The organism is Enterobacter sp. Taxon_2 (assembly GCF_058355295.1).
In genome coordinates, this window is record NZ_CM178024.1 from 4748056 (window position 1) to 4842549 (window position 94494).

Sequence of the window (94494 nt, forward strand, 5' to 3'; positions counted from 1 at the left end):
TGGCAGGTTGTCTTCCATTTCAATGTGAATCTGAATAAAGCGGGTCGGCCCTGACTGCCGCGTTCGAAGATCGTGTGCACCGCTGACGCCGGGCCAGGAGGTCACGATAGAAAAAATTTCATTACGTTCTGAGTCCGGGAGGGCGCGGTCAAGCAGTGATTGCACCGCTTCATACCCCATCCGCAGGGCGCTATATAAAATATAGATACCAATCCCTAACGCAAACAACGCATCGGCCCGATGCCAGCCATACCAGGCCAGACCGAGCGCAATAAGAATAGCCCCATTCATCATAACATCAGATTGATAATGAAGCATATCTGCCCGTACAGCCTGACTTTGCGTTTTGCGCACAACCCAGCGCTGGAACGTTACCAGAACAAGTGTGCATATAAGCGCGACAATCGTCACAACGACGCCGACGCCGGGATCGTTCATCGGTGTCGGTGAGACGAGATGCTGAATGCCGGTGAGAAACAAGAACAGCGCAGAACCGGAAATGAACATACTTTGCGCCAGCGCGGCCAGCGACTCCGCTTTACCGTGCCCAAAGGTGTGCTCTTCATCCGCTGGCTGCAGCGAGTAACGCACCACCAGCAGGTTGGTCAGCGAGGCGGCAATATCCACCAGCGAGTCCACCAGCGCCGCCAGAATACTGACCGAACCGGTATACCACCACGCGAAAACTTTGATGACCAGCAAGCACGACGCCATTACCGTCGCGGCCATGGCGGCCCGGTTTACCAGTCTTCCATAGGATTGATTCATAAACGCTCCTGTCATGTCATGCCGCTAGTATAACGGAAGCATGTGGAGTCGAAGGATGAATAAACGGTTAACAAATCAGAATGCGGGGCAAAAAAAACCCCCACATCATGTGGGGGAAGACAGGGATGGTGTCTATGGCAAGGAAAACAGGGTTTACTGGTTACTACGGGTACTGCTATTGCTACTGAAAAACGTCGTTTCTGAGCTTCGCTGCATCCGTGCAACCTCACGCAGCTGGTCCATTCGCTGCTGATGTCTGGTGTTCAAAACCGCTTGCTGCTCGGGCGTTAGCAGGTGGAACATCTGGTTGCGGACCTTCGCCATTTCGACCTGGCGGGCAACCTGTTCCTGTGCCATTTTTTCGGCCTGAGCGCGTACAGCGCTTTCGTCAAAATTTTCTGCGGTGACAAGGCGATGCATTGTCTCCATTTCGCTAACATTAACAGGGGGCTGGTCGTGTCTCGCCCTCTGCATCAGATCTCGCATCTGTTGACGCTGATGTTCGGTTAAACTTATGCCGTCAAACATATGGCTTTGGCTGCTGTTCTGCGTTGCGCCCTCTTGTAAGGGACTGTTATCGCTGATGATAGCTTCAGCAGCCTGGCTAAACGCACTGAACGCCAGCGTTGAGGCCATGACGGCAGCGGTAACTTTGCGCATCACTTGCTCCCAAAATCTTTCGTGTCGCGATTCAACGAGAGACAGTCTACGATTCAGGCTGCAAACATGCGTCAGGGGGTGTAAAACAACGTAAAGTCATGGATTAGACAGCCTTGATGTCGTAATTTCTGCCTCGGAGGTATTTAAACAATGAATAAAATCCTGTTAGTTGATGATGACCGAGAGCTCACATCCCTTTTAAAGGAGTTGCTCGACATGGAAGGTTTCAACGTCTCGGTTGCCCATGATGGCGAGCAGGCGCTGAGTCTCCTTGACGACAGCATCGATTTACTTTTGCTCGACGTGATGATGCCGAAGAAAAACGGTATTGATACGTTGAAAGAGCTTCGCCAGACACACCAGACTCCCGTTATCATGCTGACCGCACGCGGCAGCGAACTCGATCGCGTACTCGGCCTTGAGCTGGGCGCGGATGACTATTTACCGAAGCCGTTTAACGACCGCGAACTGGTCGCCCGTATTCGCGCGATCCTGCGTCGTTCCCACTGGAGCGAGCAGCAGCAAAATACCGACAACAGCTCACCCACCCTTGAAGTCGACTCCCTGAGCCTGAACCCGGGCCGTCAGGAAGCGAGCTTTGATGGCCAGACGCTGGAACTCACCGGCACGGAGTTCACCCTGCTGTACCTGCTGGCACAGCACCTCGGCCAGGTGGTTTCGCGTGAGCATTTAAGTCAGGAAGTGTTGGGCAAGCGTCTTACCCCGTTTGACCGCGCCATCGACATGCACATCTCTAACCTGCGCCGTAAGCTGCCGGAGCGTAAAGACGGTCACCCATGGTTTAAAACCCTGCGTGGTCGCGGTTATCTGATGGTTTCCGCTTCATGATAGGAAGCTTAACCGCCCGCATCTTCGCCATCTTCTGGCTGACGCTGGCACTGGTTTTAATGCTCGTACTGATGTTGCCAAAACTCGACTCACGCCAGATGACGGAGCTTCTCGACAGCGAGCAACGTCAGGGCGTGATGATCGAGCAGCACGTGGAAGCCGAGCTGGCAAACGATCCGCCGAACGATTTAATGTGGTGGCGCAGATTATTTCGCGCTATCGACAAGTGGGCGCCGCCCGGACAACGCCTGCTGCTGGTGACCAGCGAAGGCCGCGTCATTGGGGCCGATCGCAATGAAATGCAGATTATCCGCAACTTCATTGGCCAGGCGGATAACGCCGATCATCCCCAGAAGAAGAAATATGGCCGCGTAGAAATGGTAGGGCCTTTCTCCGTCAGAGACGGAGAGGATAATTATCAGCTCTACCTGATCCGTCCGGCGAGCAACTCCCAGTCTGATTTTATCAACCTGCTGTTTGACCGCCCTCTCCTGCTGCTGATTGTCACCATGCTGGTCAGCTCGCCGCTGCTGTTATGGCTGGCGTGGAGCCTGGCAAAACCGGCGCGTAAGCTGAAAAATGCCGCCGATGAAGTGGCGCAGGGTAACCTGCGACAACACCCTGAACTGGAAGCCGGACCGCAGGAATTCCTTGCCGCCGGGACCAGTTTTAACCAGATGGTGAGCGCTCTCGATCGCATGATGACCGCACAGCAGCGTCTGCTGTCGGATATCTCGCACGAACTGCGTACCCCGCTTACCCGCCTGCAGCTTGGCACCGCGCTGCTGCGCCGCCGCAGCGGTGAGAGCAAAGAGCTGGAGCGTATTGAAACAGAAGCTCACCGCCTGGACAGCATGATCAACGACCTGCTGGTCATGTCGCGTAATCAGCAGAAAAACGCGCTGGTCAGCGAAACGGTGAAAGCCAATCACCTGTGGCACGAGGTGCTGGACAACGCGGCGTTCGAAGCGGAACAGATGGGTAAATCCTTCACCGTCAACTTCCCACCGGGTCCATGGCCGCTGTACGGTAACCCCAACACGCTGGAAAGCGCGCTGGAGAATATCGTGCGTAACGCCCTGCGCTACTCGCACACGAAGATTGAGGTGGCGTTCTCGGTGGATAAAGACGGGATCACCGTCATTGTCGACGACGACGGTCCTGGCGTCAGCCCGGAAGACCGCGAGCAGATTTTCCGTCCGTTCTATCGTACCGATGAGGCGCGCGACCGGGAATCGGGGGGTACGGGGCTGGGCCTGGCGATTGTGGAAACCGCCATGCAGCAGCACCGTGGCTGGGTGAAAGCCGATGACAGTCCGCTGGGTGGATTGCGATTGACCCTCTGGCTGCCGCTGTACAAACGTTCATGACGCCCTGTCCCCGGCGTTTGCCGGGGACAGCTGACCTTATACCTCCGCGGTGACTGCCGCGCGGTTCTGCTTTTTGATCCGTTTCACCAGCAGCGTTGAGCAGACGAATCCCATCAGGCTGAACGCGATCATCACGCTAAAAACATAGTTGTAGCCTGCGATACCGGTGTGGGTATCCAGCAACCAGCCATAAAGCGTGTAAGCAAACATGGCGGGCATGTAACCGATGATGCAGCCAAACGCCATTGCCGAGCCGGCATACTCACGCGGGGTGCCTATCTCATCCATCGGCGCGAAGAAAATGGCGCGCTGCGAGAAAATAATCGCCCCAAAACCTAAGGTTGCCGCCATCCCGATATAGACGTTCATCGATTGGTGGGGTAGCTGCATAAAGACAATCATCGCCGCGGCGGCAATCAGGAAGGTCCACTTCAGGTAGACAGTAGGCGATTTTGCCACTTTATCCGCCAGGAAACCGCCCACCGGTCCCCCCACCATTTTCAGGGCATACTGGTTGATAATGCCGTAGGCTCCCACCAGAGCAACCGGAAGCATATAAATATCTTTGAGGAAAGGGATAAAGTATGTCAGCCCGCAGTAGGCAGCGTACACGAAGAAAATGCCAAACGCGGCCAGCCAGACGTTGGCGCAGGAGAGGATATGTTTGATCCCCTTGAGCACCTCCATGTTGGCACTCCCCTTTTCGCTGCCTTTGACCTTGTCGTCATCGACAATGAAGTAGGTGACCCCCCCTGCGACCAGGGTAATCAGCGTGTAGTATAAGAGCCCCGCCTGCATGCCCGCTTTGCCTTCCCCAAAGTGCACAAAGACGAACAGTGCCCCGGAGGCAACAACCACGTCCACCACGCCGCGGCCAGCCTCAAGAAAGCCAAACATACGCCCCTGTTCCTCCTGCGTTCCCAGCAGACGCACCGCTTTCAGCAATACTGGCCAGTAAACTACGTCAGCGAAAAAGGCCATCGCCGCAAAACAGAGCAGATACCCGGTAAATGATGGCAGCGTGGATAAGTAGAGGCCGCACAATCCCACACCGATTAAACCAAACGGCAGCAGTATTTTTTTAGAGTAACGATCGGCAATATACAGAGAGAGGAACAGGCCCGTTGTCTGGACAATAGTATATACCGTAAAGCTTAAACCAATTTGGGTATTGGTTAATCCCCAGTCATTTTGCATAGGTACATAAAAGACATCTTTCATACTGGAAAGTTTGAATATCGTCCCGCCACCTAAAATCAAAAAGCAGAGTCGTGCCCATTTATTCATGAACATAATTAACACCCTTAGCGTAGGTTGAGAAAACATTCTCAATCAGAAAATGAATGCAATAATCCTCAGCCAGCTCAAAATGAAATGGCCTTCATGTTGACGTTCTTTTTTAACGGCCTAAATACTAGTCAGGTTGTTATAAATTTTTGACACACGTTACGTATATACTGAATTTGAGAAAGGGCGTGATGTTTTTCCTCCGCAAGACGGGCATCTACCATCGTGCTGTCGGGCAATGGGGTATAGCTCGCATTTCGCCACGGTATCCAGGGGTTATTCCCTTCATCGTCGAAACGGAACGCAGGAGCATAATATTCCACCTCTTCTTCTAAGCCAAAAGAGGTGACCTGGGGTTGCTCATCACCTAAAAGTAATAATCTTTTTAGCATCTCCTCCACAGGTAGATCACCGTATCCGGTACGACAGGCTTCATGTCCCCAACCTTTCCCCTCGTTAATAATCCGCGCATCTTTAATATGCACCTGGGTAATCAAGGGGGCCATAACCTCTAATGCCGCCAGCGGCTCTTCGTTGGCATTAATCATATTGCCAAAGTCGAACAGAATTGAGAGGTTTTTCATCCCGCTGTTTTTCACCAGCGTCACCAGTTCATGGCCCTGTAAATCTTCATGTTGTTCAATAGTAAAACTCAGGCCGCAATCGTCATAACGAGATAAATACGCAATATCGCTGGCAATTTTATCGAGCACGTCTTTCAGATACCCTTCATAACGCGGGTAGAAGCGCACCGAGGTCGCTCCCGTCGCCAGGGCGATACGGATCGCATCATCCAGCGTCGCTTTATCCGAAGCGCTAGTTTCAATATGAATATCCAGATGGTAGCTTTGCGCTTTTTCTTTAAACGTGCGTAACTGTTGGTCATTTAATTTTTGCAGGGATTGCGTTTCACCGTCTTCGACATGAATTTTTACCCCTTTTAATTTTTGCTGATACGCTATGTCTAACAAATCACCCGGCAATACGCGTTCATAGCGCATATTTAAATGAAACGCGTAGGCGTGCAGATAGAGGGGTATATTTCTCGCACGTTCCGCCAGCCGTACTTTATCAATATTTTTCATTTTTCTTCTCATTCATCATGAATAACGAGTTCCACTGATTCAAGGCGCCAGTATTCAAAATCGACCTGCACCACTTTTTTATCCTGTGTCGCTCGGTGTTTTTCCACCAAAATTCCGTAAGTATTCGGTGCCACACCCAGTTCTTTGCAGGCCAGCTCCGGCATATTGACCGGTTTGAAGATCATCTCTTTAATGGTTAAGGTATGACCGAATTCATCTTCCCAGACGCTGGCAAACGACTGGTTCTCCAGTTTATGGATATATCCCGGCGCGGTTTCTGCATCAATATATGACTCGTGGTAAAAAACCTTATGTTCATCGAGCCCACACCATCCTGTTACCCGATAGCAATTCTCAGACGCGGGAAACACCCTCTCAACCTGATGCGGTACGCTCTCCATGCTCTCACGGGATAAATAGCCCCAGGAGGGATTTCGCCCCTGGGCACGGGCTTCCGCATTAAAACTGGAGAGGGATTTTGGGTTATAGATAAAGCGCTTAGCAGAAATAAACCAGCCGCTGCGGTTCTTTCTAAATATCCGTGCACCCACCTCCAGCTCAATCAGCACCTGCCGTAAGGTCATGCGTTTGGCATCCAGCAGTTCGCACAACTCGCGCTCAGACGGTAGCTTCGAGCCAGCCGGTAAGTTTTGTTCACTCAGCCAGCGTTCAAAACGCTCCCTGAGCACATCCACGTAGTTTTTTTCTTTCATCCCACATCATCTGGTTTAAACCAATTTGATCATAAGATATTTGAGCCGGAAGAATTCTCAAGTGTTTTTACATGGCCAACACTTTTTTTGTGGGCCATGTATCAGGAATGAAGCAAGGAAAGGTTGAGTACGGTGTAAAAGAAGGGAGCATCCCCCGTTAGCACGGGGGAGACGAACGAAAGAGAAACCTATTTACCCCATAACCGACGGGCATTGTCTTCAATTTTGTTACTGAGCCGCCGTTTTTGCATGGTGCGCGTCCAGCTGGTCGACAACCCCGCCGCTGACAGCAGACGGTGATACTGTTCGTCATCAAACGGCATATGCCAGGCAATGGCGCAGGCGTCATAAACAGACACATCGCTCAGGCGTGATGCCAGCTCAAGCGGTGCGTCCGCTGAAACCTGCCCAGCCAGCACCACACGGTACAGCCAGCCGGTTTTACCCGCGTTTTGCATCTGAGCCGACATGTCATGAATGCCGAAATGGAAGTTGAGCTTGAAGCACGGCGAGCGAGGCTGCGTCACCTGAATCAGGGCATCGCCCCAGCGGTAAATATCACCGATAAAGACGTTTTGCTCGGTCAGCCCTTCGGTCGAGAGGTTCTCACCGAACGCGGGCGCGACAAACAGATCCGCCTGTTCGGGGAATTCGGCTTTCCAGTGCTGATAGTGCTCGCGCGGGTAGTGGCACAGCGCGCGCTCGGGCCCGCCGTGGATTTTCTTTTCGGCCTGCTCGTCACCCGCCAGCCCGAGGTCGGTAAGCGTCAGCTCACCGTCGACCTGAATTTTAGCGATGGCGCTCGGGCGACTGCCGTCGTACTCCCTTACCTTGCCTGTAAACACGTTCACCGGGTAATGCATTGCTGCCTCCATTACGCAGATACAAAAAAAGCGAGTCATAAGACTCGCTTCTCACAGGCGTCAACGCAACCTTATTTTTTAGCGGCGAAACGTGCTGCAGCTTCGTCCCAGTTCACCACGTCCCAGAACGCTTTGATGTAGTCCGGGCGACGGTTCTGGAATTTCAGGTAGTAAGCGTGTTCCCACACGTCCAGACCCAGGATTGGGAAGCCGGATGCGCCAGAGATCGCTTCACCCATCAGCGGGGAGTCCTGGTTAGCAGTAGAAACCACCGCCAGTTTGTCACCTTTCAGAACCAGCCACGCCCAGCCAGAGCCGAAACGAGTAGCAGCGGCTTTTTCGAATTCCGCTTTGAAGTTGTCCACGGAACCGAAGTCGCGCTCGATAGCCGCTTTCAGGTCGCCCTGCAGGGTGGTACCGGTTTTCAGGCCTTTCCAGAACAGGCTGTGGTTAGCGTGGCCGCCAGCGTTGTTACGCAGAACGGTTTTCTTGTCCGCTGGCAGTTGGTCCAGCTTGGTGATCAGCTCTTCAACAGGCAGGTTAGCGAACTCTGGCAGGCTTTCCAGCGCGGCGTTCGCGTTGTTCACATAGGTCTGATGGTGTTTAGTGTGATGGATTTCCATCGTCTGCTTGTCGAAATGCGGTTCCAGTGCGTCGTAGGCATACGGCAGGGATGGCAGTGTATAACTCATAATCCTCTCCATTATTGTCGGGCGGCACAGCTGTTAATGCCGCGTAAGCAGTTGGTTCATTATAGTTAATTAAATGATATTGAAAATGATTATCAATGCCGTAGTTTTTATAAGGTTATTCACATTCTGACAAAAGCTAAAATGGGTAATTCACTCAGGAGGTTAACGGAAGATGCTGCCGCGAAGACGACAGCATTGTCGGGTTAGTTTTGTTCCGCCACCAGCAGCGCGTAAGTGTCTGGCTCCAGGGCCTTAAAGATGTGCGGCTGGTCGGCGGGATAACAAATGTAATCCCCTGCGCCGAGCTCTTCCGCCGCGTCAAGCAGGCCAACCAGCGCCCGTCCCTGCGTGACAATGATATGCTCAACCGAGCCTGGCGGATGCGGCTGGGAAATACGGTCTGCACCCGGCTGGGTCATCAGAAGATACACATCGCGGCGCGCGCCGGGGGGGCATGCGGCCAGTAAAATAGCCTCGTAATTAGCCTGTCCGGCGACCACTTTCGTCCCTTCACCGCGGCGGATCACCTGTGTGGTCGGCAACTGCGGCTCAAGCAGGCGGGCGAAAGGAATATCCAGCGCCACGCAAAGCGACCACAGCGTTTCCAGGCTAGGGTTACCGTTGCCGGACTCCAGCTGGGAAAGGGTGGATTTTGCGATCCCGGCACGACGGGCAATTTCCGCCAGTGAAAGCCCGGTTCGCAGGCGTTCTCGCACCAGATTTTTGGCGATCAGGCTGATCGGCTGCGTCATATAACGGCCTCTTGTTCTATAAAACGAACGAATCGTTCGTCTTGAAAATCAGTTTCGTTGCGTTCATTATAATGGATACACGTTCGATATGGCTAAAATTGTATGAAGCATCATCTCTCTTGCCTGAAAGGCGACACCATAAAAGCAATTATCCTGGTCTGCCTCGCGGTGGGCGTGGTCGGGATGTCCTACGGCTCCCTGGCGATGGCCTACGGTTTCCCGGTCTGGGTACCGTTTGTACTCTCCATCACCGTACTCGCGGGCGCGTCAGAGTTTATGTTTATCGGCATTGTGGCAAGCGGCGGTAACCCACTGGCAGCCGCAGCCGCGGGGTTGCTGGTCAACGCGCGGCACGTGCCGTTTGGCGTGACGGTGCGTGAACTGGTAGGCAAACGCGGTCTGAGCCTGTTGGGCTGCCACATTATGAACGACGAAAGCGTGGTGTTTGGCCTGTCGCAAAAAACCGCCGAGCAGCGTAAGGCCGCCTACTGGCTGTGCGGCTTAGGCGTCGCCATCGTCTGGCCGCTCGGTGCGCTGCTGGGCGCAATGGTTGGCAAACTGTTACCTGACCCGGAAACCATCGGCCTGGACGCGGTATTTCCGGCCATATTGCTGGCGCTGGTGGTTCCCGCATTTAAAAACCGTACCACGCTGATCCGCGCCTGCAGCGGGGCCGCGCTTTCACTGGCTGCCGTGCCGTTTGCCCCGGTAGGATTACCGGTGCTGCTCTCTTTACTGGGTCTTACTGCGAGGAAAAAATAATGGGAAATATGACGTTTTTTATTCTCGGCATCGCCATTTTGTCTGCGGGAACGTATCTGATGCGTCTTGGCGGGGCGAAACTGGGCAGCAGGCTGGCACTGTCAGAACGCTCTCAGGCGCTGCTTTCGGACGCGGCAACAGTGCTGCTTTTTTCCGTGGCGCTGGCAACCACGTTTTATGAGGGCGACCATTTTGCCGGTATGGCGCGCGTGCTGGGCGTGGCGTTTGCGGTGTTTTTGGCCTGGAGAAAGATGCCGTTAATTGTGGTGATCGTGGCGGCGGCAGTGGTAACCGCGCTGCTGCGCGTGGCGGGCATAAACTAAAAAAGCGCCCCGGGGGCGCTCTTTCGACGGTGTGACAGCTTATTTCGTCAGTTCAGCGGTCATGTGTACGCGGTTACCTGAGAACGCCTGGGTAATTTTGTAAGATGACGCGCCGGCTTCCTGAGCCTGAGCCGCGATTTTCGCTTCTGCGCCATCAATGGTTGACGCGGTTGCGGTCACGGTCTGAGCAGCGAAAGAACCGAAAGAAGTAGCCAGAGCGATTACAGCGACAAAAGTTTTGATGCTTTTCATAATATAAACCCTTTCATTAAGTTGTTTAGGTAAGGCACCGTGCCTTGATGAGATAAATACTAGACCTCATCATGAACAACTAAAAGCGGAAGGATTTGCTATTATTATTCAAAATTATTGATTGAGTATTAATCGCTGTGGATGGGTATAAATGGTTGCCCTTCCCGGCTTGCAGAAGCCCACCAGCGTCAGGTTACAGCGCTCCGCCACCTCCACCGCCAGCGTCGTTGCGGCTGAGACCGCAAACAAAATTTCCACACCGCACATCGCGGATTTTTGCACCATCTCATAGCTGGCGCGGCTGGAAACGAGAGCCGCCCCCTGCTTCCAGACGTCACTTTCACGCGCCCGGCGCCCCAGCAGCTTATCCAGCGCCACATGGCGGCCAACGTCCTCATGCCCACCGGCAATCTCTCCCGACGGCAACACCCATGCCGCCGCGTGCGTACAGCCGCTCAGCTGGCCGATGGGCTGTACATCGTTCAGGTGCTCAAGCGCATGGTCGAGGTGAGCCAGATTAAAGGTCTGAGTAAACGGCAATGGCGCAACGGGTTTACCAATATCATTGAGTTGCTCTACGCCACAGACGCCGCAGCCGGTACGCCCGGCCAGCGCGCGGCGGCGCTCTTTCAGCCCCATAAAGCGGCGGCTGGAGAGTTCGATTTGCACTTCGAGACCGTTGCAGGCCTGCACCACATCCATGCCGTAGATGTCTTGCGGATGCTCGATGATGCCTTCCGAGAGGGAAAAACCGATGGCGAACAGCTCAAGATCTTTTGGCGAAGCCATCATCACCACATGCGAGATACCGTTGTAAACGAGCGCAACGGGCACCTCTTCCGCCAGAAAATCCGGCGTGGCATGGGTGATGTGGGGCGGTCTGTGTACCGACAGTTCCACAATGCCCGCAGGCAGTGGTGACGAGTGGGGAGCACGGTTTTGTTTAGACACAGCGGTATTCCTGAACAACCACGGACGTGAGCCTGCTATTGCAGCATAATCCACAGGCGTTACGCATAGTATGGATCAACTTTTCGACAACCATTCTCCTACTCATTTAGCAGGGGTGCAACCTGCCACCGGCTACACCGCTTTAACATGCAGAGCTGTTAATGTGATCAATATCACACTTTATAATCAACATGGTGATAATACGTTCACTTTGTATTAACGCCATTAGAACAGCGGTACCGACAATGTGGTATTCTGATGATATCCCTCGTGGAATTGAGGGATTAACGCAAATTTTTCTCCTTTGCGGTCAATTCTCAACCGCGAAGTTAAAACTACATATGTAAGCAATGTCGAAACAAGGAGTGACCCATGCAGGTCAGCAGAAGGCAGTTCTTTAAGATCTGCGCTGGCGGTATGGCAGGCACCACGGCAGCGGCACTGGGCTTTGCGCCCGGCGTAGCGCTGGCGGAAACGCGGCAGTATAAACTGCTGCGCACCCGTGAAACCCGTAATACCTGTACGTACTGCTCTGTCGGTTGCGGGCTGTTAATGTATAGCCTCGGCGACGGTGCTAAAAACGCCAAAGCGTCTATTTTCCATATCGAAGGCGACCCGGATCATCCGGTCAACCGCGGCGCATTGTGCCCGAAAGGGGCCGGTCTGGTGGACTTTATCCACTCCGAAAGCCGCCTCAAATTCCCTGAATATCGTGCGCCTGGCTCCGACAAATGGCAGCAAATCAGCTGGGAAGAGGCGTTTGATCGCATCGCAAAACACATTAAAGAAGACCGCGATGCCAACTTTGTTGAGAAGAACGCCGACGGCGTTACGGTCAACCGCTGGCTCTCCACCGGGATGCTGTGTGCCTCTGCTTCCAGCAACGAAACCGGTTATTTAACCCAGAAATTTACGCGCGCACTCGGTATGCTCGCGGTCGACAACCAGGCGCGTGTCTGACACGGACCAACGGTAGCAAGTCTTGCTCCAACATTTGGTCGCGGTGCGATGACCAACCACTGGGTCGACATCAAGAACGCCAACCTCATTGTGGTGATGGGCGGTAACGCCGCTGAAGCGCACCCTGTCGGGTTCCGCTGGGCGATGGAAGCCAAAATCCACAACGGTGCGAAACTGATTGTGATCGATCCCCGCTTTACGCGTACTGCGTCAGTGGCGGATTTCTACACCCCTATTCGTTCAGGTACTGACATCACTTTCCTGTCAGGCGTACTGCTGTACCTGATGACCAACGAAAAATACAACCGCGAATACACCGAAGCCTATACCAACGCCAGCCTGATCGTGCGTGAGGATTACCACTTCGAAGATGGCCTGTTCAGCGGTTACGACGCCGAAAAACGCAAATACGATAAAACCAGCTGGAACTACGAGCTGGATGAGAAAGGCTTTGCAAAGCGCGACACCACCCTGCAACACCCGCGCTGCGTGTGGAATCTGCTGAAAGAGCACGTCTCCCGCTACACGCCGGAGGTTGTCGAAAACATCTGTGGTACGCCGAAGGCGGACTTCCTGAAGGTGTGCGAGCTAATCGCCGAAACCAGCGCGAAAGATAAAACCGCGTCGTTCCTGTACGCCCTCGGCTGGACGCAACACTCCATCGGCGCGCAGAACATCCGTACCATGGCGATGGTTCAGCTGCTGCTCGGCAACATGGGGATGGCAGGCGGCGGCGTGAACGCCCTGCGCGGTCACTCCAATATTCAGGGTCTGACCGACCTCGGCCTGCTGTCTCAAAGCCTGCCGGGTTACATGAACCTGCCAAGCGAGAAACAGACCGATCTGCAAACCTACCTGACGGCCAGCACGCCTAAACCGCTGCTTGAAGGCCAGGTGAACTACTGGGGCAACTATCCGAAGTTCTTCGTCTCCATGATGAAAGCCTTCTTCGGCGATAAAGCGACGGCGGAAAACAGCTGGGGCTTTGACTGGCTGCCGAAGTGGGACAAAGGCTACGACGTTCTGCAGTATTTCGAGATGATGCACCAGGGCAAAGTGAACGGCTATCTGTGCCAGGGCTTTAACCCGGTGGCCTCGTTCCCGAACAAGAACAAGGTTGTTGAGTCTCTGTCGAAGCTGAAGTTCCTGGTGACGATTGACCCGCTCAATACCGAGACCTCGACCTTCTGGCAGAACCACGGTGAATCGAACGACGTCGATCCGTCGAAGATTCAGACCGAAGTGTTCCGTCTGCCGTCTACCTGCTTCGCGGAAGAGAACGGGTCTATCGTTAACTCCGGACGCTGGCTGCAGTGGCACTGGAAAGGCGCGGACGCCCCGGGCATCGCCATGAACGACGGCGAGATCCTGGCCGGAATCTTCTTGCGCCTGCGTAAGATGTACGCGGAAGAAGGCGGCGCGAACCCGGAACCGGTCCTGAACATGACCTGGAACTACTCGACGCCGGAAAACCCTGCGCCAGAAGAAGTGGCGATGGAGAGCAACGGTAAGGCGCTGGCGGACGTTATCGACCCGGCCACCGGCACCGTACTGGCGAAGAAAGGCGATCAGCTCAGCACCTTCGCGCATCTGCGCGATGACGGTACCACGTCAAGCGGCTGCTGGATCTTTGCCGGTAGCTGGACGCCGAAGGGCAACCAGATGGCCAACCGCGATAACGCCGACCCGTCAGGCCTTGGCAATACGCTGGGCTGGGCATGGGCGTGGCCGCTCAACCGCCGCATCCTCTATAACCGTGCGTCCGCTGACCCGCAGGGCAACCCGTGGGATCCGAAGCGTCAGCTTCTGAAGTGGGACGGCGCGAAATGGGGCGGCGTGGATATTCCGGACTACAGCACTGCCGCACCGGGCAGCGACGTTGGGCCGTTTATCATGCAGCCTGAAGGGATGGGGCGTCTGTTCGCTATCGATAAGATGGCGGAAGGTCCGTTCCCGGAACACTACGAGCCGTTTGAGACGCCGCTGGGCACCAACCCGCTGCACCCGAACGTGGTCTCTAACCCGGCTGCCCGTATCTTCAAGGGCGACTTTGAAGCGCTGGGTAAAAAAGACAAGTTCCCGTACGTGGGTACCACCTACCGTCTGACCGAGCATTTCCACTACTGGACCAAGCACGCGCTGCTTAACGCCATCGCGCAGCCGGAACAGTTTGTGGAGATCGGCGAGAAGCTGGCGAACAAGCTCGGGATTGCCCATGGCGATACCGTGAAGGTCTCCTCTAACCGCGGCTACATTAAAGCCAAGGCGGTGGTGACCAAGCGTATTCGCACGCTGAACGTTCACGGTCAGCAGGTGGATACCATCGGTATTCCGATTCACTGGGGTTATGAGGGCGTGGCGAAGAAAGGGTTCATTGCGAACACCCTGACGCCATTCGTCGGCGATGCGAACACGCAGACGCCGGAGTTTAAGGCCTTCCTCGTGAACGTGGAAAAGGTGTAACGGAGACGACTTATGGCTTATCAATCTCAAGACATTATCCGTCGTTCCGCGACTAACGGTTTCACGCCCGCGCCTCAGGCGCGGGACCACCAGCAGGAAGTGGCGAAGCTTATCGACGTGACCACCTGTATCGGCTGTAAAGCCTGTCAGGTGGCGTGTTCAGAGTGGAACGATCTGCGTGACGAAGTGGGTCACAACGTCGGGGTGTACGACAACCCGGCGGACCTGACCGCCAAGTCCTGGACGGTGATGCGTTTCTCGGAAGTGGAGCAGAACGACAAACTGGAATGGCTTATCCGCAAAGACGGCTGTATGCACTGTGCGGATCCGGGCTGCCTGAAGGCATGTCCGTCAGAAGGGGCTATCATTCAGTATGCCAACGGCATCGTCGACTTCCAGTCCGAACAGTGCATCGGCTGCGGCTACTGCATCGCGGGCTGCCCGTTCGACGTACCGCGACTGAACCCGGAAGACAACCGCGTCTACAAATGCACCCTGTGCGTGGACCGCGTTACCGTCGGCCAGGAGCCTGCATGCGTGAAGACCTGCCCAACCGGCGCTATCCACTTTGGCTCCAAAGAGGATATGAAAACGCTGGCAGCAGAGCGCGTGGGCGAGCTGAAAACCCGCGGTTACGACAACGCGGGCCTGTACGATCCGGCCGGGGTTGGCGGTACGCACGTGATGTACGTGCTGCACCACGCCGACAAGCCGAACCTGTATCACGGCCTGCCGGAGAACCCGGAAATCAGCGCCACCGTGAAGTTCTGGAAAGGCATCTGGAAACCGCTGGCAGCGGTGGGCTTTGCTGCCACCTTCGCAGCGAGCATCTTCCACTACGTCGGCGTTGGTCCGAACCGCGCGGAAGAGGAAGACGACAACCTGCATGAAGAGAAAGACGAGGTGCGCAAATGAGAAAACGTGACACCATCGTGCGCTACACCGCGCCGGAACGCATCAACCACTGGGTCACCGCCTTCTGCTTCATGCTGGCGGCGATAAGCGGGCTGGGGTTCTTCTTCCCATCCTTCAACTGGCTGATGCAGATCATGGGGACACCACAGCTGGCGCGCATCCTGCACCCGTTTGTGGGCGTCATTATGTTCGCGTCGTTCATCATCATGTTTTTCCGCTACTGGCACCATAACCTAATCAATCGGGATGATATCTTTTGGGCGAAGAATATTCGTAAGATCGTCGTCAACGAGGAAGTGGGTGATACCGGGCGTTATAACTTCGGCCAGAAATGCGTATTCTGGGCGGCGATTATCTTCCTGGTCCTGTTGCTGGTGAGCGGCGTGATCATCTGGCGTCCGTACTTTGCGCCTGCTTTCTCAATCCCGGTGATCCGATTCGCGCTGATGCTGCATTCATTTGCCGCAGTGGCGTTAATTGTGGTTATCATGGTGCATATCTACGCCGCCCTTTGGGTGAAAGGCACCATTACCGCGATGGTGGAAGGATGGGTAACCAGTACGTGGGCGAAGAAGCATCACCCGCGCTGGTACCGTGAAGTCCGCCAGAAACAGGAAAAGTCATCTGAATGAGTATTCGCATAATCCCGCAAGATGAGCTGGGGTCGAGCGAGAAACGCACGGCGGATTATATTCCGCCGTTGTTATTCCCCAGACTCAAGAACCTCTACAACCGCCGCGCAGAGCGTCTGCGCGAGCTGGCAGAGAACAACCCGCTGGGCGATTTTCTGCGCTTTGCCGCGCTGGTCGCCCACGCGCAGGAAGTGGTGCTGTACGACCATCCCCTGCAAATGGACCTGACCACGCGCATCAAAGAAGCCAACGCGCAGGGCAAGCCGCCGCTGGACATTCACGTCCTGCCGCGCGACAAGCACTGGCAGAAGCTGCTGCATTCGCTGATTGCCGAGCTTAAACCCGAGATGAGCGGTACCGCGCTGGCGGTCATTGAGAATCTGGAAAAAGCGTCCGAACAAGAGCTGGAAGAGATGGCGAGCGCGCTGTTTGCCTCTGACTTCTCGCTGGTGAGCAGCGATAAAGCGCCGTTTATCTGGGCTGCCCTGTCGCTCTACTGGGCGCAAATGGCAAACCTGATCCCGGGCAAAGCGCGCGCCGAATACGGCGAAGCGCGCCAGTTCTGCCCGGTCTGCGGCTCCATGCCGGTATCGAGCATGGTGCAAATCGGCACCACGCAGGGGCTGCGCTACCTGCACTGCAACCTGTGTGAAACCGAGTGGCACGTGGTGCGCATCAAGTGCAGCAACTGCGAGCAGACCCGCGATCTGAACTACTGGTCGCTGGAAAATGAAGACGCGGCGGTGAAAGCCGAAAGCTGCGGCGACTGCGGCACTTACCTGAAGATTCTGTATCAGGAAAAAGACCCGAAAGTCGAAGCGGTGGCCGACGATCTTGCCTCGCTGATTCTGGACGCGAAAATGGAGCAGGAGGGCTTTGCCCGCAGCTCGATCAACCCGTTCCTGTTCCCGGGTGAAGGGGAGTAATTCCCTGTGACAGTGCCGGGCGGCGCGTGCTTGCCCGGCCTGAAATTCGACAGCAAGACCCGCCGCCTTTCATGCCAGATACCTTCCATTCTCGTTGAGAGACGCGTTATCGCCTTTGCGAGGCGCTTTCCAGCTTGTTGCCCTCAACAATATTCTTGTTTTCTTTTGAATCAAACCAGGCTATAAAACTGTTCATCCATACAGTAAAAGGGAATTTTCATGGCGCTGGAACAGGGTATTGCACAACTGGTTCAGGGATTTATCGCTGCGGGTCGGCCCTCGTCACGTCGCCAGAGCATTGAGGTGCGACGAGCAGGCTATATTGCCAGCACGGGGCTTGCCGGGGAGACCGAAACGCGCGTACAGGTGGAGACGCTTGTTCTTGAGGGTCTTACCATTCGGGTATTTTCACCTCTCAATGCACCTGAAATATTGCCTGCAGCCATCTACTATCACGGAGGATGCTTTATCAGCGGCGGCTTTGATACCCATGACAACCAACTTCGTCAGTTAGCCTGCTACAGTAACTGCCGGGTTATTGCGATCCAGTACAGGCTGGCGCCGGAGCATACCTTCCCCGCCGCACATGACGATGCGGAAAGAGGTGCGGAGCTGGTATGGCAATATGCGGACAAATTAGGCGTCGACAGGAACCGGCTCACCCTTTGTGGAGACAGCGCGGGGGGACATCTTGCGCTGGTAACGTCATTGCGGCTCAACGCGAAAGGGCGATGGAAACCCGCACAGCTTATTCTTATCTACCCAATGCTCGACGCTACCGCCAGTTTTGAAAGCTATGCTCTCAATGGCACGGATTACGTTATCACCCGGGATACCCTGCTCAGCGGGTATGAAATGTATCTCGCAGAGACTGACCGTCAGCATCCCGAAGCGAGCCCGTTGTGGCGCGATGATTTTTACGGGCTTCCGCCAGTGCACATCATTACCGCAGAGTACGATCCGCTCTGTGATGAGGGAGAAATGTTGTATCAGCATCTGACTGAGCAGGGTGTGAAGTGTACCGCTCAGCGCTGGCTGGGCGTCATCCATGGCTTCTTTCAGCTTGGCGGCATCAGCCAGTCAGCGCGAGATGTTATGCGGGATATCGCCGGGCGGATTCAGCACGCCCGGTAAGAGTGAACAGGAGATTACTCCTCCTCGTTCCCACCCTCTTCATACGCGCCGAAGGGCTTCGCCGGAAGAACGATATAGGTGCCTTCAAACACCGCGCCCGGTGTTTTATCGCCAAACAGTTCAACCTGCATTTGGACGCGAGCCTTGCGGCCACGTGCCAGACGGTCCAGATCGCCGCCCAGTGACCCCAGATCGGCCACCGCGCTCGGCTTGCCGCTGATCGGTGCGCTATAGCGGATGTGAGCATCGGCCAGAATGATGGTGCCACCCAGATGTCGCTCGCGCAGCATCAGCCAGATCAGCCCCCAGCCGGTGAGCGTGGCCAGTGAGAACAGGCTGCCGGCAAACAGCGTGTGGTGCGGGTTCTGATTGCCGGTTTCCGGCATGGTGGTAATAAATTTTTGTCCGGTGTACTGCTGAATGCGCACGCCCATTTTTTCACTGAGCGGAATGTGCTGATACCAGGCCTGCTGGAGCTGTCCGCACCAGTCGGCGCGATGCAGAATATCGTCCAGCGTGGCGATGGGTTTGATCATCAAAAAATGACGAATCGGCGTGGTTTGCGGGGTCGTGATTTCCCCCTGATTCACAAAACCGAGTTTGGCGAAGAATTCTACGGCATCTTCGCGGGCGCTACAGGTGACGCGCTTAACGCCTTCCTGACGGGCGACGGACTCCAGGGTCATCGCCATTAGCGTCCCCAGACCTTTGTCCTGCACGGAGGGATGAACCGCCATAAAGCGAATAGACGCTTCGTTATCGGCGTTGATATACAAACGCCCGACGGCGACGAGGTTACCCTCCTCGTCCATCACCATCTGATGGTGGGCCATCGCGTCCCAGGCGTCGCGTTCAGAGCCTTTTGGCTGATGCAATGGCTTGCGCAGCATTTCCCAGCGGAACTGGTAATAAGCGTCTAACTCTTCTTCCGTTTGCGGTACTCGAAGGTGATACATAGCTGTACTCTCTCTTGTTACCCGCGGCCATGCCGTAAGTATGCTCATACCTGGAGCCAGAATGTGACGGGGCCATCGTTCACCAGCGACACCTGCATATCTGCAGCGAATCGTCCGGTTTGCGTATTCATTTCCTGCTGGCGACAACGCTCAACAAAGTACTCGTAAAGTGCTTCTGCACGATCCGGCGCGGCGCCTTTGGAGAAACTCGGGCGCATGCCGCGCTCGGTATCCGCTGCCAGCGTAAACTGGGAAACTACCAGCACGCTGCCGCCCGCCTGCTGGACGTTCAGGTTCATCTTGCCTTCCACATCGCTGAAAATACGGTAGCCCAGCACGCGCTCACATAAGCGGTTGGCTTTTTGTTCGTCGTCATCCTTTTCGACACCTAACAACACCAAAAGTCCTGGGCCAATTTCACCCGTCACCTCTCTCTCCACGGTGACGCTGGCACGGGTTACGCGCTGTATCAATGCAATCATGGTTGGTCTGCTTCTTGTTGTTTTTCAGCTGCTGCTGCTTTTTTAAGTTCGCGGTATACACCGAGAGTGACAGTTATTTCAGCACCAAGCAAGACGATACACCAGGTCCAGTAGACCCAGACAAACAAAATGGGGATCACCGCCAGCACGCCGTAAATCAGCTGATAGGACGGAAACATGGTGATGTAGAGGGCAAACCCTTTCTTACCGAGCTCAAAGAGCAACGCCGCCACCAGTGCCCCCACGACAGCATCACGGTTAGGCACGCGCGTGGTCGGTACGACGCTATAGAGCAGCCAGAACGAGAGCCACGACAGGATCAACGGAAAGATGCGAAGCGCATTATCAATTACGCCGTTTAAATCACTCGCCCAGCGCAAGGAAAGGAGATACGAACTGATCGCCAGGCTCGCCCCAGCCAGCAGCGGCCCCAGCGTGAGGATCATCCAGTACACGGCAAAGGAATAGACCTTTGGCCGCGCTTTTTTACTCCGCCAGATCGTGTTCAGCGCGTTATCGATGGCGTACATCAACAGCAGCGCGGTGACGATAAGCCCGCATGCCCCCACTGCCGTCATCTTGCTGGAATTGGCGACAAACTGCTCAATGTAGTTCTGGATGACATCCCCGGTTGCAGGAATGAAATTCGCGAAGACAAAATGACGAAGCTGCAGGCTGACGTCCGCAAACATCGGAAAGGCGGAAAACAGGGCAAAGATAACCGCCACCAGCGGTACTAATGAGAGCAACGACACGTAGGCGAGGTTACCCGCCAGCGTGGTCATATTGTCCTCATCAATACGGTGCCAGAGCAGTTTCAGCCAGGCCCGCAGCGGGCGAGTATGGTGCGTGGCTTTTTGATGAACGGTTTTTAGCATAGCTGCTTCGCAAAGTAGTTTGGTATCGTCTCTTTTCCGGTCACCAGAATTGACGTGATACCCAACTGATTAGCTCCCTCTATATTATCGGCGTTGTCATCGAAAAAGACCGCATCGGCCGCGGTGAATCCCTCTGACTGCAGAACAGCCTGGTAAATTCGCGCTTCAGGCTTACGCATACCCATCTCCTGCGAAAGATAGATCTTATCTGCCGCCGCTTTAACTTCAGGGTATTCCTCAGGCCAGAACGTCGTGTGCAGACGGTTGGTATTTGATAGCACAACGACCCGATGCCCCTGCTCGCGCAGTTTGTGCATGATGTCGATCACCTCAGGCCGAATGGCGACAAATACCGCCTGCCAGCCGTGGGAAAACTGCTCGTAGCTTAACGGTAGATCCATCTCCTGACAGAAACGTTCCGCGAATTCCTCATCACTGATCTCGCCCCGCTCATGCTGATGGAAGGTCTCGCCCATCGCGAAATTTTGCTTTAACGTTGCCAGCGGCACGCGGCTAAAGTCGCTCCATGCACCCAACACGCGATTAAAATCGATATCGACGATGACGTTTCCTAAATCAAAGATATAAAGCATGTTTATCTCCTGCTCGCCGTGGAGAGGTAACTGTAGCGGGAATAAAGAGATTTGACTATGCGTGCGGTCTAAGGTGTGCGATCGATTTTTACGGCGCGTTTTTACGACAGTAAAGTGAAGGGACGTTTGACGCGGCAAAAAGCCAGGCTCCCCGATACTCATCGATCATCAGACTCAGCTCTCTTCCCGGCGTACGATAAAAACCCGGCAGCGTTGCGTTGATATCAGCCTCATCCGCATTATCGGCGAAGGTTTTAACAATCCGACCGTTATTTAATACGCGCGCGTTCTGATGATAGCTGTAGTGAAAATAGATGGTCCGGTTAACTTCAGAAACCGTCTGACCAAATAATTTACCGTTAATGACGGTTGACCCCTCCCGATGCTGCATCCGCCAGGAAACCGTACCCACAAATCGGTTTTTACCAATCGTCCATTCCACATCTCCCGTACAACGTATCGGCGTACTCGAAAAATGCGAATACGCTAACCAGCCGCTGGTGATAGCGGCCATCAGAAACGCCACCAGCAAAATAATACGGTTCCGGAGTGTCTTCATTGCTCATGCGCCCAAAAATAATGCGTGGTACATAATGCTGCCGCGTCCCGTCGCGCATCGTTATTACAGACAAACGCCGCGATTCGCTCCGTTTTACTATAGCCGATGAGGAAGACATATCGTTTTTCGGCGCACAGACCGGGATTGTTTTTTAACAGGGTCAAGTAATGATCCTGAATAGGTTCATTAGGTGCATAAAAAAGCTGGCAGGCGTTGTTCGTGCTGCCCGTTGAAAGTGGAATAAAGTGACTAAACGGCATGTTCTGGTGGTGTTTATATAATATCACCCCGTTGATAAAGGCAATCAGTAAAAGCGTCGCGGTGGTAATTATCAACCAGACTGGCCTCTGCCTCGCGGTGTCATCGGCTATTGCCACGTCTTTATTGACGATGACCGTCTCAGCAGTTGGGGTAAATACTTCAACCTGAGTGGTTCCGGAAAGCATAAGCCCGCGGCGCGAAATCGTTTTTACCGTATCGCGCGGTAACCCCACCTCAGCCAGAGCATTGCGTAATGTCAAAATGGCCTGGTAAAAGGTATTCGGTGTGGTGACGTCATTGCGCTCCCCCCATCCCACCACCATTAACTGGTTTTGCGAAATTATTTCGCCGGGATGGGTGACGAGATAAAGAAAACAGAGATTGGCAGGAAGCTGCAATTGTATCGTGCGCCCGGTAATATGATTCACCAGGGTTTTGTTTTCTGGGTCATACTCGACCAACTTGTTAATGAGATACAATTTTCCCTTCCTCTGCAATAACAATGCTTAACTTTATACGCTAAAAACATATACGTATATTTAACAACATTATAGGTCAGATGGATTAGGACGCGAAACCACCTCATCTAAGATTAAAAACAACGTATTATTTTTCAATCTGTTACAAGACTTTTTTCTTAGGTTTCCCTCATCTAAAACGACATAATGAGATTTCATTACACATCACCAGGTCAAATAATTATATTGAGCCGCAACCGGAGAAAAGAAGGTCGTTACGGCAGATTTACGAAACGAATTTTTAGCTATTAGTGCTATTTCATAAATCTTCTTCCGGGATTTTTTTTGTCGAATAATCTTAATGGACTGACGAATGTTCTGGGAATACGTCGACCAAAGTATGTCCTCTGGCTATAGCTACGGCCTGACAGAATAGACATCACCAGGAATTTATATTCTTTACCACTATTTTTCATAAACAAGAGAGGGCCACTGGATATGTTTCAAGATTGACACATTTGCATGGCAGTGAAATATTGATACCGAAAATAAGACAGGAGTGGACTGGATGATAACATCGTCGCATAAGGTTGTCCGCTGCATAAGCTGTGAATTGTCCTGTCAGTTATATCCAGATAACGCAGTACGGTCACAATATTGTGGAAACGCCTCGTTCGCAGTTTGGCCAGGTGATAACCATTTCCTGCAGATTGCAGTAGAAAATAAAATAGTGAGAGGAAACAAGAATCACTTATTACGCGGATTTATTTTTGTAGACTTTTCGATGTGCAACCTGCGCGTACTTGCCGATCCGCAATGGATTGAACGTCTGGCGAGAACTAACATGAACATTGTGATTATCTCAGACCGCAAGCTGGAAGCATTGGCCAATTATTTCTTCACTCATTACAGTGAAATAAAGGGAGTTATTTATTCGAATGATAACGACAATATATTAAAGGAAAAAATTAGCCATCTATTCTCCGGGAGACGGGTGAATTGCAGACGTGGCAGCATGTTAAATGCTGTTGAATTCACGTTACTTAACAGATTTTTGTCTGGAGCGTGCCTTCAGGAGATTATAAAAACAGACAGCATTGATGTTAAAAAAATTTATGTTCATAAAATACGACTTGAGAGGAAGTTAGGTACCAGCATTCATAAAATTCTCGTTTCTATTTTTTAATTTCAACCTTTTTACATACCCACATCTAATGCTGTGGAGGATGTTCTACGCCTGAAAGAAGGGGCTAGCTATGCCATATTTAATGAAACACTCACCAATCGCCGCTGCGATTTCGCTGGCGTTATCGTCAGCGCTATTTACCGCACATGCAGCGGTAATAGATTTTGCTAATTTACCAGCCTCCGGAGCAGTAACGGACTTGCCTGCAGAAATACAGGCGTTGATTCCTGCAACGGCAAACGCAAACTTTAGCAAAAATACCAGCGATCCAAACTATGTCTACCAGTACAGCGCGGGTAATATCCCGATCTATGGGGATGGGATCACCCTTGAAGGACCGGGGGCGGAAGCCTTTGAGCATTCGGTCACCGTTATTCAGAACTCCACGTCCGGCAGCCCAGGGGTGATATTTGGCGACGATCTCACTATTCGCACCCAGTCAAAAGTGGCCGCCAACAATGGTAAAGACGTCGACGGTATTCGTACCCATGGCATGAACACGCCGGACAACCCGGTATTTATCATTACCGGCGACCGCACCCATATTTACGTCAATGGCCAAAGCGGTGACGGTATTAATGCCGGATACAGCTCCTTCAGCCAGGGCTCTCTCGGCTCCGCCAATATTTATGTGGGTGACGATCTCTATATCGAAACCACCGGCAGTACCGGTCGGGGCATCAGCGCCTATGCGTTGAATGATGCGTCAAAGGCCAAAAATAACATTATCGTCGGCGATCGTGCGCACATTGTTACGCGTGGGACCTCCGCCGAGGGGATTCGAACCAATCAGAGCGGCTCATATGTCCGTCTGGGGGATGAGGCCGCCATCGAAACCTACGGCACATCGTCCTACGGCCTGTATGCAGGTTCAGCGTCAAAAATTGAGCTGGGAAAAAACGCGACAATAACCACCGACGCGTCCAGCGCCTCCGGGGTTTATTCTACCGGCTCGTCAACCATCACCCTTGATGAAGGCGCGACCATCACCACCAACGGTGCCAGCGCGCATGGCGTCTATGCGTACACAGGCGCGGTGAATCTTGGAGATAACGTCACCATTGCGGTCAACAGCAGCGAGAAAATCAGCAGCTCCGCGCAAGCACCGCACGGGATGTATGCCTGGTCACGTGGCGTGATAACGCTCGGGGGTGGCGCAACCATTGCCACCGCTGGCCAACGCGACAACGGCAGTTATGCCATGAACGTCGGCAATGGCGGGGTTATTGATGCGTCCGCGGGCGGTAAATTCCTCCTCAACGGCGATATCCTCTCCGCAGGGGGCGTCGCGGCCACCAGCACGCTTCCGGCTCAAAACAGTACCATTACGCTGAATATGGATGACAGCTCACTGTGGAACGGGGCGTCTTATATTGAGAGCAACGCCAACGGTACCGGGACTATCGCGCTTACGATGAATGATGCCGTGTGGAATATGCGCGACAGCTCCACGCTGACCAGCCTGACGCTGAATGCGGGCGGCACGATTAATTTCCAGCATGCTGAGGATGCGGCGTGGCAAACCCTGACCATCAGCGATGATTTTATCGGCAACGGCGGCAAGCTGGTTTTCAATACCGTGCTGTTTGACGATACCTCGGAAACGGACAAACTGATCGTTGAAGGCAACACTTCAGGTCATACCGGCGTGGAAGTGAACAACATTGGCGGTACTGGCGCACAAACCGTAGAAGGGATTGAAATTGTCAGCGTTGGCGGCAACTCTGAGGGGACGTTTGAGAAGGCCAGCCGTATCGTGGCGGGGGGCTATGACTATAACGTTGTGCAAAAAGGTAAAAACTGGTTTCTGACCAGCCTGGTTGAACCCGTCGACCCACCAGTTGACCCGGTAGACCCACCTGTTGACCCTGTGGACCCGCCAGTCGACCCGGTAGATCCACCAGTTGACCCAGTGGACCCGCCAGTCGACCCGGTGATTCCGCCGCAAGAGCCCGTCCCACCGCCAGCACCACCGAAAAGCGAGCATCAGTACCGTCCGGAATTTGGTAGCTATATGGCAAACAGCTATGCGGCAAATACGCTGTTTATGACCCGTCTGCACGACCGTCTGGGTGAAACGCAGTACACCGATATGCTCACCGGCGAGCAGAAAGTAACGAGCTTGTGGATGCGTAACGTCGGCGGCCATACGCGTTTCAGAGACGGCAGTGGCCAGTTAAAAACGACCGCCAATCGCTACGTGCTGCAGCTGGGTGGTGATGTCGCCCAGTGGAGCACCGACGGTCTGGATCGGTGGCATCTTGGTCTGATGGCGGGCTACGGCAACAGCCAGAGCCGGAGCGCTTCCAGCCTGACCGGCTACCACTCACGCGGTGAAGTGAATGGCTATAGCGTCGGTCTGTACGGGACCTGGTACGCAAACGACGCAGATAAAAGTGGCACCTATGTTGATAGCTGGGTGCTGTATAACTGGTTCGACAATAAGGTGATGGGGCAGGATCAGGCCACAGAGAGTTATCGCTCCAGCGGCGTGTCCGCTTCAGTAGAAGCAGGCTATAGCGTTAAGGTAGGCGAAAGCGGCCGCAACAGCTACTGGGTCCAGCCGAAGGCGCAGGCCGTTTGGATGGACGTGCAGGCTGACGACCATCGTGAGCGCAACGGCACGCGGGTGAAAGACGAAACCCAGGGGAACCTGATGACGCGCCTCGGCGTGAAGGCCTACATCAGCGGACATAACGCGATTGACGACGGTAAATCACGGACCTTCCAACCGTTTATCGAAGCGAACTGGATCCACAACACCCAGACCACGCGTATCCGCATGGATGGCGTTAGCAATGAGATGCGTGGTACGCGCAATATCGGTGAACTCAAGACAGGCGTTGAGGGGCAGATTACGCCGCAGCTTAGCGTATGGGGCAACGTGGCTCAGCAGATAGGCGACAAAGGCTACAGCGATACCCAGGGGATGCTGGGGGTGAAATACAGCTTCAAATAACAACAAAAAAGCCGCTGAGAAATCAGCGGCTTTTTTTATTACGGATTGACCGTATTAGTCTTCTTTCGCACCGCGCATAGCACGTTTACGATCGTTCTCGGTCAGGTGACGTTTACGGATACGAATTGACTGTGGAGTCACTTCTACCAGTTCGTCATCATCGATGAATTCCAGAGCCTGCTCCAGAGTCATCTTGATCGGTGGAACCAGAACCGTTGCTTCGTCAGTACCGGACGCACGCATGTTGGTCAGTTTCTTACCGGTCAGGCAGTTTACGGTCAGGTCGTTAGAACGACTGTGAATACCGATGATCTGGCCTTCATAAACTTCAGCACCGTGACCCAGGAACAGCTTACCGCGATCCTGCAGACCGAACAGCGCAAACGCAACCGCTTTACCCTGACCGTTGGAGATCAGCACGCCGTTGTTACGCTGGCCCACTTCGCCCGGACGAACGTCGTCGTAGTGGCTGAAGGTGGAGTACAGCAGACCGGTACCGGAGGTCATGGTCATGAACTCTGAACGGAAGCCGATCAGGCCACGGCTTGGGATCACGTAGTCGAGACGTACGCGGCCTTTGCCATCTGGATTCATGTTTTTCAGGTCGCCTTTACGCTCACCCAGAGCCTGCATCACAGAACCCTGGTGCTGCTCTTCAACGTCCAGCGTCACGTTTTCGAACGGCTCTTGTTTACGGCCGTCGATTTCGCGGAAGATTACTTTCGGACGGGAAACCGCCATTTCGAAACCTTCACGACGCATGTTTTCGATCAGAACAGACAGGTGCAGCTCACCACGACCCGAAACGCGGAATGCATCAGCGTCTTCGGTTTCTTCAACGCGCAGCGCAACGTTGTGCACCAGCTCTTTGTTCAGACGGTCAAGGATCTGACGAGAGGTAACGAACTTACCTTCTTTACCACAGAACGGAGAGGTGTTGACGTTGAAGAACATGGATACGGTTGGTTCATCAACGGACAGGGCTGGCAGCGCTTCGACGTTCTGCGGATCGCAGATGGTGTCGGAGATGTTCAGTTCACCCAGACCGGTGATAGCGATAATGTCGCCCGCTTCAGCGATGTCGCTCTCGATACGCTCAAGACCCAGGTGAGTCAGCACTTTACCAACTTTACCGTTACGGGTTTTGCCTTCGCTATCGATGATAGTAACCTGCTGGTTAGGCTTCACTTTACCGCGCTTGATACGACCAATGCCGATTACGCCAACGTAGTTGTTGTAGTCGAGCTGAGAGATCTGCATCTGCAGGGTACCGTCGAGATCGACGTTTGGCGCAGGAACACGGTCAACAATCGCCTGATACAGCGGGGTCATGTCTTCAGCCATGTCTTCGTGGTCCAGACCTGCGATACCGTTCAGCGCAGAGGCGTAAACGATAGGGAAGTCCAGCTGCTCGTCGGTCGCGTCGAGGTTAACGAACAGGTCGAAGACCTGGTCAACAACCCAGTCAGGACGCGCGCCAGGGCGGTCAACTTTGTTGATAACAACGATTGGCTTCAGACCATGGGCAAAAGCTTTTTTGGTCACGAAGCGCGTCTGTGGCATTGGGCCATCCATTGCGTCAACGACCAGCAGAACGGAGTCTACCATGGACATTACACGTTCAACTTCACCACCGAAGTCGGCGTGCCCTGGGGTATCAACGATGTTGATACGGTAGTCATTCCATTTAATCGCGGTGTTTTTCGCGAGGATGGTAATCCCACGCTCTTTCTCCAAATCGTTGGAGTCCATCACGCGTTCTTGGGTTTCGGCACGCGCATCAAACGTACCGGATTGCTGCAGCAGCTTGTCAACCAGGGTAGTTTTACCATGGTCTACGTGCGCGATGATGGCGATGTTACGCAAATTTTCGATCACAACTTTGCCTCAGGCATTTAGAAATAGCGCGTTATTGTACACGGATTAATCGCACTACAAAACAGGATCACAAACATCCCCCGCAAACAAGTCATGCAGGGATGCTTTGTGATCGCTTTCACGGAGCGGTAAAAGGGCTCTTTAACGTAAATTGCACCAATATGGTGCTCAATGTTCACATTGAAGCACTATACTGGTGCAACAAATCCATCGTGGTGCAGCCCTTTTGCACTATGGTGCGCATGATAACGCCTTTTTGGGGTGTTTTAAAAGTTGGCACAGATTTCGCTTTATAAAAAATACATGGCACCAGCCAGTACAAACAGAAATTGAAGACCTCGTTACCACGACGACAATGACCAATCTGGAGAGTTAAGTATGTCCGCTGAACACGTTTTGACGATGCTGAACGAACATGAAGTGAAGTTTGTTGATCTGCGCTTCACCGATACCAAAGGTAAAGAACAGCACGTCACAATCCCTGCTCATCAGGTGAACGCCGAATTCTTCGAAGAAGGCAAAATGTTTGACGGCTCCTCCATTGGTGGCTGGAAAGGCATTAACGAATCCGACATGGTTCTGATGCCGGACGCAACCACTGCGCTCATTGACCCGTTCTTCGAAGAACCAACCCTGATCATCCGTTGCGACATCCTCGAGCCAGGCACGCTGCAGGGCTACGACCGTGACCCACGTTCTATCGCAAAACGCGCTGAAGAGTACCTGCGTTCTACCGGCATCGCAGACACCGTTCTGTTCGGACCAGAGCCAGAGTTCTTCCTGTTTGACGACATCCGTTTCGGCGCTTCAATTTCTGGTTCCCACGTGGCTATCGATGACATCGAAGGCGCATGGAACTCTTCCACCAAATACGAAGGTGGTAACAAAGGTCACCGTCCTGGCGTGAAAGGCGGCTACTTCCCGGTTCCTCCGGTCGATTCTTCACAGGACATCCGTTCTACCATGTGTATGATCATGGAAGAGATGGGCCTGGTTGTTGAAGCGCACCACCACGAAGTGGCGACGGCTGGTCAGAACGAAATCGCTACCCGCTTTAACACCATGACCAAGAAAGCGGATGAGATTCAGATTTACAAATACGTTGTGCACAACGTTGCGCACCGTTTCGGTAAAACCGCGACCTTCATGCCAAAACCAATGTTTGGCGATAACGGTTCCGGTATGCACTGCCACATGTCTCTGTCCAAGAACGGTACCAACCTGTTCTCTGGCGACAAATATGCCGGTCTGTCCGAGCAGGCGCTGCATTACATCGGTGGTGTTATCAAACACGCTAAAGCGATCAACGCCCTGGCGAACCCAACCACTAACTCCTACAAGCGTCTGGTCCCGGGCTACGAAGCGCCAGTGATGCTGGCCTACTCTGCACGTAACCGTTCTGCTTCTATCCGTATTCCTGTGGTGGCGTCTCCTAAAGCACGTCGTATCGAAGTGCGCTTCCCGGATCCAGCGGCTAACCCATACCTGTGCTTCGCAGCACTGCTGATGGCCGGTCTGGACGGTATTAAGAACAAGATCCACCCGGGCGAAGCGATGGACAAAAACCTGTACGACCTGCCGCCAGAAGAAGCGAAAGAGATCCCACAGGTTGCTGGCTCTCTGGAAGAAGCCCTGCAGGCGCTGGACGCAGACCGCGAGTTCCTGACTGCAGGTGGTGTGTTCACTGATGAAGCGATTGACGCTTACATCGCCCTGCGTATTGAAGAGAACGACCGTGTGCGTATGACGCCACACCCGGTTGAGTTCGAACTGTACTACAGCGTTTAATAAAGTTGTTTTACCCGGCGTGACAAGCGCCGGGGTAGTTGCCGTGGAAACTTTTAGCCCATCTCCGGATGGGCTTTTTTCTCCACCAACAACCTGATCTCACGCGCTATTTACGCCGAAAACGCTATACTGCACTAAAACAGTGCAACAACTCCAGGAGACTGCTGAATGGCAACTGGCACGCTGCCCGATGCTGGGCAGATCCTCAATTCTTTGATTAACAGCATTTTGCTGGTCGATGACGAGCTGGCCGTTCATTACGCCAACCCGGCGGCGCAGCAGCTGCTCGCCCAAAGCGCACGTAAACTGTTCGGCACCCCGCTTCCTGAACTCCTGAGCTATTTTTCGCTGAATATTGGCCTGATGCAGGAAAGTTTGCAGGCTGGCCAGGGGTTTACCGATAACGAAGTGACGCTGGTGATCGACGGGCGCTCGCACATTCTGTCGCTGACCGCGCAGCGTCTTCCCGATGGGATGATCCTGCTGGAAATGGCGCCGATGGATAATCAGCGTCGACTGAGCCAGGAGCAGCTTCAGCATGCGCAGCAAATTGCCGCCCGTGACCTGGTGCGCGGTCTGGCGCATGAAATCAAAAACCCGTTGGGTGGATTACGCGGCGCGGCGCAGCTTCTGACCAAGGCACTCCCCGATCCCGCGCTGGCGGAGTACACCAACGTCATCATTGAGCAGGCGGACCGTCTGCGAAATCTGGTAGACCGTCTTCTTGGTCCGCAGCAGCCGGGAATGCACGTCACTGAAAGCATCCATAAAGTGGCTGAACGGGTGGTGAAGCTCGTCTCAATGGAGCTGCCGGAGAACGTCACGCTGGTACGTGATTACGACCCAAGCCTGCCGGAACTGGCCCATGATCCGGACCAGATTGAGCAGGTCCTGTTGAATATTGTGCGTAATGCCCTGCAGGCGCTGGGGCCTGAAGGGGGCGAGATTATTTTACGCACCCGCACCGCCTTCCAGCTCACGTTACACGGCGTGCGCTACCGGCTGGCGGCCCGAATCGACGTTGAGGATAACGGGCCCGGCATTCCATCGCATCTGCAGGATACCCTGTTCTACCCGATGGTAAGCGGTCGCGAAGGCGGGACCGGCCTGGGCTTATCCATTGCCCGCAGTTTGATCGATCAACACTCCGGGAAAATTGAATTTACCAGTTGGCCGGGACACACCGAGTTTTCGGTTTTCCTGCCGATTAAAAAATAAAGGTGACGTTTATGCAACGAGGGATAGTCTGGGTAGTCGATGACGATAGCTCCATCCGTTGGGTGCTTGAACGCGCGCTCACAGGGGCAGGATTAAGCTGCACGACGTTTGAGAGCGGCAGCGAAGTGCTCGATGCACTCACCACCAAAACGCCGGATGTTCTGCTTTCGGATATTCGTATGCCGGGCATGGACGGGCTGGCGCTGTTAAAGCAGATCAAACAACGCCACCCTATGCTTCCGGTCATCATAATGACCGCGCATTCCGATCTGGATGCCGCAGTGAGCGCCTATCAGCAAGGGGCGTTCGATTACCTGCCCAAACCGTTTGATATTGACGAAGCGGTGGCGCTGGTTGAGCGCGCGATTAGCCATTATCAGGAGCAGCAACAGCCGCGCCACGCGCCCGATTTTGGGCCAACGACAGACATCATCGGCGAAGCGCCGGCGATGCAGGACGTGTTTCGCATTATCGGTCGTTTGTCCCGCTCGTCCATCAGCGTCTTGATTAACGGCGAATCGGGAACCGGTAAAGAGCTTGTGGCGCATGCATTGCATCGCCATAGCCCGCGGGCAAAAGCGCCGTTTATCGCTCTGAATATGGCGGCGATCCCGAAGGATTTGATTGAGTCCGAACTGTTCGGCCATGAAAAAGGGGCATTTACCGGCGCTAATACCATTCGTCAGGGGCGTTTCGAACAGGCTGACGGTGGCACGTTGTTCCTGGACGAAATTGGCGATATGCCGCTGGATGTTCAGACCCGCCTGCTGCGCGTGCTGGCCGACGGACAGTTTTACCGCGTGGGCGGCTATGCGCCGGTGAAGGTAGACGTGCGCATTATTGCCGCGACCCACCAGAACCTGGAGCAACGCGTGCAGGAAGGGAAATTCCGTGAGGATTTATTCCATCGCCTGAACGTCATCCGCGTTCATCTGCCGCCGCTGCGTGAGCGTCGGGAAGATATTCCCCGCCTGGCGCGTCATTTTCTGCAGGTGGCCGCCCGCGAGCTGGGTGTGGAAGCCAAGCAGCTTCACCCGGAAACCGATGCCGCTCTGACGCGCCTGGCGTGGCCGGGCAACGTGCGTCAGCTGGAAAACACCTGCCGTTGGTTAACCGTGATGGCCGCCGGGCAGGAAGTGCTGATTCAGGATTTACCCGCTGAGCTGTTTGAAGCGACCGCGCCTGAAAGCACTACCGGGCACGCGCTGCCGGACAGCTGGGCGACGCTGCTGGCGCAGTGGGCCGACCGCGCGTTGCGTTCCGGTCATCAAAACCTGCTGTCTGAAGCTCAGCCAGAGATGGAGCGTACGCTGTTAACTACCGCGCTTCGTCATACGCAGGGTCACAAGCAGGAAGCCGCTCGCCTGTTGGGATGGGGACGTAATACCCTGACGCGCAAGCTTAAAGAGCTGGGAATGGAGTGATCTTCCCCGAAGTGTAAAGGTTAATAATTGAGCGCAAATCGCCGTTATTTTGCGCTTTACTGTTCCGATAAGTTTTGTATGATCGTGCCCGGAAATTGGGGGTGAACATCATGCTGGAAACAATCGTGAATATGCTCTCTAGCGGAGCCGCTGAAAGCCACACGCCACAAACCGCCGTTGCGGCTATGTTGTGTGCGGCGCTGGTTGGGCTGTTTAGCTAACGAGCTATCAATGAAAAGCCGGGTGGCGGCTTCGCCTTACCCGGCCTACAAAAGCGTGAAATGTAGGCCGGGTAAGCGAAGCGCCACCCGGCATTTCCGCTTAAATCACCCGCGAGAACTGCTGCATACGCGCTTTCTGACGCAGATACGCGTCGAAGCACATGCAGATATTACGGATCAACAGACGCCCTTTCGGCGTGACCTCAATCGCGCTCTCCGACACATCCACCAGCCCGTCTTTCGCCAGCGGCGCCAGAAGCTTCAGGTCTTCTGCGAAATAATCGCTGAAGTTCAGCTCCCACTGCGCTTCCACGTCGCTGAAATCGAGACGGAAGTTGCAGATAAGCGCCTTAATCACATCGCGACGGACACAGTCGTCGCGCGTTAATGCAATGCCGCGCCACAGCGCGTTGCCCGTCTCATCAACCTGCTGGTAATACAGCTTCAGTTCTTTCTGGTTTTGCGCGTAGCAGTCGCCAATCATGCTGATGGCGGAGACGCCCATTCCCAGCAAATCGGTATCTCCCTGGGTCGTGTAGCCCTGGAAGTTACGGTGCAGGACCCCTTCGCGCTGAGCGACCGCCAGTTCGTCATCCGGACGGGCAAAGTGATCCATCCCGATAAACTGATAGCCGGTTTCGGTCAGCGAGGTGATGGTTTCCTGCAGGATATCCAGCTTCTGCTGGGCAGAAGGAAGATCGGCATCTTTGATTTTACGCTGGGCGGCAAACAGCGTCGGCAGATGCGCGTAGTTAAAGACGCTCAGACGGTCCGGGTTGAGTTCGGCCACGCGCTTCAGCGTAAAGGCGAAGCTTTCCGGCGTTTGCTTTGGCAGGCCGTAAATCAGGTCAATATTGGTCGAGGTGAAGCCAATCTCACGCGCGTGATTGAGTAAGGCAAAGATAAATTCTTCGTCCTGCTCGCGATTCACCAGACGCTGAACCTCTTTATTGAAATCCTGCACGCCCATGCTCAGACGATTGAAGCCTTCGGCGCGTAAGTGATCCAGTACATCCAGCTCAATTTCACGCGGATCGACTTCGATCGAGATTTCAGCGTCGGCGTTAAAACTGAAATTGCCACGCAGCAGGGTCATCAGGCGGCTTATTTGCGCTTTATTCAGATAGGTTGGCGTGCCGCCGCCCCAGTGAAGCTGGCTGACGTGACGACCAGCAAACAGCGGCGCGCGATGCACAATTTCTTGTTCGAGCGCATCAAGATACTGGTCGGCTTTGTGCTGCTGACGGGTCACGATTTTATTGCAGCCGCAGAAGTAACACAGCTTATGGCAGAACGGAATATGGACGTAGAGGGACAGCGGACGCTCAGGATAGCGTGCGACAGCCTGCTGGAAATCACGCTCTCCGAAGGCATCGGAGAACTCCAGCGCGGTGGGGTATGACGTATAACGCGGCCCGGAATAGTTATATTTCTGGATTAGGGCCAAATCCCAGTCGATAGTTGGTGCTGACATGCTCACTCCTTCCGTTGGTGTCGCGTTCGTATACGGCGGCCCGTTCTGGCCCCATCGCGGGCCATCACTCGGGTGCGCAGCCACTTCTGTCGCCGCGACAACCGCCGTAGTTTAACGAATAACCACACCAGATAACATATAACCGGAAGGGTTATAAGCAGGACTATCGTGCCTGCCGGGTGCAAATGTTAGTTTCCACCCTTCAGAAGACGCATCATATCTTCCTGCTTTTCGTCTTCTTCTTCGTCGTCTTCGTCATCGTAAGACAGGCCCAGCTTCTGCATCAGTTCGTCGATGCGATCCAGTTTGGCATCCACCCATGACTGCTCTTCGGCGGTCAGGGTTTCACCCTCTTCAAGACGTTCCAGCAGCGCGTCCAGGCGCTCATCGTTCTCCAGCAAATCCAGCTCAGCCTGCGGTGAAAGCATAGGTTTCTCGCTCTTTGGTTTGTGCTGCTTAGTGACCGGGGTGTCTGTCACGCCCAGTGGAATGGGAGTTTTACTGCCGATACGAGGATCTTTCTGCTGTTTGCCTTTTGCAGAAGCGCCCGCTGCACCACCACCGTTGGCACGGCTACCCGCAGCATGACCGCGATGTTTTTTGTCGCGTTTGCGATCGCGCGCTTCCTGGTTCAGTTCTTCGCGCGTTTTGCGGCGTGCTTTTGCAGGGCGTTTCGCGCCCGCAGCGGAGGTTGGTTTTTTCATGATGTTTTATCTTTAAGTCGTTTTCTTCAGTATAGAATTGCGGCGAAATCTAGCAGAAAGCAAGCAAAGAAAAAAGGCGACAGAGCAATCTGTCGCCTTTTTTCCTGACTCACAACCCTTAGCGGGTCAGACATTCCGTGTTTGCCAACAACAAACCCTGTTTATCCCTTGGCTAATACCGTCCGTGATACGGTTCCCTTTCCTGTTTAAACGCCTCCAGGCGCTGGTCATCCTGACAATCCTGCGTCTTCGCCTCCTGGCGCTCCTGACCCTAATCCTTAAGTCAATATCCTGCTGGCTTCCTCGCCCTGACGCACACTTTACCTTGTTCCGTTAAACTAACAAGCAACGAAACGGTACAAAAAGGGATTTTCAGACAATTACCCGGAAATAAGATTATGATTTAAAACAGTTTGGCTTTTTTGACGCCTGCGAATTCTCTGAAATCTCCCATAGCATCTCTGGCCGATCTCTCACACCGGTTGGGGCATTCGCCTACAAGTCCTGGCAATCAGAAAAGCCTTTTGCCTGCATTCAGGTATAATCCCCTTCAGATTACGATTTTGGAGACGACCACGTGACTACCTGGAACTACCAACAGACGCATTTTGTCACCAGTGCGCCCGATATTCGCCACCTTCCTTCTGATACCGGTATTGAAGTGGCCTTCGCTGGCCGCTCCAATGCGGGGAAGTCCAGCGCCCTGAATACGCTGACCAATCAGAAGAGCCTGGCGCGTACCTCAAAAACACCTGGCCGTACCCAGCTCATCAACCTGTTTGAAGTCGCAGAGGGCAAACGCCTGGTCGACTTACCGGGCTACGGTTACGCACAGGTACCGGAAGAGATGAAAATCAAGTGGCAGCGTGCGCTGGGGGAATACCTGGAAAAACGCCTGTGCCTGAAAGGTCTGGTGGTGCTGATGGATATTCGCCATCCCCTGAAAGATCTCGATCAGCAGATGATCGACTGGGCTGTGGCAAGCGATATCGCCGTGCTGGTGCTGCTGACGAAAGCCGATAAGCTGGCAAGCGGCGCGCGCAAAGCGCAGGTGAATATGGTTCGCGAAGCGGTGCTGGCGTTCAACGGTGACGTGCAGGTTGAGCCGTTCTCCTCGCTGAAAAAGCAGGGTGTGGACAAGCTGCGTCAGAAGCTCGACACCTGGTTTAGCGAGCTGGAACCCGCGACGGAAGCGGAAGAAGAGTAATACCGAGCGCGGCGATGGCCGCGTTTTTTTTGCCTGAATTTTTCTTTGCCGCAATAAAAAACGCCCCAGTCATTACTGACTGGGGCGGCTAAAATATTCAGCCAAATCCGATTACGTGAAGTAAAAGGTCTGAAAGATAGAACATCTTACCTCTGTACCCTACGCCGATAACTCTACCCCTTTTTGTGCTGCAGAAAAAGCACTTTTTGTAGTTTTTTTTCATTCTTTACATAGGGGATTCTAATGATCGTCACAAAACGCGCGTTGTTATGTTGCAAACTTACATAAAAGGCGCGTTATGCGAAGAACCGTTAGTGAGCCTGATCCCAGTTTTTACCACTTCCCACTTCCACCAGCAACGGCACGTCAAGCGTCATGCTGCTTTCCATCAGTTCGTGGATCTTCTTCGACACGGCGTCGAGGTCGTCTTTGTGCACTTCAAATACCAGTTCATCGTGTACCTGCATGATCATTTTCACGCGAGGCTTCTCTTTTTCCAGCCAGGCATCAACGGCGATCATTGCATGCTTAATAATGTCCGCCGCGGTACCCTGCATCGGGGCGTTGATCGCCGCACGCTCTGCGCCAGCGCGACGCGCCGCGTTGCTGGATTTGATGTCAGGTAAGTAGAGACGGCGACCATCAAGGGTTTCGACATAACCTTTCTCCTTCGCCTGCGCGCGAGTGCGTTCCATATATTCCAGCACCCCCGGATAACGCTCGAAGTAGAGATCCATATACTTCTGCGACTCTTTACGCGGAATGTTGAGCTGGCGCGAAAGCCCGAATGCACTCATGCCATAAATCAGACCGAAGTTGATCGCCTTAGCGCTGCGGCGCTGTTCGTTGGTCACGCTGTCCAGCGGCAAACCGAAGACTTCTGCCGCGGTTGCCCGGTGGATATCCTTCCCTTCGGCAAATGCGCTCAACAGGCCTTTGTCACGGGACAGGTGCGCCATAATGCGCAGCTCAATTTGCGAGTAGTCCGCCGAGACAATCAGATAATCCTCTGGAGCGATGAAAGCCTGGCGAATACGACGGCCTTCTTCGTTACGTACCGGGATGTTCTGCAGGTTGGGATCGGTAGATGAGAGTCGACCGGTCGCCGCGACAGCCTGATGATACGACGTATGCACACGACCCGTTTTCGGGTTGATCATCAGCGGGAGCTTGTCGGTGTAGGTAGACTTCAGCTTCGCGAGACCACGGTACTCCAGAATCACTTTCGGCAGCGGATAATCCAGCGCCAGCTCTTCCAGCACCTCTTCAGAGGTTGACGGCGCGCCGCCAGGGGTTTTCTTCAGCGGCTTGATGCCCTGCTTTTCAAACAGAATGGTTTGCAGCTGCTTCGGTGAAGAGAGGTTAAACGGCTCGCCTGCAAGCTCATGCGCTTTTTGCTCCAGCTCGGTCAAACGCTGTGCCAGCTCCCCCGAGTGGTTATGCAGCACCGTTGGGTCTATTTTCACGCCGTTACGTTCAATGCGTGACAGCACGGGCACCAGCGGCATCTCGATATGCTGGAACACGTTCAGCGGACCTTCGTGCTTCTGCAGTTTTGGCCACATTTTCAGGTGCAGCCGCAGCGTGACGTCAGCGTCTTCCGCCGCGTAGCGTCCTGCCTCTTCGAGAGCAATCTGGTTAAAGGTGAGCTGATTTTTCCCTTTGCCGGCAATCTCTTCGAAGGTGATCGTTTTGTGCTTGAGCCAGCGGTCAGATAAGGAATCCATATCATGGCGGCCCGCGACGCTGTCCAGAATGTAGGATTCGAGCATGGTGTCGAAGGCGATCCCGCGCAGTTCAATGCCGTAGTTTTGCAGAATGCCGCGGTCGTACTTGAGGTTTTGCCCAACCTTAAGCGCCTTTTCGTCTTCCAGGATCGGCTTCAACAGCTCAAGCACGCGTTCACGGGAGAGCTGCTCCGGCGCATCCAGGTAATCGTGCGCAACGGGAACATAGGCCGCATGACCAGGCTCTGTCGCAAATGACAGGCCTACCATATTGGCAGAAATGTTATCGAGACTGTCAGTTTCTGTGTCGAAGGCAAAGACCGGTGCCTTTTTCAGTTTCTCGATCCAGGCGATCAGCTGTGACTCTTCAAGAAGGGTTTCGTAGTTGTCGAAGGTAAGCACCACGGCTTCTTCTTCCGCCTGCTCTTCTGCGTCAACGACAATCGTCTCCTTCGGCTTTGCAGCAGGTTTCGCCCCTTTTGCCTGCAGCCATTTACCGGCTTCCACGTCAGTGATCCAGCGCTTAAATTCGTATTTCTTAAACAGGCTCAGCAGATCGTCAGCGGAAGGTTGTTGCACTTCCAGCTGCTCACAGCCCAGCTCCAGTTCGACATCGGTTTTGATGGTTGCCAGCTTATAAGAGAGATAAGCCACCTCTTTGTTCTCTTCCAGTTTTCCGGCCATGGTTTTTGCACCACGGAAGGAGAGCCCGGCGATTTTGTCTGATTCGGCGTAGAGCGTATCCAGCCCGCCAAGCCCCTGAAGCAGCGCCTGCGCGGTTTTCTCACCGACGCCGGGAACACCAGGGATGTTATCCGAGGAGTCGCCCATCAACGCGAGGAAGTCGATAATCAGCTCAGGCGGCACGCCATACTTAGTGACCACTTCTTCTGGCCCCAAAATGGTGTTGGTCATGGTGTTAATCAGGGTGATACCTGGCGTTACCAGCTGCGCCATATCTTTATCACCGGTGCTGATCAGCACAGGACGACCCATTTTTTCTGCTTCACGCGCCAGCGTGCCGATGACGTCATCGGCTTCAACGCCGGAGACGGCCAGCAGCGGCAGCCCCATCGCTTTTACCATGGCGTGCAGCGGCTCAATCTGCGCACGCAGATCGTCAGGCATTGGCGGACGGTGGGATTTGTAATGCTCAAACAGCTCATCGCGGAAGGTTTTACCTTTCGCATCAAAGACGACGGCCGCATGGGTTGGCTGATACTGAAGGATCAGGCTGCGCAGCATGTTCAGCACGCCATACATTGCGCCGGTGGGTTCCCCTGCGCTATTGGTCAGAGGAGGAAACGCATGGTATGCCCGATACAGGTAAGAAGAGCCATCGACGAGAATAAGAGGGTTTTCTGGGATCTGAACCATAATGTCCGTGCCTTTAATCAATTTATGGGTAAAGGATGCCACAGAAGGATGAAAACATCAGTTATTAGCGCCAGATACAGGAAAAGATTTTGCGATCGTGAGGATCGATCGCAAAAATCAAACTGTGGATAAGTTTGTGCATATTTTCACTTCATATGAATAACAGACGCAAAAAACACATATGAGGTAATATTTAGATCTTAATTATCATGCTGTTATGTTGTCAGATCTTATCTATATGGCCAACTGATGGCAATTTAGTCTATGTGGATATAAGCCTTGATTCGCGCAGAACCCCAGAGAAATCTGCTGCGCCAGGGTAAAAGCCGCCAAATCATCATGTGAAAGCGCCATTCATTTGTCTGTTTTCTGGTAAAATCAGCGCCCAGCGTCGACTAGTCGGTCGCTCACTTACAGCTAACTATTTGAAAAAGCTCATCATGTCGAGATTGCTCGCTGCAATAACATTACTGCTAAGCATCATTTTAACTATTCTGGTGACGATCGCCTGTTCCGTGCCGATCATTCTCGCCGGGATCATTAAACTGCTGCTGCCTGTACCCGTGGTGTGGCGAGCCGTGTCCGCATTTTGTAACTTCATGATGTATTGCTGGTGCGAAGGGCTGGCGATCCTGTTGTGCCTTAACCCGCATCTGAAGTGGGATGTCAAAGGGCTGGAGAGTCTCAACAAAAAGAACTGGTACCTGCTGATCTGCAATCACCACAGCTGGGCGGACATCGTGGTGTTATGCGTGCTTTTTCGCAAACACATCCCGATGAACAAATACTTCCTGAAACAGCAGCTCGCCTGGGTGCCTTTTATCGGGCTGGCCTGCTGGGCGCTCGATATGCCGTTTATGAAACGCTATTCACGCAGCTATTTGATTCGTCATCCGGAACGTCGCGGTAAAGATGTGGAGACCACGCGCCGTTCCTGTGAAAAATTTCGCGCACATCCAACGACCATCGTGAACTTTGTTGAAGGTTCCCGGTTTACGGAAGAGAAGCGCCAGCAAACTCGCTCTCCTTATCAGCATCTATTGCCGCCAAAGGCGGCGGGGATTGCGATGGCACTTAACGTGCTGGGAGCACAGTTCGATAAACTTCTTAACGTCACGCTCTGCTATCCGGAAAACGACAGGACGCCGTTCTTCGATATGCTCAGCGGCAAACTGACGCGCATTGTCGTGCACGTCGATCTGGTCCCGATAGACGCAGAACTGCACGGTGATTACGTAAACGATAAGAACTTCAAACGTCGTTTCCAGCAGTGGCTTAATACGCTCTGGAAAGAGAAAGACGAACAGATAGACAAGATAAAATCTTCATACAAAAACGCCGGTCAGTGACCGGCGTTTTTACATCAGCGAAATTACTTCTTCTCAACCAGGTATTTCACGGTATCAGCATACTGCTGTACGAAGATATCCATGCTGCTGGTGTCCATACCCTGCATGTTCAGCTGGTATTTGCCGTTAACAAACATCGCCGGAACGCCCTGAAGCTGGAGGTCAGCAGCCGCTTTTTCCTGCTGGGCAACCAGTGATTTCACCACGAAGCTGTTCCATGCGGCATCGTACTCTTCACCTTTCACGCCAGCATCAACAAACACTTTACGGATATCCGCAGTGGTCTGAACGGTCTGGGTTTTCTGTACGGCTTCAAACATTGGCGAAGTGATCTTATCTTCCACGCCCAGTGCCATCGCCACCGCCCATGCCTGAGTCAGGTCTTTACCCAATGGGCCCAGGAACTCAACGTGGTACTTGGTCATTTTGGTGCCTTCCGGCAGCTTTTTCTTCACGCTGTCAGAGACATGCAGCACCTGCTCGAACTGATAGCAGTGTGGGCAATAGAACGAGAAGAACTCCAGAACCTGTGGCTCACCAGCGACCGGCTTGTCCAGCGTGATATACTGTTTGCCGTCGGTAAACTGCGCAGCAGAAGCGCTAAATGCCAGAATCATACCTGCCAGCGCCAGCCAAATTTTTTTCATGATTAACTCTCTCCTGGGTGTGTCCAATTAATACATCGGCGTTAATTGCAGAGGGGGCTCCTGAAGAACCTTAACCTGCTCAGTAAATGTAGATATCTGGCTACGCCAGTAATCCTCTCCGGTAAGCCACGGGAAACTTCGGGGAAATGCCGGATCGTCCCAACGCCTGATTAACCATGCGAGATAATAAACAAAACGCATCGCACGTAAAGGCTCAATCAGGGCAATTTCGTCTGAATTAAACGGGCTAAATTCTTCATAAGCTTCAATAATGGTTTCAAGCTGCATGCGTTGCTCGGCTTTGTCGCCATTGAGCAGCATCCACAGGTCCTGAACCGCTGGCCCCATACGCGCATCATCGAGATCGACAAACAGCGGGCCATCACGCCAGAGAATATTCCCGGCGTGACAATCGCCATGCAGGCGCAGAACGGAAATATCATCGCGCCAGCAGGTTTTCACTGCAGCAATAAGCTTATCGGTGGCGTTGAGGAAATCATCCTTTAGCGCAGCGGGGATCATTGCAGACGTTTCGAATAGTTCGCGCGGTTCAAGGAGGTATTCCTGAATCCCCATCGTTGGGCGGGCAATAAAGGCTTTTTTGCGTCCCGTCTGGTGGATACGCCCAAGATAGCGCGCAACCCATTCCATCTGATCGATATTATCCGCTTCAAACTGACGCCCCCCCAGGCTCGGGAATACAGCGTAGTAAAACCCTTCGTGCGTGAGGAGCGTTTGGTTATTGAATTTTAGCGGTGCGGCAACGGGAACATCGTCATCCAGCAGATCGTGAGCAAACTGATGCTCTTCCTGAATTTGTTCTGCGGACCAGCGTTCAGGACGATAGAACTTTACGACGAAGCGCTGACGATCCTCGTCCTGAAATTGATAGACGCGGTTTTCGTAGCTGTTTAATGGGGTTAGCCCGGAATCCACCCGAATACCCTGTTCAAACAGGGCATCCATAATGGTGTCCGGGTGTAATGTCTGGAAAGTAAAAGCCTGGTCGTTCATCCGATCATCCGGAAATTATACGAATGATTCAGGATATCATCTTGTGGCGATTTCGGTGCCGCCGCTTACAAGCTTTTACTCTTTAATTACGCCTCGGGCGCGCAATAATGCGGTCTTAAAATCTTCCTCATAATCTTTCTGAATACCAGGAATAACAGCATCTTTGGCAGAGTCGCGCATTTTAAGGTGGTAGATCAGGATGTCGTCAGAAAGGTCTGCCAGATCGCCGTCAAAACCTGACTCTTTCGCCAGTTTCTGTAAAAATTGCATCAGATTTAGCTCTGGCTCTTTTTGCCAGGCGGGCTGGAGGAGTTCAATAACTTCATTCAGACGTTTACATTTCATGGTGGTGCTCCTTTCATTTAGAGTGACACGTTAGCAGGGTCAATCCCACAATAAAAGAGGCGATATTCGTGAATCTTAGCCAGGAAATCATCGGGGTCGTTCTGGCAGGCGGCAGAGCAACGCGAATGGGCGGTAAAGATAAGGGGCTTCAGCTTCTTAATGGAAAACCCTTGTGGCAGCATGTCGCCGATACGCTCGCCGGCCAGGTGACGGCAATGGCCATCAGCGCGAACAGGCATATCGACACTTACCGGCGCAGCGGATACGCCGTTTATCAGGATAGCCTTGAGAATTACCCGGGCCCGCTGGCCGGTATGCTTTCGGTCATGCAACAGTCGCACGGAGAGTGGTTTATCTTCTGCCCTTGCGATACGCCGTTTATTCCCTCCTGTCTTGTCGAGCGTCTGCTCCTGCTTCGTGGTACAGCACCTGTGGTTTGGGTACATGACGGCGAGCGTGACCATCCTGCTATCGCGTTGATGCATCGTTCGCTAGCGCCTGCTCTGCAGAGCTATCTGGCTGCGGGAGAGCGCAGGGTGATGGTCTTCATGCGTGAGTCTGGCGGCCATTCCGTTGATTTTAGTGATGTGAAATCAGCGTTTGTGAACGTGAATACGCATGAAGATTTGCAGATGATGCAGGAGAAAAAATGATACCTCTTTTAGCCATTTCCGCATGGAGTGGGACCGGGAAAACCACGCTGCTGAAAAAGCTGATACCCGCGCTGTGTGCCAGAGGCCTTCGTCCTGGATTGATTAAGCATAGTCATCACAACATGGATATCGATACGCCAGGAAAAGACAGCTATGAGCTGCGTAAGGCCGGAGCAGCACAAACGATGGTAGCAAGTCCTCAGCGCTGGGCGTTAATGACAGAAACGCCGGATGAGGCGCCGCTGGATCTCGCTTATCTGGTCAGTCGGATGGATCATTCCACCCTGGATCTGGTGCTGATTGAGGGATTTAAGCATGAGGCAGTGCCTAAGATCCTGCTGTTCAGAAGCGATGCCGGGCATGATTTCAGCGAGTTAACGCTGGATGAGCATGTGATTGCGGTGGCCAGTGATGTGGTATTGCCACTTGAGGTTCCGGTGCTGGGCTTAAATGATGTGGATGGGATTGCGGGCTTTATTGTGACGTGGAGTGCGGTCTGACGTGCCGGGTGGCGGCTTTGCCTTACCCGGCCTGCCGTTTTTTGGCGTATAAACGCAAAAAGGCCATCCTTTCGGATGGCCTCTTCACTTAATTGATGCCTGGCAGTTCCCTACTCTCACATGGGGAGACCCCACACTACCATCGGCGCTACGGCGTTTCACTTCTGAGTTCGGCATGGGGTCAGGTGGGACCACCGCGCTAAAGCCGCCAGGCAAATTCTGTTTAATCTGTATCAGGCTGAAAATCGTGTCTGTCTCTTCGCCGAAACACCTTCGGCGTTGTAAGGTTAAGCCTCACGGTTCATTAGTATCGGTTAGCTCAACGCATCGCTGCGCTTACACACCCGACCTATCAACGTCGTCGTCTTCAACGTTCCTTCAGGAGACTTAAAGTCTCAGGGAGAACTCATCTCGGGGCAAGTTTCGTGCTTAGATGCTTTCAGCACTTATCTTTTCCGCATTTAGCTACCGGGCAGTGCCATTGGCATGACAACCCGAACACCAGTGATGCGTCCACTCCGGTCCTCTCGTACTAGGAGCAGCCCCCCTCAATTCTCCAGCGCCCACGGCAGATAGGGACCGAACTGTCTCACGACGTTCTAAACCCAGCTCGCGTACCACTTTAAATGGCGAACAGCCATACCCTTGGGACCTACTTCAGCCCCAGGATGTGATGAGCCGACATCGAGGTGCCAAACACCGCCGTCGATATGAACTCTTGGGCGGTATCAGCCTGTTATCCCCGGAGTACCTTTTATCCGTTGAGCGATGGCCCTTCCATTCAGAACCACCGGATCACTATGACCTGCTTTCGCACCTGCTCGAGCCGTCACTCTCGCAGTCAAGCTAGCTTATGCCATTGCACTAACCTCCTGATGTCCGACCAGGATTAGCTAACCTTCGTGCTCCTCCGTTACTCTTTGGGAGGAGACCGCCCCAGTCAAACTACCCACCAGACACTGTCCGCAACCCGGATCACGGGTCTACGTTAGAACACCAGCCATTAAAGGGTGGTATTTCAAGGATGGCTCCACGCAGACTGGCGTCCACGCTTCAAAGCCTCCCACCTATCCTACACATCAAGGACCAGTGTTCAGTGTCAAGCTATAGTAAAGGTTCACGGGGTCTTTCCGTCTTGCCGCGGGTACACTGCATCTTCACAGCGAGTTCAATTTCACTGAGTCTCGGGTGGAGACAGCCTGGCCATCATTACGCCATTCGTGCAGGTCGGAACTTACCCGACAAGGAATTTCGCTACCTTAGGACCGTTATAGTTACGGCCGCCGTTTACCGGGGCTTCGATCAAGAGCTTCGCGTTACCGCTAACCCCATCAATTAACCTTCCGGCACCGGGCAGGCGTCACACCGTATACGTCCACTTTCGTGTTTGCACAGTGCTGTGTTTTTAATAAACAGTTGCAGCCAGCTGGTATCTTCGACTGATTTCAGCTCCACCCGCAGGGGCTTCACCTACATATCAGCGTGCCTTCTCCCGAAGTTACGGCACCATTTTGCCTAGTTCCTTCACCCGAGTTCTCTCAAGCGCCTTGGTATTCTCTACCTGACCACCTGTGTCGGTTTGGGGTACGATTTCGTGTTACCTGATGCTTAGAGGCTTTTCCTGGAAGCAGGGCATTTGTTACTTCAGCACCGTAGTGCCTCGTCATCACACCTCAGCGTTAAAAAACGACCGGATTTACCTAATCGTTCCGCCTACATGCTTAAACCGGGACAACCGTCGCCCGGCTAACATAGCCTTCTCCGTCCCCCCTTCGCAGTAACACCAAGTACAGGAATATTAACCTGTTTCCCATCGACTACGCCTTTCGGCCTCGCCTTAGGGGTCGACTCACCCTGCCCCGATTAACGTTGGACAGGAACCCTTGGTCTTCCGGCGAGCGGGCTTTTCACCCGCTTTATCGTTACTTATGTCAGCATTCGCACTTCTGATACCTCCAGCATGCCTCACAGCACACCTTCAACGGCTTACAGAACGCTCCCCTACCCAACAACACCTAAGTGTCGCTGCCGCAGCTTCGGTGCATGGTTTAGCCCCGTTACATCTTCCGCGCAGGCCGACTCGACCAGTGAGCTATTACGCTTTCTTTAAATGATGGCTGCTTCTAAGCCAACATCCTGGCTGTCTGTGCCTTCCCACATCGTTTCCCACTTAACCATGACTTTGGGACCTTAGCTGGCGGTCTGGGTTGTTTCCCTCTTCACGACGGACGTTAGCACCCGCCGTGTGTCTCCCGTGATAACATTCTTCGGTATTCGTAGTTTGCATCGGGTTGGTAAGCCGGGATGGCCCCCTAGCCGAAACAGTGCTCTACCCCCGAAGATGAGTTCACGAGGCGCTACCTAAATAGCTTTCGGGGAGAACCAGCTATCTCCCGGTTTGATTGGCCTTTCACCCCCAGCCACAAGTCATCCGCTAATTTTTCAACATTAGTCGGTTCGGTCCTCCAGTTAGTGTTACCCAACCTTCAACCTGCCCATGGCTAGATCACCGGGTTTCGGGTCTATACCCTGCAACTTAACGCCCAGTTAAGACTCGGTTTCCCTTCGGCTCCCCTATACGGTTAACCTTGCTACAGAATATAAGTCGCTGACCCATTATACAAAAGGTACGCAGTCACACCACGAAGGTGCTCCCACTGCTTGTACGTACACGGTTTCAGGTTCTTTTTCACTCCCCTCGCCGGGGTTCTTTTCGCCTTTCCCTCACGGTACTGGTTCACTATCGGTCAGTCAGGAGTATTTAGCCTTGGAGGATGGTCCCCCCATATTCAGACAGGATACCACGTGTCCCGCCCTACTCTTCGAGTTCACAACCTGTGTGCTTTCGTGTACGGGGCTGTCACCCTGTATCGCCGGACTTTCCAGACCGTTCCACTAACACACAAGCTGATTCAGACTCTGGGCTGCTCCCCGTTCGCTCGCCGCTACTGGGGGAATCTCGGTTGATTTCTTTTCCTCGGGGTACTTAGATGTTTCAGTTCCCCCGGTTCGCCTCGTTAACCTATGTATTCAGTTAACGATAGTGTGACGAATCACACTGGGTTTCCCCATTCGGACATCGCCGGGTCAAAGGTTCATATCACCTCGCCGGCGCTTTTCGCAGATTAGCACGTCCTTCATCGCCTCTGACTGCCAGGGCATCCACCGTGTACGCTTAGTCGCTTAACCTCACAACCCGAAGATGTTTCACTTCATGATTGCGAAAATTTGAGAGACTCGAACACACCATTAAAGATGTGTCGTTTCAATTTTCAGCTTGATCCAGATTTTTAAAGAGCAAATATCTCAAACGTCACCCGAAGATGAGTTTTGAGATATTAAGGCAGGTGACTTTCACTCACGAACCAGCAAGTGGCGTCCCCTAGGGGATTCGAACCCCTGTTACCGCCGTGAAAGGGCGGTGTCCTGGGCCTCTAGACGAAGGGGACACTGAAGTCTCAATCGCAAGACGCCTTGCTATTTACTTTTCATCAGACAATCTGTGTGAGCACTGCAAAGGCAGGTTCTTTAAGGTAAGGAGGTGATCCAACCGCAGGTTCCCCTACGGTTACCTTGTTACGACTTCACCCCAGTCATGAATCACAAAGTGGTAAGCGCCCTCCCGAAGGTTAAGCTACCTACTTCTTTTGCAACCCACTCCCATGGTGTGACGGGCGGTGTGTACAAGGCCCGGGAACGTATTCACCGTAGCATTCTGATCTACGATTACTAGCGATTCCGACTTCATGGAGTCGAGTTGCAGACTCCAATCCGGACTACGACGCACTTTATGAGGTCCGCTTGCTCTCGCGAGGTCGCTTCTCTTTGTATGCGCCATTGTAGCACGTGTGTAGCCCTACTCGTAAGGGCCATGATGACTTGACGTCATCCCCACCTTCCTCCAGTTTATCACTGGCAGTCTCCTTTGAGTTCCCGGCCGGACCGCTGGCAACAAAGGATAAGGGTTGCGCTCGTTGCGGGACTTAACCCAACATTTCACAACACGAGCTGACGACAGCCATGCAGCACCTGTCTCAGAGTTCCCGAAGGCACCAATCCATCTCTGGAAAGTTCTCTGGATGTCAAGAGTAGGTAAGGTTCTTCGCGTTGCATCGAATTAAACCACATGCTCCACCGCTTGTGCGGGCCCCCGTCAATTCATTTGAGTTTTAACCTTGCGGCCGTACTCCCCAGGCGGTCGACTTAACGCGTTAGCTCCGGAAGCCACGCCTCAAGGGCACAACCTCCAAGTCGACATCGTTTACGGCGTGGACTACCAGGGTATCTAATCCTGTTTGCTCCCCACGCTTTCGCACCTGAGCGTCAGTCTTTGTCCAGGGGGCCGCCTTCGCCACCGGTATTCCTCCAGATCTCTACGCATTTCACCGCTACACCTGGAATTCTACCCCCCTCTACAAGACTCTAGCCTGCCAGTTTCGAATGCAGTTCCCAGGTTGAGCCCGGGGATTTCACATCCGACTTGACAGACCGCCTGCGTGCGCTTTACGCCCAGTAATTCCGATTAACGCTTGCACCCTCCGTATTACCGCGGCTGCTGGCACGGAGTTAGCCGGTGCTTCTTCTGCGGGTAACGTCAATCGATGAGGTTATTAACCTCACCGCCTTCCTCCCTGCTGAAAGTACTTTACAACCCGAAGGCCTTCTTCATACACGCGGCATGGCTGCATCAGGCTTGCGCCCATTGTGCAATATTCCCCACTGCTGCCTCCCGTAGGAGTCTGGACCGTGTCTCAGTTCCAGTGTGGCTGGTCATCCTCTCAGACCAGCTAGGGATCGTCGCCTAGGTGAGCCGTTACCCCACCTACTAGCTAATCCCATCTGGGCACATCTGATGGCAAGAGGCCCGAAGGTCCCCCTCTTTGGTCTTGCGACGTTATGCGGTATTAGCTACCGTTTCCAGTAGTTATCCCCCTCCATCAGGCAGTTTCCCAGACATTACTCACCCGTCCGCCGCTCGTCACCCAGAGAGCAAGCTCTCCTGTGCTACCGCTCGACTTGCATGTGTTAGGCCTGCCGCCAGCGTTCAATCTGAGCCATGATCAAACTCTTCAATTTAAGTTTGATGCTCGTGAATTAAACTTCGTAATGAATTACGTATGTTCACTCAGAGACTTGGTATTCATTTTTCGTCCGAGGACGTTAAGAATCCATGTCACTTTGAGTGCCCACACAGATTGTCTGATAAATTGTTAAAGAGCAGTGCCGCTTCGTTTTCGCTGCGGCGCGGGGTGTGCATATTACGCTTTCCCGCTTCAGAGTCAAGCGTTTATTTTCGCTATTCTCTGCTGACCCGGCGGCGTGTGTGCCGTTGTTCCGTGTCAGTGGAGGCGCATTATAGGGAGTTATTCCGGCGTGACAAGAGGAAATTTAAAAAAAGTTTCTATCCGCGTTTTTTTTCACCAGCAGAGGTAAAATCAAGCTACAAATTGTTCTATTTGATGTATCTGCAACCACAATCACATTCGAGGTGGCATAATTATCAGCATGAATCTTTAAGGAATAAAAGCGATGCCATTAAGCGCACAACAGCTGGCCGCCCAAAAAAACCTGTCGTATGTGCTGGCAGAAAAGCTGGCTCAGCGGATCTTAGCGGGTAAATATGCCCCGGGCAGCATCCTGCCGGGTGAAATGGAGCTGGGTGAGCAGTTTGGGGTGAGCCGTACCGCAGTGCGCGAAGCGGTGAAAACCCTGACGGCAAAAGGTATGGTGCTTCCACGTCCTCGTATTGGCACACGCGTGATGCCACAGAGTAACTGGAATTTTCTCGATCAGGAGCTGCTCTCCTGGTGGATGACGGAAGACAACTTTCATCAGGTCGTCGATCACTTTCTGGTGATGCGCAGCAGCCTTGAACCTCAGGCATGTCTGCTTGCCGCCATGCTTGGCACAGCAGAGCAGAAAGCGCAGCTTAACGCGTTGATGGAAGAGATGGTGTTCCTGAAAAAACACTTCAACCGCGAACGCTGGGTTGAGGTCGATATGGCCTGGCATGAACATATCTATATGATGAGCGCCAATCCGTTCCTCACCTCGTTTGCCTCTTTATTTCATTCGGTGTATCACACCTACTTTACCTCTATTACACAAAACGACGTGGTAAAACTGGAATTGCATCAGGCGATAGTGGATGCCATTCAGGAAAGCGACGGGCAGCGAGCACTGAGTGCGTGCCAGGCATTGCTGGCTGCGCCAACCCACCAGCAGGTAAATAAATGACAAAGAAAAAAGCGCGCAGCATGGCCGGATTGCCGTGGATTGCAGCCATGGCGTTTTTTATGCAGGCACTGGATGCCACCATCCTCAACACCGCGCTTCCCGCTATTGCGCAAAGCCTTAACCGCTCCCCGCTGGCGATGCAGTCCGCCATCATCAGCTACACCCTGACGGTTGCAATGTTAATTCCGGTTAGCGGCTGGCTGGCCGACCGCTTCGGTACCCGTAGAGTTTTCATGCTGGCCGTAACGCTCTTTACGCTCGGTTCGCTGGCCTGTGCGCTCTCCTCGTCCTTAACGGAACTGGTTATCTTCCGCGTTTTACAGGGCATTGGCGGCGCGATGATGATGCCCGTGGCGCGCCTTGCTTTATTACGAGCCTACCCTCGAAGCGAACTGCTTCCAGTGCTCAACTTCGTCACCATGCCGGGACTGGTCGGCCCGATACTTGGCCCGGTACTCGGTGGCGTGTTTGTCACCTGGGCAAGCTGGCACTGGATCTTCCTGATTAATATTCCGATTGGCGTTGCGGGGCTGCTGTATGCCCGTAAATATATGCCGAACTTCACCACGCCAAGACGCAGCTTCGACATGGGTGGCTTTTTCCTGTTTGGCCTGAGCCTGGTACTCTTCTCCAGCGGGATGGAGCTGGTTGGCGAGAAGATCGTCGCGACGTGGATGGCGCTCTCCGTTATCCTCGCCGGCGTGCTGCTGTTCCTTCTTTATATACGTCACGCGCGCCGTCACCCGACGCCGTTAATCTCTCTTGGGCTCTTCAACACCCGAACCTTTTCCGTCGGGATCGCGGGAAACATTGCCTCGCGTCTGGGGACGGGCTGCGTACCGTTCCTGATGCCACTGATGCTGCAGGTGGGTTTCGGCTACCCGGCCCTGATTGCCGGCTGCATGATGGCGCCCACCGCAATGGGCTCGATTCTGGCAAAATCGACCGTGACGCAGGTGCTACGCTGGTTTGGCTATCGCAAGACGCTGATTGGTGTGACGGTCTTTATCGGCCTGATGATTGCGCAGTTCTCGCTGCAGTCCGCCGCGTTACCCGTCTGGATGCTGATCCTGCCGCTATTTGTGCTGGGCATGGCGATGTCGACGCAGTTCACCTCAATGAACACCATCACCCTTGCGGATTTGACCGACGAGAACGCCAGTAGCGGCAACAGCGTGCTGGCGGTAACACAGCAGTTGTCCATCAGTCTGGGTGTGGCCGTGAGCGCGGCGGTACTGCGGTTTTATGAAGGTTTCGACAGCGCGAACACCGTCGAGCAGTTCCACTATACCTTTATCACCATGGGCGCACTCACCGTCGTTTCAGCGCTGGTCTTTATGCTGTTAAAACCGAAAGATGGCCGTAACCTGATTAAAGAACGCCATAAGGCGAAAGCTAAACCGAACCCCGTTCCATCAGAACAGGAGTAAGCTGCAGGCGTTGCTGCTGCAGCGTGGGCTGAGCCATTCGGTGGATCAACACATCAATGGCCAGCTCGCCCAGCTCATCTTTTGGCTGATGAATGGTGGTGAGCGGCGGCGTCATATAGCTGGCCAGCTCGATATCATCGTAGCCGATTACCGCCATATCGTCGGGAACACGCAAACCGGCCTGATATAACGCCTGATAGGCACCAAACGCCATGGCATCATTGCCGATAAACACCGCCTGTGGACGCTGAGGTTGCGCCAGCAGTGTTTGCATCGCTTCAAAACCACCGTGAAACTCAAAATCGCCGGTAATACGGTACCCTTCCGGCACGGAAAGGCCCGCCCGCGCCATTGCGGCGAGATACCCTTCCAGACGCAAACGCGCCGGGGTTTTATCCAGCGGGCCGGTAATACAGGCGATGCGGGTATAGCCTTTATCGATCAGATACTGGGTGGCCATATCGCCCCCCAGCAGGGAGTTATCCTGAATAAGGTCGCTGGTACCGTCGAACGGCGCCCAGTCCATCATCACTGTGGGAATGGAGGGGTAGCGCTGGATAATCTCTTTCGACGGCTGGTGCGTTTCGGTACAAAGCAGCAGTAGCCCGTCGACGCGTTTTTGCATCAGCGTTTCCAGGTTACGATTCATGCGCTGCTCGTCACCTTCGGTATTGCACAGCACCAGGCTGTAGCCACGCTCGAAGCAGCTGCGCTCCACGCCGCGAACCAGTTCTGAATAAAAGGGGTTGGTACTCGCGGTGATCAGCATACCGATGGTGCGCGTCTGGTTGAGCTTAAGGCTGCGCGCCAGCGCAGACGGCGCATAGTTGAGATCTTTTACCGCCGCTTCGACTTTCTCCCGAATCGCCTCGCTGACGAAGCGATCGTTGTTTATAACGTGAGAGACCGTCGAGGTAGAAACGCCCGCCATGCGGGCGACATCTTTCATTGTGGCCAAGCGTTACCCCTGCTGACTTAAGAATTCATCGATCTCTTTACGCCACGGAACGGAAGGCTGGGCACCCTTGCGCGTCACCGCAATCGCGGCGGCAGCGTGTGCGAAGCGGATAGCATCATCCATTCTCATACCTTCCAGCAGCGCGGTCACCAGTGCACCATTGAAGGTGTCTCCCGCTGCAATGGTATCAATCGCCTTCACCTTAAAGCCCGGCACGCGACGGCCTTCGCCATTGACGCTTGCCCACACCCCACGGCTACCCAGGGTGATGATCACCGTTCCGATGCCTTTGTCGTGCAGCGCACGCGCGGCTCGCGCAGCATCATCATCGTTTTCAACGCGAATGCCCGTCAGCTTTTCGGCTTCGGTTTCGTTCGGCGTGATGATGTCCACCAGCGCCAGCAGCTCGTCAGATAATACACGGGCAGGGGCCGGATTAAGTACGACAGTGGTATGATTTTCATGCGCAATTTTGGCGGCGGCCAGCACGCTTTCAACCGGCGACTCCAGCTGCATCAGCAGGGCTTCCGCTCCGCCGATGAGTGCACGTTGCGCTTCTACGCGTTCCGTCGTCAGCGCCGCGTTAGCGCCAGCATGAATACCGATGACATTCTCACCTTCTGCGTTGACGAAAATCAGCGCCACGCCGGTCGATTCCCCTGCAACAACGCTGACCGGCGCGATATCGATATTGTCGCTCGCCAACTGCTTGCGTACGCGCTCACCGGTATCGTCATCACCCGTGCAGGCGATAAACGCAATATTTGCCCCGCTGCGACCGGCAGCAACGGCCTGGTTTGCACCTTTACCGCCAAATGCCACCTGATACTGGTTACCCGTGACGGTTTCGCCCGGTGTCGGGAACGATTCAAGGTTAAGAATGTGATCGGCATTGATACTGCCAAGGACGACGAGGTTACCTGCGGTTTTCATGGTTGGATTGTCCATCAGAGAGCGCCACCGGTATTACCCGGTGGCGTATGCCACACTTTTCTTTATTGGTGTCCCTCAGGCCGCCGTGACGGCCTGATTCGCCTTTACTGCTTGATGACCAGCTTCAGGTCAACCGGGTATTTGGCCTGAACTTTTTCGCCCTTCAGCACTTTGTCGGCAGTTTCAACGCCAGTGGCGCCAATCTGCTCAGGCAGCTGAGCGATGGTCGCAGCCAGTTTGCCATCGTTTACTGCTTTTTCACCATCCGGCGTGCCGTCAAATCCGACAACCATCACATCAGATTTACCAGCGGTCTGCAGGGCACGCAGCGCGCCCAGCGCCATTTCGTCGTTCTGCGCGAATACCGCCTGCACGTCAGGGTGCGCGGTCAGCAGGTTCTGCATAACGTTCAGACCCTTAGTACGGTCGAAGTCTGCCGGCTGGCTCGCCAGTACGTTGAATTTATGCGCTGCAACCGCCTGCTGGAAGCCTTCGCCACGCTCGCGGGCGGCAGACGTACCGGCAATCCCCTGCAGTTCGATAACTTTCGCGCCTTCACCGGCTTTCTTCGCGATGTAATCACCCGCGATTTTACCGCCCAGCACGTTATCAGACGCAATATGGCTCACAACTTCGCCTTTGGTTGCCTGACGGTCCAGGGTGATTACCGGGATCTTCGCCTGGTTTGCCATCTTCACGGCGTTGCCTACGGCATCAGAATCGGTTGGGTTGATCAGCAGAATTTTGGTGCCGCGAACGGTTAAGTCCTGAACGTTAGCCAGCTCTTTCGCCGGGTTGTTCTGTGAATCCAGAACCACCAGGTTGTAGCCCAGTTTGTCCGCTTCTTTCTGCGCGCCATCCTTCAGAGAGACGAAGAACGGGTTGTTCAGGGTAGAGACAACCAGCGCGATGGTGTCTTTCGCCATGGCGTTAGCACTTACGGTTGCGCTCAGCGCGACAGCAGAAACCAGGGTAGCCAGTTTTTTCATGTTCATATCTAAGATGTCCTGTAGTGTCGTCAGTTACTGTTTTTTGTTGTCTACCAGTACCGCCAGCAAAATCACCACTGCCTTAACGATCATCTGGTAATAGGAGGAAACACCTAACAAATTCAAACCATTATTCAGGAAACCGAGGATCAGTGCGCCGATCAATGTCCCAACAATGCGACCTTTACCGCCCGCAAGACTCGTACCGCCCAGAACCACTGCCGCAATGGCATCCAGCTCATACCCCGTACCCGCCGTTGGCTGCGCAGAAGAGAGGCGCGCCACTTCGATAATGCCTGCCAGTGACGCCAGCAGACCGCACAGGGAGTAAACGATAATTTTGACTTTATTAACGCTGATACCGGACAGGCGCGTTGCCGCTTCGTTACCGCCCAGCGCATAGATATAACGGCCCAGACGAGTGTGATGCAACATGTACCACGCCGCCAGGAAGACGATAGCCATGATCCATACAGGGGTCGGGACACCCAGCGGGCGACCGATACCGAACCAGCCAAACAGATCCGCGTTATCGGTAAAGCCGGTATTGACCGGGCTGCCGTTGGTGTAAACCATGGTCACCCCGCGCAGCAGTAGCATCATCACCAGCGTCGCGATGAACGCCTGAACGCGGCCTTTTGCCACAATCACGCCGGTGACGGCGCCTATCGCCGCACCTGCCGCCAGGGCAGCGGCCACGGCCACCAGCGCGTTGACTTCAATGCCGACAATCGAAGCGGCGATCGCGCCGGTGAGCGCCAGCAGGGAACCGACGGACAGATCGATACCTGAGGTCAGAATCACCAGCGTCATGCCGACCGCCATAATGGCGTTCACCGACGTCTGCTGCAGAATATTGAACAGGTTATTAACGGTGAAGAAATTCGGGCTCATGGTCGACACAATCGCGATCAGCACCAGCAGGGCAATCAGCGATTTTTGCTCCATCAGCCATGCCTTTGTGAAATAGCGGCGACCAGAAACAGCCTGGGTAGTCATCTTCTTACTCCTGATTCACGCGATTAAGCTTGCCCACAGCGGCAGCCATCAGAACTTCCTGGGTGGCCTGCTCGCGAGTGAATTCACCGCCGAGATGCCCTTCATGCATGACGATAATGCGATCGCTCATGCCTAATACTTCTGGCATCTCGGAAGAGACCAGAATGATGCTTAGACCGTCGGCCTTAAACTGGTTAATCAGCTGATAGATCTCTTTCTTCGCCCCCACGTCTACGCCGCGGGTTGGCTCGTCGAGGATCAACACTTTCGGACGCGTCATCAGCCCGCGCGCAATCGCCACTTTCTGCTGATTCCCGCCGGACAACAGGCCAATCGCCTGCTCCATCGACGGGGTTTTGACGTTAAAGAGGCGGATAAAATCGCTCACCGCCTGCTGCTCGTCTTTATGCTTCAGGCTGCCACCGCTGTGGCTGAAATAGCGCAGCGCGGTCAGGGACATGTTCTCTTTTACTGACATCCCCAGCACCAGGCCGTCGCGTTTGCGGTCTTCGGAGATATAGACGATGCCGTTCGCCAGACCATCCTGCGGAGAGCGGGTGACCACTTCATGGCCGTCGAGGGTGACATAACCGCTGGTGCGCGGCAGTGCGCCGTACAACACTTTCATCAGCTCGGTACGTCCGGCACCCATCAGACCCGCCACGCCCAGGATCTCGCCCTGGCGTAGGGTGAAGGTCACGTCGTTCACACCCGGACCGCAGAGGTTGTCCACCTTCAGGCGGATCTCACCCGGCGCTTTATCCAGATGCGGATACTGATCTTCCAGCTTACGTCCCACCATCATTTCGATGAGAGTATCTTCGGTCAGCGTCGCCACTTCGCGCTCGGCAATAAACTGCCCGTCGCGGAAAACGGTGACGTCATCGCAGATTTCGAAGATCTCTTTCATACGGTGAGAGATATAGACAATCCCGCGCCCCTGCGATTTCAGCTCGCGGATAACGCGGAACAGGGATTCGGTTTCGGTATCGGTCAGGGCGTCGGTCGGTTCATCCATAATGATGACCTTCGACTCGAAGCTCAGCACCTTCGCGATTTCCACCATCTGCTGATCGCCAATGGAGAGATCGCCCACCAGACGGTCGCTCTTAAAGCGCAGGTTCAGCTTCGCCAGCAGCTTGTCCGCTTCGGCATACATGGTTTTCCAGTCGATCTTACCGAAGCGGTTCACGAACTCGCGGCCGAGGAAGATGTTTTCCGCAATGGTGAGTTGCGGGATGAGGTTCAGCTCCTGGTGAATAATACCGATGCCCGCTTCCTGAGAGGATTTCGGGCCATTGAAGGTGGTCTCTTTACCCAACCAAAGGAGTGAACCGGCATCGCGTTGATAGATACCGGTCAGCACCTTCATCATGGTGGATTTACCGGCGCCGTTTTCGCCCACCAGCGCCATGACGCGCCCGGGGTAGACGTTCAGCGCCGCGCCGGAGAGGGCTTTTACGCCCGGGAACGACTTATCGATCCCTTTAAGTTGCAGTAATGCGTCCATGATGGCCTCAGAAGGTGACGCCAGCACAGAGAATGATATTCGCATACGGGGAACACTCCCCGCTGCGAATCACCGCCTGACTGTCTGCGGTTTGTTGTTTGAATTGTTCGTGCGTTGTGTAACGAATTTCTATGGTATTTCCCTGGTGTTGTTGCAGCTGCTCAAGGTGGCTGAGCAACGTTTCGTGGAGTTGCGGATTATGTTGTTTGATTTCCGCCGCGAGAATGACCGCCTCAACCTGCATCTCCGCGGTCACCACGTCCAGTACCTGCATAAACGAAGGTACGCCCTGCGTTAACGCCATATCGATACGGGTTGTGCTGCGCGGAACCGGTAAGCCTGCATCGCAAACCACCAGCGTATCGGTATGCCCAAGACGGGAAATAACCGATGAGATTTCTGAGTTGAGTACAGTGCCTTTCTTCATTTTCTTGCTCCACTAGCGAAACGTTTCGCTAAAAGTAGTGTAGCCCCAGAAATGTTCAGAAAACCATCATGACGTAACAGATTTGTGATCGACGTCGAAACGTTTCGCTAAGTGAAATGGCGTGGAGGTAAATGCAAAACGGTAACCCCCAGGTTACCGTTTTTTATGTTTGCGCCCTCTCCCTGTGGGAGAGGGTCGGGGTGAGGGCATCAGGCCGCACAAAGACTTAAATCTCGACCTGCGTTCCCAGCTCAATCACGCGGTTAGGCGGGATCTCAAACTGGTCAGGCGCGCGCAGGGCGTTACGCTGCAGGATGAGGTATAGCTTGCCGCGCAGGCGCAGATACCACGGGCGCTTGCCGATAATCAGCGACTCGTGCGACATAAAGAACGACGTTTCCATCATCCGACAGCTCAGCCCTTCCAGGCCGCAGCGGTGGAACACCTCTTCCACGTTTGGCGTTTCACGCCAGCCGTAGCTTGCCACTACGCGCCAGAAAGTCGGCGACAGCTGCTCAATCTGCACGCGGCGGACGTTATGAACATACGGCGCATCTTCGGTGCGCAGCGTCAGCAGGATCACGCGCTCGTGCAGCACTTTGTTGTGCTTGAGGTTATGCATCAGCGCGAACGGAATAACATTCAGCGCGCGAGACATGTATACCGCGGTACCCGGCACGCGGACCGGCGGAGATTTCTCCAGAGAAGCGATCATCGCCTCCAGAGAGTTCCCGTGCTCGTGCATGCGGCGCAGCAGGCGGAAACGCTCGCTTTTCCAGGTGGTCATGACAATGAACATCACCAGACCCAGCGTCAGCGGCAGCCAGCCACCGGAGACAATCTTATCGAGGTTCGCAGAGAACAGCGGCACGTCGATGCACAGGAAGCCCACCAGAATCATCGCCACGAGGAATTTATTCCAGTGCCAGTTTCGGTACGCCACCGTGGTGGAGAGAAGCGACGTCAGCACCATCGTACCGGTTACCGCAATACCGTACGCCGCAGCCAGGTTACTGGAGTGCTCGAAGCTGACGATAACAATGACCACAGCGAAATAGAGCAGCCAGTTAATGAACGGGATGTAGATCTGACCCGACTCCATCTCTGAGGTATGGATGATGCGCATCGGTGAGAGATAACCCAGACGCACGGCCTGGCGCGTCAGAGAAAACACGCCGGAAATCACCGCCTGAGAGGCAATGACGGTCGCCAGCGTCGCCAGGATCAGCATCGGTACCAGCGCCCAGTCAGGCGCCAGCAGGAAGAACGGGTTCTTGATCGCTTCCGGGTTTTTAAGCAGCAGCGCCCCCTGACCGAAGTAGTTCAGCACCAGCGACGGGAGCACCACAATAAACCATGCCACGCGGATAGGCAGTTTCCCGAAGTGACCCATGTCAGCATACAGCGCTTCCACACCGGTGATGGAGAGCACCACGGCACCCAGCGCCACAAAGGAAACCACTTTGTATTCGAGGAAGAAATGCACGGCCCAGTAGGGATTCAGCGCCTGCAGCACTTCCGGGTTCGCGATAATGCTGCGCAAACCAAGCGCCGCCAGGATCAGGAACCAGGCCAGCATAATCGGTGCAAACAGTTTGCCCACCAGCCCGGTACCGTGCTTCTGGATCATGAACAGCAGCGTCAGGACAATAATGGCCAGCGGAACCACCCATGAATCAAGTTGTGGAGCGATAATCTCCAGCCCCTCTATCGCCGACAGCACCGAAATAGCGGGCGTGATAACCACCTCTCCGTAGAAGAAACTGCCCCCAATCAGGCCGATAATGACCAGCACTGAGGTCATTCTGGCCGAGGTATTGCGCCCGGCAAGAGACATCAGGGTCAGGATCCCGCCTTCACCTGCGTTATCAGCACGCATAACGAAGGAGAGATACTTAACGGAAACCACCAGGATCAGCAGCCAGAAAATGAGGGACAGGAAGCCAAACACGGCATCGCGTTCAACACCAAAGCCAAACTGGCCGGACAGACATTCACGAAGCGTATAAAGCGGGCTGGTGCCAATATCACCGTAGACAACCCCGATCGCCGCAAGCGTTATTGCGGGTAATGATTGCTTATTATCAGTGCTCATAGACTAGTCTTTTCGTTTAAATAACAAATGTGTTCCTGGTCCCTTGGCCCACAAAAAGCGCACAGTATGCACGATTCATTGCAAAATCGTACCCCTAAATGCAACCGCATTAATGTAGCGCAAAGAAAATTGCGCCGCACTTCAGTCTATTACCAGCCCTGACTGAAACGTCTATACTCGCTTCAATTGGCCGCCACGACGGCGAAAGGATGCAAAACTATTATGGCTCACTCACATTTATTAGCAGAAAGAATTTCCCGCCTCAGCAGCGCGCTGGAGAAAGGCCTTTTCGAGCGTAGCCACGCCATTCGCCTCTGTTTACTGGCGGCGCTGAGCGGTGAAAGCGTGTTTTTGCTGGGACCGCCGGGCATTGCCAAAAGCCTGATTGCCCGCAGGCTAAAATTTGCTTTTCAGAATGCCCGCGCCTTCGAATATCTCATGACCCGCTTTTCCACCCCGGAAGAAGTGTTTGGCCCCCTCTCTATTCAGGCGCTGAAAGATGAAGGGCGCTATGAGCGTTTGACGGCGGGGTATCTGCCTGAAGCTGAGATTGTCTTTCTCGATGAGATCTGGAAAGCGGGACCGGCCATTCTTAACACCCTGCTCACGGCGATAAACGAACGTCGGTTCCGCAACGGCGCCAGTGAAGAGAAAATCCCGATGCGCCTGCTGGTGGCCGCCTCTAACGAACTGCCCGAGGCCGACAGCAGTCTGGAAGCGCTGTATGACCGTATGCTCATCCGCCTGTGGCTGGACAAAGTGCAGGACAAATCAAACTTCCGCTCCATGCTGGTGAGTCAGCAGGATGAGAGTGAAAACCCGGTATCCGCTTCGCTGCAGGTGACGGATGAGGAGTATTACCAGTGGCAGCAGGATATCAGCAAAGTCAAACTGCCTGACGCCGTATTCGAGCTGATCTATCTGCTGCGTCAGCAGCTTGATCTCCTCCCTTCTGCACCCTATGTCTCCGATCGTCGCTGGAAAAAAGCGATCCGCCTCCTGCAGGCCAGCGCCCTGTTTAGCGGCCGCGATGCCGTTGCCCCCATCGATCTGATCCTGCTGAAAGATTGCCTCTGGCACGACGCGGAAGGCATGAATCTGATGCAGCAGCAGCTTGACGTTTTGATGACCGGACACGCCTGGGGGCAGCAGGCGATGCTCAACCAGCTGGGGGCGATTGCCCAGCGGCGCATCCAGCTCCAGCAGCAGCAAAGTGATAAAACCGCTCTGAAAGTGAATCGCCTTGGAGGCATGTTCGCCCGCAAGCCGCACTATGAGCTTCCTGCCGATCTGACTGGTACAACGCTCACGCTGCTGCTCCAGCAGCCGCTCAAACTGCATGATATGCAGGTGGTACACATTACGATCGAGCGCGAGGCGCTGGCGCAGTGGCTGGATAAGGGGGGAGAGATCCGCGGCAAGCTCAACGGCATCGGCTTCGCGCAACCGCTGAATATGGAAGTGGACAGCAGCCAGCATCTGGTGATCCGCGACGTCAGCCTGCAGGGATCGCGTCTGGCGCTGCCGGGCACCGCCTCGGACAGCGTACCGGAAGAGATTAAGCAGCAGTTGGAAGCGCTGGATACCGAATGGCACCAGCAGCATACCCGCTTTAGCGAGCAGCAAAAGTGCCTCTTTATTCATAGCGACTGGTTAGGCCGCATTGAAGCCAGCCTGCAGGACGTCAGCGCGCAGATCAAACAGGCGCGTCAATGCTAACCCTGGACACGCTCAACGTCATGCTGGCCGTCAGCGAGGAGGGGTTGATCGAAGAGGTGGTCATAACACTTCTGGCGTCACCGCAGCTGGCAGCCTTCTTTGAAAAATTTCCGAAGCTCAAAAAGGCGATGACGGACGATCTTCCGCGCTGGCGCGAAAATTTGCGTCAGCGGTTCAGGGAGACCGAAGTTCCGCCTGAGTTAACGGAAGAGGTGGCGTGTTATCAGCAGTGCCAGCGGCTCTCCACGCCGCAGTTTATCGTTCAGCTACCGCAAACCCTGACGTTGCTCGACAAGGTCCACTCCCCGTTTGCCAGCCAGGCCCGGGGGCTGGTCACGGATAACGCCACTTTTACCCCGGCACTGCACACCCTCTTCTTACAGCGTTGGCGCCTCAGCCTGGTGGTGCAGGCCACGACGCTAAACCAGCAGTTGCTGGATGAAGAGCGCGAACAACTGCTCAGTGAAGTTCAGGAACGAATGACCCTGAGCGGCCAGTTAGAACAGGTGCTGGTGGAGAATGAAAACGCCGCTGGGCGTCTCTGGGATATGAGCGCAGGCCAGCTCAGGCGCGGGGACTATCAGCTGATCGTCAAATACGGCGATTTTCTGACGCAGCAGCCCGAGCTGATGAAGCTTGCAGAACAGCTGGGACGCTCAAGAGAGGCAAAGTCAGTTCCAAAGAAAGACGCCCCGATGGAAACCTTCCGCACCCTGGTGCGTGAACCGGCCACCGTACCGGAGCAGGTCGACGGGCTCCAGCAGAGCGATGATATTTTGCGTCTGCTGCCCACGGAGCTGAGCACGCTGGGGATGACCGAGCTGGAGTATGAGTTTTACCGTCGGCTGGTAGAAAAACAGCTCCTCACCTACCGGCTGCACGGCGAAGCCTGGCGAGAGAAAATCAGCCAGCGGCCGGTCGTTCATCAGGATTTTGATGAACAGCCGCGCGGGCCCTTCATCGTTTGCGTGGATACGTCCGGATCGATGGGCGGGTTTAACGAGCAGTGTGCAAAAGCCTTTTGTCTGGCGCTGATGCGCGTGGCGCTCGCCGATCGCCGTCGCTGCTTCATCATGCTGTTCTCCAGCGAAGTCGTGGGCTATGAGCTGACGAACCAGCAGGGGATCGAGCAGGCAATCCGCTTCCTGAGCCAGCGTTTTCGCGGCGGCACGGATTTGGCCAGCTGCTTTCGCAGCATTGTGGAGCGTATGCAGGGCGGCGACTGGTACGACGCCGACGCGGTGGTGATTTCCGATTTTATTGCCCAGCGGCTGCCGGATGACGTGGTGAATAAGGTGAAGGAGTTACAGCGGGTGCATCAGCACCGTTTTCATGCGGTGGCGATGTCCGCCCATGGAAAACCCGGCATCATGCGCATCTTCGATCATATCTGGCGCTTTGATACCGGGTTGCGTAGCCGCCTGCTCAGACGCTGGCAGCGTTAATTACAGAAGAGAGCCGACGCTTTCACGTACCTGCTGCGGCCAGACGCCACACTGAACCTGACCGATATGGGGCAATTGCAGCAGCAGCATGGTCAGACGGGACTGGCCGATACCGCCGCCAATCGTCTGCGGCATTTCACCGCGCAGCAGCGCCTGGTGCCACTCGAGCTTGAGACGATCTTCATCTCCGGTGACTGCCAGCTGGCGCTTCAGCGCGTCAGCATCCACGCGGATCCCCATAGAAGAAAGCTCGAATGCGTCTTCCAGTACCGGGTTCCAGACCAGAATATCGCCGTTCAGCCCGGCAAACTCGCCCTCACCGGCAGTGCTCCAGTCATCATAATCCGGCGCGCGAACGTCGTGGCGTTTGCCATCAGACAGTTTGCCGCCGATCCCAATCAGAAATACCGCGCCCAGCTCTTTAGCAATCGCACGTTCACGGCCTTTGGCATCCAGATCCGGGAAGCGGGCCAGCAATTCCTGGCTGTGCACAAAGTGGATCGTATCCGGCAGGAACGGTACCAGACCAAACTCTTTGCTCACGGCCGCTTCGGTCGCTTTGATCCCGGCGTAGATCGCCTCAACGGTGGATTTCAGCGTGCCGACGTGGCGCTCGCCGTCACCCATTACGCGCTCCCAGTCCCACTGGTCAACACAGACAGAGTGAATTGGGGTGAGGCGGTCTTCATCGGGGCGAAGGGCTTTCATGTGCGTGTAGAGCCCTTCGCCCGCGCTGAAGTCGTGTTGCCCCAGGGTTTGACGCTTCCACTTCGCCAGTGAATGAACCACTTCGAACTGGGCGTCTGGCAGTGTTTTCACTTTCACCTGTACCGCTTTTTCGCATCCAGACAAGTTATCCTGGGTCCCGTCACCCACGCGGCTCAGAATCGGCGCCTGGACTTCAATTAGCCCAAGTTTATCTTCCAGCTGGCGGGAAAAATGGGATTTAACGAAACTGATCTGGCGTTGTTTTGCGATGTAAGCGGTTTTCATTATTTATACTCCTGCGTCCTGTTGATATTGATTAAGCAACAGAAATGGCATCACATTCAATAACTCATCAACAAAAAGCCACCTTCACTTTTGATTCGATAAAATTAAACGCTAGAATAGAGTGATTCATTAATCTTCATAAGAAAAAGCTATGGAAAATTATCAGATCGACAATCTCGACCGCGGCATTCTGGAGGCGTTAATGGCCAATGCCCGTACCGCCTACGCCGAACTGGCGAAACAGTTTGGCGTCAGCCCGGGAACCATTCACGTTCGAGTAGAGAAAATGAAGCAGGCGGGGATCATTACCGGCGCACGCATTGACGTCAGTCCTAAACATCTGGGTTACGACGTCTGCTGCTTCATTGGCATCATTCTTAAAAGCGCCAAAGACTATCCTTCCGCCCTGGCGAGACTAAACGCACTGGATGAAGTCACCGAGGCGTATTACACCACCGGGCACTACAGCATCTTTATTAAAGTCATGTGCCGATCCATCGACGCCCTTCAGCAGGTACTTATCAACAAGATCCAAACAATCGATGAAATTCAGTCCACCGAGACCCTGATCTCCCTGCAAAACCCGATCATGCGTACCATCCGCCCGTGATCGGGCAAATTCATTCCCACATTTTCCACAGGTAGATCCCAGCTCGTTCACAGCGTACAATGGCCGTCTCTTTATCCAGGCGAGCGATCAATGGCGGACATTACCCTTATCAGCGGCAGCACCCTTGGTGGTGCGGAATACGTAGCGGAACATCTGGCTGAAAAGCTGGAAGATGCGGGCTTTTCCACGGAAACCCTGCACGGCCCGTTGCTGGAAGATCTCCCGACTGACGGGGTCTGGCTGCTGATCACCTCTACGCACGGCGCGGGCGATCTGCCGGATAACCTGCAACCTTTATATGACGAACTGCTGGAACAGCAACCCGACCTGTCAGACGTCCGTTTTGGCGCAGTGGGGATCGGCAGTCGCGAATATGACACCTTTTGCGGGGCAATAGAGAAAGTCGAAGCCGCTGTCACCTCCTGCGGAGCAAAACAGCTGGGTGAAACGCTCAAGATCAACATCCTCGATCATGACATTCCGGAGGATCCAGCCGAGATCTGGCTCGCGGAATGGAAAAATTTACTCAAAAACGATTAAAGATCGCGCGAACAGATGTGGATAACTCTGGTTAAAAGCTCGTATTAACCCGTAGTTATCCAAAGAACAACCGTAGCGTCGTTTTTGTCCTGTGCATAAGGTCGCGATCTGATCCCAGCTTATACGGTCCAGGATCACCGATCATTCACAGCAAACGATCCTTTCTAACTGCATGATCTTCTTTATGAGATCGGACTTATCCACACAGGTTCGCGATCCTAATAAGAGATCACAATAGAACAGATCTCTAAATAAAAAGATCTTCTTTTTAATAGCCCAGGATCCCAATGCTTTCTCGAAAGACTAAAGTTGAGTAGAATCCACGGCCCGGGCTTCAATCCATTTTCATACCGCTTTACGCGAGGCAGACCACCATGTTTTATCAGGATCCTTTTGACGTCATCATCATTGGCGGGGGTCACGCAGGCACTGAGGCCGCAATGGCCGCAGCGCGAATGGGTCAGCAGACCCTGCTTTTGACACACAATATCGACACGCTGGGACAAATGTCCTGTAATCCGGCGATTGGCGGCATTGGGAAAGGACACCTGGTAAAAGAAGTGGATGCACTTGGCGGCCTGATGGCAAAAGCGATCGATCAGGCTGGCATCCAGTTTAGGATACTAAACGCGAGTAAAGGCCCCGCTGTTCGTGCGACCCGTGCTCAGGCAGACCGCGTACTTTACCGTCAGGCGGTGCGTACCGCCCTGGAGAACCAGCCGAACCTGATGATCTTCCAGCAGGCGGTTGAAGATCTTATCGTTGAGAACGATCGCGTCGTGGGTGCCGTGACCCAGATGGGCCTCAAATTCCGCGCAAAAGCCGTGGTGCTGACCGTGGGCACATTCCTGGACGGTAAAATTCATATCGGTCTGGATAACTACAGTGGTGGCCGTGCCGGCGATCCGCCGTCTATTCCACTGTCTCGTCGTCTGCGCGAACTGCCGCTGCGCGTTAGCCGCCTGAAAACAGGCACGCCGCCGCGTATTGATGCGCGCACCATTGATTTCAGCGTGCTGGCGCAACAGCACGGTGATAACCCAATGCCGGTCTTCTCGTTCATGGGCAATGCGGCACAGCATCCGCAGCAGGTACCGTGCTACATCACGCATACCAACGAGAAAACCCATGACGTGATCCGCAATAACCTCGATCGTAGCCCCATGTATGCTGGCGTGATCGAAGGGATCGGTCCACGCTACTGTCCGTCGATCGAAGACAAAGTGATGCGCTTTGCCGATCGTAACCAGCACCAGATCTTCCTGGAGCCGGAAGGGCTGACCTCGAACGAAATTTACCCGAACGGCATCTCCACCAGCCTGCCGTTTGATGTGCAGATGCAAATTGTTCGCTCAATGCAGGGGATGGAGAATGCGAAAATCGTTCGCCCTGGCTACGCTATTGAGTACGATTTCTTCGATCCGCGTGACCTGAAGCCAACCCTGGAAAGCAAATTCATCCACGGTCTGTTCTTCGCGGGTCAGATTAACGGCACCACCGGCTACGAAGAAGCGGCTGCACAGGGTCTGCTTGCCGGTCTGAACGCCGCGCGCTTCTCTGCTGAGAAAGAGGGCTGGGCACCAGGCCGTTCTCAGGCGTATCTGGGCGTGCTGGTTGACGATCTCTGCACGCTGGGTACCAAAGAACCGTACCGTATGTTTACCTCTCGTGCGGAATATCGCCTGATGCTGCGTGAAGATAACGCCGACCTGCGTCTGACCGAAATGGGCCGTGAACTCGGTCTGGTCGATGACGAACGCTGGGCTCGCTTCAACGAGAAGCTGGAACGCATTGAACAGGAACGTCAGCGCCTGAAAACCACCTGGGTGAATCCGCAGGCGGAAACTGCTGCCGAAGTAAACGCTCACTTAACAGCGCCGCTGTCGCGCGAGGCCAGCGGGGAAGATCTGCTGCGCCGTCCTGAAGTCACCTACGAGAACCTGGTCAAACTGACCGCGTTCGCGCCGGGCCTGGAAGACGCTGAAGCGGCAGAGCAGGTTGAGATCCAGGTGAAGTACGAAGGTTACATCGCGCGTCAGCAGGATGAGATCGAAAAACAGCAGCGTAACGAAAACACGCTGCTGCCGGAAATGCTGGACTACCGCCAGGTGACGGGTCTTTCTAACGAAGTGATCGCCAAGCTGAACGATCACAAACCGGTGTCGATCGGTCAGGCGTCCCGCATCTCGGGGGTTACCCCTGCGGCGATTTCGATCCTGCTGGTCTGGCTGAAAAAGCAAGGTATGTTGCGCCGCAGCGCGTAATTGACATTGCTTTTGGCGGGTGGCGCTTCGCTTACCCGCCCTACTTATTCGTAGGCCCGATAAGCGGCAGCGCCACCGGGCGAAAAATCTCTAAACAGGTATTCACCGTGCTCAACAAACTCTCTCGTCTGCTGGATCAGGCAGGTATTTCGCTCACCGATCACCAGAAAAATCAGCTGGTGGCCTATGTCGATATGCTGAACAAATGGAACAAAGCGTACAACCTGACGTCTGTTCGCGACCCCAACGAGATGCTCGTTCGCCATATACTCGATAGCATCGTGGTTGCCCCATGGTTGAAAGGTGAGCGTTTCATCGACGTGGGTACGGGTCCAGGTTTACCGGGCGTTCCGCTGTCGATTGTTCGCCCTGAGAGCCATTTCACGCTGCTGGACAGCCTTGGCAAGCGCGTGCGCTTTTTACGTCAGGTACAGCATGAGCTGAAGCTTGAGAACATCACGCCCGTGCAGAGCAGGGTAGAGGAATTCCCGGCAGAGCCGCCGTTTGACGGGGTTATCAGCCGCGCGTTTGCTTCGCTCAATGACATGGTGAGCTGGTGTAAGCACTTGCCTGCGGAGAACGGCCGCTTTTATGCGCTGAAAGGACAGTTGCCAGGCGATGAGATTGAACAGCTTCCAGACGGTTTTGCTGTCGAGTCTATTGAGAAATTACAGATTCCTCAGCTCGAAGGTGAACGTCATCTGGTGATAATTAAGCCAAACAATTTTTAAAAAATTAATAAAAAATGTGGAATTCGTGCTGTTCTTATCATGTTAAAAAACAGCACAACTACCGGGGTTTTATCGGGGAGCTTTTAACCTCTGCTTCACTAAGGTTTTTCTTCCGGTTAACGTAGCGCCTATTATTCACCTAGAAGATAGTCATCTGTGAAAATATAAGTCTGCTAAAAGTGGAAGGCAGTAACCAGAACGTAATGTTAATTATTTATTAAGAATGTCAATAAAAGGTTTTTATTGTGTACTGGGCTGTTTTGAAAATAGTTGCGACATTTTGTGTTTAATTTCATAAAGATAAATTTTCGCGATTTGCGCCTTTGATAAATACAACCTTATCGCAAATGTGTGTTTTGTGATCTCGTGCACGCTTTATCGACAACGTTTTCGCGCTGTTTGCAGTTTTGGTCAAAGGTTGACGCTTTCAGCGAAAGTTAAAAAATAGCGGTGGGGAAAAATATTTAAACATTTATTCACCTTTTCGCTACTTAATGTTTGAAATCACGGGTGCGCACCGTATAATTTGACCGCTTTTTGATGCTTGACTCTGAGCCTTAAAGGACGTTTTATACGACACGCGGCATACCTCGAAGGGAGCAGGAGTAAAAACGTGATGTCTGTGTCGCTCTTGAGTAGAAACGTTGCTCGTAAGCTTCTGTTCGTTCAGTTTCTGGCTGTGATAGCAAGTGGACTGCTGTTTAGCCTCAAAGACCCCTTCTGGGGCATCTCCGCCGTGTGCGGGGGTTTGGCGGTTGTGCTGCCAAACGTGTTGTTTATGATTTTTGCCTGGCGTCATCAGGCGCATACACCCGCCAAAGGCCGCGTGGCCTGGTCCTTCGCCCTCGGCGAAGTGTGTAAGGTGTTGCTGACCTTTGCTCTACTGGTGATGGCGCTGGCGGTTTTGAAAGTGGTCTTCATGCCGCTGATAGCAACGTGTGTTTTGGTGCTGGTGGTACAAGTTCTGGCTCCAGCTGTAATCAATAACAAAGGGTAAAAGGCATCATGGCTTCAGAAAATATGACGCCGCAGGATTACATAGGTCACCATCTGAATAACCTTCAGCTGGACCTGCGTACATTCTCGCTGGTGGATCCACATAACCCCCCGGCCACCTTCTGGACGATCAACATCGACTCCATGTTCTTCTCGGTGGTTTTGGGTCTTCTGTTCCTGGCCATGTTCCGCGGTGTTGCTAAACGAGCGACCAGCGGTGTACCAGGGAAATTCCAGACCTTCATCGAAATGATCATCGGCTTCGTCCATGGCAGCGTCAAAGACATGTACCATGGCAAGAGCAAGCTGATTGCTCCGCTGGCGCTGACCGTGTTCGTTTGGGTCTTCCTGATGAACCTGATGGACCTGCTGCCAATCGATCTGCTGCCGTTTATCGGCGAGCACATCTTCGGCCTGCCTGCACTGCGTGTTGTACCGTCTGCGGACGTGAACATCACCCTGTCGATGGCGCTGGGCGTGTTTATCCTGATTCTTTTCTACAGCATCAAAATGAAAGGCGTAAGCGGCTTTGTGAAAGAGCTTACCTTGCAGCCGTTCAACCACTGGGCGTTTATTCCGGTCAACCTGATCCTGGAAGGCGTTAGCCTGCTGTCCAAACCTGTTTCACTGGGTCTGCGACTGTTCGGCAACATGTATGCGGGTGAGCTGATTTTCATTCTGATCGCGGGTCTTCTGCCGTGGTGGTCACAGTGGGTTCTGAATGTGCCGTGGGCCATTTTCCACATCCTGATCATTACGCTGCAAGCCTTTATCTTCATGGTTCTGACGATCGTCTATCTGTCGATGGCGTCTGAAGAGCACTGATTTTTTACCAACACTACTACGTTTTAATTGAAACAAACTGGAGACTGTCATGGAAAACCTGAATATGGATCTGCTGTACATGGCTGCCGCTGTGATGATGGGTCTGGCGGCTATCGGTGCTGCGATCGGTATCGGCATCCTCGGGGGCAAATTCCTGGAAGGCGCAGCGCGTCAACCTGATCTGATTCCTCTGCTGCGTACTCAGTTCTTTATCGTTATGGGTCTGGTGGATGCTATCCCAATGATCGCTGTAGGTCTGGGTCTGTACGTGATGTTTGCTGTCGCGTAGTAGTAGTTTTAAAACCCTAAGCCACAGAAATTAAAGAGGTATTGTGCTGTGAACATGAACGCAACAATCCTCGGCCAGGCCATCGCGTTTATTCTCTTTGTCTGGTTCTGCATGAAGTATGTATGGCCGCCTTTAATGGCTGCCATCGAAAAACGTCAGAAAGAAATTGCTGACGGTCTGGCTTCTGCAGAACGCGCTAAGAAAGATTTGGACCTTGCACAGGCCAACGCGACAGACCAGCTGAAAAAAGCGAAAGCGGAAGCTCAGGTAATCATCGAACAGGCTAACAAACGCCGTTCGCAGATCCTGGACGAAGCCAAAGCTGAAGCAGAACAGGAACGTACTAAGATCGTGACACAGGCTCAGGCAGAAATTGATGCTGAGCGTAAACGTGCTCGTGAAGAACTGCGTAAGCAGGTTGCGATTCTGGCTGTTGCTGGCGCCGAGAAGATCATCGAACGTTCCGTGGATGAAGCTGCTAACAGCGACATCGTGGACAAACTTGTCGCTGAACTGTAAGGAGGGAGGGGCTGATGTCTGAATTTGTTACGGTAGCTCGCCCCTACGCCAAAGCAGCTTTTGACTTTGCTGTCGAACACCACAATGTCGATCGCTGGCAGGATATGCTGGCGTTTGCCGCTGAGGTGACGAAAAACGAACAAATGGCTGAGTTGCTTTCCGGTGCGTTAGCACCTGAAACTCTCGCCGCGTCGTTTATCGCCGTGTGCGGAGAGCAACTGGATGCCAACGGCCAGAACCTGATTAAGGTGATGGCAGAAAATGGTCGTCTCCGTGTGCTCCCGGATGTTCTCGAGCAGTTTGAGCACTTACGTGCCCTTAGTGAAGCAACCGCTGAAGTTGAAGTGACTTCTGCGACTGAACTGAGTAACGAACAGCTTGCGAAAATCACCGCCGCGATGGAAAAACGTCTGTCACGCAAAGTTAAGCTGAATTGCAAAATCGATAAGTCTGTAATGGCAGGCGTAATCATCCGCTCGGGTGATATGGTCATTGATGGCAGCGTACGCGGCCGTCTTGAACGCCTTGCAGACGTCTTGCAGTCTTAAGGGGACTGGAGCATGCAACTGAATTCCACCGAAATCAGCGAACTGATCAAGCAGCGCATTGCTCAGTTCAGTGTTGTGAGTGAAGCTCACAACGAAGGTACTATTGTTTCTGTAAGTGACGGTGTTATCCGCATCCACGGCCTGGCCGATTGTATGCAGGGTGAAATGATTTCCCTGCCGGGTAACCGTTACGCTATCGCACTGAACCTGGAGCGCGACTCCGTTGGTGCAGTTGTGATGGGTCCATACGCTGACCTCGCCGAAGGCATGAAGGTTAAGTGTACTGGCCGTATTCTGGAAGTACCGGTTGGCCGTGGCCTGCTGGGTCGCGTTGTTAACACCCTGGGTGCGCCAATCGACGGTAAAGGTCCGGTTGAGCACGATGGCTTCTCCCCAATCGAAGTTATCGCACCAGGCGTTATCGACCGTCAGTCCGTAGATCAGCCTGTTCAGACAGGTTATAAGTCCGTTGATGCCATGATTCCAATCGGTCGTGGTCAGCGTGAACTGATCATCGGTGACCGTCAGACCGGTAAAACCGCGATGGCTATCGACGCCATCATCAACCAGCGTGACTCCGGCATCAAATGCGTGTACGTGGCCATCGGCCAGAAAGCGTCCACCATTTCTAACGTGGTTCGTAAACTGGAAGAGCACGGCGCACTGTCTAACACCATCGTTGTGGTAGCAACTGCGTCTGAATCTGCTGCACTGCAATACCTGGCGCCATACGCCGGTTGCGCAATGGGCGAATACTTCCGTGACCGCGGTGAAGATGCACTGATCGTATACGATGACCTGTCTAAACAGGCTGTTGCTTATCGTCAGGTTTCCCTGCTGCTCCGTCGTCCACCTGGACGTGAAGCGTTCCCTGGCGACGTATTCTACCTCCACTCTCGTCTGCTGGAGCGTGCTTCCCGCGTTAACGCGGAATACGTCGAGAACTTCACCAAAGGTGAAGTGAAGGGTAAAACGGGCTCTCTGACCGCTCTGCCGATCATTGAAACCCAGGCGGGTGACGTTTCTGCGTTCGTTCCGACCAACGTAATCTCCATTACCGATGGTCAGATCTTCCTGGAAACCAACCTGTTTAACTCCGGTATTCGTCCGGCGGTTAACCCGGGTATCTCCGTATCCCGTGTTGGTGGTGCTGCTCAGACCAAGATCATCAAGAAACTGTCCGGTGGTATCCGTACCGCGCTGGCACAGTATCGTGAACTGGCTGCGTTCTCTCAGTTCGCATCCGATCTGGACGAAGCAACCCGTAAACAGCTGAGCCATGGTCAGAAAGTGACCGAGCTGCTGAAGCAGAAACAGTACGCACCAATGTCTGTTGCTCAGCAGGGCCTGGTACTGTTCGCGGCTGAACGCGGTTACCTCGAAGATGTGGAACTGGCGAAAATCGGTAGCTTCGAAGCCGCTCTGCTGGCTTACGTCGACCGTGATCACGCTCCGCTGATGCAAGAGATCAACCAGACCGGTGGCTATAACGACGAAATCGAAGGCAAGCTGAAAGCTATCCTCGATTCCTTCAAAGCAACCCAATCCTGGTAATCGTCCGGCGGCTTGTCTCAGGACAAGCCGCCTGGCATTGAGGAGAAGCTCATGGCCGGCGCAAAAGAGATACGTAGTAAGATCGCAAGCGTCCAGAACACGCAAAAGATCACTAAAGCGATGGAGATGGTCGCCGCTTCCAAAATGCGTAAATCGCAGGATCGCATGGCGGCCAGCCGTCCTTATGCAGAAACCATGCGCAAAGTGATTGGTCACCTTGCAAACGGTAATCTGGAATATAAGCACCCTTACCTGGAAGAACGCGACGTTAAGCGCGTGGGCTACCTGGTGGTGTCGACCGACCGTGGTCTGTGTGGCGGCTTGAACATTAACCTGTTCAAAAAACTGCTGGCGGATATGAAAGCATGGTCTGAAAAAGGCGTTCAGTGCGATATCGCAATGATCGGCTCTAAAGGCGTCTCTTTCTTTAACTCCGTTGGTGGCAACATTGTCGCTCAGGTGACCGGTATGGGTGATAACCCGTCCCTGTCCGAACTGATCGGCCCGGTTAAAGTGATGTTGCAGGCTTATGATGAAGGCCGTCTGGACAGACTGTACGTTGTCAGCAACAAATTCATTAACACCATGTCTCAGGTTCCAACGCTCACGCAGATGCTGCCGTTACCGGCATCAGAAGATGGCGAGCTGAAGCAAAAAACCTGGGATTACCTGTATGAACCCGATCCGAAACCGCTGCTGGATACCCTGCTGCGTCGTTACGTTGAATCTCAGGTTTATCAGGGCGTTGTAGAAAACCTGGCCAGCGAGCAGGCCGCACGAATGGTGGCGATGAAAGCCGCGACCGATAATGGCGGCAGCCTGATTAAAGAGCTGCAGTTGGTTTACAACAAAGCTCGTCAGGCCAGCATTACTCAGGAACTCACCGAGATCGTCTCGGGGGCCGCCGCGGTTTAACCAGGTTTACGAATTACGTAGAGGATTCAAGATGGCTACTGGAAAGATTGTCCAGGTAATCGGCGCCGTGGTGGACGTCGAGTTCCCTCAGGACGCCGTACCACGCGTGTACGACGCGCTTGAGGTACAGAATGGTAACGAGAGCCTGGTGCTGGAAGTTCAGCAGCAGCTCGGCGGCGGTATCGTGCGTACCATCGCGATGGGTTCTTCCGACGGTCTGCGTCGTGGTCTGGAAGTAAAAGACCTTGAGCACCCGATCGAAGTCCCGGTAGGTAAAGCAACACTGGGTCGTATCATGAACGTATTGGGTCAGCCAATCGACATGAAAGGCGACATCGGTGAAGAAGAGCGTTGGGCTATCCACCGTGCGGCACCTTCCTACGAAGAGCTGTCCAGCTCTCAGGAACTGCTGGAAACCGGTATCAAAGTTATCGACCTGATGTGTCCGTTCGCGAAGGGCGGTAAAGTCGGTCTGTTCGGTGGTGCGGGTGTAGGTAAAACCGTAAACATGATGGAGCTGATCCGTAACATCGCGATCGAGCACTCCGGTTACTCTGTGTTTGCGGGCGTAGGTGAACGTACTCGTGAGGGTAACGACTTCTACCACGAAATGACCGACTCCAACGTTCTGGACAAAGTATCCCTGGTTTACGGCCAGATGAACGAGCCACCTGGAAACCGTCTGCGCGTTGCGCTGACCGGTCTGACTATGGCTGAGAAATTCCGTGACGAAGGCCGTGACGTTCTGCTGTTCGTTGATAACATCTATCGTTACACCCTGGCCGGTACGGAAGTATCTGCACTGCTGGGTCGTATGCCTTCAGCGGTAGGTTATCAGCCTACGCTGGCGGAAGAGATGGGTGTTCTTCAGGAACGTATCACCTCTACCAAAACCGGTTCTATCACCTCCGTTCAGGCGGTATACGTACCTGCGGATGACTTGACTGACCCATCACCAGCCACCACCTTTGCGCACTTAGATGCAACCGTGGTACTGAGCCGTCAGATCGCGTCTCTGGGTATCTACCCGGCCGTTGACCCGCTGGACTCCACCAGCCGTCAGCTGGATCCACTGGTTGTTGGTCAGGAACACTACGACACCGCGCGTGGCGTACAGTCCCTGCTGCAGCGTTACCAGGAACTGAAAGACATCATCGCCATCCTGGGTATGGATGAACTGTCTGAAGAAGACAAACTGGTGGTAGCACGTGCGCGTAAGATCCAGCGCTTCCTGTCCCAGCCATTCTTCGTTGCGGAAGTATTCACCGGTTCTCCGGGTAAATACGTTTCCCTGAAAGACACCATCCGTGGCTTTAAAGGCATCATGGAAGGCGAATACGATCACCTGCCGGAGCAGGCGTTCTACATGGTTGGTTCCATCGACGAAGCCGTGGAAAAAGCCAAAAAACTTTAACGCCTTAATCGGAGGGTGATATGGCAATGACTTACCACCTGGACGTCGTCAGCGCAGAGCAACAAATGTTCTCTGGTCTGGTCGAGAAAATCCAGGTAACGGGTAGTGAAGGTGAACTGGGTATCTTCCCGGGTCACGCACCGCTGCTCACCGCCATTAAGCCTGGTATGATCCGCATCGTTAAACAGTTCGGTCACGAAGAGTTTATCTATCTGTCCGGCGGCATTCTTGAAGTGCAGCCAGGCAGTGTGACCGTTCTGGCCGATACCGCTATCCGTGGCCAGGATCTCGACGAAGCGCGAGCCCTGGAATCGAAGCGTAAGGCTGAAGAGCACATTAGTAGCTCTCATGGTGACGTGGATTACGCTCAGGCGTCTGCGGAGCTGGCCAAAGCGATCGCGAAACTGCGCGTTATCGAGTTGACCAAAAAAGCGATGTAACACCGGCTTGAAAAGCACAAAAGCCAGTCTGGATACCAGGCTGGCTTTTTTTTTCGGCCTTAATTCATGATGAAAAAGATGTAGAATTTTAAGCATCAAACGTTTTTACTTCTCACTCAAACTACCGTCAGGATGCGTATGTCAAACAGTGCGATGAGCGTGGTGATCCTTGCCGCAGGCAAAGGGACCCGCATGTATTCCGATCTGCCTAAGGTGCTCCACACGCTTGCAGGAAAGCCAATGGTGCAGCATGTCATTGATGCAGCGAATGAACTGGGTGCGAGTCAGGTCCACCTGGTCTACGGCCACGGCGGCGATCTGCTTAAAAAGACGCTGAGCGATGACAAGCTCAACTGGGTGCTTCAGGCCGAACAGTTGGGTACAGGCCATGCGATGCAGCAGGCAGCGCCTTTCTTTGCGGATGACGAAGACATTTTGATGCTCTACGGCGATGCCCCGCTGATCTCCGTTGAAACACTGACTCGCCTGCGTGCAGCCAAACCGCAGGGCGGCATCGGTTTGTTGACCGTCGTGCTGGACGATCCGAGCGGTTATGGCCGCATCACCCGTGAAAACGGTAACGTCACGGGTATTGTTGAGCATAAAGATGCCAGCGACGAACAGCGCCGGATTCAGGAGATCAACACCGGTATCCTGATTGCCAATGGCGCGGATATGAAGCGCTGGCTGTCCAAACTCAACAACAACAACGCGCAGGGTGAATACTACATCACCGACATCATTGCGATGGCGTACCACGAAGGGCGTGAAATTGCCGCCGTTCATCCGGCGCGCATCAGCGAAACGGACGGTGTGAACAACCGCCTGCAGCTTTCTCGTCTTGAGCGTATTTATCAGTCCGAGCAGGCTGAAAAACTGCTGCTGGCGGGCGTGATGCTGCGCGATCCGGCGCGTTTCGATCTGCGTGGTTCGTTATCTCACGGGCGTGACGTTGAGATTGATACTAACGTTATCCTCGAGGGTAACGTGACGCTGGGCAACCGCGTCAAAATTGGCACCGGCTGCGTGATTAAAAACAGCGTCATCGGTGACGACTGCGAAATCAGCCCGTACAGCGTGGTGGAAGATGCCCGTCTGGATGCCGCCTGTACCATCGGCCCGTTTGCGCGTCTGCGCCCGGGCGCTGAGCTGCTGGAAGGCGCTCACGTGGGTAACTTCGTGGAAATGAAAAAAGCGCGTCTGGGTAAAGGCTCAAAAGCCGGTCATCTGACCTATCTTGGCGACGCGGAAATTGGCAATAACGTGAATATTGGTGCAGGGACGATTACCTGTAACTATGACGGCGCGAATAAGTTTAAAACCATCATCGGTGATGACGTGTTCGTTGGCTCCGATACGCAGCTGGTGGCGCCTGTTACCGTGGGTAACGGGGTGACCATTGCCGCCGGAACAACCGTCACGCGCGATGTGGCCGAGAACGCGCTGGTGTTAAGCCGCGTTCCGCAGGTCAGCAAGCAGGGCTGGAAACGCCCGGTGAAGAAAAAGTAACAACAAGGCGGGTGGCGCTACGCTTACCCGCCCTACGATTGAGTAGGCCTGATAAGGCGTAGCCGTCATCAGGCAAACCCGGGTGAGGAGATAAATATATATTTCCCCCCACAAGCAGTACCCATAAAAATAACCCCACTCTCTACAAGGCTCGGGGCGCCCGGAAGGGCAAAAACAGGTCAGCGACAACGCAGGCATAATGCCTAAATTCGGAATCTAAAATTATGTGTGGAATTGTTGGCGCAGTTGCGCAGCGTGATATTGCTGAAATCCTTCTCGAAGGTTTACGTCGTCTGGAATACCGTGGTTACGACTCAGCCGGTCTGGCTGTCGTCGATGCAGAAGGCCATATGACCCGTCTGCGTCGTCTCGGTAAAGTGCAGATGCTGGCCCAGGCCGCGGAAGAACATCCGCTGCACGGTGGTACCGGTATTGCGCACACCCGCTGGGCGACGCACGGTGAACCGTCTGAAGGTAACGCGCACCCGCATGTGTCTGAACACATCGTGGTCGTGCACAACGGCATTATCGAAAACCACGAACCGCTGCGCGAAGAACTGAAAGCGCGCGGCTATACCTTCGTCTCTGAAACTGACACCGAAGTGATTGCTCACCTGGTGCACTGGGAGCTGGAGCAGGGCGGCACACTGCGTGATGCGGTGCTGCGTGCTATCCCTCAGCTGCGCGGTGCGTACGGTACGGTGATCATGGATTCCCGCGACCCGTCCACGCTGCTGGCCGCGCGTTCCGGTAGCCCGATGGTTATCGGTCTGGGCATGGGCGAAAACTTCATCGCTTCTGACCAGCTGGCGCTCCTGCCGGTTACCCGTCGCTTTATCTTCCTCGAAGAGGGTGATATCGCGGAAGTGACTCGCCGCAGCGTGACCGTGTTCGATACCAAAGGCGAGCAGGTGAAACGTCAGGAGATCGAATCGAATCTGCAGTACGACGCGGGCGATAAAGGCGCTTACCGTCACTACATGCAGAAAGAGATTTACGAGCAGCCAAACGCCATCAAAAACACCCTGACCGGGCGCATCAGCCACGGTGAAGTGGATCTGAGCGAGCTGGGCGCAAACGCGAACGAACTGCTCAGCAAGGTTGAGCACATTCAGATCGTGGCCTGCGGCACCTCCTACAACTCCGGTATGGTTTCTCGCTACTGGTTTGAATCCCTGGCGGGCGTGCCGTGCGATGTGGAAATCGCGTCTGAATTCCGCTATCGCAAATCTGCGGTGCGTCGTAACAGCCTGATGATCACCCTTTCCCAGTCTGGCGAAACGGCGGACACGCTGGCCGCGCTGCGTCTCTCTAAAGAGCTGGGTTACCTGGGCTCGCTGGCCATCTGTAACGTTCCTGGCTCTTCCCTGGTGCGTGAATCCGATCTGGCGCTGATGACCAAAGCAGGCACCGAAATCGGCGTTGCCTCCACCAAAGCGTTTACCACTCAGCTGACCGTTCTGCTGATGCTGGTGGCGAAGCTGGCGCGTCTGAAAGGCGAAGATGCTTCCGTTGAGCACGACATCGTTCACGGCCTGCAGGCGCTGCCGAGCCGCATTGAGCAGATGCTGTCTCAGGACAAACGCATTGAAGCGCTGGCGGAAGACTTCTCTGATAAACATCACGCCCTGTTCCTGGGTCGTGGCGATCAGTATCCGATTGCGCTGGAAGGCGCGCTGAAGCTGAAAGAGATCTCCTACATTCACGCTGAAGCCTATGCGGCAGGCGAGCTGAAACACGGCCCGCTGGCGCTGATTGACGCGGATATGCCGGTCATCGTTGTGGCACCAAACAACGAACTGCTGGAAAAACTGAAATCTAACATCGAAGAAGTCCGCGCCCGCGGTGGTGTCCTGTACGTCTTCGCCGACAAAGATGCCGGTTTTGTCAGCAATGACAACATGCACATCATCGAGATGCCGCATGTGGAAGAGGTGATTGCACCCATCTTCTATACCGTTCCGCTGCAGCTGCTGGCCTATCACGTTGCGCTGATCAAAGGCACCGACGTTGACCAGCCGCGTAACCTGGCGAAATCGGTTACCGTAGAATAATCCCTTCAGGCTCCACCTTCGGGTGGAGCTTTTTTATCCTGCCTGGTTTGTTTTTCATCAATCCTTTCTCATTTTTAATAATGACAATTTGTCATCTTCAGCTACTTTTTTCAGTGTCACATAAAGAAAATATTTCTGAAAACGTCTTGTCATAAATGTGGCTAACACATTGAAAAATAAATTTTCTTTTGCTGTTTTTTAAGTGAAATTTCCATTGTCATAAAACTGTCATAATTCGTACATTTATCTGTCACCTGTTTGTCCTATTTTGCTCATCGTAGCCACTAAACAACGATTTACGAAAATCTTGCAGGAGACATTATGAAAGTTATGCGTACCACTGTCGCAACTGTTGTCGCCGCGACCTTATCTCTGAGCGCGTTCTCTGTATTTGCAGAAGCAAGCCTGACTGGCGCTGGTGCAACCTTCCCTGCGCCGGTGTATGCCAAATGGGCGGATACCTACCAGAAAGAAACCGGTAACAAGGTTAACTATCAGGGTATCGGCTCCTCCGGTGGCGTTAAACAAATTACCGCGAACACGGTTGATTTCGGCGCGTCTGACGCTCCGCTGTCTGATGACAAACTGGCTCAGGAAGGCCTGTTCCAGTTCCCGACCGTGATCGGTGGCGTGGTCCTGGCCATCAACCTGCCGGGCGTGAAGTCGGGCGAGCTGGTGCTGGACGGTAAAACTCTGGGTGACATCTACCTGGGCAAAATCAAAAAATGGGATGACGAAGCGATCGCTAAACTCAACCCAGGCCTGAAGCTGCCTTCTCAGAACATCGCCGTGGTTCGCCGCGCGGATGGTTCCGGTACCTCTTTCGTGTTCACCAGCTACCTGGCAAAAGTGAACGAAGAGTGGAAATCTAAAGTCGGCTCCGGCTCTACCGTTAACTGGCCAACCGGTCTGGGCGGTAAAGGTAACGACGGTATCGCCGCGTTCGTACAGCGTCTGCCTGGCTCCATCGGCTACGTAGAGTATGCGTACGCGAAGCAGAACAACCTGTCCTACACCAAACTGGTTTCAGCCGACGGCAAACCGGTTAGCCCAACCGAAGAGAACTTTGCTAACGCAGCGAAAGGCGCTGACTGGAGCAAATCGTTCGCGCAGGATCTGACTAACCAGAAAGGCGAAGGTGCATGGCCAATCACCTCTACCACCTTCATCCTGGTTCACAAAGAGCAGAAGAAACCTGAGCAGGGCACCGAAGTGCTGAAGTTCTTCGACTGGGCATACAAAAACGGCGGCAAACAGGCTAACGCTCTGGATTACGCCACCCTGCCGGACAACGTGGTTGAGCAGATTCGCGCTGCATGGAAAACCAACGTGAAAGACAGCAGCGGTAAAGCGCTGTACTAACAGGATATATTTAACGAAGATGGCGGGTGGCGCTGCGCTTACCCGCCCTACGGTTTAAGCTGTAGGCCCGGTAAGCGTTAGCGCCACCGGGCATATTCGTAAAAACGTCTCAAACAGAAGAGTAATTTATGGCTGCAACCAAGCCTGCATTTAACCCTCCGGGTAAAAAAGGTGACATGATTTTCAGCGCGCTGGTTAAACTGGCTGCGCTGATTGTGCTATTGCTGCTGGGCGGCATTATCGTGTCTCTGATTTTCTCCTCATGGCCGAGCATCCAGAAATTCGGTTTCTCCTTCCTGTGGACCAAAGAGTGGGACGCGCCGAACGACATCTACGGTGCCCTGGTGCCGATTTACGGCACGCTGATGACCTCGTTCATCGCCCTTCTGATTGCGGTTCCGGTAAGCTTTGGTATTGCCCTGTTCCTGACGGAGCTGGCGCCGGGCTGGCTGCGGCGCCCGCTGGGTATTGCCATCGAACTGCTGGCGGCCATTCCAAGTATCGTCTACGGCATGTGGGGTCTGTTCATCTTTGCACCGCTGTTCGCCACATACTTCCAGGAACCGGTCGGTAACGTTCTTTCTGCCATTCCGTTTGTGGGGGCCCTGTTCTCTGGCCCGGCTTTCGGTATTGGCATTCTGGCGGCAGGTGTGATCCTCGCCATCATGATTATTCCGTACATTGCGGCGGTTATGCGCGATGTCTTCGAACAAACGCCGGTGATGATGAAAGAGTCGGCCTACGGTATCGGCTGCACCACCTGGGAAGTGATCTGGCGCATCGTCCTTCCGTTCACCAAAAATGGGGTGATCGGGGGCGTGATGCTGGGCTTAGGTCGTGCGCTGGGTGAAACCATGGCGGTTACCTTTATCATCGGTAACACCTACCAGCTCGACAGCGCGTCGCTCTACATGCCGGGTAACAGTATTACCTCGGCGCTGGCGAATGAATTTGCGGAAGCGGAATCGGGGCTGCACGTGGCGGCGCTGATGGAGCTGGGTCTGATTCTGTTCGTTATCACCTTCATTGTTCTGGCGATTTCCAAGCTGATGATTATGCGCCTCGCTAAAAATGAGGGGGCACGCTAATGGCTACTCTCGAAATGCAAGCTACCGCTGAACTGGCGGAATCTCGCCGTAAAATGCAGGCCAGACGCCGCATGAAAAACCGCATTGCCCTGACGCTCTCTATGGCGACGATGGCATTCGGCCTGTTCTGGCTGGTCTGGATCCTCTTCTCGACGGTTGTTCGCGGAATTGACGGAATGTCACTGTCGCTGTTCACCGAAATGACGCCGCCGCCGAACACGGCGGGGGGTGGCCTGGCGAATGCCCTGGCGGGCAGCGGACTGCTGATCCTCTGGGCGACGGTCTTCGGCACACCGCTGGGCATCATGGCGGGCATCTACCTGGCAGAATACGGCCGTAAATCCTGGCTGGCGGAAGTCATTCGCTTCATCAACGACATTCTGCTTTCTGCACCGTCTATCGTCGTGGGTCTGTTTGTATACACCGTCGTGGTGGCGCAGATGGAACACTTCTCCGGCTGGGCGGGTGTGATTGCACTGGCGCTGCTGCAGGTGCCGATTGTGATTCGAACCACCGAGAACATGCTGAAACTGGTGCCGGACAGCCTGCGTGAAGCGGCTTATGCGCTGGGTACGCCGAAATGGAAGATGATCTCGGCGATTACGCTGAAGGCATCGGTCTCTGGGATCATGACCGGTATCCTGCTGGCGGTTGCGCGTATCGCGGGTGAAACGGCGCCGCTGCTGTTTACGTCCCTCTCCAATCAGTTCTGGAGCACGGACATGATGCAGCCGATCGCCAACCTGCCGGTGACGATCTTTAAATTTGCGATGAGCCCCTTCGCGGAATGGCAGCAGCTGGCCTGGGCCGGGGTGCTGATCATTACCCTTTGCGTACTGTTGCTGAACATTCTGGCGCGCGTCATTTTCGCGAAGAAGAAACACGGTTAATTTTTTACGGCGCGGCAGCTCGCGGCGCCGAATGAGGAAATGAGTCAATGAGTATGGTTGATACTGCCCCGGGTAAGATTCAGGTTCGTGATTTGAACTTCTACTACGGCAAATTCCATGCCCTGAAGAACATCAACCTGGATATCGCCAAGAACCAGGTCACGGCATTTATCGGTCCGTCCGGCTGTGGGAAATCCACGCTGCTGCGTACCTTTAACAAAATGTATTCGCTCTATCCGGAGCAGCGCGCTGAAGGGGAAATCATCCTCGACGGCGAAAACATTCTGACCCAGGCTCAGGATATTGCCCTGCTGCGCGCCAAAGTGGGGATGGTGTTCCAGAAACCCACACCGTTCCCGATGTCCATTTATGACAACATCGCCTTTGGCGTTCGCCTGTTTGAAAAGCTCTCCCGTGCCGATATGGACGAGCGCGTGCAGTGGGCTTTGACCAAGGCCGCATTATGGAACGAAACCAAAGATAAGTTGCACCAGAGCGGTTACTCTCTCTCCGGTGGTCAGCAGCAGCGTCTGTGCATTGCGCGCGGTATTGCGATTCGCCCTGAAGTGTTGCTGCTGGATGAGCCGTGTTCAGCGCTGGACCCGATCTCAACCGGCCGCATTGAAGAGCTGATCACCGAGCTGAAGCAGGATTACACCGTGGTTATCGTGACCCATAACATGCAGCAGGCTGCACGTTGCTCCGATCACACGGCGTTTATGTACCTGGGTGAATTGATTGAGTTCAGCAACACGGACGATCTGTTCACTAAGCCCGCGAAGAAACAAACCGAAGATTATATTACTGGCCGCTACGGTTGATTTGCCTTAGTGCATGTGGAGAAACCATGGACAACCTCAATCTTAATAAACATATTTCAGGCCAGTTCAACGCAGAGCTGGAAAGCATCCGCACGCAGGTGATGACCATGGGTGGCATGGTTGAGCAGCAGCTTTCTGATGCAATTACGGCAATGCACAACCAGGACAGCGAGCTGGCGAAGCGCGTCATTGAAGGCGACAAAAACGTCAACATGATGGAAGTCGCTATCGACGAGGCCTGCGTGCGCATTATCGCGAAACGTCAGCCGACGGCGAGCGACCTGCGTCTGGTGATGGCAATCATCAAAACCATCGCCGAGCTGGAGCGTATTGGTGACGTGGCGGATAAAATCTGCCGCACCGCGCTGGAGAAGTTCTCTCAGCAGCACCAGCCGCTGCTGGTGAGTCTGGAGTCGCTGGGCCGTCACACCGTGCAGATGCTGCACGACGTGCTGGATGCCTTTGCGCGTATGGACCTGGACGAAGCGGTGCGTATCTACCGTGAAGACAAGAAGGTCGACCAGGAGTATGAAGGCATCGTGCGTCAGCTGATGACCTACATGATGGAAGATTCCCGTACGATCCCAAGCGTACTGACTGCCCTGTTCTGCGCGCGCTCCATCGAGCGTATCGGCGACCGCTGCCAGAATATTTGCGAATACATTTTCTACTTCGTGAAAGGTCAGGACTTCCGTCACGTGGGCGGCGACGAGCTGGATAAGCTGCTGGCGGGTAAAGATCCGAAAGAGTGATGTTGGTGGCGGGTGGCGCTAGCGCTTACCCGCCCTACGTTAACTTAACGCGTAATATCCCACCCGCGCGCCTTCCACAGCGCGGGCAACTGCGCCAGATCGGTGAAGGTCGTGACTTTTGGATGATCGATCGGCTTGTTGTGCGGGTCGGCGCAGAAGTAAAACACCTCCATTCCCGCATCAATCCCCGACTGCGCGCCAGCAGACGAGTCATCCACCAGAATGCAGTTCTCTACGTTAACGTTCATCGCCTTTGCCGCATGGAACATCAGTGCCGGGTCCGGCTTCCAGCGCTGGATATCGTAGCCACTGAACAGTTTTTCCGGGAAGTGGTGCAGCATCTCAAGCTTGCCCAGCGAGTGCTGCATTTTGCTGACCGGGCCGTTAGAGACCACGCAGATTGGTACCGTCATCGCATCCAGCAGCGCGTTTGCGCCCGGAATCACCTCCAGCTCCGAATCGAACAGGCGTGCAACCTCGGCGCGGTACACCGGTTCCAGAGCCGCTTTCTCCAGAACGACGCCGTGTTCTTCGTTAATGATGTCGATGATCTCGTAGAGCTTCACGCCCTTAAAGCGTTTAAACACCTCTTCGAGTTCCAGCGTAATGCCAAATTCCTGGAACATGGCCACATACGCGCGGGAACAAATGACCTCACTGTCGACCAGCGTACCGTCGCAGTCGAAAAATACCGCTTCAATTCCGGACATGCCTTTCCCTTTTAACCAGTTTAACGTTTACGTACGGCAGTTCGCCGAAACGCAATCGTTGCCGTATAAGCAAATTCAATGAAAAAAGTATCACGTAACCGCCACTATTGTCGCATTTTGGTATAGGATAGCGACGAATTTTCCCTCCTTGTTCGGAAATTGATGATGAGTCAACAACACACTACCCAGACGTCTGGTCAGGGTCTGCTTGAGCGCGTTTTCAAACTGCGCGAGCACGGCACAACGGCACGCACCGAAGTGATCGCGGGTTTCACCACCTTCCTGACGATGGTCTATATCGTTTTTGTGAACCCTCAAATTCTGGGCGTTGCTGGCATGGATACCAGCGCCGTCTTTGTAACCACCTGCCTGATCGCCGCCCTTGGCAGCATTCTGATGGGTGTGTTCGCTAACCTGCCGGTTGCGCTGGCCCCGGCGATGGGCCTGAATGCGTTCTTCGCGTTCGTGGTCGTTCAGGCGATGGGTCTGCCGTGGCAGGTTGGCATGGGCGCCATCTTCTGGGGCGCGGTTGGTCTGCTGCTGCTGACCATTTTCCGCGTGCGTTACTGGATGATTGCGAACATTCCTGTGAGCCTGCGCGTGGGCATCACCAGCGGTATCGGTCTGTTCATCGGTATGATGGGGCTGAAAAACGCCGGCGTTATCGTGGCGAACCCGGATACGCTGGTGAGCATCGGTCACTTGACCTCTCATAACGTGCTGCTGGGCGTGCTGGGCTTCTTTATCATCGCGATCCTGGCTTCCCGTAATATTCACGCGGCGGTGCTGGTGTCCATCGTGGTGACCACCCTGCTGGGCTGGATGCTGGGCGACGTTCACTATAACGGCATCGTTTCCGCGCCACCGAGCATCTCTACCGTTGTTGGTCACGTCGATCTGGCGGGCTCCCTGAACCTGGGCCTGGCGGGCGTGATTTTCTCATTCATGCTGGTGAACCTGTTTGACTCCTCCGGTACGCTGATCGGCGTGACCGATAAGGCGGGTCTGGCGGATGAAAAAGGGAAATTCCCGCGCATGAAGCAGGCGCTGTTTGTGGACAGCGTCTCCTCTGTGACCGGTGCGTTTATCGGAACTTCGTCTGTTACCGCGTACATTGAATCTTCTTCCGGCGTATCCGTGGGCGGCCGTACCGGCCTGACGGCGGTGGTCGTGGGTATTCTGTTCCTGCTGGTGATCTTCCTCTCTCCGCTGGCGGGTATGGTTCCACCGTACGCGGCGGCGGGTGCGCTGATCTACGTGGGTGTGCTGATGACCTCCAGCCTGTCACGCGTGAAGTGGGATGATTTAACCGAAGCGGTGCCGGCGTTTATTACCGCCGTGATGATGCCGTTCAGCTTCTCGATTACCGAAGGTATCGCGCTGGGCTTTATCTCTTACTGCGTAATGAAGATCGGGACCGGCCGCTTCCGCGACCTCAGCCCATGCGTCATCGTTGTGGCGCTGCTGTTTGTGCTGAAGATTGTGTTTATTGACGCGCACTAAGGTGCGGTTTGTGGTGTCAGGTGGCGCTTCGCTTACCTGACCTACTGACGAGTGTAGGCCCGGTAAGCGCTAGCGCCACCGGGCTTTTTTATCAGGCTTTAACCCGCTTAATATAATCCCCGAACGCCGTCAGCTGGCCAGAGAGATGGTCGCGCGTGCTCTGATCCACCACCTCACCCGTTTGCGGGTCGACCTTATTCTGAATCACTCCGCCCATAAATTCTGGCTTGTTCATCACCATCGCATCGAGGAAGACCAGGATCTGGCGCAGATGATACTGGCAGCGCGCGCCGCCAATCGCGCCCATGGAGCTGGTCTGGATCAGCACCGGTTTGCCTGACAGCGGCTGCTCAGGTAAACGGGACAGCCAGTCGATGGCATTCTTCAGGCCACCCGGAACTGAGTAGTTATACTCTGGCGTGACGATGACCACGCCGTCAGCCTGGCGGATCTGTTCGGCCAGCGCCTCAACGCTCTGCGGGAACCCTTCTTCCTGCTGGACATCCGCATCATACAGCGGAATATCGCCAATAGACGGCAGGGCGCTAATTTCCATACCTGCAGGCGCCAGCTGTGGCAGCGTGCGGGCTACCATCCCGTTAAATGAACCTTTGCGCAGGCTTCCCAGTAAAGTAACGACTTTCAACGTATCAGACATGATTACTCCTGTTTCATCATGATGACCCTGATTGGATCAGCTAAGGGTGAATGCTTTTTCTGCCGGTAAACTGGTTAAACGCATCAGGCGTGCGGCGGGCTCGTTGGCGCGCTCGGGCACATCAGGAAGGCTACGCCATCCCTGTTGACTGTCAAATTCCCAGATTTTCATGCGTTCGATGGCGGGGGTAACCGCAATGGACCAAATGAGCACATCCTCTGCGTCACTGAGCGCCTCTACCAGCGTGGCCTGAGTGGCACGAAGACGTCCGGAGCCTGGCAGCAGCTGCAGCAGGCTGGCGTCGTCTGAGGCGCATCCACAGAGCTTGCGAATGCTCTGGCGTAAGGTAATGAGCTGGGCTCTGGCTTCGACAGGATCGTTCTGGTTGCGGACCCACAGCTTCTCATTGCTGGAGAGCGGATAGTCTTCATGCGCATTACCGCCATGGAAGCTGCGCGTCGCGCGCTGAAGTTCCATATCGAGCCCACAATCCCCTTCGGTGGTCAGCGCGACGCCAATGATATTGCCCGCGTAAGCAATCGAAAAACGAGGGAGATCCGGGTCGGCAAAGACCGGGCGGCCTTCGGGTTGGGTAATGATATCCGGCAGCTCACTGGTGCCGTACAGCATAAACAGCAGTTCTGCGAGAAGCGCTCTGGACGCTAAAAACCGCGTCCTGCGGTGTTCCGGGAGAGTGAGTGCTTCAGTATGACAGGCTGAAGAAATTCTTGCCGATACGAGACGTCCTTCCGTAAGTATCCCTCTTGCAAAGTGCGTAGCCATTTTTCGCTCCTTGATAATGGTCGTAATCGGTTAAACGGTTACATGATTATCGCTTAACTTGACTCCTGTTTTAATCAGTAAATGGGAGTAAGAGAAGCCTTAGGACCGAACTTTACATTTTCTTAGGCAAAAATTGGATCGCTCGCACCGTACAGCGCCTTGATGGTCTCCCGCAGCCACAGGATTTTCGGATTATGACTGTTCCGTTTATGCCAGATCAGCGTGAAGGGAACGGTAAGCTTTTCAGCCTGCGCTTCATCAATGGGAATAGGAAGCGCGATCAGCTTCCGCTGGTGGAGTTCATTGTAGTGATGGCAGTAGTGCGGAGCCGTGGCGATATAGTTATGGTTGGGCTGCGCCGCCATAAACATCGCCTGTTCAAAGCCCGGGAGGCTCATGGCGATAGTGCGCTCGCGTCCCATCTCCTTTAGCACCTCATCAAGCGCCCAGGTGTCGCTGCGTTCCCAGAAGATGCTGATATGGGGATAGCGCAGGAAGGTCTCCAGATTCCACTCTTGCTGAAGCGCCGGATGATCCTCGCGCAGATAGACGCAGGGGCGATCGCTGAACAGAATTTCGTAGTCGATAAACCACGGCATCAGCTTAAGCAGTTCGCGGGATCGCGGATGCGTTTCACGCCCGGTGAAGCCCAAATCAACCTCGCCACGCGTAATCGCGTCCAGTGAGTCGTAATCCCACTGACGCATTTTCACCGTAGCCTGCGGATAGCGCTGGTTCACCTGCTCCAGCAGAGTATTGAAGCGGATCAGCATCAGCGGCGTTTCCGCGGCCAGCACGAACGTCAGCCCGCCCGGAGAATCATGGTGGAATTTATCGAGGATTTGGTTGCCGATTTGCATCCAGTCAGCCAGATCCTGCTCAAGACTTACCGTCAGTGGCGTCGGCAGCAGCCCTAGCGGCGTTTTGACAAACAGCGGGTCGTCAAACCAGTCGCGCAGCTTGGCCAGCGATTTGCTCACCGCCGACGGCGTCACGTTCATCCGCTTCGCCGCTTTGGTGACGCTGCGCTCCTGCAGCAAAAGCTGCAGGCACAGCAACAGGTTAAGATCGAGACTGCTGATGGGCTTCTTCATAGTGCGCCGCGGGCCGGATGACCATAAGTAAGGTAATGCACACTATGCTACAGCCAATCAGAACCCCGATCAGCATATTCAGCGCGTTAAGCCCGATGACCGCCGCCAGCCAAATCCACAGCGACGAGCCGCAGACCTGCGCGATCCCCAGCACCGAGCTTGCTACGCCTGCCCGCAGCGAGAAGGGGCCAAGCGCCTGGCTCATCGCCACGCCAAAGCCAACCGAGAACCCGGCGCAAATAAGGGTAATACCCACCAGCATCACTGCATGTGAGCTGGTGGTCGCCAGGATCGCGCCTGCCGTGAGGAATAAAACCTGTGAGGTCAGCATCAGCGTGCGCTGGCTGAAAACATTTAGCGCAAATGGGGTAGAGAACGAGACCGCCATACTGACCATGGCGGTTAATGCCATCACCGTTGAATACTCACCGCGATCGAAGCCCATGGTTTCCATCAGTAAAACCGGGGAAACGTTTACATAGGTCAGGATCACCGCCACGCTTAACGTGGTCACGGCCAGACGGCTGAGGAAAAAGCGGTTGAGAAGCTTCTCTGCCGGGTGAATGGTGGCAGTATGGCCGGTATTCTGCGAGCCCGGGTGGGTCTCTTTCAGCACGGCGATGGATAAGGTAAACACCAGCGCGCCCATGGCCGCCATGGTCCAGAACAGGCTCTGCCACGGGAATTTCAGCATGATCAGATATCCCACGACCGGGGCCAGCACCGGGATGATGCAGGTAATACCGTTCAGCATCGAGAGTACCTTAGCGCGACGCTGGGCGCTTAGGGTGTCGCGCAAAATGGCAAACGCCACCACGTAGCAACCGCCAGCGCCAATACCCTGGATAAACCGTCCAGTCAGGAACACGGTGCTGTTCTGCGCCTGCGAGCAGAGAAGAGAAGCCAGGGCAAAAATGATGGCGCCGGTTATCGCGACAGGCTGACGGCCTGCTTTATCCGCTATCTTCCCGGCAAAGACCATCGACGACGCCATCCCCGCGAGGTAGGCCGAAAACGCGATGTGCAGCTGCGCCTCGCTGGCACCCAGATCGCGGGCGATGTGCGGTAACCCCACCAGATACATATCAATGCCAGACGGATAAAGCAGAACTAATGCGAAACTACAAAACAGAAAACGCGCCATAAACCCCCCATAGATGCAGGCATGCAGGATAGGGGGTGAAAAGGGATTAGGCGAGTTGCCATTTGGACAATGGTGATTTCCCTGGAGGAAATCACCATTAATTAGCGGGAATTACTTACCAATACAGAAGCTCGAGAAGATCCTTCCCAGCAGATCGTCCGACGTAAACTCCCCGGTGATCTCGCTCAGATTCTGCTGCGCCAGACGCAGTTCTTCCGCCAGCAGTTCACCCGCCCACGCGCCGATCAGCTGTGCTTTACCCTGAACAAGGTGATTTGCCGCCTCTTCCAGCGCCTGCAGGTGACGACGACGCGCCAGGAAGCCGCCTTCCATGCTGGTGTCAAAGCCCATGCTCTGCTTGAGATGGTTACGCAGGTCGTCAACACCTTCACCGGTCCGCGCCGACAGGCGAATCAGTGAGTGACCATTCACATCGCTAATGCCGAGCGTTTCGCCGGTCACGTCTGCTTTGTTACGCACCACGGTGATCGGCAGTTTCGCCGGCAGACGGGCGATAAAGTCTGGCCAGATCTCAGCCGGGTCAACGGCGTCGGTGGTGGTGCCGTCCACCATAAACAGCACGCGGTCGGCCTGCTCGATCTCCTGCCAGGCGCGCTCGATACCAATGCGCTCAACTTCGTCGCTGGCATCGCGCAGACCGGCGGTATCAATGATGTGCAGCGGCATCCCGTCGATATGGATATGCTCGCGCAGCACGTCGCGGGTGGTCCCGGCAATGTCGGTTACGATCGCCGCTTCACGGCCCGCCAGGGCGTTCAGCAGGCTTGATTTCCCGGCGTTAGGGCGTCCGGCAATCACCACCTTCATCCCTTCGCGCAGGAGGCTGCCCTGGCGCGCTTCGGCACGGACGGCGTCGAGATCGGCCATCACCTGGTTGAGCTGGGCTTCGATTTTGCCGTCAGAGAGGAAGTCGATCTCCTCATCCGGGAAGTCGATAGCCGCTTCCACATAGATGCGCAGGTGAGTAAGTGCTTCCACAAGGTGATTCACACGCGCGGAGAATGCCCCCTGCAGCGAGTTCAGGGCGGAGCGGGCCGCCTGTTCGGAACTGGCGTCGATCAGGTCAGCAATGGCCTCCGCCTGCGCCAGGTCGAGCTTGTCGTTGAGGAAAGCACGCTCGGAGAACTCGCCCGGCTTCGCAATGCGCAGGCCCGGCAGGGTCAGAATACGTTTTAACAGCAGGTCGAGGATAACCGGGCCGCCGTGGCCCTGCAGCTCCAGCACGTCTTCGCCGGTAAAGGAGTTCGGGCCGGGGAACCACAGCGCAATGCCCTGGTCCAGCGGCGTGCCGTCGGTGTCCTTAAACGGCAGGTAATCAGCGTAGCGCGGCTTTGGCAGTTTACCCAGCACCGCTTCGGCCACCTCGCGCGCCTTCAGGCCGGAGATGCGCAGAATGCCTACACCACCGCGTCCCGGTGGGGTTGCCTGGGCGACGATAGTGTCGTTATGGCTCATGGTTGGTCTCGTTCAATACAAATAAAAAAGGCGGTCAATCGACCGCCCTTATTTTAGCGTTAACTTACCGAATCAGGACTTTTTCTTTTCGCGGCTATGCAGGCCACGTTTTTCCAGACCACGGTAAATCAGCTGCTGCTGGATGATGGTCACCAGGTTGCTGACGATATAGTACAGCACCAGACCTGACGGGAACCACAGGAAGAACACGGTGAAGATGACCGGCATAAAGGTCATGATCTTCTGCTGCATCGGGTCGGTCACGGTGGTCGGCGACATCTTCTGGATGAAGAACATCGTCACGCCCATCAGGATCGGCAGGATGTAGTACGGGTCCTGTGCGGACAGGTCATGGATCCACAGGGCGAACGGCGCGTGGCGCAGCTCAACGGAACCCATCAGCATGTAGTACAGCGCAAGGAAGATTGGCATCTGAATCAGCAGCGGGAAGCAACCACCCAGTGGGTTCACTTTCTCTGCTTTGTACAGGGCCATCATTTCCTGGCTCTGACGCTGTTTGTCATCGCCCAGACGCTCACGCATTGCCTGAATCTTCGGCTGCAGCATGCGCATCTTCGCCATGGAGGTGTACTGCGCTTTGGTCAGCGGGTACATGATGCCACGAACGATGAAGGTGATAACGATGATGGAGAAGCCCCAGTTACCCAGGAAGCTGTGGATGAACTTCAGCAGCTTAAACAGCGGCTGAGAGATGAACCACAACCAGCCGTAATCTACGGTCAGATCCAGGTGCGGCGCGACAGCGGCCATTTTGTCCTGAATTTCCGGGCCGACCCACAGGGTGCTGGCCAGCTTACCGGTTTGACCCGGCTGTACCAGAACCGGCTGAGATTTGTAGCCGATGGCTGCAAGACCGTTACCCAGGTTCGCGGTATAGAAGTTGTTGGTACCGTCGTTATTTGGCACCCACGCAGTAGCGAAATACTGCTGCAGCATTGCCACCCAACCGCCTTTAGCGCTGACGTTCAGGTTTTCGTTATCGGCAATGGTGTCGAATTTGTATTTCTCATACTTCGCGTCTGGCGTGGAGTACGCCGCGCCACGGAAGGTATGCAGCGCAAAGTTGCTGCTTCCGGTATCACGGTGTGACGGCAGATTGATGGACTGCTTCAGCTGGCCAAAGGTCGACAGCTCCAGCGGTTTCGCACTGGCGTTCTGTACGCTGTAGCCCACGTTCACCGCATACTCACCGCGTTTCAGGGTGAAGGTTTTGGTGAAGGTGTTGCCTGCGGCGTCGGTGTACGTCATCGGGATCGCGAGTTCGTTCTGACCATCAGCCAGCACAAAGGTGTCGTTCTCGACGGTATACAGTGGACGCGCACCGTTAGCCGGGTTATCCGGGCCATCACGACCGGTCAGGCCGCTCTGCGCCTGGTAGATGAACTCAGGCGTGGTTTCCAGTAACTGGAACGGTTCGTTAGACTTCAGCTCTTTCGGGTAGGTTAACAGCAGCGCCTGCTCAACATCACCACCACGGGTGTTGATTGTCAGCTCAAGCACATCGGTCTTAACCGTAATCTGTTTCCCCTGGCCACTGGCCGGTACGCCCTGGTCGGCGGCGCTACCCGCTGCGGTGGTCGTTGTCTGCGTGACCTGCTGTTGTGGTTGAGGATTTTTATCCTGCTCCCACGCCTGCCAGATCATGAAAGACACGAACAACAAAGCGATGATAAGAAGATTGCGTTGCGAATCCATCGTTAGTGTTCTCTGGTATCAAAGGGTCCTGGGGGGACGGGGTCGTCTCCACCTGGGTGTAAAGGGTGGCATTTTAATACGCGTTTCACCGTCAACCAACTGCCTTTTATCACTCCAAACCTGCGCAATGCCTCAATTCCGTAGCTTGAGCATGTTGGTGTGAAACGGCAGTGCGGCCCGAGTAGCGGACTAATCAGGCGTTGATAGACCCGAATGAGGGCTATCAGGACCCGTGAGCCAGGCGACAGTGGCGGCGCCATAATTTTTCCAACGCTTCCGAGAGAGCACGGTTATCGAGGTCGGCAACCCCTTTCTTCGCCACCACCACGAAATCCATTGAAGGCAGTTCGTGCTGACGTAAACGGAAGCTTTCACGCGTCAGACGTTTAATCCGATTGCGTTCATGCGCACGCTTAACATTTTTCTTGGCGACTGTGAGACCGATGCGGGGATGCCCCAGCGAATTTTGGCGGCCGAGGATGGTGATTTGCGGCGTGCCAGCCCGTAGTGGCTGCTGGAAGACGAAAGTGAAATGAGCGGGAGTTAACAAACGTAACTCCCTGGGAAATGCTAGCTTAACCACTCAGGGGTTAGCTTTATTACTTGGAAACGGTCAGACGAGCGCGGCCTTTAGCACGACGACGTGCCAGAACCTGACGACCATTTTTAGTAGCCATACGAGCACGGAAGCCGTGAGAACGGTTGCGCTTCAGTACAGACGGTTGAAAAGTGCGTTTCATGGCGATTTCTACCTAAACTTGAATAAATTCACTGACTTTTGCGTATACCCGAACGAGTTTCGAACGACTAACGCCTCAGCGTGGGTGATTAAAGAGGCCGGATTGTAATAATTGTACACTCCGGAGTCAATTCTCTTTCCTTATTTCCCGCGTATTTCCGCACGTTTTCGCGTGGAAAATGAGCAACGGACGACGCAGGAAGATGAGCATCACGCGCCGGGTCGAGGATTATACGGGCTCAACGATAAAGCGCAAGGATCGTCCCGGATCTTCGTTAGATCATTTAAGCAAAAAATTGTCTGTGCTCATTAATTTTTCCAATATGCGGACTAAATCGTGGGGCACTCCCGTCAGGATCGTTTACACTTACCCGGTTTCGGATCTTCCTGTGGATAAATCGGGAAGAATCTGTGAGAAACAGAAGATCTCTGGCTCAGTTTAGGCTATGATCCGCGGTCCCGATCGGGATCCCAGGATCCTGGTCAGGATAAATTGCAGATAGCAATTCGCACGTCCCCCTTTACACAGGGTCATGTCGATGTGCGCCAACAATCATGAATATTCAATAGTTTTCTTTTATTGTTCGAGTGGAGTCCGCC

Annotated in this window: 86 protein-coding genes, 1 tRNA gene and 3 rRNA genes (1 of these 90 only partly in view); 44 read left to right on the forward strand and 46 right to left on the reverse strand. The window is 54.2% G+C overall.

What is annotated here, in order from left to right; genetic code table 11:
- Together fieF and cpxP are read right to left on the reverse strand one after the other, a co-directional pair.
- Positions 1-768, reverse strand: the 5' portion of a protein-coding gene (gene fieF / locus AC4IC4_RS22545; RefSeq protein WP_024909199.1) for a CDF family cation-efflux transporter FieF. 126 nt of this gene lie to the left of the window's left edge; only the first 768 of its 894 coding nucleotides appear in the window; it begins with the start codon at positions 766-768; the stop codon falls past the left edge of the window.
- Between the two features lie 153 nt (positions 769-921).
- A complete protein-coding gene (gene cpxP / locus AC4IC4_RS22550) occupies positions 922-1428 on the reverse strand; it encodes a cell-envelope stress modulator CpxP (RefSeq protein WP_024909200.1) in 507 nt (168 codons plus the stop codon).
- A 150-nt stretch (positions 1429-1578) separates the two neighbouring features.
- On the opposite strand from cpxP, the gene cpxR reads away from it, so the two are divergent.
- Positions 1579-2277 carry an envelope stress response regulator transcription factor CpxR gene (cpxR, locus tag AC4IC4_RS22555; RefSeq protein ID WP_491471913.1) on the forward strand — a complete coding sequence of 233 codons (699 nt, stop codon included), beginning with the start codon at positions 1579-1581 and terminating at the stop codon, positions 2275-2277.
- The gene (cpxA, locus tag AC4IC4_RS22560) at positions 2274-3647 is read left to right on the forward strand and encodes an envelope stress sensor histidine kinase CpxA (RefSeq protein ID WP_023309731.1); all 1374 of its coding nucleotides are present in this window, start codon (positions 2274-2276) and stop codon (positions 3645-3647) included. Before cpxR ends, cpxA begins: the two co-directional genes overlap by 4 nt.
- A 36-nt stretch (positions 3648-3683) precedes the next feature.
- Here the strand turns inward: cpxA and AC4IC4_RS22565 are convergent, their stop codons facing one another.
- The 6 genes from AC4IC4_RS22565 to AC4IC4_RS22590 all read right to left on the reverse strand — a co-directional run bounded on the left by AC4IC4_RS22565 (position 3684) and on the right by AC4IC4_RS22590 (position 9039).
- Positions 3684-4934, reverse strand: coding sequence for an MFS transporter (locus AC4IC4_RS22565; RefSeq protein WP_491472854.1), 1251 nt, complete (start codon positions 4932-4934; stop codon positions 3684-3686).
- A gap of 131 nt (positions 4935-5065) precedes the next feature.
- Positions 5066-6019: a sugar phosphate isomerase/epimerase family protein gene (locus tag AC4IC4_RS22570; RefSeq protein ID WP_208763356.1), complete on the reverse strand. Its 954-nt coding sequence runs from the start codon at positions 6017-6019 to the stop codon at positions 5066-5068.
- 8 nt (positions 6020-6027) lie between these two features.
- The gene (locus tag AC4IC4_RS22575; protein WP_491471914.1) at positions 6028-6732 is read right to left on the reverse strand and encodes a UTRA domain-containing protein; all 705 of its coding nucleotides are present in this window, start codon (positions 6730-6732) and stop codon (positions 6028-6030) included.
- A 188-nt stretch (positions 6733-6920) separates the two neighbouring features.
- Positions 6921-7595 (reverse strand): 6-hydroxyaminopurine reductase, encoded by a 675-nt coding sequence (yiiM, locus tag AC4IC4_RS22580; RefSeq protein WP_090420844.1) that lies wholly within the window; start codon positions 7593-7595, stop codon positions 6921-6923.
- A gap of 71 nt (positions 7596-7666) precedes the next feature.
- Complete coding sequence (gene sodA, locus AC4IC4_RS22585; RefSeq protein WP_003861999.1) at positions 7667-8287, reverse strand: superoxide dismutase [Mn]; 621 nt, start codon at positions 8285-8287, stop codon at positions 7667-7669.
- A gap of 203 nt (positions 8288-8490) precedes the next feature.
- Positions 8491-9039, reverse strand: coding sequence for a helix-turn-helix domain-containing protein (locus tag AC4IC4_RS22590; RefSeq protein WP_491471915.1), 549 nt, complete (start codon positions 9037-9039; stop codon positions 8491-8493).
- Between the two features lie 102 nt (positions 9040-9141).
- Between AC4IC4_RS22590 and AC4IC4_RS22595 the strand changes: the two genes are divergently transcribed.
- A complete protein-coding gene (locus tag AC4IC4_RS22595) occupies positions 9142-9801 on the forward strand; it encodes an AzlC family ABC transporter permease (protein ID WP_491471916.1) in 660 nt (219 codons plus the stop codon).
- The gene (locus AC4IC4_RS22600) at positions 9801-10124 is read left to right on the forward strand and encodes an AzlD domain-containing protein (protein ID WP_033146957.1); all 324 of its coding nucleotides are present in this window, start codon (positions 9801-9803) and stop codon (positions 10122-10124) included. The genes AC4IC4_RS22595 and AC4IC4_RS22600 overlap by 1 nt, the downstream gene beginning before the upstream one ends.
- Positions 10125-10163: 39 nt before the next feature.
- Here AC4IC4_RS22600 and AC4IC4_RS22605 read toward each other — a convergent pair whose 3' ends face one another.
- The gene (locus tag AC4IC4_RS22605) at positions 10164-10376 is read right to left on the reverse strand and encodes a YdgH/BhsA/McbA family protein (protein ID WP_023309747.1); all 213 of its coding nucleotides are present in this window, start codon (positions 10374-10376) and stop codon (positions 10164-10166) included.
- Between the two features lie 114 nt (positions 10377-10490).
- Positions 10491-11327: a formate dehydrogenase accessory sulfurtransferase FdhD gene (fdhD, locus tag AC4IC4_RS22610; protein WP_491471917.1), complete on the reverse strand. Its 837-nt coding sequence runs from the start codon at positions 11325-11327 to the stop codon at positions 10491-10493.
- A gap of 372 nt (positions 11328-11699) precedes the next feature.
- Between fdhD and fdnG the strand changes: the two genes are divergently transcribed.
- The 5 genes from fdnG to AC4IC4_RS22635 all read left to right on the forward strand — a co-directional run bounded on the left by fdnG (position 11700) and on the right by AC4IC4_RS22635 (position 18357).
- On the forward strand, positions 11700-14750 hold the full coding sequence (fdnG, locus tag AC4IC4_RS22615; protein WP_090420837.1) for a formate dehydrogenase-N subunit alpha: 3051 nt from the start codon (positions 11700-11702) through the stop codon (positions 14748-14750).
- Positions 14751-14762: 12 nt separating this feature from the next.
- A complete protein-coding gene (fdxH, locus tag AC4IC4_RS22620) occupies positions 14763-15665 on the forward strand; it encodes a formate dehydrogenase subunit beta (protein WP_008501831.1) in 903 nt (300 codons plus the stop codon).
- The gene (gene fdoI / locus AC4IC4_RS22625) at positions 15662-16297 is read left to right on the forward strand and encodes a formate dehydrogenase cytochrome b556 subunit (RefSeq protein ID WP_008501832.1); all 636 of its coding nucleotides are present in this window, start codon (positions 15662-15664) and stop codon (positions 16295-16297) included. Before fdxH ends, fdoI begins: the two co-directional genes overlap by 4 nt.
- Positions 16294-17223 carry a formate dehydrogenase accessory protein FdhE gene (fdhE, locus tag AC4IC4_RS22630; protein ID WP_491471918.1) on the forward strand — a complete coding sequence of 310 codons (930 nt, stop codon included), beginning with the start codon at positions 16294-16296 and terminating at the stop codon, positions 17221-17223. Before fdoI ends, fdhE begins: the two co-directional genes overlap by 4 nt.
- 219 nt (positions 17224-17442) lie before the next feature.
- Positions 17443-18357, forward strand: a complete 915-nt coding sequence (locus AC4IC4_RS22635) for an alpha/beta hydrolase (RefSeq protein WP_491471919.1) — start codon at positions 17443-17445, stop codon at positions 18355-18357.
- A gap of 14 nt (positions 18358-18371) precedes the next feature.
- Here the strand turns inward: AC4IC4_RS22635 and fabY are convergent, their stop codons facing one another.
- The 6 genes from fabY to AC4IC4_RS22665 all read right to left on the reverse strand — a co-directional run bounded on the left by fabY (position 18372) and on the right by AC4IC4_RS22665 (position 22565).
- Complete coding sequence (gene fabY / locus AC4IC4_RS22640; RefSeq protein WP_023309755.1) at positions 18372-19313, reverse strand: fatty acid biosynthesis protein FabY; 942 nt, start codon at positions 19311-19313, stop codon at positions 18372-18374.
- A 44-nt stretch (positions 19314-19357) separates the two neighbouring features.
- Positions 19358-19795 (reverse strand): D-aminoacyl-tRNA deacylase, encoded by a 438-nt coding sequence (dtd, locus tag AC4IC4_RS22645; protein WP_491471920.1) that lies wholly within the window; start codon positions 19793-19795, stop codon positions 19358-19360.
- Positions 19792-20673, reverse strand: coding sequence for a virulence factor BrkB family protein (locus AC4IC4_RS22650; RefSeq protein WP_032648442.1), 882 nt, complete (start codon positions 20671-20673; stop codon positions 19792-19794). Before AC4IC4_RS22650 ends, dtd begins: the two co-directional genes overlap by 4 nt.
- The gene (gene yihX / locus AC4IC4_RS22655; RefSeq protein WP_024909213.1) at positions 20667-21266 is read right to left on the reverse strand and encodes a glucose-1-phosphatase; all 600 of its coding nucleotides are present in this window, start codon (positions 21264-21266) and stop codon (positions 20667-20669) included. Before yihX ends, AC4IC4_RS22650 begins: the two co-directional genes overlap by 7 nt.
- 88 nt (positions 21267-21354) lie before the next feature.
- Positions 21355-21825: a hypothetical protein gene (locus AC4IC4_RS22660; protein WP_032648438.1), complete on the reverse strand. Its 471-nt coding sequence runs from the start codon at positions 21823-21825 to the stop codon at positions 21355-21357.
- Positions 21822-22565, reverse strand: coding sequence for a winged helix-turn-helix domain-containing protein (locus tag AC4IC4_RS22665; protein WP_491471921.1), 744 nt, complete (start codon positions 22563-22565; stop codon positions 21822-21824). The genes AC4IC4_RS22660 and AC4IC4_RS22665 overlap by 4 nt, the downstream gene beginning before the upstream one ends.
- A gap of 547 nt (positions 22566-23112) precedes the next feature.
- Here AC4IC4_RS22665 and AC4IC4_RS22670 point away from each other — a divergent pair.
- Both AC4IC4_RS22670 and AC4IC4_RS22675 read left to right on the forward strand, forming a co-directional pair.
- Positions 23113-23730, forward strand: a complete 618-nt coding sequence (locus tag AC4IC4_RS22670; protein WP_032648434.1) for a hypothetical protein — start codon at positions 23113-23115, stop codon at positions 23728-23730.
- Between the two features lie 70 nt (positions 23731-23800).
- Entirely contained in the window at positions 23801-26689 is a 2889-nt protein-coding gene (locus tag AC4IC4_RS22675) for an autotransporter outer membrane beta-barrel domain-containing protein (protein WP_491471922.1), read from the forward strand.
- 54 nt (positions 26690-26743) lie between these two features.
- On the opposite strand, the gene typA is transcribed toward AC4IC4_RS22675, so the two are convergent.
- Positions 26744-28567 carry a ribosome-dependent GTPase TypA gene (gene typA, locus AC4IC4_RS22680; protein ID WP_023331638.1) on the reverse strand — a complete coding sequence of 608 codons (1824 nt, stop codon included), beginning with the start codon at positions 28565-28567 and terminating at the stop codon, positions 26744-26746.
- Between the two features lie 378 nt (positions 28568-28945).
- Between typA and glnA the strand changes: the two genes are divergently transcribed.
- From glnA to AC4IC4_RS22700, 4 genes are all read left to right on the forward strand, one after another.
- A complete protein-coding gene (glnA, locus tag AC4IC4_RS22685; protein WP_024909217.1) occupies positions 28946-30355 on the forward strand; it encodes a glutamate--ammonia ligase in 1410 nt (469 codons plus the stop codon).
- A gap of 168 nt (positions 30356-30523) precedes the next feature.
- Positions 30524-31573, forward strand: coding sequence for a nitrogen regulation protein NR(II) (gene glnL / locus AC4IC4_RS22690; RefSeq protein ID WP_023333897.1), 1050 nt, complete (start codon positions 30524-30526; stop codon positions 31571-31573).
- 11 nt (positions 31574-31584) lie between these two features.
- The gene (glnG, locus tag AC4IC4_RS22695) at positions 31585-32997 is read left to right on the forward strand and encodes a nitrogen regulation protein NR(I) (protein WP_024909218.1); all 1413 of its coding nucleotides are present in this window, start codon (positions 31585-31587) and stop codon (positions 32995-32997) included.
- Between the two features lie 110 nt (positions 32998-33107).
- Positions 33108-33218, forward strand: coding sequence for a YshB family small membrane protein (locus tag AC4IC4_RS22700; RefSeq protein WP_023333898.1), 111 nt, complete (start codon positions 33108-33110; stop codon positions 33216-33218).
- A 100-nt stretch (positions 33219-33318) separates the two neighbouring features.
- On the opposite strand, the gene hemN is transcribed toward AC4IC4_RS22700, so the two are convergent.
- Both hemN and yihI read right to left on the reverse strand, forming a co-directional pair.
- A complete protein-coding gene (hemN, locus tag AC4IC4_RS22705; protein ID WP_491471923.1) occupies positions 33319-34692 on the reverse strand; it encodes an oxygen-independent coproporphyrinogen III oxidase in 1374 nt (457 codons plus the stop codon).
- Between the two features lie 188 nt (positions 34693-34880).
- Positions 34881-35396 carry a Der GTPase-activating protein YihI gene (gene yihI, locus AC4IC4_RS22710; RefSeq protein ID WP_014885763.1) on the reverse strand — a complete coding sequence of 172 codons (516 nt, stop codon included), beginning with the start codon at positions 35394-35396 and terminating at the stop codon, positions 34881-34883.
- A gap of 577 nt (positions 35397-35973) precedes the next feature.
- On the opposite strand from yihI, the gene yihA reads away from it, so the two are divergent.
- A complete protein-coding gene (yihA, locus tag AC4IC4_RS22715) occupies positions 35974-36603 on the forward strand; it encodes a ribosome biogenesis GTP-binding protein YihA/YsxC (RefSeq protein ID WP_023309768.1) in 630 nt (209 codons plus the stop codon).
- A 97-nt stretch (positions 36604-36700) separates the two neighbouring features.
- On the opposite strand, the gene spfP is transcribed toward yihA, so the two are convergent.
- Both spfP and polA read right to left on the reverse strand, forming a co-directional pair.
- Positions 36701-36748 carry a small protein SpfP gene (spfP, locus tag AC4IC4_RS22720; protein ID WP_071892919.1) on the reverse strand — a complete coding sequence of 16 codons (48 nt, stop codon included), beginning with the start codon at positions 36746-36748 and terminating at the stop codon, positions 36701-36703.
- A gap of 166 nt (positions 36749-36914) precedes the next feature.
- Positions 36915-39707 carry a DNA polymerase I gene (gene polA, locus AC4IC4_RS22725; protein ID WP_491471924.1) on the reverse strand — a complete coding sequence of 931 codons (2793 nt, stop codon included), beginning with the start codon at positions 39705-39707 and terminating at the stop codon, positions 36915-36917.
- A 440-nt stretch (positions 39708-40147) separates the two neighbouring features.
- Here polA and yihG point away from each other — a divergent pair, with 440 nt between their 5' ends.
- A complete protein-coding gene (yihG, locus tag AC4IC4_RS22730; RefSeq protein ID WP_024909221.1) occupies positions 40148-41056 on the forward strand; it encodes a 1-acylglycerol-3-phosphate O-acyltransferase, YihG family in 909 nt (302 codons plus the stop codon).
- A gap of 23 nt (positions 41057-41079) precedes the next feature.
- On the opposite strand, the gene dsbA is transcribed toward yihG, so the two are convergent.
- The 3 genes from dsbA to AC4IC4_RS22745 all read right to left on the reverse strand — a co-directional run bounded on the left by dsbA (position 41080) and on the right by AC4IC4_RS22745 (position 43062).
- The gene (gene dsbA / locus AC4IC4_RS22735) at positions 41080-41703 is read right to left on the reverse strand and encodes a thiol:disulfide interchange protein DsbA (protein ID WP_024909222.1); all 624 of its coding nucleotides are present in this window, start codon (positions 41701-41703) and stop codon (positions 41080-41082) included.
- A 27-nt stretch (positions 41704-41730) separates the two neighbouring features.
- Positions 41731-42717 carry a serine/threonine protein kinase gene (locus AC4IC4_RS22740; protein ID WP_491471925.1) on the reverse strand — a complete coding sequence of 329 codons (987 nt, stop codon included), beginning with the start codon at positions 42715-42717 and terminating at the stop codon, positions 41731-41733.
- Between the two features lie 75 nt (positions 42718-42792).
- Positions 42793-43062, reverse strand: a complete 270-nt coding sequence (locus AC4IC4_RS22745) for a YihD family protein (RefSeq protein WP_008501866.1) — start codon at positions 43060-43062, stop codon at positions 42793-42795.
- Positions 43063-43130: 68 nt separating this feature from the next.
- Here AC4IC4_RS22745 and mobA point away from each other — a divergent pair, with 68 nt between their 5' ends.
- The gene (gene mobA, locus AC4IC4_RS22750) at positions 43131-43715 is read left to right on the forward strand and encodes a molybdenum cofactor guanylyltransferase MobA (RefSeq protein WP_491471926.1); all 585 of its coding nucleotides are present in this window, start codon (positions 43131-43133) and stop codon (positions 43713-43715) included.
- Positions 43712-44215 (forward strand): molybdopterin-guanine dinucleotide biosynthesis protein MobB, encoded by a 504-nt coding sequence (gene mobB, locus AC4IC4_RS22755; RefSeq protein WP_491471927.1) that lies wholly within the window; start codon positions 43712-43714, stop codon positions 44213-44215. The genes mobA and mobB overlap by 4 nt, the downstream gene beginning before the upstream one ends.
- Before the next feature lie 97 nt (positions 44216-44312).
- Here mobB and rrf read toward each other — a convergent pair.
- The 4 genes from rrf to AC4IC4_RS22775 all read right to left on the reverse strand — a co-directional run bounded on the left by rrf (position 44313) and on the right by AC4IC4_RS22775 (position 49291).
- Positions 44313-44428 (reverse strand): 5S ribosomal RNA (gene rrf, locus AC4IC4_RS22760).
- A 70-nt stretch (positions 44429-44498) separates the two neighbouring features.
- Positions 44499-47404, reverse strand: a 23S ribosomal RNA gene (locus AC4IC4_RS22765).
- Between the two features lie 184 nt (positions 47405-47588).
- Positions 47589-47664 (reverse strand) — tRNA-Glu (locus tag AC4IC4_RS22770).
- Between the two features lie 85 nt (positions 47665-47749).
- Positions 47750-49291, reverse strand: a 16S ribosomal RNA gene (locus AC4IC4_RS22775).
- The 16S, 23S and 5S rRNA genes sit together here with 1 tRNA gene alongside, the layout of an rRNA operon.
- A gap of 453 nt (positions 49292-49744) precedes the next feature.
- Here AC4IC4_RS22775 and AC4IC4_RS22780 point away from each other — a divergent pair.
- Both AC4IC4_RS22780 and mdtD read left to right on the forward strand, forming a co-directional pair.
- Positions 49745-50452: a FadR/GntR family transcriptional regulator gene (locus AC4IC4_RS22780; RefSeq protein WP_090420261.1), complete on the forward strand. Its 708-nt coding sequence runs from the start codon at positions 49745-49747 to the stop codon at positions 50450-50452.
- Positions 50449-51882, forward strand: a complete 1434-nt coding sequence (gene mdtD, locus AC4IC4_RS22785; protein WP_491471928.1) for a multidrug transporter subunit MdtD — start codon at positions 50449-50451, stop codon at positions 51880-51882. The genes AC4IC4_RS22780 and mdtD overlap by 4 nt, the downstream gene beginning before the upstream one ends.
- Here the strand turns inward: mdtD and rbsR are convergent.
- The 7 genes from rbsR to kup form a co-directional block, all read right to left on the reverse strand.
- Positions 51848-52840, reverse strand: coding sequence for a ribose operon transcriptional repressor RbsR (gene rbsR / locus AC4IC4_RS22790; protein WP_024907899.1), 993 nt, complete (start codon positions 52838-52840; stop codon positions 51848-51850). The two genes, mdtD and rbsR, sit on opposite strands and share 35 nt — an antisense overlap.
- Positions 52841-52843: 3 nt before the next feature.
- Positions 52844-53773 carry a ribokinase gene (gene rbsK, locus AC4IC4_RS22795; protein WP_024907898.1) on the reverse strand — a complete coding sequence of 310 codons (930 nt, stop codon included), beginning with the start codon at positions 53771-53773 and terminating at the stop codon, positions 52844-52846.
- Positions 53774-53877: 104 nt separating this feature from the next.
- Entirely contained in the window at positions 53878-54768 is an 891-nt protein-coding gene (rbsB, locus tag AC4IC4_RS22800; RefSeq protein ID WP_010426610.1) for a ribose ABC transporter substrate-binding protein RbsB, read from the reverse strand.
- Between the two features lie 27 nt (positions 54769-54795).
- A complete protein-coding gene (gene rbsC / locus AC4IC4_RS22805) occupies positions 54796-55761 on the reverse strand; it encodes a ribose ABC transporter permease (protein ID WP_006808742.1) in 966 nt (321 codons plus the stop codon).
- Positions 55762-55765: 4 nt separating this feature from the next.
- Positions 55766-57271 (reverse strand): ribose ABC transporter ATP-binding protein RbsA, encoded by a 1506-nt coding sequence (gene rbsA, locus AC4IC4_RS22810; protein WP_024907897.1) that lies wholly within the window; start codon positions 57269-57271, stop codon positions 55766-55768.
- A 7-nt stretch (positions 57272-57278) separates the two neighbouring features.
- A complete protein-coding gene (gene rbsD / locus AC4IC4_RS22815) occupies positions 57279-57698 on the reverse strand; it encodes a D-ribose pyranase (RefSeq protein ID WP_024907896.1) in 420 nt (139 codons plus the stop codon).
- A gap of 226 nt (positions 57699-57924) precedes the next feature.
- A complete protein-coding gene (gene kup / locus AC4IC4_RS22820) occupies positions 57925-59793 on the reverse strand; it encodes a low affinity potassium transporter Kup (RefSeq protein ID WP_024907895.1) in 1869 nt (622 codons plus the stop codon).
- A gap of 222 nt (positions 59794-60015) precedes the next feature.
- Between kup and ravA the strand changes: the two genes are divergently transcribed.
- Together ravA and viaA are read left to right on the forward strand one after the other, a co-directional pair.
- Complete coding sequence (gene ravA / locus AC4IC4_RS22825; RefSeq protein ID WP_248166062.1) at positions 60016-61512, forward strand: ATPase RavA; 1497 nt, start codon at positions 60016-60018, stop codon at positions 61510-61512.
- Positions 61506-62957 carry an ATPase RavA stimulator ViaA gene (gene viaA, locus AC4IC4_RS22830; protein WP_032648593.1) on the forward strand — a complete coding sequence of 484 codons (1452 nt, stop codon included), beginning with the start codon at positions 61506-61508 and terminating at the stop codon, positions 62955-62957. Before ravA ends, viaA begins: the two co-directional genes overlap by 7 nt.
- On the opposite strand, the gene asnA is transcribed toward viaA, so the two are convergent.
- Complete coding sequence (gene asnA / locus AC4IC4_RS22835) at positions 62958-63950, reverse strand: aspartate--ammonia ligase (RefSeq protein WP_491471929.1); 993 nt, start codon at positions 63948-63950, stop codon at positions 62958-62960. It lies immediately after the preceding gene.
- A gap of 151 nt (positions 63951-64101) precedes the next feature.
- Between asnA and asnC the strand changes: the two genes are divergently transcribed.
- The 20 genes from asnC to phoU all read left to right on the forward strand — a co-directional run bounded on the left by asnC (position 64102) and on the right by phoU (position 84071).
- Complete coding sequence (gene asnC, locus AC4IC4_RS22840) at positions 64102-64560, forward strand: transcriptional regulator AsnC (protein ID WP_024907891.1); 459 nt, start codon at positions 64102-64104, stop codon at positions 64558-64560.
- Positions 64561-64650: 90 nt separating this feature from the next.
- Positions 64651-65100, forward strand: coding sequence for an FMN-binding protein MioC (mioC, locus tag AC4IC4_RS22845; RefSeq protein ID WP_061716267.1), 450 nt, complete (start codon positions 64651-64653; stop codon positions 65098-65100).
- A 374-nt stretch (positions 65101-65474) separates the two neighbouring features.
- Positions 65475-67364 carry a tRNA uridine-5-carboxymethylaminomethyl(34) synthesis enzyme MnmG gene (gene mnmG, locus AC4IC4_RS22850; protein WP_023333918.1) on the forward strand — a complete coding sequence of 630 codons (1890 nt, stop codon included), beginning with the start codon at positions 65475-65477 and terminating at the stop codon, positions 67362-67364.
- A 107-nt stretch (positions 67365-67471) separates the two neighbouring features.
- Positions 67472-68095, forward strand: a complete 624-nt coding sequence (gene rsmG / locus AC4IC4_RS22855; protein ID WP_024907888.1) for a 16S rRNA (guanine(527)-N(7))-methyltransferase RsmG — start codon at positions 67472-67474, stop codon at positions 68093-68095.
- A 616-nt stretch (positions 68096-68711) separates the two neighbouring features.
- The gene (atpI, locus tag AC4IC4_RS22860) at positions 68712-69092 is read left to right on the forward strand and encodes a F0F1 ATP synthase subunit I (RefSeq protein ID WP_491471930.1); all 381 of its coding nucleotides are present in this window, start codon (positions 68712-68714) and stop codon (positions 69090-69092) included.
- 8 nt (positions 69093-69100) lie between these two features.
- Positions 69101-69916 carry a F0F1 ATP synthase subunit A gene (gene atpB / locus AC4IC4_RS22865; RefSeq protein WP_008500193.1) on the forward strand — a complete coding sequence of 272 codons (816 nt, stop codon included), beginning with the start codon at positions 69101-69103 and terminating at the stop codon, positions 69914-69916.
- A gap of 49 nt (positions 69917-69965) precedes the next feature.
- Positions 69966-70205, forward strand: coding sequence for a F0F1 ATP synthase subunit C (gene atpE / locus AC4IC4_RS22870; protein WP_000429386.1), 240 nt, complete (start codon positions 69966-69968; stop codon positions 70203-70205).
- A 48-nt stretch (positions 70206-70253) separates the two neighbouring features.
- Positions 70254-70724, forward strand: coding sequence for a F0F1 ATP synthase subunit B (gene atpF, locus AC4IC4_RS22875; protein WP_014072436.1), 471 nt, complete (start codon positions 70254-70256; stop codon positions 70722-70724).
- A gap of 14 nt (positions 70725-70738) precedes the next feature.
- Positions 70739-71272 (forward strand): F0F1 ATP synthase subunit delta, encoded by a 534-nt coding sequence (atpH, locus tag AC4IC4_RS22880; protein WP_024907887.1) that lies wholly within the window; start codon positions 70739-70741, stop codon positions 71270-71272.
- Between the two features lie 12 nt (positions 71273-71284).
- Positions 71285-72826 carry a F0F1 ATP synthase subunit alpha gene (gene atpA / locus AC4IC4_RS22885; protein WP_006808751.1) on the forward strand — a complete coding sequence of 514 codons (1542 nt, stop codon included), beginning with the start codon at positions 71285-71287 and terminating at the stop codon, positions 72824-72826.
- Between the two features lie 51 nt (positions 72827-72877).
- Positions 72878-73741, forward strand: coding sequence for a F0F1 ATP synthase subunit gamma (gene atpG, locus AC4IC4_RS22890; RefSeq protein ID WP_024907886.1), 864 nt, complete (start codon positions 72878-72880; stop codon positions 73739-73741).
- Between the two features lie 31 nt (positions 73742-73772).
- The gene (atpD, locus tag AC4IC4_RS22895) at positions 73773-75155 is read left to right on the forward strand and encodes a F0F1 ATP synthase subunit beta (RefSeq protein ID WP_006177559.1); all 1383 of its coding nucleotides are present in this window, start codon (positions 73773-73775) and stop codon (positions 75153-75155) included.
- A gap of 20 nt (positions 75156-75175) precedes the next feature.
- Positions 75176-75595 carry a F0F1 ATP synthase subunit epsilon gene (locus AC4IC4_RS22900; protein ID WP_006177560.1) on the forward strand — a complete coding sequence of 140 codons (420 nt, stop codon included), beginning with the start codon at positions 75176-75178 and terminating at the stop codon, positions 75593-75595.
- A gap of 138 nt (positions 75596-75733) precedes the next feature.
- Entirely contained in the window at positions 75734-77104 is a 1371-nt protein-coding gene (gene glmU, locus AC4IC4_RS22905) for a bifunctional UDP-N-acetylglucosamine diphosphorylase/glucosamine-1-phosphate N-acetyltransferase GlmU (protein ID WP_491471931.1), read from the forward strand.
- A gap of 224 nt (positions 77105-77328) precedes the next feature.
- Positions 77329-79158 (forward strand): glutamine--fructose-6-phosphate transaminase (isomerizing), encoded by a 1830-nt coding sequence (gene glmS, locus AC4IC4_RS22910; RefSeq protein ID WP_048990817.1) that lies wholly within the window; start codon positions 77329-77331, stop codon positions 79156-79158.
- Positions 79159-79479: 321 nt separating this feature from the next.
- Positions 79480-80520: a phosphate ABC transporter substrate-binding protein PstS gene (gene pstS / locus AC4IC4_RS22915; protein WP_024907884.1), complete on the forward strand. Its 1041-nt coding sequence runs from the start codon at positions 79480-79482 to the stop codon at positions 80518-80520.
- 128 nt (positions 80521-80648) lie between these two features.
- Positions 80649-81608, forward strand: a complete 960-nt coding sequence (gene pstC, locus AC4IC4_RS22920) for a phosphate ABC transporter permease PstC (protein ID WP_024907883.1) — start codon at positions 80649-80651, stop codon at positions 81606-81608.
- The gene (gene pstA / locus AC4IC4_RS22925) at positions 81608-82498 is read left to right on the forward strand and encodes a phosphate ABC transporter permease PstA (protein ID WP_024907882.1); all 891 of its coding nucleotides are present in this window, start codon (positions 81608-81610) and stop codon (positions 82496-82498) included. The genes pstC and pstA overlap by 1 nt, the downstream gene beginning before the upstream one ends.
- Before the next feature lie 47 nt (positions 82499-82545).
- The gene (gene pstB / locus AC4IC4_RS22930; protein WP_008500183.1) at positions 82546-83319 is read left to right on the forward strand and encodes a phosphate ABC transporter ATP-binding protein PstB; all 774 of its coding nucleotides are present in this window, start codon (positions 82546-82548) and stop codon (positions 83317-83319) included.
- 26 nt (positions 83320-83345) lie between these two features.
- Complete coding sequence (phoU, locus tag AC4IC4_RS22935; RefSeq protein ID WP_008500182.1) at positions 83346-84071, forward strand: phosphate signaling complex protein PhoU; 726 nt, start codon at positions 83346-83348, stop codon at positions 84069-84071.
- Positions 84072-84115: 44 nt separating this feature from the next.
- Here phoU and yieH read toward each other — a convergent pair whose 3' ends face one another.
- Positions 84116-84781 carry a 6-phosphogluconate phosphatase gene (gene yieH, locus AC4IC4_RS22940; RefSeq protein WP_032648584.1) on the reverse strand — a complete coding sequence of 222 codons (666 nt, stop codon included), beginning with the start codon at positions 84779-84781 and terminating at the stop codon, positions 84116-84118.
- 165 nt (positions 84782-84946) lie between these two features.
- Between yieH and adeP the strand changes: the two genes are divergently transcribed.
- Positions 84947-86284 carry an adenine permease AdeP gene (gene adeP, locus AC4IC4_RS22945; RefSeq protein WP_148769901.1) on the forward strand — a complete coding sequence of 446 codons (1338 nt, stop codon included), beginning with the start codon at positions 84947-84949 and terminating at the stop codon, positions 86282-86284.
- 91 nt (positions 86285-86375) lie between these two features.
- On the opposite strand, the gene AC4IC4_RS22950 is transcribed toward adeP, so the two are convergent.
- The 9 genes from AC4IC4_RS22950 to rpmH all read right to left on the reverse strand — a co-directional run bounded on the left by AC4IC4_RS22950 (position 86376) and on the right by rpmH (position 93895).
- Positions 86376-86942, reverse strand: coding sequence for an NADPH-dependent FMN reductase (locus AC4IC4_RS22950; protein WP_014833835.1), 567 nt, complete (start codon positions 86940-86942; stop codon positions 86376-86378).
- 36 nt (positions 86943-86978) lie between these two features.
- On the reverse strand, positions 86979-87725 hold the full coding sequence (locus AC4IC4_RS22955; RefSeq protein ID WP_024907878.1) for a 4'-phosphopantetheinyl transferase family protein: 747 nt from the start codon (positions 87723-87725) through the stop codon (positions 86979-86981).
- Positions 87726-87847: 122 nt separating this feature from the next.
- A complete protein-coding gene (gene yidZ, locus AC4IC4_RS22960; protein ID WP_024907877.1) occupies positions 87848-88819 on the reverse strand; it encodes an HTH-type transcriptional regulator YidZ in 972 nt (323 codons plus the stop codon).
- On the reverse strand, positions 88788-89963 hold the full coding sequence (locus AC4IC4_RS22965) for an MFS transporter (RefSeq protein WP_061716264.1): 1176 nt from the start codon (positions 89961-89963) through the stop codon (positions 88788-88790). Before AC4IC4_RS22965 ends, yidZ begins: the two co-directional genes overlap by 32 nt.
- A 111-nt stretch (positions 89964-90074) precedes the next feature.
- Positions 90075-91439 carry a tRNA uridine-5-carboxymethylaminomethyl(34) synthesis GTPase MnmE gene (gene mnmE, locus AC4IC4_RS22970; protein WP_021242672.1) on the reverse strand — a complete coding sequence of 455 codons (1365 nt, stop codon included), beginning with the start codon at positions 91437-91439 and terminating at the stop codon, positions 90075-90077.
- 72 nt (positions 91440-91511) lie between these two features.
- Positions 91512-93155 (reverse strand): membrane protein insertase YidC, encoded by a 1644-nt coding sequence (gene yidC, locus AC4IC4_RS22975; RefSeq protein WP_032648576.1) that lies wholly within the window; start codon positions 93153-93155, stop codon positions 91512-91514.
- Between the two features lie 2 nt (positions 93156-93157).
- Positions 93158-93415 carry a membrane protein insertion efficiency factor YidD gene (gene yidD, locus AC4IC4_RS22980; RefSeq protein WP_001307474.1) on the reverse strand — a complete coding sequence of 86 codons (258 nt, stop codon included), beginning with the start codon at positions 93413-93415 and terminating at the stop codon, positions 93158-93160.
- Positions 93379-93738 carry a ribonuclease P protein component gene (rnpA, locus tag AC4IC4_RS22985; RefSeq protein ID WP_032640303.1) on the reverse strand — a complete coding sequence of 120 codons (360 nt, stop codon included), beginning with the start codon at positions 93736-93738 and terminating at the stop codon, positions 93379-93381. The genes yidD and rnpA overlap by 37 nt, the downstream gene beginning before the upstream one ends.
- Positions 93739-93754: 16 nt before the next feature.
- Complete coding sequence (rpmH, locus tag AC4IC4_RS22990; RefSeq protein ID WP_000831330.1) at positions 93755-93895, reverse strand: 50S ribosomal protein L34; 141 nt, start codon at positions 93893-93895, stop codon at positions 93755-93757.
- Between the last annotated feature and the right edge of the window lie 599 nt (positions 93896-94494).

Bases quoted from the DNA above. Each gene is read 5' to 3' on its own strand.
- cpxP (WP_024909200.1), bottom strand. From the start codon at position 1,428: ATGCGCAAAGTTACCGCTGCCGTCATGGCCTCAACGCTGGCGTTCAGT.
- cpxR (WP_491471913.1), top strand. From the start codon at position 1,579: ATGAATAAAATCCTGTTAGTTGATGATGACCGAGAGCTCACATCCCTT.
- cpxA (WP_023309731.1), top strand. From the start codon at position 2,274: ATGATAGGAAGCTTAACCGCCCGCATCTTCGCCATCTTCTGGCTGACG.
- AC4IC4_RS22565 (WP_491472854.1), bottom strand. From the start codon at position 4,934: ATGAATAAATGGGCACGACTCTGCTTTTTGATTTTAGGTGGCGGGACG.
- AC4IC4_RS22570 (WP_208763356.1), bottom strand. From the start codon at position 6,019: ATGAAAAATATTGATAAAGTACGGCTGGCGGAACGTGCGAGAAATATA.
- AC4IC4_RS22575 (WP_491471914.1), bottom strand. From the start codon at position 6,732: ATGAAAGAAAAAAACTACGTGGATGTGCTCAGGGAGCGTTTTGAACGC.
- yiiM (WP_090420844.1), bottom strand. From the start codon at position 7,595: ATGCATTACCCGGTGAACGTGTTTACAGGCAAGGTAAGGGAGTACGAC.
- sodA (WP_003861999.1), bottom strand. From the start codon at position 8,287: ATGAGTTATACACTGCCATCCCTGCCGTATGCCTACGACGCACTGGAA.
- AC4IC4_RS22590 (WP_491471915.1), bottom strand. From the start codon at position 9,039: ATGACGCAGCCGATCAGCCTGATCGCCAAAAATCTGGTGCGAGAACGC.
- AC4IC4_RS22595 (WP_491471916.1), top strand. From the start codon at position 9,142: ATGAAGCATCATCTCTCTTGCCTGAAAGGCGACACCATAAAAGCAATT.
- AC4IC4_RS22600 (WP_033146957.1), top strand. From the start codon at position 9,801: ATGGGAAATATGACGTTTTTTATTCTCGGCATCGCCATTTTGTCTGCG.
- AC4IC4_RS22605 (WP_023309747.1), bottom strand. From the start codon at position 10,376: ATGAAAAGCATCAAAACTTTTGTCGCTGTAATCGCTCTGGCTACTTCT.
- fdxH (WP_008501831.1), top strand. From the start codon at position 14,763: ATGGCTTATCAATCTCAAGACATTATCCGTCGTTCCGCGACTAACGGT.
- fdoI (WP_008501832.1), top strand. From the start codon at position 15,662: ATGAGAAAACGTGACACCATCGTGCGCTACACCGCGCCGGAACGCATC.
- fdhE (WP_491471918.1), top strand. From the start codon at position 16,294: ATGAGTATTCGCATAATCCCGCAAGATGAGCTGGGGTCGAGCGAGAAA.
- AC4IC4_RS22635 (WP_491471919.1), top strand. From the start codon at position 17,443: ATGGCGCTGGAACAGGGTATTGCACAACTGGTTCAGGGATTTATCGCT.
- fabY (WP_023309755.1), bottom strand. From the start codon at position 19,313: ATGTATCACCTTCGAGTACCGCAAACGGAAGAAGAGTTAGACGCTTAT.
- dtd (WP_491471920.1), bottom strand. From the start codon at position 19,795: ATGATTGCATTGATACAGCGCGTAACCCGTGCCAGCGTCACCGTGGAG.
- AC4IC4_RS22650 (WP_032648442.1), bottom strand. From the start codon at position 20,673: ATGCTAAAAACCGTTCATCAAAAAGCCACGCACCATACTCGCCCGCTG.
- yihX (WP_024909213.1), bottom strand. From the start codon at position 21,266: ATGCTTTATATCTTTGATTTAGGAAACGTCATCGTCGATATCGATTTT.
- AC4IC4_RS22660 (WP_032648438.1), bottom strand. From the start codon at position 21,825: ATGAAGACACTCCGGAACCGTATTATTTTGCTGGTGGCGTTTCTGATG.
- AC4IC4_RS22670 (WP_032648434.1), top strand. From the start codon at position 23,113: ATGATAACATCGTCGCATAAGGTTGTCCGCTGCATAAGCTGTGAATTG.
- AC4IC4_RS22675 (WP_491471922.1), top strand. From the start codon at position 23,801: ATGCCATATTTAATGAAACACTCACCAATCGCCGCTGCGATTTCGCTG.
- glnA (WP_024909217.1), top strand. From the start codon at position 28,946: ATGTCCGCTGAACACGTTTTGACGATGCTGAACGAACATGAAGTGAAG.
- glnL (WP_023333897.1), top strand. From the start codon at position 30,524: ATGGCAACTGGCACGCTGCCCGATGCTGGGCAGATCCTCAATTCTTTG.
- glnG (WP_024909218.1), top strand. From the start codon at position 31,585: ATGCAACGAGGGATAGTCTGGGTAGTCGATGACGATAGCTCCATCCGT.
- AC4IC4_RS22700 (WP_023333898.1), top strand. From the start codon at position 33,108: ATGCTGGAAACAATCGTGAATATGCTCTCTAGCGGAGCCGCTGAAAGC.
- hemN (WP_491471923.1), bottom strand. From the start codon at position 34,692: ATGTCAGCACCAACTATCGACTGGGATTTGGCCCTAATCCAGAAATAT.
- yihI (WP_014885763.1), bottom strand. From the start codon at position 35,396: ATGAAAAAACCAACCTCCGCTGCGGGCGCGAAACGCCCTGCAAAAGCA.
- polA (WP_491471924.1), bottom strand. From the start codon at position 39,707: ATGGTTCAGATCCCAGAAAACCCTCTTATTCTCGTCGATGGCTCTTCT.
- yihG (WP_024909221.1), top strand. From the start codon at position 40,148: ATGTCGAGATTGCTCGCTGCAATAACATTACTGCTAAGCATCATTTTA.
- dsbA (WP_024909222.1), bottom strand. From the start codon at position 41,703: ATGAAAAAAATTTGGCTGGCGCTGGCAGGTATGATTCTGGCATTTAGC.
- AC4IC4_RS22740 (WP_491471925.1), bottom strand. From the start codon at position 42,717: ATGAACGACCAGGCTTTTACTTTCCAGACATTACACCCGGACACCATT.
- AC4IC4_RS22745 (WP_008501866.1), bottom strand. From the start codon at position 43,062: ATGAAATGTAAACGTCTGAATGAAGTTATTGAACTCCTCCAGCCCGCC.
- mobB (WP_491471927.1), top strand. From the start codon at position 43,712: ATGATACCTCTTTTAGCCATTTCCGCATGGAGTGGGACCGGGAAAACC.
- AC4IC4_RS22780 (WP_090420261.1), top strand. From the start codon at position 49,745: ATGCCATTAAGCGCACAACAGCTGGCCGCCCAAAAAAACCTGTCGTAT.
- mdtD (WP_491471928.1), top strand. From the start codon at position 50,449: ATGACAAAGAAAAAAGCGCGCAGCATGGCCGGATTGCCGTGGATTGCA.
- rbsK (WP_024907898.1), bottom strand. From the start codon at position 53,773: ATGAAAACCGCAGGTAACCTCGTCGTCCTTGGCAGTATCAATGCCGAT.
- rbsB (WP_010426610.1), bottom strand. From the start codon at position 54,768: ATGAACATGAAAAAACTGGCTACCCTGGTTTCTGCTGTCGCGCTGAGC.
- rbsC (WP_006808742.1), bottom strand. From the start codon at position 55,761: ATGACTACCCAGGCTGTTTCTGGTCGCCGCTATTTCACAAAGGCATGG.
- rbsA (WP_024907897.1), bottom strand. From the start codon at position 57,271: ATGGACGCATTACTGCAACTTAAAGGGATCGATAAGTCGTTCCCGGGC.
- rbsD (WP_024907896.1), bottom strand. From the start codon at position 57,698: ATGAAGAAAGGCACTGTACTCAACTCAGAAATCTCATCGGTTATTTCC.
- kup (WP_024907895.1), bottom strand. From the start codon at position 59,793: ATGAGCACTGATAATAAGCAATCATTACCCGCAATAACGCTTGCGGCG.
- ravA (WP_248166062.1), top strand. From the start codon at position 60,016: ATGGCTCACTCACATTTATTAGCAGAAAGAATTTCCCGCCTCAGCAGC.
- viaA (WP_032648593.1), top strand. From the start codon at position 61,506: ATGCTAACCCTGGACACGCTCAACGTCATGCTGGCCGTCAGCGAGGAG.
- asnA (WP_491471929.1), bottom strand. From the start codon at position 63,950: ATGAAAACCGCTTACATCGCAAAACAACGCCAGATCAGTTTCGTTAAA.
- asnC (WP_024907891.1), top strand. From the start codon at position 64,102: ATGGAAAATTATCAGATCGACAATCTCGACCGCGGCATTCTGGAGGCG.
- mioC (WP_061716267.1), top strand. From the start codon at position 64,651: ATGGCGGACATTACCCTTATCAGCGGCAGCACCCTTGGTGGTGCGGAA.
- mnmG (WP_023333918.1), top strand. From the start codon at position 65,475: ATGTTTTATCAGGATCCTTTTGACGTCATCATCATTGGCGGGGGTCAC.
- atpI (WP_491471930.1), top strand. From the start codon at position 68,712: ATGTCTGTGTCGCTCTTGAGTAGAAACGTTGCTCGTAAGCTTCTGTTC.
- atpB (WP_008500193.1), top strand. From the start codon at position 69,101: ATGGCTTCAGAAAATATGACGCCGCAGGATTACATAGGTCACCATCTG.
- atpE (WP_000429386.1), top strand. From the start codon at position 69,966: ATGGAAAACCTGAATATGGATCTGCTGTACATGGCTGCCGCTGTGATG.
- atpH (WP_024907887.1), top strand. From the start codon at position 70,739: ATGTCTGAATTTGTTACGGTAGCTCGCCCCTACGCCAAAGCAGCTTTT.
- atpA (WP_006808751.1), top strand. From the start codon at position 71,285: ATGCAACTGAATTCCACCGAAATCAGCGAACTGATCAAGCAGCGCATT.
- atpG (WP_024907886.1), top strand. From the start codon at position 72,878: ATGGCCGGCGCAAAAGAGATACGTAGTAAGATCGCAAGCGTCCAGAAC.
- atpD (WP_006177559.1), top strand. From the start codon at position 73,773: ATGGCTACTGGAAAGATTGTCCAGGTAATCGGCGCCGTGGTGGACGTC.
- AC4IC4_RS22900 (WP_006177560.1), top strand. From the start codon at position 75,176: ATGGCAATGACTTACCACCTGGACGTCGTCAGCGCAGAGCAACAAATG.
- glmU (WP_491471931.1), top strand. From the start codon at position 75,734: ATGTCAAACAGTGCGATGAGCGTGGTGATCCTTGCCGCAGGCAAAGGG.
- glmS (WP_048990817.1), top strand. From the start codon at position 77,329: ATGTGTGGAATTGTTGGCGCAGTTGCGCAGCGTGATATTGCTGAAATC.
- pstS (WP_024907884.1), top strand. From the start codon at position 79,480: ATGAAAGTTATGCGTACCACTGTCGCAACTGTTGTCGCCGCGACCTTA.
- pstC (WP_024907883.1), top strand. From the start codon at position 80,649: ATGGCTGCAACCAAGCCTGCATTTAACCCTCCGGGTAAAAAAGGTGAC.
- pstA (WP_024907882.1), top strand. From the start codon at position 81,608: ATGGCTACTCTCGAAATGCAAGCTACCGCTGAACTGGCGGAATCTCGC.
- pstB (WP_008500183.1), top strand. From the start codon at position 82,546: ATGAGTATGGTTGATACTGCCCCGGGTAAGATTCAGGTTCGTGATTTG.
- phoU (WP_008500182.1), top strand. From the start codon at position 83,346: ATGGACAACCTCAATCTTAATAAACATATTTCAGGCCAGTTCAACGCA.
- yieH (WP_032648584.1), bottom strand. From the start codon at position 84,781: ATGTCCGGAATTGAAGCGGTATTTTTCGACTGCGACGGTACGCTGGTC.
- adeP (WP_148769901.1), top strand. From the start codon at position 84,947: ATGAGTCAACAACACACTACCCAGACGTCTGGTCAGGGTCTGCTTGAG.
- AC4IC4_RS22950 (WP_014833835.1), bottom strand. From the start codon at position 86,942: ATGTCTGATACGTTGAAAGTCGTTACTTTACTGGGAAGCCTGCGCAAA.
- AC4IC4_RS22955 (WP_024907878.1), bottom strand. From the start codon at position 87,725: ATGGCTACGCACTTTGCAAGAGGGATACTTACGGAAGGACGTCTCGTA.
- yidZ (WP_024907877.1), bottom strand. From the start codon at position 88,819: ATGAAGAAGCCCATCAGCAGTCTCGATCTTAACCTGTTGCTGTGCCTG.
- AC4IC4_RS22965 (WP_061716264.1), bottom strand. From the start codon at position 89,963: ATGGCGCGTTTTCTGTTTTGTAGTTTCGCATTAGTTCTGCTTTATCCG.
- mnmE (WP_021242672.1), bottom strand. From the start codon at position 91,439: ATGAGCCATAACGACACTATCGTCGCCCAGGCAACCCCACCGGGACGC.
- yidC (WP_032648576.1), bottom strand. From the start codon at position 93,155: ATGGATTCGCAACGCAATCTTCTTATCATCGCTTTGTTGTTCGTGTCT.
- yidD (WP_001307474.1), bottom strand. From the start codon at position 93,415: ATGGCGCCGCCACTGTCGCCTGGCTCACGGGTCCTGATAGCCCTCATT.
- rpmH (WP_000831330.1), bottom strand. From the start codon at position 93,895: ATGAAACGCACTTTTCAACCGTCTGTACTGAAGCGCAACCGTTCTCAC.